Below are 115,343 nucleotides of genomic sequence, written 5' to 3'. Positions count from 1 at the left end.
TTTTTCGCCATATCATATTGTGGAAAAAGTGTAGTTACTATTAGTGGTTTAGCTGTATTATTCTTGTTGCAACTAGTAAGTGTTAAAACTAAAAATAGTACTAACATCATTTTTATAATTTTTTTATACATAAAATCCTCCTTGAAAGCAAAATAATTATAACACAGAGTTTTATTTTTGCAAACCATTCGCAAAACTTTTTAATTGAATAAACTATAAATAAATGTTAAAATAAAGATAAATAAAGGGAGGTATTAGGATGAATAAGCATATAAGTGATAACAAACATGAATTTAATTTAAGAAGAGTAGAAGAACTTAGTAAAGAAATGACAGAAAAAGAAAATGAACTAAAAAGCACAAAAGGTTTTTTTAATGTGAGAAAGATTAAAAAAGAACTAAAAAAGATTAATGCTCAAATTGAAGTTCATGCACAAGAGATTTCTGAATTTGAAAGAAGAAAAGCTAAGGAACAATAGCTAAAAGAAACTAAGGAACTACTGGTTAGAGTCTTTAGTTTTTTTAATAATATATTATTAAGCATTATCAGATTGTTAAAAATAACAAAAAATGATATAATATATAATTGATATATAAAGAGGTGTTTATGAGAATAGAAGTAGTAAAACAAAAATTAGAAGATATTTTAACATCATACCCTTTAGAAATCTCAAGTATTAAAACTAAAAAAGAATTTGGTGAAAAGATACTAGAAATTTTATTAAAAGGGAAAGATATTACAACAGATTTATTAGAAGAAATTCATAGAAAATTATTTGATGTTTTATCAGATGGTGATATTGACGATGATTATTTCTTAGAATTATCATCGGTTGGTGCAGAATATTTATTAAATAGTCTAGAAGAAGTAAAAGAACATATAAATAGTTTTGTGTATGCTGAAACAAGCAAAGAAAAGATCCTAGGTACAATATTAAGTGTTGAAGATAAAACAATTACAATTGAGTACAATAATAAGGGTCAGTTTAGAAAAATAAAAATTGAATATGACGATGTCCTAAATATAGGAACAAGAGTCAAAATATAGGAGGAAACAAAATGGCAAAACAAGATATTTTAGGCGAAATCAAAGAAGTAGCTGAATCAATGAGTTTGTCCGAGAATCAAGTTTTAGAAGCACTAAAAGAAGGATTAATTGCAGGATGTAAAAGAACACATCAAGTAAACACATGCCGTGTTGACTTTGATGAAGTAAAAAACAAACTTAAAGTTTTTAGACAATACCTTGTAATTGATGAAATTGAAATTGGTGGCGAAAAAACATATAGTGTTTTATTACTAGATGAAGCATTAAAGTTAAGCAATAAAGCTAAGGTTGGTGAAATCTTAGAAATTGAAGTAAAACCAGAAGACTTTAGTCACTTTGGTATGCGTGATATGAAACAAAGATATAAAGATGTTTTATTATCACATACAAAATCAAATTTATATGAATTCTTTAAAGATAAAGAAGGACAAATGATTAAAGCAAGAATAATCGAAGAAACACCTTTAATGTATAAAGTTGACTTAGGAAAAGAAATGACAATTCTACCTAAAACAGAAGTTTTAGAAAAAGATCACCTACATCCTAATGCATTTGTTTATGTTTATGTTTCAAAGGTTGAGTCTAAATCAAAAGGACCAAAAATCTTTGTTACAAGAAAAGATAAAAATTTAGTAGAAAAATTAATGGAATTATTTATTCCTGAAATCAAAGACAAGACTGTTGAAATTGTTGGAATCAGCCGTGCTCCTGGCGAGAGATCAAAAGTTGGAGTTAGATCAAATGATCCATCTGTTGATCCAATCGGTTCATGTATTGGTGAAGGCGGAACAAGAATTAGAGAAATTGTTCAAGCATTATCAGGCGAAAAAATCGATTTATTTAGATGGAGCGATAACGAACGTGAATTAATTGAAAATGCACTTCAACCATCAGATGTTATTGCTGTAACAAAAATTAATCCAAAAGATAAAACAGCCTTAGCAATCGTACCAAACGATCAATTATCTCTTGCAATTGGTAAGGCAGGTCAAAACGTTAAACTTGCAGTACTAGCAACAGGTTGGAGTATTGATATTAAATCTGAAGCAATGGCAAATGAAGAAGGAATCTTGTATTAATATGAAGGTCAAAAAGATACCAATGCGCACTTGTGTTGTTACTAAGGAAGTTTTACCGAAAAAAGAATTGGTAAGAGTATGTGCGACTAAGGAAGGTTTGGTAAGTGTTGACTTAAAAGGTAAAGCACCAGGACGTGGAGCATACTTAAAGTTATCACGTGAAGTAATAAATTTAGCAAGAAAAAATAAGGCTTTAGACCGTAAATTAGAAGTTTCTGTTCCAGAAGAAATATACTTAGAACTTGAAAGTCTGATAAATGATTAATTTATTGGGGCTTGCAGCAAGAGCAAGAAAAATTACTAGTGGAACTGAAATAACAATAAACGGTGTTAGAAGCAAAAAAGTAAAGTTAGTGTTATTAGCTACTAATGCATCAGATAATACAAAAAAATTAGTATATGATAAGTGCAAAACTTATGATACTAAAGTAATTGAATTATATGATTCTATAGCACTATCAAATGCAATAGGAAAAAATAATATCATGGTAGTTGGTATTATTGATATTGGTTTTAGTAATAAAATGCTAAAGCTAGAGAAGGAAGTGAATTAGATGGCCAAAAATAATAAAAAAGTAAAAAATCAGTTTGTTAAAAGACAAAACCATCCAAGTAAAAAAGATAGCCCGGCCGGTGAAAAAGTAGTTATCTTTAAATCAGGAATGACTGTTCCTGAATTAGCACAAGGACTTGGAGTTTCAAATGCAGTAGTTATTAAAAACTTAATGCAATTAGGTATTATGGCAAGTGTTAATGTTGCATTAGACCGTGAAACAGTAGAATTAATTGCAATGGAATTAGGTTTTGAAGTTAAAGATGAAGTTATTACAGACGTAGTTAGATATGATGAGTTTGTAGTTGAAGATGATGCTAAAGATTTAGAACTAAGACCAGCTGTTGTTACCGTAATGGGACACGTTGATCATGGTAAAACTACATTATTAGATGTTATTAGAAAAACAAGAGTTACAGCAGGAGAACATGGTGGTATTACTCAACACATTGGGGCATACCAAGTTGATAGAAATGGTAAAAAGATTACTTTTATTGATACTCCAGGACACGCGGCATTTACTGAAATGCGTAAAAGAGGTGTTGGTGTAACAGATATCGTAATTTTAGTTGTAGCAGCAGATGATGGAGTAATGCCTCAAACACTTGAAGCCTTAGATCATGCTAAAGCAGCAAAAGCAACAATTATTGTTGCAGTTAATAAAATGGATAAACCAACCGCAAATCCAGATCATGTAATGACTGAATTATCAAATCATGGATTGCTTCCTGAAGAATGGGGTGGAGATATTCCATTTATCCAAATTTCAGCCCTTAAAAATAAAGGGATTGATAAGCTATTAGACGTTATTGATTTAGTAACCGAAATTGGTGAATATAAAGCAAACCCAAATCGTGAAGCAAGAGGTACAGTTATTGAGGCTAAACTTGATAAGGGTAGAGGACCTGTTGCAACATTAATCGTGCAAAGTGGAACACTAAGAGTTGGTGATAATATCGTAGTAGGTAAAACATACGGTAAGATTAGAACAATGCAAGATGATTTAGGAAAAAGACATACTGAAGTTTATCCTTCAGGAGCGATAGAAATTACAGGTTTAAATGATGTTCCTCAAGCCGGAGATATCTTCATGGTATTTGCAGATGAAAGAACAACAAGACAAATTGCAGAACAACGTGCAAGCATTGAACGTGAAGGCGAACAAAAACAAATTAAAGCATCACTTGATAAAATGTTTGATCAAATGTCGGATGAACATAGAGAACTTAATCTGTTAATCAAAGCAGACGTTCAAGGCTCAATTGAGGCATTAAGAAGTGTTCTAGGCTTAATTGATATTAAAGGTCTTGAAGTAAATATTGTTCGTGCAAGTGTTGGTGCAATTAGTGAAAATGATATTAGTCTAGCAAATGCATCAAATGCAATCGTTATTGGTTTTAACGTTAGACCAACAGCAAACGTTAGAAAAGTTGCTGAAGATGAAAATGTTGAAATCAGATTATACAATGTTATTTACCGTGTAGCTGAAGATATTGAAAAAGCTTTAAAAGGAATGTTAGAACCTGAATTTGAAGAAGTTGTTATTGGTAACGTTGAAGTTAGAGAAACATTCAAAGTTTCAAAAATTGGTACTATAGCTGGTTGTTTTGTAACAGACGGTATAGTGAAAAGAGATAGTTTGATTCGTGTTGTTAGAGATGGAATAGTAGTTTATGAAGGTAAGCTTGCATCACTTAAACGTTTTAAAGATGACGCTAAAGAAGTTAAGAGTGGTTATGAATGTGGACTTTCAATAGAAAACTATAATGATATTAAAGTTGGCGATAATATCGAAATCTCAGAAATGAAAGAAATTGAGGTAAAATAAAATGTCAATTACTACAGAAAGATTATCAAGTTTAATCCAAAGAGAATTAGCACCAATTGTTAATAAAGCGATTAATAATGAAAAAGTAGGATATATCAATTTAACTGAAGTAAAAGTAACTAAAGATTTATTGGTTGCTAAAATCTATTATACAATCTTAAGTGATGATGAGAAAATATTAGAATTAGCAGAAAATGAATTAAACAAAGCTAATGGTCAAATTAGAATGGAATTAGCTAAAAAAATTAAAAACATTAGAAAGATTCCTGAACTAAACTTCTTATATGATGAAGCTTTAGCATATGGTAATCATATCGATAAATTATTGAAAGAAATAAAGTAACTCTTGTTACTTTTTTCTTTTAAGTTTATAATAAAATTAAGGTGATATTTTGATAGCAAAAGTGTTAGTAGATTTAAGAACAAAAGAAGTCGATATGTTATTTGACTATATAATTCCAAAACATTTGGAAATCGAAAAGGGCATGAGAGTTTATGTCCCTTTTGGTCATTTAATGAGACTTGGCTTTGTTATCGATATTGTTACTGATAGTTCATATTTAAACTTAAAAGAAATAAGTGAAGTTTTAGATATAACACCATCTATTACAGAAGAATCATTTCTTTATTTAGACTATATTAATAAAACAAATAATAGTCTACTTATTGATAATATTAGAACAATTGTTCCAAATGAACTCTTCATTGACTATAAACAAATTTTAACAGTTAAAGATAAGTCACTTCTTGAAGAAAGTATAGCTTTGTTATTTGGTAATTCAAATGAATTAATTTATACTAAAAATTTAAGAGATAATAACTCTTTAATCAAAAAACTAATTAAAGAAAATATTATTGAAGTTAAAAGAGAATATAGTAAAAGAGCAAAGGATAAAATAATTAGTGCAATTTATTATAACAAAGATGCAAATTATCCTAAGGCTATTAATTATAAAGATTTAACCGATTATGTAAAAGAGAATGAAGGCTTAATTAAAAGTGATATTGTAAAAGCTGGTTTTAGCATTAGTGCTATCAATACTTTAATTAAACATGAAGTTTTATATATTAAAGAAATAAATGAAGTTAGAAATGCTAGTTATAAAAATAAAAATTTAGTGGATTCGCACAAATTAAATAAAGAACAACAATTAATTTACGATGAAGTTACAAATAACCTAGATAAAAATAATATATATTTATTAAGTGGAATAACAGGATCCGGTAAGACAGAAGTCTATATTAATATCTTAAAAGAAGTAATAAGACGTAATAAAACTGTATTATACTTAGTTCCCGAAATTAGTTTAGTTGCTCCAACAGCAAACTATTTAAAAAGTAGAGATATTTGTAATGTGACATACTACCATAGTAATATTACAAGAGGAGAAAGGTTTGATGCATGGAACCAAGTTTTAGACGGTAAGGCAAGTTTAATTGTTGGAACAAGAAGTTCTGTTTTCTTACCGATTGATAATATAGGTTTAATTATTGTAGATGAGGAACATGATTCTTCGTACTTGCAAAAGTCCGATGTTTATTATGATGCAATTGATATCTTAAAAATTAAGGCTAAATATCATAGTATTCCCATATTACTAGCAAGTGCAACACCTAGAGTTAGTTCAATGTATTATGCAAAGAATAACGAATATAAATTACTTGAACTTAAAAATAGAGCAACAAGTCAAAGCTTACCTAAAATAAGTTTTGTTGATATGAAACAAGAATTAAGGGAAGGAAATGTTTCAATTTTCTCTAAAGAACTTAATGAAAAAATTAAAAATAGATTAAACAAAAATGAACAAACAATTCTTTTATATAATAGAAAAGGTTATGCCAATTTTGTTTTATGTAGAAACTGTGGATATACACCTAAGTGTCCTAGTTGTGATGTTGCTTTAACATATTATAAAGATGAAAATCTTCTTAAATGTTCATACTGTGATCATAAACAAGAATTTAAGAAAGTTTGTGATACATGTAAGAGTACAAAGATTGACCAAATTGGTATGGGGATAGATCAAGTATATGATAGAGTGAAAAAAACATATCCTGAAGCAAGAGTTTTAAAGATGGATCAAAACTCAACTAAATATAAGGGAAGTCATGAACAAATATGGTCAGATTTTCTAGAACATAAATATGATATTTTAGTTGGTACTAAAATGATTTCAAAAGGACTAGATTTTCCTAAAGTAACACTAGTTGGTATTTTAATGGCAGACTTAGAACTTAAAAGCCCAACTTATCTGGCGAATGAGGAAACTTATAACCTATTAACCCAAATGGTTGGTAGAAGTGGTAGACATATGAGTGGTGAGGCAGTAATCCAGGGCTATAATCTTGATCATTATGCAATTAGTATGGTTAATAAGTCATATGATGAATTTTATGAAAGAGCAATCAAAGATCGACTAGCTTTAAAATATGAACCTTTCTACAAAGTTGTTCAAATTATTATTGCTAATGAATCTTACTTAAATAGTTATAAAGATGCAATTAGCATAAAAAAAGAATTAAGTGATTCCTTTGAAGTTATTCTTGGTCCAAGTGAACCATATATTAAATATGTAAGAGGGAACTACAGGTTTGTTCTTACAATTAAAGCAAAAAAAATAGATTATGAACTAATTCAAGAGACAATAAAAAAATATAACGAATCAAAAATAACATTTTTAAATGTTGTTGATGCAATATAGGAGGAAAAATGAAAAATATCATATTTATGGGTACACCAGATTTTGCAGCAACAGTTTTAGATAGACTAATTGCTGAAAAATTTAATATAGTAATGGTTGTTACACAGCCAGATAAAATACAAGGTAGAAAAAAAGAAATAGTATTTTCACCGGTTAAAAAGTTAGCATTAAAACATAATTTAAAAGTTTTACAACCAGTAAAAATTAAGGAAGATGTTAATACCTTAATTAACTTAAATGCAGATTTAATTGTAACAGCAGCATACGGTCAAATATTACCAAAAAGTCTACTAGATAATATTAAAGCAATTAATGTTCATGGCTCACTACTACCTAAATATCGTGGTGGTGCACCAATCCAGTATGCCTTATTTGATGGTTTAGATAAAACAGGAATTACTATTATGGATATGGCATTTAAGATGGATGCTGGTGATATTATTTTACAAGGTGAAGAAGTAATAAAAGCGGATGATAATTTTGAAACTCTTGCTGGAAGATTAGCTTTATTAGGTGCCGATTTATTAATTAAAGTATTAAATGGAAACTACCCAAGAGTTAAACAAGATGAAAGTCGAGTTAGCTTTGCCTATACAATTAAAAGAGAAGAAGAATTTCTAAATTTCTATGATGATGGTATTAAAGTTATTAATAAACTAAGAGGACTATTACCAGAACCAGCAGGAAGTATTAATATAAATGGTAATACCTATAAATTATATAAAATTAAAAAAAGTGATATAATTAAAGAGATGAGCCCAGGGGAGATATTCATTGACAAAAACACATTTTTAATTAAGAGCAAAACTGATATTATTGAAGTGTTAGAAATACAAGCTCCAGGTAAGAAAAAAATGAATGTCAAAGATTTCCTAAATGGTCAAAAATTAATTAGTAGTAAAGACTACGTAGAAAGAGGTAATTTATGAAAAAAGGTAGAACATTATTTACTAGAGAAGAAATGCTTCAAATGAATATTAAAGTTTTAGAACAACGTGGTGTAACTGTTAGATCTATTGCTGAGATTACACATAAGCAACAATCGCGTTATACTAAAGATATTTCAATGGATTTGTGTATTAAATCAGTTGAGAAAATATTGTCATTAAGAGACCCATTCCACTTTGTTCAATTAGCAGCAGACCTTGATAGATTAGTAGAAGCTAAGGCCTTTAGTAGCCCAATGCAAGAGATATTACATGATGATTTAGGACTGTTTGGAATTGATGAAACTCTCGGCCTAGATTTATCAGGACTATACGGAACAATCGGTCAAACAAACTTTGGTGATATTGATGTTAACAAAGTTGGTGTTATTAATAAATTAAATGAAGAAGGAAAAAAAGAAGGGGTTTGTCATACATTCTTAGATGATATAGTCGGAGCAATTGCTGCTGCAGCATCAACAAGAGTTGCTCAAGTTATTAATGAAGAATTAGCATTAGTAGATGATAGCTATCAAAAATTAAGTATTTTTGATTTTGAGGATGACATTAAATAAAAGGTGATTTTGTGCAAGAAGATGAGGTAAGAAAAGTAAAGTGGTATCAAAAAATTAGCAGTAGTATTTTTGCTAAGTTTTTTGGTTTTGAACAAGGAATAGATATTACTAATGATACTGAGGTTTTACACCGCAGAAATGTTGTTATAAAAAATATTGTCTTTGTTTCAAATATCTTCTATACAATTTTACTTTTTCTATTATCAGTAACAAGTGGTAAAACTACTGACTGGATTATTACAGTAGTTTCATTTCCAATTACTTTTGGGATAAATAAGCTTCTTAAAATTTTAATTAATCTAGATAAAAACGATGAAACAAAACAGCAAATAGCGATGTATGTAGCATCACTTTATATTTTCTTTTCAGCCGTATTAATTTATGTTAAGTTATACAATTTAAGTAGTTTTGAAACGGTTGCGTATGTACTGATTTATTATGCTATTGTTTTAATTTCACTTTATCAAGATAAAAGATTACTTGCAAATTCATATTTATTTTTGTTAATTATTTTAACATTTATCCACATTGTTTGGACTTATAAAATAGTAGATGTTGCACAAGGCTTTACAATGATGGGGTTTTTTAAATACTTTACAACAACTGATCAGTTTTGGGATTTAATATTAAGAACCGTTGTTTTCTCACTTTTTTTCTTAGTAGTTATTGTTATTGTTTCTATTGGACAATATATGCAAGAAGAAAGAAAAAAAGAATTAATTAAGAGAAGACAAGTTCAAGACGATTTTTCATTAATCGTTGGAAACTTATTTAATGCAGTTTTTAATAACTCATATATTTCTATTAATGTTGAACATTCCTATAACGTTCAAAAAATGGCATCAAAAATAGCGTCATTAGTAAGTATGGATAAAGATGAAATAAAAGAGTTAGGAGAGTTTGCGATAATATCACTAAAAAACGATGATATTAGAGGTTTTGCTTCACTTGCAAAGAGTGCATATGATGATAAAATTTATGATAAATTAAAAGAAAAAACAAAAATGGGTGTTTTAATTGTTGAACGAATCGAACTTGCTCAAGTCAGTGAAAAAATAATTAGAGCTATTACTTTTGGTAGTCTAAATGATAATATGATGAAGTTAATTATTGAAAATCATAAAAGTTTAAGATCACAAATTATACTACTTTCAGACCTTTATCTAATACTTAGAAAACCTGAAGATTATAAGAGGCCATATAACCATAAGATGGCGGTAGACCAACTTGAAGAAAAACTTGGAATGTACTTTAATTATGAACTAATTAATCGTTTTATAAAATTCAATCATGAAATAGAAGAACTTTACAATAGTCTATAATTGACAAGAATAAAAGTTGTGATATAATAATAAAGAAATTAATATTAACTTATTAAGAGCTATGGAGCTTCGTGAGCTTTGAAGTAGCGGCAACCTATTTAATTAGGTGCCTTCACAAGGGGGAAACCCAACAATAAGGAAAAGTAAGACACTATCCTTATGATAGTGTTTTTTTTAAAAAGGAGTATAAAAATGAATTATTTATTTAGTAGTGAATCAGTTACAAAAGGACATCCAGATAAAGTAGCTGATAGAATAAGCGATAGCATCTTAGACAGTGCTTTAGCACAAGATAAAAACTCAAGAGTAGCCTGTGAAACAGCAGTTAAAAATAACTTAGTATTAGTGTTTGGTGAAATAACAACAAATGCTAATCTTGATTATGAAGCAATCGTTAGAGAAACAATAAAAGAGATTGGCTATAATTCTGATGAATTAGGATTTAATGCATCAAACGTTTCAATTCAAGTTGAGTTATCAAAACAATCAAGTGAGATTGCTATGGGTGTTGATAAAGAAGACTTAGATCAAGGGGCTGGTGACCAAGGAATTATGTTTGGTTATGCATCTAATGAAACTGATAGTTTAATGCCACTTGCTATTGATTTAGCACATAAGTTATCACTTAGACTAACAGAAGTTAGAGAAAAAAACATTATAAGCGGTCTTAGACCGGATGGTAAGACTCAAGTTACAATCGAATATGATAGTAACAATAATCCAGTTAGAATTGATACAATAGTTATCTCAACACAGCATGATCCATCACACACCCAAGAAACATTAAGAGAAGCATTAACTAAACATGTAATTAATGAAGTAATAAAAAATGGCTTATTAGATAAAAACACCAAGATTTTAATTAATCCAACAGGAAGCTTTATCTTAGGTGGACCTGCTGCTGATAGTGGTCTTACAGGTAGAAAAATAATTGTTGATTCATATGGTGGATACGCAAGACATGGTGGTGGTGCATTTAGTGGTAAAGATGCAAGTAAAGTTGATAGAAGTGCTGCCTATATGCTTAGATATTTAGCAAAACATATAGTTGCTGCAAATCTTGCAAACAAAGTTGAATTACAAGTTGCATATGCAATTGGTAAGGCTGAACCTGTTAGTTTATTTATTGAAACTTTTAATACTGAAAAAGTAGAAAAAGAATTAATCTACAAAGTAATTAAAGACAATTTTGATTTAAGACCCAAAGCAATCATTAAAAAGTTAGAGTTACAAAAACCAGTATTTAAGAATACATCATCTTATGGTCATTTCGGGGTTAATGCATTAGACCAAAAATGGGAAAAACTTGATGATCTTGAAGTTTTTAAGGAACTTGTTAAATGATTTACTTATATGTTTTAATTGGAATAGTAATCTTTTCACTAATTTTACTATTATGGTCTTTTATTATCTATAAAATTATTAAAGTTAATAAAGAACAAATATTTAATAGTGAAGTTGAATTAGAATCCTTACTTAATCAAACAAATAGATATTTAAATGAAATTAATTTTTTATTAAATGAAGAAGTAGTAAAGACTTCTGTAAGTTTAAAATCTCATCCAAGTATTAATGATATGCGTGAATTCAGTTTAATGTTGAGCAACGATTATAATAATTTTAAATATTTTTTAGAGGAAAATAGCAGTATAAAAATAAGTGACGAAGTTATAAATTACCGAAAAAAAGCTTTGTTTTATTTGGAAAATATTGAAGCAGCAATAAATATTTACAATAATTATGCAGCAAGTTTTAATAGCCATATTAGAAGTTTTCCTTACAATATAATAGCAAAAATTACAAAAGTAGATTTAGTTGAATATTTTTAATTAAATATTTTACTAACTACTTTTTTTATTTTCATGTGTAAAATATGGTAATATTAGTTTTGTCTTGAAAAAATAACTCTATTATAGTATTATTATAGAGATAAAAGGAAGTGATTTCATGTTTAAAAAGTGGTTTGATCCAACGAGAAAAGTATTAAAAGAAGCAAATATAATTGCTAAAAATGTTTTTGCACTAGACGAAGAAATGCAAAAACTAACTGATTTAGAATTAAAAGAAAAAACAAATGAGTTTAAAGAAAGATATCAAAATGGGGAAAGTTTAGATAGTCTACAAGTTGAAGCTTATGCTGTTGTTAGAGAAGCATCAACCAGAGTTACAGGAATGAAACCATATTTTGTACAAATATTAGGGGCTGTTGCAATTCATGGTGGTAATATTGCTGAAATGAAGACTGGTGAAGGTAAAACTTTAACTGCTGTTATGCCAGCATACTTAAATGCTTTAACAAATGAAGGTGTTCATATTGTTACAGTTAACGAATACCTTGCAAGAAGAGAAGTTGAGGGAGAAATTGGTGATTTATTCAGATTTCTTGGGTTAACAGTGGGCTTAAATATTCGTGAGTTAACACAAAAACAAAAACAAGAAGCATATGATTGCGATATTATGTATTCAACTAATAGTGAATTAGGTTTTGACTATTTAAGAGATCATATGGCATTATATGCTAATGATATTGTTGCTAAACGCGGATTAAAGTTTGCAATTATTGACGAAGTTGACTCAATCTTAGTTGATGAGGCGAGAACTCCTCTTATTATTTCTGGTGGAGCAAAGAATAATGGTGGACTATATGAACGTGTTGATAGATATGTAAAAAGTCTTTTAGAAGATGATTATGAAATAGATGTTGAATCACAAACAATTGAGTTAACTCCTAGTGGTATTAATAAAGCGGAGTCTTTTTTCAATGTTGAAAACATTTATGATTTAAATAATGTGTCAATTGTTCATGGTATTAATAATGCCTTAAGAGCTAATTATATTTTACAAAGAGATAAAGAGTATGTAGTTGATAATAACGAAGTATTAATCGTTGACCAATTTACAGGTCGTATTTTACATGGTAGACAGTTTAGTGAAGGATTACACCAAGCAATTGAAGCTAAAGAAGGTGTAGAAATTAAAAAAGAAACTATTACTGTTGCAACTATTACTTACCAAAACTTCTTTAGAATGTACTCAAAACTATCAGGTATGACTGGTACTGCTAAAACTGAAGAAGAAGAGTTTAATGAAATTTATAACATGGACGTTATTGTTATTCCAACAAATGAACCTGTTATTAGAATAGATGCACCAGATTTTATTTATGCTACAGCAGAAGCAAAATATAATGCATTATTAGATGATGTTGAAGCAAGACATAAACTAGGACAACCAGTATTAGTTGGTACTATTGCTGTTGAAACAAGTGAATTCTTATCGGTAGAACTTAGAAAAAGAAGAATTCCACATGAAGTTTTAAATGCTAAGAATCATTTAAGAGAAGCTGAAATTGTTGAAAAAGCTGGTCGTATGGGCTCTGTTACAATCGCAACCAACATGGCTGGTCGTGGGACTGACATTAAGTTAGGTGAAGGTGTAGTCGCACTAGGTGGACTTGCAGTTTTAGGTAGCGAAAGACATGAATCAAGAAGAATTGATAATCAGTTAAGAGGTCGTGCTGGACGTCAAGGTGATCCAGGGTTCTCAAGATTTTATTTATCAGCTGAAGATGAATTAATGGTTAGATTTGGTGGCGAGACTTTTAAGAAGAGAATTCAGTTATTACAAAACTTAAATGAAGATAAGAACTCACCAGTTGAATCAAAAATGTTTTCAAGGTTTGTTGCTGGAGCACAAAAAAGAATTGAAGGAAATAACTTTGAATCACGTAAAAATGTTTTGAAATATGATGATGTGTTAAGAATGCACCGTGAAATTATTTATAAAGAACGTATGGACGTTTTAACAGAATCAAATATTGAAGAACAAGCCTTAAATATGTTATTTAGAAGCATTGAAGATGATGCAAGTATGTATATTGATCAATCAGGCAGAAAAACAGAAATTGACTATGAAGGATTATATAAACATTTTAATGGTCCAATTTATAGAACAAATACAATTGATTTAGAAACATTAAAAGAAAAAGATGAAGAAGGCGTAATTGAATATTTAAAAGAATTAGCTAATTTTGAAATTAATAATAAAAAGACACAAATACCAGAAGAAGTATTTGTTGAGTTTTTAAAAGTTATAATGTTAAGAATTATTGATACATACTGGATGAATCACATTGATACAATGAGCGAATTAAGACAAGGAGTTGTCTTACAAGCATATGGTCAACAAAATCCTTTAGTTATTTATCAAAAAGAAGGATATAGATTATTTGAAGAATTAATTAGTAATATTTCAAGAGATGTCACAAAATATGTTTTAAAAGCAAATATTGAATATAATGTAAAAAGAGAAGCAGTAGTTAAAAATACTGCAACAAATGAAGGCTCAGACAAGCCTAAAAAAGCCAAAAAACAAAAAATAAGGGGTAGAAGAGCTCCTTGGCAATAAGGAGTTTTTTATATGGAAAAATTTGAAGTAAATAGGTTAATTGAAAAATTAACAAAACAAGTTAGTGATTTAAATAATAAAATTGCACCATCTGAATTAAAGGTGAGACTTGATGAATTAAATAATATTATGCAAAGTCCAACTTTTTGGAATGACTCAGATAGTGCAACTAAAGTTACTAAGGAAGCTAATTTACTAAGTGAAAAAATTGAAAAAATTGAAAAGTTAGAAAAAGATTTAGACAGTGTTAAAGACTGGCTAGAGATTAGTGAAGAAAGAACTGAAGAATGGGAAATTTTAGAAGAAGACTTATCAAACTTGGAAAAAGTAATTGATGATTTTTCAATTGAAATTTTATTAAGTGATGAATATGATACTAATAATGCAATTTTAGAAATTCATGCTGGTGCTGGTGGAACTGAAGCTATGGACTGGGCTTTAATGATTTTTAGAATGTATCAAAGATATGCTAACAATATGAAATATAAGATGGAAATCCTTGATTATCAGCAAGGTGAAGAAGCTGGAATTAAGTCTGTTACTATGCTTGTAAAAGGTGATTATGCATATGGTTATTTAAAAGCAGAACGAGGGGTTCATCGCTTAGTAAGAATATCTCCGTTTGATTCTAACGCAAGAAGACATACATCTTTTGCTTCAGTTGAAGTTATGCCAGAAATTGATAATAGTGTCTCAGTAGAAATAAAAGATGAAGATTTAAGAGTTGACGTTTATCGTTCAAGTGGTGCTGGTGGTCAGTCAGTTAATACAACCGATTCAGCCGTTAGAATTACGCATATTCCAACTAATATTATTGTTAGTTGCCAAAATGAACGTAGTCAAATAAAAAATAGAGAAACAGCAATGAATCTTTTAAAAGCTAAATTAATTCAAGAAGAAATTAGAAAAAAAGAAGAAAAATTAGCTAACATTAAAGGTGAGTTAAAAGATATTGCTTGGGGATCACAAATTAGAAGTTATGTGTTCCACCCATATCAAATGGTTAAAGACCATAGAACAAACTATGAAACAAGCCAAATTAATGATGTTATGGATGGAGACTTACAAGACTTTATTAGTGCATATTTAAAAGCGAGGGGTTAAGATGTTTAAAAATGAAAAAGTTATTGAATACTTACAAATAACTCTTGGTGTTTTTTTAGTTGCCGTTGGATTTTATTTTTTCAATCAACCAGCTAATTTAATAACAGGTGGTGTAACAGGACTATCTTTAATTATTAAAAGTATATTTGAACTTGCTCCAATTGGTGTTAGTATTTTTATTTTTGCAGCTAATTTAGTACTATTAGTAATTGGAGGGTTAGTCTTAGGAAAAGAATTGTTCTATAAGACAATTTATGGATCATTAATGTTACCATTTTTCACCTTCTTAATATCTCTTACTAAAGTAAGTCCAGCTATTTTATATGATCAAATTGCTGGTGATAATAAAATTATTATTGTCGCAACCCTTGGTGCAGTATTAACTGGATTAGGCCTTGGATTAGTCTTTAAAAACAATGCAACAACAGGTGGTAGTGATGTCGTAGTTAGAATATTACATCATAAATTAAGATTACCTAATTCAGTCTCAATTTATATTGCTGATGGTTTAATTGTTCTACTTGGCTTAGTATATACTAAAAATATTGAATTAACATTTTTTGCAATACTAGGAATTGTTATTTCTGGTTATATTGTTGATAAGGTTTTATTAACAGGAAGAAGTGGCTATACAGTATTTATTGTGACAAATGACTATCATTTACTAAAAGATTTAATATATAAAAAAATCAACCGTGGTGTAACAAAAGTACATGTTACAGGTGGATTTAGTGAAACTGAAAAAGACATGATAATATGTACAATCTCTAAAAATCAGTTATACCATCTAAAAGCAATCATTCATGAAAATGATCCAAATGCATTTACTTTTATTACAAAGACTAGTGAATCGGTTGGAATTGGTTTTAGCAAATGATTAGGATAATCAAAAAACTAAAGTATTATTATGAAGTTGAATTTAATTATGTTTCATATAATATTGAAAAAGAGATTATTTATAAATATAAAATAACTGACAAATTGGAAATTAGTACTAATAAATGGACTGAAATAATAAAAGAAAATGAGTACTATTATTTTGATAGAATTGCTAAAAATAAATTAAAGAAACAAATAACAACACATGAACTGAAAACCTATTTAAAGGATAATAATGCAAGTGATTTGTTAATTAATGAACTTGTTTTAAAATATACAAAATATAATTTTTTAAATGATAAAATGTATATTAAAAATTATCTAGAATTTAGAACAAAAAACGATGGTAAAAAAGTCGTCTTAAGAAAGTTAATAAATAAGGGATTAGACAAAGATTTAATTAATGAATTTTTAGAAAATATTAAAGAAGATGAGGCAATTGAAAAATTTGTTAAGTCTAATATAATTAAAAATAAAAAACTTAATAAAAAGCAGCTAAAGCAAAAAATAACTACATCATTAATTAATAAAGGATATAGTAATGACCTCATTTTTAGTATTGTCGAAAAAGAGTTTAGAGATGTTATAATTGATGAACGTGATTTATTAATTAAGGAATATGAAAAACTTTTAAAGAAATACCAAAATAAAAAAGAAGGTTATGAGTTAAAGCAGTTTATTAAAAATAAGTTATATCAAAAAGGCTTTAATAATAACATAATTAATGAAATAATCTCTTAATTAGTGTTTTACTTGAATTAACCTATTAATTAATGTTAATATACATGTGATAAAAAAGAAGGAGCGTTATTATGAGAATAGAATTTTGGGTTGACTATTTATGTCCAATAACATATTTGACGCATAAAAATTTAATAGAAGCAATCGATGAATTAAAACTAGAAAAATATGATCTATTATATCGTAGTTATAAACTTGATGAGCCACTATATAATCAATTAAAACAAATACCAGAGTTAATAAAAATTGTTAATGAAAATATACCGACTTATGTAGATCAAGGCTTTTATGATACAGACTATGTTCATCAACTAGCGCATCTTGCAAAATGGAATAATTTAGCTAAAGAATTTAATGTTTTAGTTTTCCATGAGGCATATGTTAATAATAATAAGATTAACGATGTTAAGTTTTTAGAAGAAGTAGCTAAAAAAATCAATTTAGATTTAACAGAGACAAGAAAGGTTCTTGATTCATGTTGCTACAACAAGCAAATTAGTTCAAATAAAGAAAATGCTAAATATAAAGGTATTATTCAAGTTCCTCATTTAAGAATTAATATCAAACATAATTATAATGGATATTATAGCAAACAAGAACTTAAAAATATAATTAGTCATATCTTAGAAGAAAGTAAGAATCCAAAAACTGAATGTAGTGGAGAATTTTGTAACTATTAAAAAAATTAAACCAGACAATTAATTTTGTCTGGTTTATTTATTTTATACGCCTAATTGTTTCATTGCACTGTATAATCTTTTAAAAGATGCAATATTTGCAGCCTTTGTTAAATTATAAATATTATTATTTTTAAGTGCAGTATTATAAATGTTATTAAAGATATTTTCCATGATGCCTTTTAATTTTTGATCAACTAAATTTTTGTCCCACTGAAGATGACTAGCATTTTGATTCATTTCAAGAAGTGAAACACTAACACCACCTGCATTAGCAGCTTTACTTGGAATAAAAATTAATTTATTTTCTTCAAATAGTTTAGAAACTTCAACTTCAGAAGGTTTATTAGCACCTTCTATTAAAGCAATAACTCCATTTTCAATCATAAATTTAGCATCTGTTAGCGAAACTTCATTTTCTTTAGCACATGGAATTGCAATATTAGCTTTTATTTTCCAAAGGTCTCTAGGATTACTATAGTATTTTGCATCTGGATATGTTTCTAAATGGTGCTTGAAACTTAATTTATTAGTTTGAATTTTACTAATTAATTCAACATCAATTCCTGATTGGTCCTCAATTACTCCAGTAATAGAAGACATTCCAACAATTATAGCTCCTAATTCTTTTGCTTTAAAAGCAGCATGTATTCCAACATTACCACTTCCTGAGATTAGTACTTTTTGTCCATTTAGTGATTTATCTAAATATTTATTTAAAGCAAATTCAGCAATATAACAAACTCCATATCCGGTTGCCTCTGGTCTAATTAAACTACCACCATAATCAAAGCCTTTACCAGTAAATGTTCCATTTGATACATTTGCTAATTTTTTATAATGACCATAGAGATAACCAACTTCTTTTGCTCCAACACCCAAATCACCTGCAGGAACATCAGTGTTTGCTCCAATATGTCTGTATAATTCATTCATAAAACTTTGACAAAATCTCATAATTTCTAGATCTGATTTATTTGCAGGATCAAAATCACTTCCACCCTTAGCACCACCTAAAAGTAGAGTAGTTAGACTATTTTTAAGTGTCTGTTCAAAACCTAAAAACTTTAAGATAGATAAATTTACAGATTTATCAAATCTAATTCCACCTTTATATGGTCCAAGTAAATTACTAAACTGAACTCTGTATCCAGTATTTACTATTACTTTATTTTGATCATTAACCCATGGAACTTTAAAAGTAATAATTCGATCTGGTTCAATTAATCTTTCAATTATTCCTAAATCACCTAAATCAGGAAAGTCATTATAAATCTCACTGATGGAGGTTAAAAATTCATAAACACTTGATAAATATTCTTTTTCGGTTGGATATTTATTGTTTAAATTTTCGTAGATAAGGCTTAATTCATTATTCATATAAATCCCTCTATTTCTATTTCATATTAAACATATATTACCACAATTATAATAAAAACATGTGAATATATGATATAATAAAAAATACGGATGGGAGAAGATTAGATGAAGAAAATAATTTTAAGTATTGCTATATTATTAAGTATTTTAATTTTAGTTTCATGTGACAGCGAAGAAAATAATTTTCCAGAAATAGTTAAACCGGAAATTGTTGAAGTAGTTTTAAATTTAGGTGATGAGTTTTCATTACCAATCCTAGAAGCAATAGACAAGGAAGATGGTAAGTTAGAAGTATTAATTGATGAAAAGACACTTCCTGATTTTAATAAACCCGGAAAATATGAAGTCTTATATTATGTGGTAGATTCCGATAATAATAGAACTGAATTTACTTTTACAATTATTGTTAGTGAAGAGGAACATAATTTACTAGAGTATTATAAAGGTGCTAATGGTTTAAGTGGTGATTCTTTAAAAGTTTTCTTAAAAGATCTATTAAACTTTACAATGAGAGGCGTCAATTACGGTGCTGCTAGATATGATTTAGCAAAAACAGACAAAGATATGTTAAAAGATGGAAATTTAATCTTAATGTATAATAGAGTATCTGTAAAATCAGCATGGGATGGTGGTACTACATGGAATAGAGAACATGTTTGGCCCCAAAGTAAATTAGGATCAAGTGCAAGCAATGGTTCAGTCAATAAAGCAAGTGACTTACATAATTTAAGACCAGCAAACCCAAAAATAAATGAAACCCGCGGTAATAGTAAATTTAATGATCCAAAAACACCAACTGATATCCATGGCGTAGTTGATTCAAACAACTATTATCCAGGAAAAGAAGATTCAGGTGATGTTGCTAGAATTTTATTTTATATGAATACAATGTATGGTCTAAATTTAAATGATGTAGGTTATCTTGATGTTCTATTAAGATGGCATATGGAAGATCCGGTAGATGATTTTGAGCTAAGAAGAAATGAAGAAATATATAAAATTCAAAAAAACCGTAATCCCTATATTGATAATCCTTATATGGCACAATTAGTTTATGCAAATTAAGTTTAGAGTTTAAGTTTTCTTAAACTCTTTTTTTATTGCATAAATTAAGATATTGTAATATACTAATAGTAAGAAAGTAAGAATATACAAAAATAGGAAAGTAGGATGATTGGATGATAATTGAACTTAGAAAAAAGTCACAAATAACCTTACCTAAAGAAATAGTTAAAGAATTAAATCTTTCTGAAGGTGATAAACTTCAAATTAATGTCAATGACGGCAAAATTGTTTTAAAACAAGTTGCTATTTATCCTGTTGAATATATTGAAAAATTAGAAAAAGAATTAAAATTATTGAAAAATAAAAAATGAATAATGTAGTTTTATATGTTAAAATATATAAAAGTTTACTATTAGGGGGAAAACATGGCACATTTATTTGATAAACTAAATCCAAACTTTTTCTCAATTCTATCTTCACCTAATAAAAGGATGTATGTTGACTGTTTATTTATTATTTATAATGCAGTAGATAGTATTGAAGAATCATTTCAAGGTGATAGGGAATATGTAGTTTCAAGATTAGTAGATTATTTTGATGATATTGCACTTGAAGAATTTGTAGATGTAACAGAAAATAATAAACCAAATACATCAAGACAAAAAGCTAATTATGTAATTAATGTTCTTAAAAACAATGGTTGGATTGGTGAAGAAGAACTAGGTGATTATAAAATATCATTGAATCTTTTTGATTATAGTATAAAAACTATTTCACTACTTGATGATATTGTAAATGCAAGACAAGATGAGTATACAGGTGAGATTTTTGCTGTATATTCACTACTTAACTCCTTTACAATTGAAGAAGGTATTGGTGTAATCGAACAATCTTATAAGAAGACTTTAGAAATTATTAAAAAATTAAAAGCACTAAAAGCTAATATATATAGATATTATTATGACATAACAAAAAAACGTTCAAAAGAAAACTTGCAAAATATCTTAGAAAAACTCTTAATTGAATACAAACAAAACTTCTTTGATACTTCATATTATAACTTAAAGACCAAAGATAGTCTTCCAAGATATAAAAGAGCAATCTTAAAAAGAGTAAGTGTTATTTATGATAATGTTGAAACTATGGATATTTTAGCCTCAAAGGTTATTCAAGATAAAAGAATAGATGATTACAATGAAGCATTTAGTTATATTGAAAATAAACTAAGATTTATTCAAGATTCATTTAACGTTTTAGATAATCTAATCATCGATATTGACCGTAAAAACGAACAATATATCTCAGCAACAGCTTCTAAGATCCTTTATTTAACAAATCACTCAGATGATATTGAAGGTATCTTTAACAGATTATTCAAAGTAGTATTAAGTGACGATGATTTTGATTTTAATAGTATCTTAAATGTTGCTCAAATTAAAAACCTTGATACAGCATCACTTTATAATCAAAGAAGATATCGAATGGATAGTATTCCAGAAGAACTATTTGACACCGAGGATTTCTTTACAGAAGAAGATAAAGAAAGAAGAATTCAAAAAATCTTAGAAAACAGTATTTATAGTAAGCGTGAAATTAATAAATATGTTCTTGAATTGTTAAGGGATAGAAGAAGTCTTAAAGCAAGTGAAATTATCGTAAATAGTAAAGAGGAATATATAAAATTAGTATTAATCTTCCTATATTCTAAATCGGTTGGGATGGAATATGATATTGAATTACTCAATAATGAAGTAGTAAGTAATTTTGTAAGTTTCAATGATTTTAAAATTTTTCACAAAGGAGTAAGTTATGAATAAAACAAGCGCACTAAAAGCATTTTCTCAAAATTATGGTGATTTTAAAGAAACGGAAAAAACAAATTTTTCACGTATTACTAATAAATTACTACAAGTAAATTATTTAACAAAAAGAAAACCTGGAGATAGTAATGACTATAGATTTATTCTGGCTTACGAAGAACTATTTAAAGCATTTTTTGCCTTAATAGATTTCTCACTTACAATTAAGCGTGAAGATGATGTAGTTTATATTGTAAATGAAGAAAGATATAATCATATTACTTTAAGAAAAACAGAGAGTATTTTAATATTAGTTCTAAGAATTATATACCAAAGAAAACAAGATGTAGTAACACTAGATGATGACTTAGAAGTTTATTTATATGAAATTCATGATGAACTAGCAAGAATTGGTTATTTAGATAATAAGAGAATTACTAAAAATGAATTAAAACCAGCTCTAACATTTTTAAGAGGATATAATATTATCGATTATATCGACAGAAGTTTATCAGATGACGCAAGAATTAAAATCTATCCAACTATTCTTTATATAACAAATCTAGATGGAATTAAAGAAGTAGTTGAAAGACTAGATGGTTATTTAGAGGGGAGCAATCTAAATGAAGAAATTAACGAAAATTAAACTTGTAAACTGGCATTTATTTTCAAACCAAACAATTGAAATAAATGATAATACCCTAATCAGTGGTGAAAATGGTAGTGGTAAATCAACCTTACTTGACGCCATTCAGTATTTACTAGTTGGTGGTAGAAGTGGAGCTAAATTTAATATTGCTGCTAACGAAGATGCTAAAAGAACGCTAGAAGGATATGTTAGAGGTCGTATTGGATCGGAAACTAAAGAATACTTGCGTGAACACGATGTTATCAGTCATGTTGCTTTAGAGTTTTATGATGAAGAGGAAGATTTATATAGTATTATTGGAGTTATTTTAGATTTACCAAAATCAAGTAACATCAAAGAAAGATTTTATGTAGCAAATGATCTTTCAATTCATGATTCACTATTTTTAAATGGTAAATATCCCAAAGACTATAAAGAAATGCGCGATTTTATCACGAAAGATCTAGAAAAAGAGTTTAAAACTTTTGATACCCAAAAAGCATATCGTGATGAACTTGCTGGATTTTTTGGAATGGATGCTAGAAAATATGCAAAAATTTTACCAAAAGCATTAGCATTTAAGCCAATTGATTTACAAGCTTTTATTTATGAGTTTTTATTAGATGATGATCCAGTAGATATTAGAGCACTGAAAAATAACGTTGAACAACTTAAAAAAGTTGAATTACAAATATTAAAAGACAAAGAAAAACTAGGCAAGCTTGATGCAATAAGTATGGTTGGTGAAGAAATTGAAAGTAATAGAAATCAGTTAATCATCAATGAAATTGTTGAAGGACTAAACTATACTGAGCAAAGAGAAAACTATATTAAACAAAATGAAGATAAAACTAGAAGTCTAGATCAAACACTTGTTAAATACCGCGAAGAGCGAGTTAGAATTGATTTGGAACTTGAGAGCATTGAAGCTCAAATTAGTAACTTAGAATCACTAAAAAGTAATGATGACTTAGAACGAACCATTAATCAATACCGTGAAAACTTTAATAAAAAACAAATTGAATATGAAAATATTAAAGAAACTGTTGTTAAATTAAACGGGAAGTTAATTGATGAATTTAATCTCTTAAAAGAAGTATCTAATCATATAAACGTTAGATCATTTAAAGATTTTGTGACATATTTCCAAAAAAATGAATCTAATTTAAATGTTTTAGAGTTAGAAAGTTTATTAGTAGATGTAGCAAACGATAAAGATGCAAATATTCAAGCTTATAATATCGAAAAAGAAAGACAAGAAAGTGAAAAACAACGCCTTTCTAATGAAATATATTATATTAAAGAAAGAATTAATAGCCTAAAACGTAATGTTAAAACTTATCCATATGCAGTTCAGCTTTTAATCAAAGAATTAAATGAACGTTTAAGTGATAACTATAATACAGAAATTAAAGTTTATCCGCTTGCTGAATTAATTGAAGTTAATGATGAAAAATGGCGTGATGCCCTTGAAGGTCAACTTGGAAACCAAAAGTTTAACATTATTGTTGAACCTGAGTACTTTGATTTAGCACTTGCAATTTATGATGAAATTAAGACTGAAAAACAAATTTATAATGTTGGGTTAGTAAATACTTCAAAACTAAGTGAATTCCATGAAACTAATCCTAAGAGTTTAGCTAGCAAGGTAGATACAAGTATTTCTCATGCTAGAAACTATGTAAATATGCTTCTAAATAATGTTATAACTGTTTTAGATGCTAAAGATTTAAAACTTCATATGCGTTCAATTACACCTAGTTGTATGACCTATTCTAACTATACTGCTAGACAGTTAAACCCAAAAACATATCAAATTCCATTTATTGGAAATAGTTCAATTGAAACACAGCTTGCAATTGAACTAGATGAGTTAAAAGCTTTAGAGAAAAAGTTAGAACAACTACACGGTATAACAACTAACTATAATACAATTTTAAGATTATTATCTAATTTAAAATCAAATCAAATAATTCATCAAAATGAACTTAAATATTTTGATGTTATTAAAGATTTAAGAAGAGAAGTAATTAAAGTTGAAGAAGAATTATTAGAATTATCTAAAACACCAAGCATTGCTAAGTTAGAAAGTCAACTTGAAGTTGAAAGAAATAGAAGAAGACAAGCAAAATTAGACCAAGAACGTATTATTGGTGATATTAGATCAGTTAGAGACGAAATTGAAAAAGTTCATGAAGCATTAGAAAGTGCAAAACAAAAACTATTTGAATATAGTGTAAAACAAGACGATTTTTCAAAAAATTATCCAGAAAAAATTAGTCATGCTAATACTCAGTTTTATGCGCTCAAACAAAAGTTTAAAAACCATGCAACTATTAGCGAAGAATTAACTAAAGAAAAAGTTAGTTTAACTAATGCCAATTTACGAAAAGAAACAGAACTTCAAAATCAAATGCGTATGTATAATAGAGAATATTTCTTTAATAGTGAACCTAACTTTGAACACTTAGATAATTATTTACGTGAAGCAAATATTATTAGAAACAATAACTTAGTGAAGTTTGAACATGAAGCAACTGAACTTAGAAGAAACTCAGAAATTGGATTTAAAGAAGAGTTTGTTAATAAACTTAGAAGTTCAATTGATGCTGCAAAACAACAAATTGAGGATTTAAATATTGCCCTAGAAGGTAAACAGTTTGGTAAAGACTCTTACAAATTAATTTATAAAGCAAGTGAAGATCCAGAATATAGACAATATTATAATATGTTTATGGATTCAAGTTCACTTGAAGATCATAAATTATTTACAGAAGGTTTATCAAAACGTAATGAACAATTATTAATGGAATTATTTAATAAAATAGCATCAAGTAATCCGGAATATGATAAATTAACATTTGAGTTCTTAGATTACAGAAAATATATGAGCTATGACATTGAAGTAAGTCACTCAAATGGTACTAAGTCTCTATTTAGTAAAGTAAGTAAGGAAAAGAGTGGGGGAGAAACCCAAGTTCCATTCTATATTGTTATTGCTGCTTCATTCCAACAATTACTATCTAGAAATAAACGTATTAATTCAGGATGTATTGTGCTATTTGACGAAGCGTTCAATAACATGGATGATACAAGAATTGATGCAATGATGAAATACTATAGTAGTTTATCAATTCAATTATTAATTGCTATTCCACCACAAAGAGTAGTAAATATTATTGATTATGTAAATACAAGTTTAGTAATCGTTAAAGAAGATGATTATGCAATCATTGAATCATTTAAAGATAGCCGACTAGTATTAAATAAATAAACTATCAAAGGATAAGAATTTTCTTATCCTTTATTTTTATTAAATGATATAATTAAACAGTAGGTGATGTTTATGAAAAAAGTATTTAGTTTAATAATTTCATTAGTTTTTTTATTTATTTTAAGTTCATGTAAATTAGATACAGAATCATGGCCGGTTTACACGCTTCCATTTAAAAGTGAAGATTTAGTTAATGTTCATGTATCATTTCGTGAGAATAAAAAATATATTAAAGAGTTTACTAATTATAGTTTTGATGATTCTGATATAGTAAATTCATTTTATAATTTATTTAATGAAATTAAGTATCAACCTAAAGAGAAAAAAGTTGATGAAAAAAATTATTGGTATAAGATAATTCTAAAATTTAATTATTTAGAAGCAGAAACTATAAAGACCCATGAAGTTATATATTACGGATTTGGACTTAGAAATGGTAAGTTAGTATATCTTGATAAACTTTATTTTACTAATCATGAAGTAATTAAAGAACTAGAAGAATTATTAGACATTAAATTATAAAAAAGTTATAAGTATTTTTAAAACAACATTTTTATATTAATTGAATATTTGATATCAAAAATAATAAGATTTCATTTTGAAGTCTTTTTATTTGCTTAGATAAAACTATTATTAATAATATCTTTTTTAGTTAAAAAATGTTAGAAAATATTTCTTTCTCTTTATACTATCTTTATATACTCACTTATGGTATAGTTATAAAGGCTATTAGAAATGAGGATATATTTTGAATACAAAATTTGAAGAATTAGAAATAAAATTAGAAACAAAACAAGCAATTAGTGATTTAGGGTTAATAGATTTAACTCCAATTCAAGCTCTAGCAATCCCAAAAATGATTGATGGACTTGATTTTATTGCTGAAGCACAAACAGGGACTGGTAAAACATTTGCTTTTGCTATTCCAATTATCGAAAAAATTAAGTTAGTTAAAGAAACACAAAGTTTAGTACTTTGTCCAACAAGAGAACTTGCAATCCAAGTATATAATGAGTTTTTAAAACTTGTTAAATACCAAAAGGATATATTAGTTGCACCAATTGTTGGTGGTGAATCATATGAGAGACAATTTACCGCATTAAAAAAGAAACCACATATTATTATCGGAACTCCAGGGAGAATTATTGATCATTTAAATAGGGGTACAATAGATTTTTCTAAGTTAACACAACTTACATTTGATGAAGCAGATGAAATGCTTAAAATGGGTTTTAAAGAAGATTTAGAAGCTATTTTACAAAATGCTCCTAAAGAGCGACAAACAACATTGTTTTCCGCAACAATTCCACAAGAAATTAAGAGAATTGCTAAAGAATATCAAAACAATAGTTCAATTATTAAAGCTGAGAGTGAAACATTAACAGCAACTAAGATTATTCAAAACTATTATGTTGTTAAAAAAGAAGATAAGATGAAGTTGTTAGAACGTCTCTTAGATATTAGTAATATGGATTCAAATATTATTTTTGCTAATACAAAAAGAGAAGTAGATGAAATTACAGAGTTCTTAAGAGAAAAGAAATTTAACGCAAATAGCCTACACGGTGACATGAAACAAAAAGAAAGAAGTTATGTCACAAGTAATTTTAGAAACAAACAACTAAATATCTTAGTAGCAACAGACGTTGCAGCTAGAGGATTAGATATTAAGAATGTAGGATTAGTTATTAACTATGATTACCCACAAGAAGATGAAATCTATGTTCATAGAATTGGTAGAACAGGTAGAGCCGGTAGTGAAGGTTTAGCTTATACACTACTTACACCAAGAACAGAACATAAAATTAAACAACTAGAAAAATTTACTAAAACTACAATTAATAAACTAGAAATTCCTTCAGAGAAAATAATTGCTAAGGCACTTGAAAATAAATTAATTATTAGTCTTAAAAAAGAAGTAGTAGCTAATACTAATACATACGATAAGATCATTAATGAATTTGAACAAGAAGGAATTAGTAAAGATGCATTACTTAATGCATTACTAGATAAACTTGTACCAAGCAAAAAAGTTTATGAAGTTATTGAAGAACCTAAACAAAAGAAATCAAATTTATCTGATTCTGATAACAAGAAAAAAGATAGAAAAGATTCAAATAGAAAACCAAGTAAGTTAAAAGATAATGCAGTCTTAGTAAAAGTTAATTTAGGTAGAAAAGATAAAATAACTCCACTTATTATATTAGATATGTTTGGATCAATCTATAACATCAGAAATAATAATATTGGTGATATTAAACATTATCAAACTTATACTGTAGTTGAATTAAGTAGTAAAGGTCATTCATTTATTAACAATAAAACATTTAAATATAAAGGAAAAAATATTAAAATAGAAGAAGTTTAATATTTAATAAAATATGCTATAATTTATAAGAGCACTAAATAATAGTGCTTATGGAGGAATACCCAAGTGGCTGAAGGGGCTGGCTTGGAAAGCTAGTAGGCTGTAATAGGTGCGGGGGTTCGAATCCCCCTTCCTCCGCCATTAGTAAAGCATTAGTCTGATACTTCATCAAGTATTGGACTTTTTTTATCGTTTTTAGTCAAAAACAGTTAAAAAACAACGGAAAATCAATGAAAAAGCAAATTTTTAATCTATTTTTACTAATTTAAAAATAATACTATTAAAATAGCTATTACAATTTAACGATTATATGTTAAGTGCAACTGGTTGCAATCATAAAGTTCATAGAATCATGTTTGAAAAATAATTTAGTAAGGTATAATATCAACGAAGGAAGTGATTTAACGATGTTTAAAAATAAAATTAAAGACTTGCGAATAGAAAATAATTATACTCAAGAAGAAATAGCAAATAAAATTCACATTTCAAGACAATCAATTTCTAAATGGGAAAACGGTTTGTCATATCCAACAAAGCAAAGCATAGAATTAATATGCGAAATTTTTAATGTTAAAATTAGCGATTTATTAGATGAAGAAGAATTAGCATTAATGTCAATTGATAACTACTCTAATATTAAAACAAAAAATAGAAGCCTTTTCTTATATGTTAGTATAGGACTAGCTTCTTTAATTATTGTTATAATATCTTCAATAATAATATTTAACAATCGTTTGAATAATTTATCTGGGGTTCCGACTCTTCCAAAAGTACCGTTAACAGAAACTGTTGTTGGCTATGCAATACTTGATGCTGACGGTTTAGAACATTATCGTAATTATGATGATAAATATGTTGCCTTTGATAATTTTTTAGAGTCAAAAGACTATCCTTTTCAATACATTAAGCTTTACAATAACATTAAAACTTTACATGATAATAAAATTTATTATAGCACTACTGATTACTCAGAAAATAAAGAAACCATATTTTCTAAAATATTTATAAAAGATACGAATAATTATAATTATTTAAATATCACTTACATTATTTACAATATAGAGAGTAATAATTATTATTTAGAGTTTGATACTAACAATATTTATTTAGGAAACTTATCTAAATATTCAAAGAACTTTTCTATCTATTATAATGAAATATTAAAATTTGAGTATAACTTTAATATTGAAGTAGAGAAGGTTAATGAGGTAATTTTCTCAAAATTATATGAGTATAACTTAGATAATGTATTGATTAAAGAAACGGTGTTAACAAATATTGATGAACTAACATTAGATCTGGACACAATATATTTTATTATTATCGAAACTAAGAAAGACAAAAATAATAATGGATACTTAAATAAAATAACAGTGCAACATGATGATTTTGATAACATTTATAATTATATGATTCAAAAGTTTGACAATAATATATTTGCAGGGTATCAAGTAATATCAATAAATTCATATATATAATTTTCAACAATTTCATCTTATATGATGTAAGTGAAAAAACCGTTTAACAAAGTTATTTATTTTTAAATAAAACAATTGACATTATTCCGATAACGGTATATTATATAAGTATAAGAGGTGGTTAATATGAAATATATGACAACTAGTGAGGCAAGTATTAAATGGGGTATTAGCGATAGAAGAATTAGAGTCTTGCTAAACGAAGGCAGAATTGAAGGCGCAATTAAAACTGGAAGAAATTGGATGATACCAATAGATGCTAATAAACCGGTTGATCTAAGAGAAAAAACAATATTTGATTTTAGAGGATTAGATTTTAATTTTAGTGTTGTTGATTCACTTAAAACCAAAATAGACTCTAAAAGGCCCTTAGATATAAACACCAGCAAATCACTTAGAGAGAGTCTTATTGTTGATTGGACATATAACTCTAATGCTATTGAGGGAAGTACTTTGACCCTTTATGAAACCAAAGTAGTTTTAGAAGGTATTACTATTGGTGGTAAAAGTGTTGTTGAACATTTGGAAGCTATTAATCACAAAGAAGCGATTATATTTTTAGAAGAACTTGTTAGAGCAGATTCTATATTGACGGAATGGGATATTAAAAGTATACACGCGATTATATTAAAACAGATTAATGATGAATATGCTGGAAAGTATCGTAATTCAAACGTAATTATTAGCGGGGCAAGCCATGTGCCACCAAAACATGAACAATTATATACACTAATGGAAAAATTAATTTATGATTTTAACCATTCTTGGAATAAATATCATCCTGTAGTTCAAGCAGCATTACTTCATGGTGAATTTGTAAAGATTCACCCTTTTATTGATGGAAATGGAAGAACAGCAAGACTACTACTCAATTTTGTTTTGATGAAAAACGGATTTACACCAGTCATTATAAAAAATGAAAACAGATTAACATATTATGATTCACTTGATTATGCACATACTACAAAAGACTATACCAACTTTATTAAATTGATAAATGATTTAGTAATTGAGTCATCTAACTTATGGTTATCGTTGTTTTGATATGTAAAGATATCGTTAACAAAATAAATTTGATAACAAAGCCATCAATTTAGGGGTGTAGTAAAAAACGTTAGGGGTGTAGTAAATTTTGGTGGGGGTGTTGTAATGTATCAAAATAGGTCTACAGGCACATATTGAATGAATAGGTTTGATACAATTAGTGTCAAGCCTTTTTTTGTTGGCAGAAAGTGATAAAACTCCTATCCACCAGTTTTTAGGAGATCAGTAGTAGTCAGATTTAAGGCTATTTTCTGGTCTCTTTTTTATTTTATATATAACTTTTGAACGTTTAGGGCTAGTTTTGAACGATTACTCAACTTTTGAACGATTTGAGAAAAATATGATTTAAATCGACAGTTTATTTAATAAATTATGGACGATTTGATAAAAAAGTGCTATACTAATTACAAGACGGTTACAAGCAAAAAGGTGAATATTATGAACTATAAGAAATTAGTAAAAGAGATAAGAGAAAAGCTGATTATCACTCAAGAAGAGTTAGCAGCTCTTTTAGGCGTTTCCTTTGCATCAATTAATAGATGGGAAACAGGAAAACATGAACCCACAACTAAGATCAAAAGAAAAATTGTTGAATTATGTAAAGCAAATAATATTGATTTGGAGGATAAGGAATAATGTTACATTTTAATGAAGATACAAGAGTGAAATTTCCAGCAACCATTCAATTTTTAAAATTAGGATATGAATATCAAACATTAAAAGGTGCTAGGGTTGACTTTGAAACTAAAATTTTTATAGATAGATTTAAAATCGCAATAGAAAGAATAAATAAAAGAGCAATATCAAATGACGAATTGTTCTCGCTTTTAGCTGAAATTAACACATTAATCAAAAATAACGATTTAGGTAAAGAGTTCTATAAGAGACTACTTTCATCTGAATATTCAATTCGACTATTAGACTTGGATGACTTTAATAACAATGATTTTGCTGTTGTTAATGAATTACCTTTTAGTATTAAAGAAGGAACAGAAGAAGGTTCATTTAGACCTGACATTAGTATTCTAATCAACGGTATGCCTTTAGCATTCTTGGAAGTTAAGCACCCTGATAACAGTGGTGGAATTCAAGTTGAGTTTGAACGAATGATCAATAAGAGATTAAAGAATGATGACTATAAAAAGTACTTTAATTTAATTCAACTTATCTCTTTCTCAAATAACATGGAATATGAAGATGCTGATGATGACATTGCTGATGAAGTTAAAGCAGGTTCATTCTATACAACTCCTAATGGACAAAGCACAACATTCTCATTCTTTAGAGAAGATATCAAAGAGTACCATTCCAAATACAAACTAAAAGAAATCGATGAAACAACAATTAAATATGTCGTTAGAGATGGTGGATATAATCCAGATGAAACTGATACACCAGAATTTAATACCAATCTATCTGATTTAACACCTTGTAATAGATTTATAACTTCTTTATTTGATAAAGAGAGAGTTTTATACATGCTTCGTTATGGCATCATGTTCCTAACTGAAATTAAGAAAGTACGTAATGCTACTACGAACGTACAAGAGGAAATTCCAATTAAACAAAAGCACATCATGAGATATCCTCAGTTCTTTGCTACTAGAGCTATTATCAAAAGATTTAGCGGAGAAGATAAGAATGGTATTATCTGGCACACTCAAGGTTCTGGTAAGACTGCTCTTTCAGCATACTCACTAAAAGTTATCACTGATTTCTTTGCCAAAAAGAATGTGAATACTAGATTTTTCTTTATCGTTGATAGACTTGATTTGATGACACAGGCAACTACAGAATTTACAAATAGAGGTTTTACAGTAACTAACGTTTCAAGTAGGAATGAATTTGCCAAAGAACTTAAGAAACCACTTGATGAAGATAATGATGGCATTGGTACTATATGTATTGTTAACATCCATAAGCTAATGGAAGAATCAAAGATGCCAGTCATCGAAAATGTATACAATGTAAAAGTTCAAAGAATATTTTTTGTTGATGAAGCTCATAGATCTTATAACGTTCATGGTGAGTTTTTTAAAAACCTAATGACCTGTGATTCAAATGGTATTTATATTGCCATGACCGGGACACCTTTATTAACGAAGAAAGAACGTTCTAACCTTAAGTTTGGTGATTACATTCATAAATATTTCTATGACAAATCAATTGCTGATGGTTATACATTAAGAATTAAAAAAGAGCAAATAGACACAGCTGCCAAAGCTGAAATTAAAGAAAATTTAGATATCGAAAACCAAAACCTAGAAAGTAAAGATGTGTATGAATCAGACGACTATATTGAAGGTGTTTCAAAATATATTGAAAAAGACTTCAGACAATTCAGACTAGTAAACACTGATAACACAATTGGTGTAATGATTGTATGTCGTTCAAATGAGCAAGCAAGAAAAATCAATGAATGGTTTAAGAATAACAGTAAATTAACTAGTGGATTAGTAATGTCTGATAGCGAAAATAATGCCATTCAGAGTGTATTGAATAAACAACATCAAATAAACTTTAGAGAAAGTGGTTTCCCTGATATTTTAGTTGTTCATTACATGCTTACTACGGGATATGATGTTAAGAGACTAAAAAAGATGTATCTTCTAAGAGGACCAAAAGCACAAAGCTTACTTCAAACGATCTCACGTGTTAATAGACCATATAAGAGTCCTACAGGTAAGGTTTACCAATATGGTTATATCGTAGACTTTGTAGACATTGAGAAAGAATATAACAATACCCTTGATGCTTACATTAAAGAACTGGAAGCTGATATGAATGAAGATGGCGATGATGAAGTTTCATTATCTGGTCTTGTTGTTGACAAAGAAGATATCAAGAGAAAATTAGATAAGATTACAGCCGAACTTAAACAGTTTATTCCTACTGATAATATTGAAACGTTTGTTAATATGATGCAATACTTTAATAAGGATGCACTATTAAAGATTAGAAAGTTATTAACAGGTGTTAAAGATTGCTCTGTCGAATTCAAACTTTCAAGAGCAGAAGAATATTCAAAACTAATTGATGATGACAAAGTTAACAAATACTTAAAAGCTGTTAATAACAGAATTTCATTTATTAATTTATCAAGCAAGGTTATTGATACTCTTGATATTATGAATAACGAAGAAGTTATTAAAGTTGTTTATGAGTTTATCAAAACCAAAATCACGATTCTTGATTTAGGCAAGTTTATGCTTAAAGATGAGGATTTTAGTAAAGTTAAGGATGTTTTAACTGATCTTCAAAGAGAAGTTCAAAAGAACAAGAACAAGAAAGATATTAAGATTCAAAAATTAGAAGATTTACTCAAAAAGATATTTGAAAAACTTCAAGTATTTGACTATGCAACGATTGATGAATTATCTGAAGAATTAAGAGCTGCATTAGAAGAAGCAAAAAGAATAAATGAAGAAAATGATCGTTTATCTCAAGCTTATGGGGGAAGTTTTGCATTCGTCAAGACTTTAAGTGATGCTGTTTTAGAAACAAACATAGATAGATCAGATATTGAAAGTCTCTTAAAAGCGATTTACGATAATATTAAGGATACTATTTACGATGATGCATTAGTTATTCAAGGTAAAAAAGGATTCGTTGATGCCACAAAAGCAAAGATAACTGTTCTCTTAATCAAAGAAAAACTATTCAAGAAAGTAAAAGACTCATATGACGATATACTTGAAATGTTATATGTGAACTTATTACTTTATAAAGAGAGCATTTAGGAGGAATATAATATGCAAAATTATGTAGAATTAGAGAAAAATATAAAATCCATTATTGATGACCTTCAAGGTTTATGTTCTACCAATGGATTATCCAACACTGCTTATGAAGAAGTTGTTGTTACTTCTGTATTCCTTTATAAGTTCTTAAATGACAAGTTCATGGCTAATCTTCGCAAGTTCTGTAAGGATACTGGCTTAGACTATCAATCAGTTATTAAGAATGAAGATGATATGCTTGATGCTTTCTATGCGGCATATCCACAAGATGTAGCATTCCATTATGAAGATACAATTGACTATCTAGTACAACACATTAAGGATGATAATTTTTACGACCAATTTGATAAAACATTAGTTAGAATATCAAACTACAAAGAAAACCAGTCATTTAGTGTAGAAACTGCTGGTGGTGAAAAGAAACCTTTATTCACAGAGATTTGTGATAAGGTTGAAGCTTCAAAAAGAAATGCTTTCGCACGAAACATATTCTCATATATCACTAGAGACAGATTTGACTTTGGTGAAACAATCGAAGGAAATTATGACTTCTTTAGTACCATTTTTGAATACCTCATCCAAAACTACAATGTTGCAAGCGGAAAGTATGCTGAATATTTCACACCTCAAGCTTTATCAAGTGCTATTGCTAAAATATTGGTACATATGTCACCAGTAGAAGATAAAATTTATGAAATATACGATCCATCTGCTGGATCTGGTTCTTTAGTTCTTCACTTAGCAAATGAGTTGGGTGATGGAAAATTTGGAAACAAAGCCAGAGTATATACACAAGATATTTCTCAAAAATCATCAAGATTCTTAAGAATCAATATGCTTTTAAATAGCCTGAAAGAATCGCTAGAAAACATTATTGAAGGTGATACACTAGAGACTCCAGCTCATTATAGAATAAAAGGTGATGACACATCAGGATTAAAGAAGTTTGATTATATCACTTCAAATCCTCCTTTCAAAACAGACTTCTCATCTACAAGAGACAAAATTGAAACTAAGTGGGAAAAAACTACAAGATTCTTTGCAGGAGTACCTAAAATACCAAATGCTAAAAAAGACTCAATGGCAATTTATCTTTGCTTTATTCAACATATCTTATATTCACTAAAAGATGGCGGAAAAGCTGCGATTGTTGTTCCTACTGGCTTTATCACTGCTCAAGCAGGTATTGAAAAAGCAATTAGACAACAAATTATTGATAATAAATGGCTTCGTGGTGTAATTTCTATGCCATCAAACATCTTTGCTAATACAGGAACGAATGTATCTGTTCTATTTATCGATAAATCAAACACAAATGGTGAAGTATTATTAATGGATGCATCAAAACTTGGTGAAAAAGTTAAAGTTGGTAAAAACCAAAAAACAGTTCTTTCAAAAGGTGAATTAGATAGAATTGTTAATGTATTTATTAATCATAAAGTTGAGGACGATTTTGCTGTTTCAGTGACTTATAACCAAATTAAAGAAAAGAACTATTCTTTTAGTGCTGGTCAATATTTTGTCGTAAAAATAGAATATGTAGAACTGACTCCAGAAGAATTCGAAGCAAAGATGAATACATATAAAGCAAACCTTTTTTCATTATTTGAAGAAGGAAAATCTCTAGAAGATGAAATTATGAATCAACTGGAGGCAATAAAGTATGAGTAAAATAAATCACATTGCTATTCAAATCAGTAGTGGGTTAACTCCTTTAAGGTCAAATAATGAGTTTTGGAATAAAAGAGAAATACCTTGGCTAAAAACAGAACAATTAGGCGATTTTATAATAACTGACACTAATGAATATATTTCAAAACAAGCTCTAGATGCTACATCTATCAAACTTTTTCCAAAAAATACTGTATCTGTTGCAATGTATGGAGAAGGAAAAACAAGAGGTAATGTTTCTATTTTAGGAAGAGAGATGTGTACAAATCAGGCTTGTTGTAACATAGTTGTTGATGATAAGAAAGCTAATTATAAATACGTTTATTATTGGCTAAAAAATAGTTATATAGCTTTAAGAAAACTAGCAGCAGGTGTTAGAAAAAACCTCAATAGTGACGATATAAAAAATTTTGATATTGACTTAAAAACAAGAGAAGAACAGGATAAAATTTCAAACTTGTTATATAGTTTAGATATAAAAATTAGAAACAACAATAGGATTAATGCTGAATTAGAAACAATGGCAAAAACTTTATACGACTATTGGTTCTTGCAATTTGAATTCCCAAATGAAGAGGGTAAACCTTATAAATCATCGGGCGGCAAGATGATTTGGAATGAAGAACTAAAACGAGAAATACCAGAAGGGTGGAAAACTATTAAACTAAAAAATATTGTAAAGAAAACAAATAGAGTGTACGATTACAATAAAGAGTCCAAAACATATGATTTAAGTATTATGCCATCAAATTCAATTTCAATCAATGATACAAGTTCGAGTAAAGATTTTGAAACAAATCTTTTTGCAGTAAAAGAGGGAGATATATTATTTGGTTCAATTCGTCCATATTTAAGAAAAGCAGGGATTGCTTCTTATGATGGTGCAGTTGCTGGAACAATACACTGCTATGAGGTAATAAAAGAATCAGACTACAACTTAGCATTATTCACACTTACTTCAGAAAACATGTTCAAATACGCAATAAATAATTCTAAGGGAACAAAAATGCCAGTTATAACATCTGATGATTTATTGGAATTTATGTTGCCATATAATGAAGAAATAGCAAAAAAATTTAATAAAATAAAAATAAGAGAAATAATTATTGCAAATATAAAACAATCAAACGAATTGACATCATTACGAGACTTCTTGTTGCCATTATTAATGAATGGTCAAGTAAAATTTAAAGATAATTAGATCAAGCATTATTGAGCTTGATATTGTGAATTAATATAAATGATATAGGTAGGATGATTAAATGGCATCAAACATGAAAATTGATAAGATATTAGATTTAAAAGGATCAAATGATAAAAAGAAACAAATACTTGCTAAGCTAAAGGATTCTGATTTCAAGCTTTACAGGTATTGTTCTTTTGATGATGAACATAATCCATACAATAATGATGGATTTAACTATGATTTTAAGAATCTTATCAATCATGTAATATATTCCTCTAAACCTAGCCAATTTAATGATCCATTTGATTGCACAATTGGATATTCAACTGAAACCTTGCTAAACGACATAATCAAATCCTTTTTTAACCTAGATTATTTCACAAATTTAAATAGAAAAAATGATATTAAAAGAATATTTAAAGATACAAGCAATAGAGATAAGAAACTTGTAGAAGCAAGTTTATGGGAACCATCATTGATAAGAGATATAGTAATACAAATGATTAAGATTGATGATATATATTATGGTTTACATCAGAAAGATAAATTTTTCCCGAAAAACAATGGATATTGGAATAAGGAAATATCTAAACTGATCTTTTCACATGAAGATTTTCGAGAATCATTCTTGGATAATTTTCTAGATCAAAAATATCGAAATGAAAATACCAGAAAACAATTATTAGATGTATTCACAAATCCTGATTTTCCACTTGATAAGCTATTAGCACAACCTAATTTAGTTGTTAAAGATTCTAAATATGCATTGTCAAGTGTTAATTTTTCATTCGATAATATTGATTTAATCAAATCTATCGATTCAAAAGAAAAAGAAGAGATAATGACAACTATCGAGCAACTTAATGAAATTGCTAATAGGGAATTGAAAAAGTTATCAAATTTAATTGATAAACATATTGGAATAACTTGTTTTAGTAAAAGAGATAATATTCCTTTAATGTGGTCTCATTACTCTAATAAACATAGGGGTTTTGTTGTTGAATACGACTTTATAAATATATCTGACGAAGACATTGATATTATGTCTGGACTATTTGTAGTTAAATATTCTAAAGATAGGGTTAGATTGCTTCCTTCAGACATTCAAAAATTTAAAGATGATATTGAAAGTAGAACAAAAGTATTAATAAATAACATTATTGAGGCGTTATATACAAAATCAAAAGAATGGGGTTATGAAAGCGAAGTTCGAAACATTGTATACATACAAGATGATAATAGAATCATCTCATTTAAATATGTTAAATCTATCATTTTAGGAGTTAATGCAAGCGAGAACTTACAAAGTTTAATGCTGAATTTATGTAGAAAAGAAAACTGGAGTTTGTATAGATATAAATTGCATAAAGACGAATATAAATTAGAAAAATATCAAATGTTGTAGGATACCATTTAATATCAATAAGTAAAATTACTAAGGTTTTAGTATTAATGGAAAAGAGATTTTTTACAAGTTTATATTTTCTCAAACCATAATATTGTATATTTAGAATAAATATCAATTAAGGAGGATTAATTATGGGACTATTTTCAGGAAAAAAGAACAACGAGGAACTCAAAAAAATATCTGATGAATGTTTACAAACGATAAGCAAATACATTGATTCATCAACCGATGAAAATCGATTAAACATGATGTTTACTAAAATAACTATTTTTAGAATGAAATACGACAAAAAAGATTCACTCTTTCAAAATTTTGTCGATAGAAAAAAACGAGAACAAAACTTAGAAAGAAATAGATTAATCATTTTGCAAATGGATGATTTATTAGCAAATATTTTAAGTTTTAATGATTCAGAGTATGAAGAATTAAATATACTCATGAATGCTATACTACCTCCACAAGTTGCTAATGAGAAAAATGGATGGAATAGTTTTTGGAGAAAATTCTTCGAATTATTTGATAAAGGATCAGGTAAAAAATGATAATGAAAAAAATAATTAAACAATTATTACTATATCTACTAGTAGGTATAACATCAATTCTTTCTATTGTGTTATTAGGAATTGTTGGTCTTCCTAATAGTATCGGCGGTAAGATTGTAGTGTGGTTATTTGCAGGTTTATTTTCATATTCTATTTATATATTTATACCTTTATTTAATAAGAAAAGTGTAAAATATTACGATGGTTTCCTATTAGCTTGTGCTTATTTTGCAATAATAGTAGTGATTGCTTTTAGGACCTCTAATTTGGAAGAATATGATTATTTTGTGGCGTTTTCATTCATAGTTAGTTTACCTTTTATATCAGAATTGATTTTAAAGTCTAAAAGAAATATCAATAAAGAGAAAAATTTTAACATAAAAAAAGAGATTTCAAAGTTGTTTGATATAAATACTTGGTTCACAATCTTGGATGTTTCATCAAATATAAAAGTTAGTGAATATATAATTCGAAAAGATTTAAATGAAATGGTTAAGGAAGGATTTGTAGAGTTGAAAAAAGTTGGAACCAAAAACTACTACAAAATAATTGATAAAAAAGTAGAAGATTCAAAGTGATGATAATTAAGACGTTTTTTGTTTTATCATCAAACGTATGTATGTTATTAATTTGGTAGCTATAGTTGCTACCTTTTCTCTTTATAGTTTGATAAGTTATATAGAAATAATGATTTTGGTGGAAAAGACTTATTTTTATATATTGCTGTCGCCAACAGTGTCAGCCTTGTAGAATAGGGATCTAGAGCCCGCCTATTCCAAGACTCCCATTATTTTGATGACTTAAAAAAACGACTTAAAGGAGGTGGTGTAGATGTGAGAGTAAATGATTTTGATGTGTACTAACAAAACTATAGGAGGTGAGACAAATGTTAAGTATACAACAATACAAGAAGCTTCAAGAATATAAAGAACTAGGTATAAATGTTCAAATAAGAGTACACAATAGGAGGTGCGGACAAAAAGTTGGACTTAATAAAGGAGCTTTTAAGTTGTTATTAGATATTGCTAATATTTAAAGAGGTCCATTTGAAGAGGTTGAATACAAAAAGGTTATTATTTCGATGAGTATTTGTCGTCTTTTTGAGTGCATACTTGAAGCGTAAAGAGAAGTTGTTTGTGCTGATGTTGCTACTCACAGAGATAATGAAACTAGATTGAAAAAGAAAATTAGATATCCTATTTATAATAAAAGTAGCCTAACGATTGAAAAAAAATCATTGGAGACCCTAGAAATGCACATAAAATTTACTAAAAAGTGCACTACTTATCCTCGAAGTCGGTTATTTATTGTATAAATTGATAAAAACTGATCGCTAGTTAAAAAAGAAATATAGTAGAACTAAGATTATAAAGTTATATACTTTGAAGGGAATCAATAATTATGATGACAAATAAAAAAATAAATGTATTAAAGAGAATTGCCATTGAATTGAATAAAAAGAATATAACCTGGGCTTTAGGTGCTTCAATGCTCTTGTATTTTAAAGGTATAATATCAGAGTTTAAGGATATTGACATTATGGTAATCGATGATGATATAGATCAAGTTAAAAAAATTTTATTAGAATTAGGGGAACTCCAATCACCTAATCTAAGTTCTAAAAATAAAACAAGAGTATTTTTAGAGTTTATAATTGATAATGTTGATGTCGATGTAATGGCAGGTTTTTCAATTGTAAATGGTGATAACCTCATTGATTGCTCTTTAAAGCCAGAAGAGATTATTGAGTATTATGATTTAGATGGTGTCAAGATACCTCTTCAATCGATTGAAATTTGGTGTAGATATTACGAGTTAATGGGGAGAGAATCTAGAGTTGAAGCAATAAAGAAGGTTTTAAGCAAGTAATTATTATAATTTTAAAAGAAGTGAGCTTGTTAGTGGTGAAATTCCCTTGATTTTTTTTATAAGATTTTTTTATTTTTAAATCAAAAATTTGCTATATCATTAGTTGGTGGTATAATAGGCGTATAAAGGAAGTGATAGAGTGAAAGATACAGTAAAAAAAGCAATTGTATGCTTGGAAAAAATCAAAGAAGAACGTCAAATGGAACAAGGGGCTTTATCTGAGTTGATGGAAGATCCTATTATAGTTACAATAAATAATATGATTGATGTTTTAAAATTTGAATATTTAAATAAAAAATAAAAACAGTTATAATTAACCGAAAAGTGATTATTTATAACTGTTTTTTTTATAGATTATTTTTTAATATTAATGATTGAGGTGATTATCTCATTATTTTTTAAATTTTGCGGATATACTAAGTATATACCTCGTTCTAGTTTAAAATCATTAATTTTTATTTCTTTAATAGCTCCTTGTTTAATATTTTGTTCGCAGAGAGCTTTTGACATAATACTAATGCCATAACCTTTAATGATTAATTCTTTTATTAAAGCGGTATTATCAATTTCTAGTATGATATTAAAATCATCAATAGTTTCTAAGTGATTTTTTAAATATGCATCAAAGGCTTTTCTTGTATCAGCAGTATCGTGTCTTAAAATGAAGTCTTCTTTTTTTAACATGTCAAATGACACATTTTTCTCATTTAATAAAGGATGTGAATTGTTAGCTATAACAATTAATTGATCCATTGAAAGAAGTGTTTTATTCAAATTATTTTTAGGTGGAATTCCATCAATTATAGCAAAATCTAATTCAAAATTATTGATTCTGTTGATTAAATTTTCAGCTAAATCAGTATGAAAATTAAATTTTATTAAAGGGTAGTTTTCTTTAAAAACTTTCAATATTTCAGGAATAAAATATCCGCCAGCAGTTAAAGTTATACCTATATTTAACTGTTTTAGTTTTTTTAAACTTAATTCGATTTCACTTTTAATTTTATTATTTAATGCATATAGTCTTCTTGCATTTTTGACTAATAGTTCCCCCTCAATAGTTAAGAGAAGTTCACGTCCATTTCTTTTAAAGATCTTAATACCATAAAAATCTTCTAAAGACTTAATATGTTGGGTTACCGCTGGTTGTGAAATATGGCAAATTGCAGCAGTTTTTGTATAATTTCTTTCTCTTTCTAGAACAATTAAAGTATATAATTTATCATCAATCATTTTATCACCAGTTTTATTTTAACACAAATAGATACTATAAGCAAAACTTATATAACTATAAGAAAATATAAGTTGAACTAATGATAAAATGAGGCTATAATTGAGGGTGAAGCGAGGAGATATTATGTTTTTTAAAATATATAGTGTTTCACTACTTGAAAAAATAGTAGGAGAAAATATAATTCCAATGATATTAATAGGAGTTTCTATTATGTTATTAATGGGATTCTTATTAACCAGATTAACTAAACCTTTAAAACTACCTAATGTAACTGCCTATATTTTTGCGGGTATAATATTAGGTCCAGTTCTTAAAATATTTTATAAACCAGGATTCATCAGCAAAGAGATGATTAACTCAATGGGCTTTTTAACGGATTTATCACTGGCTTTTATTGCTTTTGGGGTTGGTAGATTTTTGAAACTTGATGTATTAAAAAAAAGTGGTAATAAAATTATTATAATTACCTTATTTGAATCGTTAATTGCTGCACTTGTTGTTTTTTTAACAATGTTTTTAATTGGTAAAGCTACAGGATTAATAGAGTGGAAATTTGCATTGTTACTGGCTGCAATTGCATCTGCTACTGCACCAGCATCAACTATGATGACAATAAGACAGACAAAATCTAAAGGTGATTTTGTTAATACTATTTTACAAGTAGTTACCTTAGATGATGCAGTATCGTTAATTTTATTTAGCGTAAGTATGGCAGTTATTACAGCGGATGGTAGTAATAAAAGTGGTTTTATGGTTATTCTTTTACCAATACTTATGACTATTTTATCGGTTGTTATTGGTTTAATATTAGGGGTTTTATTACATCTAATAGTAAATAGACCTAATAGGTCAGTAGACAACCGCTTAATATTAACTGTTGCTTTTCTGATGATTTTTAGTGGTGTTGCATTTTTAATTGAAGTATCCCCACTCCTTGGAGTTATGGCTATGGGAATGGCTTATATAAATGTAAGTAAAGATGAATCTTTATTTAGACAGATAGAATATTTTTCCCCAATATTTTTGACTATTTTCTTTGTTATGAGTGGAATGCGTTTGGAATTAGAAAGTTTAGCAACCATTGGTTGGATAGGGATAGTTTATTTTGTTGTAAGAATTATTGGCAAGTATGGTGGAGCAACTTTAGGAAGTGTAGCTGCTAAATCAACAGAAAACAATAAAAAATATTTAGGGCTTGCATTAATTCCTCAAGCAGGCGTATCATTGGGATTAGCAGCAAGCGGTTCAGCGGCCTTATTAGCTGCTGGATTACCGAATGAGGCAATCATGTTATCTACAATAATTATTTCATCTGGCGTTTTATATGAAATATTTGGACCACCAAGTGCTAAACTATCATTATATTTATCTAAATCATATGAGATTTCAGATGACAGTATTCCTAAATAATTATTATAAAGTTTGATTTATTTTAATATTAACCATATATGTTTTAGTAATTAAAATTTAATATTCTAGTTAAAGGGTTGATTTCTAAATTAATTAAGAGTCAATCCTTTTTTGTCCGCACTTCCTTTTGTCCATTCTTAACTTGACATTTATACTTGATAAGTACCATTAACCGTAATGAATTGTAAAAAAGACGAAAAAGTAGTAAAATAAACTTAATGGAAAGAGGTTTGCTAGATGAAATTTTTAAAGTGTCCATTTTATTATAAGATTATAATGAGAGAAAATAAGTTAAGATTTAAAAATCTTGATAGAAAAGCGCAAATGAATGTCAGAAAAAATAATGTAATTGCTTATACTATGTTTTCTATTTATCTCATATTCATTTTTTCTTTTATTATCCTCATCAAATATTTAGTCAAGATTATAGATAATTTATTGTTAGAATCTTTGATGATGATTGGAATGATCTTAATTACAGTAGTAGTTCCTTTGGCCATTATTGTTATTATATATAATCTAATAAGTAAATATATAACTCCTTCAGCTACTGGTGAATTAACACTAAAAAATATCCAAGATATTACTGTACCTTTAAAAAAATATTATAAAGTATCTGAACATTCAATAGTAACTAAATGCTATAAAAGTTCAAATTTATTATTTACTAATAAGGATGTGCTAATTTTTCTTTATAATGGAAAAATACGAATTGTTTTAGATTTTAATAATACGATTAAAGACTTTGGTTGCTATGAGTTTAAACAAAATGATTTTAATGTATCATATATCGAAGATGATGGCTTAAAAAAGACATTACTAAAATCAGGTGATATTGAATTTATCCTAGGTAAAAGAGCTAATCCATTCATTAGAAAGTGTTTTATTTCAACTAAATTGGCATGTTTGAGTAATAAATAGATTAAGGAAGTGTTTAATAATGAACAATAAAAGTATATTAGTAGTTTTTTTAAGTTTAATTATTTTATTTTTGTATAGAGTATTTAATAATAATATAATGTCCTATACTTCAATTGTATTAATTAGCATTTTCACATTAGTATTAAATTTGATTTACTTTATTAGAAACCCTAAACATAGTAAAATTTTGATTATTATGACTTTGATTTCTACAATTATATTTAATGTGTATATTGTAATAGGTTTAAATACTAATCCTCCTCAAAATATAGGAGATTTCTCTCTTATACCAATATTATTATTTATTATTTCAGTTCCACTAATCGTTACGATGCATCTAATATTAATAATAAAAATATTTTCAAACTGATTAACTCTAAATTTATTAGAATATGACAAAATAGGATTTTAGTTAGTTTAAGTCATAGTTTCTATAGCAAATATATTGTAACCAATTATAAAAAATTGGTAAGGATTTAAATCTGTTAATATACTAAATAAAAAAATATTGTAATATTTTTAGTGAGATCATTAAGAAGTTATATTATTAGATTAGAGTCATGAAAATGACTCTTTTTTGTTAAGGTTAGGTCTATTCTTTAAATTTTATTTACATGAGTACTTTTTAATGTTAGAATTAATCTAATAAACACTATAGGGGTGAGGGATAATATGGAAATGATAGTCTTTGTTTTATCAATATTTTTAACCTTACAATTTTTTTATAAGTGGTATTACCGAGTATATAAAATTTGGGATATTGGTAATCATCGTTTTGTAAAAAGATTCTTTTATTTAACACCAGTAATATTATTTGTTATTTACTTTTATACGACTACATCATTTGCAGCAAGTGATGTAGTAACTTCACAATTTTATATATTTTATTATATTGTTTTAGGGTTTGCTTTTACAAATCTAACTAATCATTTGATCTTTATGTTTTTAAATATCTCATGGATTGATGATGCTCTTAACAGTAACAATAAAGCAACAGCTCTAACAGTATCAGGAGTGATGATAGGTCTTGGATTAATATACTCCTTTGCAAATGTTGGAGAAGGACCAGGATTTTGGACAGTAATAGTAGCATCTTCGCTTGGTTTAATTGCCTTTATATTGTTAATTATGATTTTAAATAAAACAACAAAAATTCTCGATAAAATCATATCAGATCACAACTTAAGTTTAGCTATTAGATTTTCCATGTTAGTTCTTGGCCTATCTTTAATTCTTGGTAAAGCAGCAAGTGGCAATTGGACTTCCCTTGAACATACATTTGTAGAATTCTTAATTTTTTGGCCAGCCATTATTCTAATAATTATTTCAATAGTTATAGAACTTATTTTCAAAAATAGCACAAGTAAAACATTATCATTTACGATTGGACTAGTATATTTAGGTTTTTCAGTTATCTCCTTATTATATCTATCTGATCTCTTTGATTTTGTTAAACTTTTAATGTAGGTGAATATGAAACTAATAAAAATTGATGAAAAATTATATAATGATTATAAAACTGATGTAATATTTAATGCATATAAGTGGGATCCTCAGGTTGAAGATAGTAATACAGTATCTGAGTATGTTTTACTCATTGATGAGAAAACATATGATGAAATCAATAATTTAGTCAAAGCTTTAAGTCTAGAGACTAGAGAAATTGAAAAAGCTTTTTTAGATAATAAAAAGTTAATTAACAAACTTAATTTACCAAGAAAAATTACTAAATATTTAAAAAAAATTGATGATTATAATTTTGGTGATAATGTTAATTTAAATAGATATGACTTTCATCCAACTACAAAAGGTTGGATGATCTCTGAAGTAAATAGTGATGTACCAGGAGGTCTGGCTGAGAGTTCACTGTTTCCTTTGATTGCTAAAAAATATGTAAAAATTGGTGATGTTCCTTATAATTTAGGAAAAAGTCTTTATGAATCATTTATGGCTGTTAACAAAAATATTAAAAATATTTCATTTGTTCATGCAACATCTTACTCTGATGATAGACAAGTGATGCAGTTTTTAGGTGATTATTTTGAAAGTATGGGACTTAAATCATTTTATAATGCCCCAGAGCATTTAGTATTTAATGAGAACAAGATAGTTTTTAATGTTTTAGAAGAAGAAAATATGGATGCAATTTTTAGATTCTTTCCACTTGAATGGCTTGATAATTTAAGTAAGAAGTACAATTATAGTGGATATTTTTCAAATAGTATTACTTCATGTAACCATCCTGTAAATATTTTATCGCAAAGTAAGAATGTACCACTTTATTTTGATAAACTAAATTTAGAATTAAAGACATGGAAAAAAATGCTGCCAAATACTATCAGTATTAAAGAGTTTAATAATAATAAAGACAAATACTCAAATTATATATTTAAACCGGTTTTAGGCCGTGTTGGTGAGGGAATAAGCATTAAGGAAGCAATTACCGATAAAGAATATAAAACAATTAAAAAAGCTGTTAAGAAATATCCTAAAGATTGGATTGCTCAAGAGAGATTTGAAAGTGTTCCACTAAAAACCACAGATAATGAAATTTTCCATTTATGTCTTGGTGTATTTAGTATAAATGATAATTCATCTGGATTATATGCAAGAATTAGTAAAAGTCCTAGAATCGATAATAAAGCAATCGATATTCCAGTACTTATTTATAAGGAGGATTCAAATGGATAAATTAGAAGTTTATAAAGTTTGGGCTAATGATGAATCAGAATGGACTAAATGGGTAAAACCAGTTATGTTTGCAAATATGAATGAATTTAGTAGTATGCAATTAAATTATAATCTAGGAAGTGATTTAAACAGTGATTTAATATATAGTAAAGATGCAATATGTATTGTTGATCTAGATGGCGTTAAATCACTAAAACAAGGACTAGTGTTAAGTGATATTGGGTTTAGACCTATCCCACTTTATAACTCAGTAAGTAGCAAGAGTAATAAAAATGCAATATCACTAAGTGAATTAGAAGAAGCGCTATATCATGGTTCATATATTTTAAAAAATAAAATTATTAGAAAAGATGCAAATCCCGCTTTTTTACTTGATGCAAATCGCATGAGCTTTAAGGATAAAAAAGAAGGTAATATTTTTGATAATAGATGGAGTATATTTAAACAAGATATGCCATCTTTAATGTATCTAAAAGAAAAAGGAATAACAAAGATCTTTCTTTTTACTAATTTTGATAAAAAAAATATTCTAGAAGACCTATCCCATATTTTATACAATTACCAATCAGGTGGGATTAAGATTATAAATGCACTTAGTCTAAAAGAAATAAAGGTGAAAAAACCAATGAAATATAAAAGCAATCTTTATCGATTTTTAGTACTATTAGGGCTTAGAAGAAACTCGGCTGGTGGATTTGGTGGCGTTATACCTGATGCATATAGTGGTGGTAGAACTTTCTACGGAGGTGGATAGAATGAAAATATATATGAAACAAAAAGTTTTCTCACTTGTTGATAAATATAAGTTATACGATGAAAATCAAAATCTACTTTTTTATACAGAAGGAACACTATTTTCCTTAAGTGGTATGATGAAAATGTATGATAAAAACAAAAAACTAATTTTTACTTTTAAACATAAGATTGTAACTATTCTACCTAGAGTATATGTAATAGATCATAGAACAAATGAAGAAGTTATTATTAAGAAAAATTTCACTTTCTTTTATCCAAGACTTCAGATAAAAACAAGAAGTAATTCATATGTGATAGATGGAAGTTTATTACAATATAAATTTAACGTTTTAAAAGATAATGTTAAGGTTGCAAGTGTTAAAAAACAAATACTATCATGGGGAGATACTTATGAATTAGATATTAAGGGGGAATATTCAGACTTAATACTAGCAATATTAATAGGTATAGATACAATAATACATAATGACAGATACAAATAAATAAAGGGTTTCCTTTATTTTTTTTAAATAAAAGTAAACTAATAACTCCTTTTAACATACGTTTATTTTATAGTTTTAAAGGTGTTTTTTAAGCCTTTTTCACTTGAAATAAAAGCGCTATCATGGTATAATATAATTAGAAAATAGGAAGGAGAAAAAGAGAAAAATTCATATGTATTTAAACTTTTTTTTGTTTTAAAAATATAAATAAAAGGGGATAATATGACAGATATTAATAAAAAAATTAAGTATCATATACTTGAATTAATTAAGGAGTTTGAGGTAAATGGGGATCTACCTTACCCAGTTTCAATGAGATCTGTTTTAAAAGGTATTACCAATGGTGCAGTATCAGGAAAATACATTGATTCTAAATCATTTGGAGTTTTTCCTAACTTATCACATGAAAATTTAAGAGAAGTAACAAGTGAAATGCTAGAGGAAACAAGCATTATTGCTGTTGAAAATGTAAGGAAAAGAAAAAGCTATTTTAAAATTGCTGATGTAGACTATGCAGATTTAAGAAATAACTTTGATAAGATATTTGGTCTTGAACCAGGTGTTTATAAATCTTACAGCGATATCATTAATAATTTTGCTCCAGTACGTGATTTGGATGAATCAGAAGCGTCTTCAAAAAGTGGATTTACTGATTTAGAACTCTTGTATGGTAATAAGAAAGTGGGATATGAGTCGGGGCTTGAATTAGATTTTATTAATGATCTTGCAAACTCAGGATACATAAAGGATATCATTGAACAACCCTATAAGCTAAATTATGGAAAAAATAATAAAAAAAAATATACAATTGATTATTTAATTCAAACTTACCATAATCATTTAATTCTTGTTGAAGTAAAAGATTTAAAAGACTTATCAATAAAAAATGTTTTATATAAATATTTTAAACTTAAAGAAATAATGGAAAAACATGATATAAAAACTCATTTACTGACAAGGTTTGAAGATGAGTGGATAACCTATGAAGACCTACTAAAAACAGATGTAAATGAGAAATTAGAAGACTTTATGTTAAATAGATTAATAGAAAAAAGATCTTTTGATATTAGTGATAAAAAGGAAGCAAGACTTCATATTGATTTTAATGAACTTGATTTTCAACAAACAATAATTAAGAACAATTTAAAACGTACAGGAAAGTTTGATAATTTTGTTATTCACTTTAATGGAATTCTTGATAATCATGAATAATAATCAAAATGTTACGGTACCTAGAGAAGTAACTCATTTATCTGATGAATTTATCAAAAAACATAAACAAATTAAAAAAATAAGTATTCATAAAAATATAACAAAAATTAGTCATGGATTATTCTATAATAATAACAAATTAAAAAAAGTTTACTTTGAAAAAGATAGTAAATTATCTGTGATTACTGAAGCTTGTTTTGAAAATTGTACCTCACTTGAAAATATAACTTTACCCGATAATGTTGTTACAATTAAAGCAAGAGCTTTTAAAAATTGCAGTTCAATCAAAGAGTTAACTTTACCAGAAAGTGTACTAGAAGTGCATCCTGATGCTTTTTATGGTTGGACAAAAGAACAAATTATAAAATCACCTATATCCTTAAAGCGACCAACTACTTGCAGTGCTCAAATTGTCTATTATAATCAAGAAGACATAGAAAATGATAAACTTATTAGAAATAAAAATGGTAATAATCATTTTTTAGTAACTGTTAAATGTGGTCATGTCGGAAGAAATATGTATATGCCAATTACTTATGCAGTTATGGCTGAAAATGCAAAGGAAGCAGTTGAGAAGGTAAGAAGTTTTCCTAGGGTTAAAAGAGACCATAAAGATTTCGTTTTAAAAGTTGAAATGGTAAATGTTGATAAGTACCAACAGCAAATTGAAACTAATAATAATGATCCATACTTAAAAATTAAGAGAAAAGCAGATCAAAATAAAATTTTACATTTGATTAAGGATAGACTAGTAGCTGAACCTAATTACGTTAAACATAAAAAATAAGGAGACTGATCTCCTTTTTTTTACGCATATAAATACTTTGAACTAAAAAGCTATTTAATTAAATAAAAGACGTGATATAATCAAGTTAATAATACATAAAAGGGGAAAAGTAATGATTACAAATAGACCATATTGGAAAGATGCAGTTGTTTATCAAATATATCCAAGAAGTTTTAAAGATAGTAATGGTGATGGAATTGGCGATATCTTAGGAATAATCTCGAAACTAGACTATTTAAAAGACTTAGGTGTTGATGTTATTTGGTTATCACCAGTTTATGATTCACCTAATGATGATAACGGTTATGATATTAGAGATTATAAAGAAATTCATAAAGATTTTGGTACGATGGAAGATATGGATTTGTTAATTAAAGAAGCAAATGACAGAGGAATTAAAATCATCATGGATTTAGTTATCAATCATACATCAGATGAACATCCTTGGTTTATAGCCTCAAAGGATAAAAATAGTAAGTATCACGATTACTATTATTGGCGTGATAAACCAAACAATTGGACTAGTTTTTTTAGTGGTAAAGCCTGGACTAAAGTAGATGATATGTATTATCTACACTTATTTAGTAAAAAACAACCAGATCTAAACTTTCACAATAAAGATGTTATAGAAGAAATAAAAGATATCATGCATTTTTGGCTTAAAAAAGGGATAAGTGGCTTTAGGTGTGATGTCATTAATATAATTTATAAAGATAGTTTAGCTAATGGCAAAAAAAGACTTGTTTTAACAGGTCTTGAACATTATCATTCGACTAAAGGTTTACATAAAATATTAAAAGAACTACGCACTGATGTCTTAGATAAATATGATGCTTTTACTGTTGGTGAGACGGTATTGGTAAATACTAAAGAAGCTAATGATTTAATTTTACCTGAAAATAAAGAACTTGATATGGTTTTCGGCTTTGAACATATGGAAACAGATCAAATAAACAATAAGTGGTTTAAGACTAAATTTAAACCGAAAAAGTTTTTTAAAACGATTGCTAAATGGCAAGAAGAAGTTTACTGGAATGCTAATTATTTAGAAAACCATGATCAACCAAGAAGTGTTTCAAGGTTTGGTAATGATACAAAGTATCATTTAGAATCTGCAAAAATGCTTTGTTTATTTAATTTATCATTAAGAGGGACACCTTATATATATGAAGGTCAAGAAATTGGGATGACAAATGCCTATTTAAATAAGATTGAAGATTATCAAGATTTAGAATCAATTAGAATATATGGTCTTGCCAAAAAACTTTTATTTCCTAAAAAACTTCGTCTTAAACTATTAAGAAATGCATCAAGAGATAATGCAAGACAACCGGTACAATGGGATAGCAAGGAAGGATTTACAAACGGAAAACCTTGGATTAAGGAAAACCCTAATAAAGATAAAATTAATGTTTTAGCTAATATGGAAGATCCAAATTCAATTTTAAATTTTTACAAGAAATTAATAGCTTTTAGAAAAAATAGTATTGTCTTAAAAGAGGGAAGCTTTGAAAAAGTATATATATCAAAAAAAATATTTATTTTCAAACGTAAAACAAAAGATAAAACTTATCTTGTTATATCAAATTTTACTTCTAAAAATGTATCATATCCTTTTAAAATAAAGGGTAGTGTAGTATTTTCAAATTATGATAAACAAATAGATTATATAAGACCATATGAAGCAATGATTATTGATTTAACTTATTAAATAAAATAGGGGGTATTTTATGATAAGAGTCGAAGATTCATTTATTATCTTAGAAACAAAAGATTTATCTTACATTATTGATATTCTACCTAGTGGCAAGCTAGAACATGTCTACCTTGGACCTAAAACAAAAAGTAAGTTATCTGATTTAAAGATAAAACTTGATACGATGGTAGGAAGTCAAGTTTTATATAGTGATTTAGAGCCTATAAGTCTAGACTTATTACCGCTAGAGTATTCTTCTATAGGAAAAGGCGATTATAGAAGTATGCCACTTGAGGTTAAAATGCCAAATGGATCTTTTGTTGCTGATTTTTGTTATTTAAAGCATGAAATAAAAGATGGCTCATTAGATTACAAACTGCCTCATGCTAAAAATGCAACAAATACAATTATTGTTACTTTAGTTGATAAAGTTAATAATGTTTATCTTGATTTAATTTATTCTAGTTTCTATGAAACAAATGTTTTTACAAGAAAAGTAGTTTTAACAAATAAAAATGAAAATAGTCTATCAATTAGAAAAATCATGTCAATGATGTTAGATATTTATGATAAAGATTATGACATAATTACTTTTGATGGCGGATGGATTAAAGAAACAAACAAACATAAAAGACCAGTTAGTTATGGTTTATTTAGTATTAGCTCCCAAACCGGAGCAAGTAGTAATAGACATAACGCTGGTTTTATTTTAAGTAAGAAAAATACTACTGAAGATTATGGCACAGCAATAGGATTTAACTTAGTTTATAGTGGCAATCATTATAGTTCAATAGAACTTGCTAATCACGGTTCAATTAGAGTAATGAGTGGAATTAATCCCCATTGTTTTGAATGGGACTTAGCAGAAAATGAAAATTTTATGACACCAGAAGTTGTAATTAGTTATTCTAACCAAGGGTTAAATAAACTTAGTCATAATATGCATAATTTTATTAATAATCATATCATACCTGAAAATTTCAAAGAAAGTCTAAGACCGATTGTTATAAATAACTGGGAATCACATATGTTTGATTATAATATGCGAAAGTTACTAAAACTTGCTAAGAGATCAGCAAAACTTGGAATTGAAATGTTTGTTTTAGATGATGGCTGGTTTGGGAATAGAGATAACGATGATAGGGGACTAGGAGATTATTTTGTCAATAAAAAAAAGCTGCCAAAAGGTCTTTCAAAACTTAGTAAAAGAATTAATAAATACAATATGGACTTTGGACTTTGGTTTGAACCAGAAATGATAAATGTTGATTCTAATCTCTACCGTAGTAATTCTAACTATGTAGTCCAAGTTCCAGGGTTAGAACCATCAAAAGGAAGAAATCAGTTAGTTCTTGATCTTTGTAATAAAGAAGTCGTTAGTTATATTAAAAATGAACTTTTTAAAGTAATAGATAGTGCAAATATCAAATATATCAAATGGGATATGAATCGCAGTATTTCTGATATGTATTCAGAAAGTATATCTAATCAAGGAATGTTTTTTCATAAATATATATTAGGGCTTTATGATATTTTAGAAAGCATAACTAAAAAATATCCAAATATTTTGTTGGAGACTTGTTCTAGTGGTGGTAATAGATTTGATCTTGGGATGTTAACATTTGGTCCACAAATATGGGCAAGCGATAATACAGATCCAATCTCAAGATTAAAAATTCAAAGGGGATTATCTTATCTTTATCCACTATCTACAATAAGTGCTCATGTTAGTCAATCACCACACAGTCAAACTTTAAGACATACACCACTTGAGACAAGATTCAATGTAGCAAGTTTTGGCGTCCTTGGTTATGAGTTAGATTTTAAGGAATTAAAACCCTATGAGTTAAAAATGATTAAAGAACAAATAAGGTTTTATAAAGAACACCGTAGATTATTCCAATTTGGGACCTTTTATCGTTTTGATTTAGATGATATAGAGACTTATCAAGTATCTAACTCTAACACTCATATATTAGGAAGGTTTCAAGTTTTAAGTAGTCCTAGTCCTAATATTGAAAAAGTTTCTTTTAAAGGTATTAAGGAAGATAAAATGTATGATGTGCTAAGTAGAAGGTCTAAACTAAATATAGACAGATTTGGTCATTTAATAAAACATGCAATAAAAATCCCATTCAAACATGATGGCTTTGTTATGAGAAATGTTGCTAGATACTATGTGTTAGAAAATGCTAAAGAAAAATACACGCTAGATAGTAATGCACTATTAAATGGCTTTTATATTAATCAACAATTTATGGGTACATACTATAATGAAAAAACTAGATTATTGGGAGATTATGGTTCAGAGTTATATATTGCAAAGGAGATAAGAAATGGAAAAAATTAGTTTAAATTTTAATTGGGAATTTACTAGTAGCAAAACTAACAAAAAAAGTATTGTAAACCTTCCTCACTCGGGACTTGATATACCAGTTACACATTTTAACTTGCATGATTTAGAATTTATTCAAACCTATGTTAAGGAATTAGATTTTAATGCAGAAGATTTAGAAAAGCATTTAGAAGTTTTATTTGAAGGGGCTGCTCATAATACTGATGTTTATTTAAATGATGAACTTATTTTTAATAACCTGGGTGGTTATAATAGGTTTGTTGTTTTGATTAAACCAAAACTAGGGAAAAACATCTTAAAAGTAGTGGTTGATAGTCATGAGAATAAAAATATTCCCCCCTTTGGTGGTGTAGTTGATTATGTTGGTTATGCTGGATTATATAGAGAAGTATATTTAATAAAAAAACCAATTAATAATATTAACAATATTAAAGTTTCTTATGATAATATTTTAGCTAATAATTTAATAAATGTAGAGTTTATGGCTAATGTTACTAATAAAGACTTTGAATTAATAATTCTTGATAAAAATCAGGAAGTAGTTTACAAAACAAATTCTAAAGTAATAACTAACCTTACAAAGATTGAAGTTGAACTACCAAGTAAAAATCTTTGGAGTATTGATAACCCATATCTATATGATTTAAATATTAAGTTTGAAGGAGCAACATACAAGACTTATTTTGGACTTAGAGATATTAAGTTTAAAAGCGATGGCTTTTATTTAAATGGCAAACTTATAAAATTAATTGGTCTTAATCGTCATCAAAGTTATCCTTATGTTGGTTATGCAATGCCAAAGGGGGCACAAATAGAAGATGCGAACTTACTAAAGGAATTAGGAGTAAATATTGTAAGAACAGCCCATTATCCCCAAAGTAAAAACTTTATTGAACACTGTGACAAAATTGGTCTTTTAGTATTTACAGAAATTCCTGGCTGGCAACATATTGGTGATACTTCATGGCAAGATATGAGTGTATTAAATGTAGAACGTATGATTGAGAGAGACTATAATAATCCATCAGTTATTATTTGGGGTGTTAGAATTAATGAATCTAATGATAATCATGACTTTTATTTAAAAACAAACAAAAAAGCTAAATCATTAGATCCAAACCGACCAACTGGTGGTGTTAGAAATATGGTTAACTCAGAACTCTTAGAAGATGTTTATACTTTCAATGATTTTATACATGAAGGAAATAACATAGGACTTCAAAAAAAGAGCACGGTAACTAAGAAGAAAAATCCTTATTTAGTAACAGAACATAATGGTCATATGTTTCCAACTAAAGCATATGATAATGAAATTAAAAGGCTAAGTCATGCCCTTAGACATCTAAGAGTAATTGATGCTGCTAAGATGCCAAATAACAAAATTAGTGGAGCAATCGGCTGGGTTTTCGCTGATTATCAAACTCATGCTGAATTTGGAAGTGGTGATATGATTTGTCATCACGGGGTATTAGATATTTATAGAAATAAGAAGCTTGCTAGTTACAGTTATATGGCTGAAGGTAGCAAGGATGATATTTTATATGTGGGAAGCAATATGCACATTGGTGAATATCCAAGAAGTGATTTAGAAAAAGTTTATGTTTTTACTAATCTTGATTATATTAAACTTTATAAAAACAATGAATATATTAAGACCTTCTATCCTAATAAAGATGAATTTAAAAACTTAAATCACCCACCAATTGTAATAGATGATTTTATTGGTGATCTAATTCATAAAAATGAGGGATTGACAATTAAGGATGCTAATAGAGCTAAAAAGATTTTAAGAGCAGTACAAAAATATGGAACTAGATTACCACTTAGATATAATTTAATGATTCTTTATTTATTTAAAAAGTATAAAATGACGATGGATGAAGGTGTATCACTATTTTATAAGTACTTAAGTAACTGGGGAACAAAACAATCAGATTATAAAATTGAAGGATACAAAGATACAAAATTAGTAAAAACAGTAGTTAAGAGCATTTATAAAAAATATGACTACATGCTAGAAGCAACAAATAATAATTTAGTAATTGCTGATACTTATGATGTAACAAGAGTTGTTTTTAAAAAGGTTGATCAAAATGGTGAGATTGCCACATATTCATTTGATCCAATTGCAATTGAAGTAGAAAACTTAGAATTAATTGGTCCCAAACTCCAAACATTAAATAGTGGAATTATTGCTTTTTGGGTTAAAACAACTAAAAAAGGTTTAGGCACTATTAGAGTTAAAGTAGCTAATAAAGAATATGAAACAAAGGTCTATGTAGATGAAGTTAACAATTGATGAGCGAATTAAACTACTAGATGGTAGTGATGTTTGGCGTACAAAGAACTTAGATAAACTAAAGCCTTTTATGATGGCTGATGGTCCACATGGCTTAAGAAAACAAAATAGTCTTGGCGATAATCTAGGTATAAATGGTAGCGTCATATCTGTTTGTTATCCAACAGCCTCACTCCTAGCAGCAACCTTTGATAGAAGAGCAGTAGAAATAGTTGCTGAGAGTTTAGCAATCGATGCTAAAAGCAATGATGTTAATATGATTTTAGGTCCGGGTATTAATATAAAAAGAAATCCCCTTTGTGGTAGAAACTTTGAATACTTTAGTGAAGATCCATATTTGACTGGAATGCTTGCAAGAAGTTATATAAGAAAGATTGAAGAAAATAATGTTGGAACATCAGTTAAACATTTCTTTGCCAATAACCAAGAAAAGTACCGTTTCTTGATAGATAGCATTGTTGATGAAAGAACGCTCAATGATATCTATATAAGAGCATTTAAAATGGCTTTAAAGGAAAATCCAGCAAGTATTATGGCAAGCTATAATAAGATTAATGGTATTTATGCAACAGAGCATCCAACAATTGAAAAACTTCTTAGAAAAGAGCTTAGATATGAAGGTGTATTAGTAAGTGACTGGGGAGCAATAAACAACCGCGTTAGTGCACTAAAAGCAGGACTTGATTTAGAAATGCCATCATCTTTGGGTTATAACAGTAAAAAAATCGAAGCAGCACTAGAAAAAGATCCTAGTTTGGAAAAACAAATTCATAAATCAAGTAACAGAATTATTGAAATGATTAATAAATATCAAAATCTAGAAAATACAAAAAACGATCTAGCAAAACATCATGAAAATGCAATAAAGGTTGCTGAAGAAGGATTAGTCTTATTAAAAAATGAAGAAGATATTTTACCACTTAATAAATCTAGTGATGTAGTACTTATTGGTGGATTTATTGATAAAATTAGATTTCAAGGTGGCGGTAGTTCTAATATTAATCCTTATCTTGTTGAAGAGATAAAAGATTATGCGCAAAAATATTTTAATAATTTAAAACTAGCAAAAGGATATTTACTTGAAACTGATAAAAATGATAATGAATTAATGATAGAGGCAATAGATCTTGCATCAAATAGTAAAAATGTCGTCTACTTCATGGGTTTACCAGACAGATTAGAAACAGAAGGACTAGATAGAAAAAATATAGATCTCCCTAAAAATCAATTAGATTTATTAGAATCCTTAATTAAAGTAAATAGTAATATAATAGTCGTTTTGTTAACAGGTTCAGTTTTAAAACTTGATTTTAAAGATAATGTAAAAGCAATTTTACTTAGTTATTTAGCAGGTGAAGGTGCCGCAATAGCAATATTAAATACACTAATTGGAACAAACAATCCATCAGGAAGATTACCAGAAACTTGGATTAAAGATTTAAGTGATGTACCTTTTAAAATAGGAAGTAACAATAACGCATTATATTACGATGATTTAATATTTGTAGGTTATAGGTATTATAATAGTTTTGATGCTAAAGTTAATTATCCTTTTGGCTATGGTCTTAGTTATTCGAAACTAAAATACAGTAATTATAGCTTTAAAGAAAGTGATAAATTAATTACGATTACTTTTAATTTAGAAAATTTAAGTAATTATAAAACAAAAGAAGTAATTCAAATTTACCGTGAAATAGATGAGTCCAAAACATATCAAGCAAAAAGAGAATTGGTTGCTTTTGATAAGGTTTTACTAATGCCATTTGAAAAGATAGATGTATCTATCGAGGTTAAAAAAAGAGACTTAATGTTTTATGATATAAGTACTAAAAAAGAAATACTTGAGTCAAACAACTATAAATTTATCATTGCAAAAAATGTTAATGAAGATATATATTCATTTGATTTGAAAATAAATAACGAAGATAGCGGGCCAAAATTTAAAAATCCGTGGTTACTTTATAAGGATATAAAATTTGATAGTTTATTTGATTATAAACTACCAGATGAAAACATCACATATGAAAAACCATTTACACTTAATAGTCCACTTTTAGCTTTAAGGAAAAGCTTTATGGGAAGAATTATTGTTAAGTTTATAATAAAAGAAGCCACTAATGAATTAAAAGATGCTGATGATTTTATAAGTGATAATATAAGAGAAACATTGCTTGAAACACCAATGAGATGTATAGCATCATTTGGTAGTGGTGTAATCAACTTTAAAATGGCAGAAGGTTTAATAGATATTAGCAATAATAAAATATTTAAAGGAATAAAAAAATTCAAAAAAGGACAAAAGGAACTTAAAAATGAATGATAAAGTAAGCAATAAGACCAAATACACTTATACAATTAGTTGTATGGGTCGTGATATGGCATATACGCTTTTTAGTAGTTATTTACTTGTTTTTTTCACTAGTGCAATTGGGCTAAGCAATTTTGAACTTGCAGCAGTTACACTAATTATTTCCCTTACAAGAATTTGGGATGCAGTAAATGATCCAATGATGGGAATAATGATTGATAATACCAAATCAAAGTATGGTAAGTTTAGACCTTGGATTGCTATTGGGGCCCTTCTGAGTTCAATATTTATCTTCTTATTATTCCAAGATTTTGGATTAAGAGGAGTACCATTTTTAATTGTCTTTGCTGTTTTATATCTTTTAATTGAAATAACATTTACAATGAACGATATTGCATACTGGTCAATGTACCCATCATTTACTACAGACCCTAAGGAAAGAGAAAGTATTGGTTCACTTGCTAGAATATTTGCAAGTGTAGGGATGTTTATAGTTATTGCGTTAGTACCATTAATTTATCCTAATTTTAAAGGTGGACCAAAACGAGGATTTTTCTATATTGCATTAGTAGTTTCATTATTATTTGTAATATCTCAAATTATTTTATTTTTCTTTGTTAAAGAGAAAAAGTTAGATATTGTAAAAGAAGATACAGAAAAAACTAAATTCAAAGATATAATAAAAATTATTTTCAAAAATGATCAGTTAATTGTTATTATTGTTTCAATTTTATTATTAAATACAGGTTACTTTATTACAACATCACTCGGTATATATTTCTTTGAATATGATTTTAATAAATATGGTGGAGTTGAGTTTACATTATTTTCCGTAGTTCTTGCAGTAAGTCAGCTTTTAGCTCTTATCATATTTCCATCACTTGTTAAAAAGTTTAATAGGAAAAAACTATTTACATTAGCAATCCTATTAATGATTGTTGGTTATCTCTTTTTAATGAGCACAAGATATATTCTTCCTCAAAATATGATTGTCTTAAGTATTGGTGGGTTTTTCTTATTTTTTGGTCAAGGATTTACTCAAGTTTTAGTTTTAGTAATGCTTGCAGATACGATTGAATATGGACAATGGAAGCTTGGGACAAGAAATGAGAGTGTAATTTTCTCAATTAATCCATTTGTGGTTAAACTTGCAACATCAATTCAAACCCTAATTGTTGGGGGAACCTTAATTATCTCGGGAATGAATGAAAAAGTAATAAAACCACTATCAGATAAAATGAATGGTGAATTTAAAGATTTACCAAATGATGAGAAAAATTTACTAGCAAGAGCATTCATTGATCAAAATATGACTGATTATATGCGTTTGTTTTTAAGGCTTTCAATGATTGTAATTCCAATTATTTGTATCATAGTAGGTTATTTAGTCTACGTTAAATACTATAAAATTGATAATGAAATGTATCAAACAATTATTACAGATTTAAAAGAAAGAAACAAAGAAGAGTTAGCATAATAGCTAATTCTTTTTTATTTGAATATCAAATTAAAAATATGGTAAAATAAAACAAATATATTTTTAGAAGGGAATAGAAAGATGAAGAAACTTATCATATTTTTAAAAGTATTTATTTCATTAATTTTATTTTTAACACTTAGTATTACAATTTTAAATATTGTGCCTTTTTCTTTAGGAAAAATAAAAAAAGAAAATAGTTTTAGAGTAAAGAAGGATTATCCTTTAATAATTCCACACGGTGGAGCAAAAATGCTTGTCCCAGAAAACACTATCTATGCATATGACATGTTAGTTAATGAGTATAGTGTTGATGTCTTAGAAATTGATTTAGTACTTACAAAAGATAATATTTTAATTAGCCATCATGATCTAGATTTAGGATTAAGTAGCGAAGTATTAAATGATAATAAATATATAAGAGATTATACTTATAGTGAAATATTAGACTTATATAAATTAGATGATTACTCAGTTGCTAGAAACTTCATTGATATAAATGGCATTAAACCATTTTTAAATGAAACTAAAGAAGAAGTGTTAAGTAAGATGGTTCCTGAGAGTTTAGAGAATATTTTTACTAAAAATCAAGGAAATATCTTATACATGTTAGAAATTAAAGATTCACCAACTTCAATTGGATATATTGAAGGTTCTGATAGATTTTTGTTAGCTGCTAAAAATTTAATAGATTTAGTTAAAAAGTTTGATTTAGAAAGTAAAGTAGTATTAGCATCATTTTCAGATGATGTAACAAAATACTTTAAGGAAAAAGCTCCAAATATTTTAGTTGGTGCTGCAATTGATGAAGTAACTAACTTTGCAATTCTTAGTGCATTTAATTTAGACTTTTTCTTTAAGCCTAAATCAGAAGTGTTAATTTTGCCAGTACCATCTAGTATGAAACTACCAAGTAATATGAATAAAATATTAAATAATATTCCTAAGATATTTAGAAAAAATATTGCAGTTAAAGTGGAAGATGATTATTTAATATATCTAACTCATAAACAAGTAGTAAAAGATGCCCATAGAAAAAATCTATCTGTAGTTTATTGGACAGTAAATGACAAAGATCAGATGCGTATGTTAATTAAACTAGGAGTTGACGGGATTATTACAGATAGACCAGACTTATTAATTGAAACTATAAACGAATTAAAAAATAAGTAATAAACTATGTTATAATCTTACATATTAGACTAAATAAGGGGAATTTTTATGTTCAACGATAAATATAGTATTGGCCTTGAGATGTTTAAATCAAAACATCTAATAACACTTTTAGTGCTTACACTTGTAACAGTAATAACAGTTTTTATAGCAAGAAAAATTGATAAAGATTCAAAACAAGATAAAATAATTAGATACATACTTGCAAGTTCACTTTTAATTTTAGAAGTAACATATCATGTTTGGGTAATAAGTAGAGGTGAGTATAATCTTGGTATGATTCCTTTTACTGGATTCTGTGCTCTTACTAATTTGCTAACTATTTATTATTTATATACAAATAATGAAAAAATAGCAAATATGGTATTCTTTTATGCCTTAACAGGAGCGTTTTTCTCACTTATATTTATTGATACAACTTATGTATTTCCTCATTTTAGAAATGTCCATTATTTTTATAATCATTTTGTATTCTTACTATCAGCAATATATTCATTTGTTGTGGGAAGAGTAAATATGGAAAGAAAAATCTTTAATAAATCAACACTTTATTTAATTACATATACATTAATCATTTTAATATTTGATCTAATCTTAAAGGAAAACTGGTTTTATTTGTTTGAATCACCAGTTAAAGAAATATCAGATTTCTTCGGTAAAGTTTTATACACACCACTGTGGCTTCTAGCAATCTATTTATTAATGAATATTTGGTATTTTTTATTTAAGTTTTTAACAAAATTTCGTGATAAAAAATAAAATATAGTTTATAATAAAATAGGCACGGAGAAATACCCAAGCCTGGCTGAAGGGACTAGTCTCGAAAACTAGCAGAGTGTAAAAGCTGCGAGGGTTCAAATCCCTCTTTCTCCGCCATAATAATCTTACAACGAGGGATTTCAATTTGAAATCCTTTTTTATTTATGAATTTTTAAAACACAATCAAGCAATATTTCTTGACACAATAATTATAAGAATGTATAATGAACTTAGGAAAACACTTCGTAAGTGAAGTTTTTATCCAATAGGGAATCCAGTGGATTCCCTATTGGAGATTCATATTATAATTAACGTAAGTCGTAAAAAAAATATAGGATAATAATGTTTTTTAAAGAAATCAAATACTATATTTGACATTTCATTATTAATATAGTAATATGAAGGTGTATTTCTTCGTTAAAAGATGACGTATGACAGCTCTGATACGTCGGTAAAATAAAAATTGGCTGAGTGAAGAAGATGTGTGATGGTTCTGACACATCGGTAAAATAAAAAGTGACCAAACGAAGATAGATCACTAAAGAGGAACAATAGTTCCTCTTTATTTTTTTGAAAGAAGGAAAAATTATTTATGAAAATTAAAATGTTAAGTGATAAATTTTTTGATGATTATCCACAAAATGATTATCCAGAGATAGAAATTGATAATATGAGACCATATATAATTATTGTTTTTAAAATTAGTACTGATCTATATCTTTGTACACCATTTCGATCAAATATAAACCATAAGAATGGATATTTATTTAAAAATAGTATACGAAGCCAAAATAATAATTCAGGTATTGATTTTAGTAAATCCTTAATAATAAAAAATGAAGAGTATATTGGTGATGAAACAGTTGTTGATAAAGACGAACACTCAGAAATGATATTAAACATATCTATGATTAAAGAAAACTTAATGGAATATTTAAGTGTTTATATTAATCATCATAAAGGAATAAAAAAAATTCATGATAGAGAATACATGAGAAAATACAAATACACAACATTGCAATACTTTCATAATTTATTAGATATATAAATAATAAATATTTAAATATATATAATTGAAAAACTTAAGTTTATTTAATAAAAATTATGAATGATTAGCTAGATGTTAAAAACTATCAACTCTGTACGACGAATACTATCAACTCGGTGCAACCAAGCAAAATAGTGCTATAAACTCGGTGCGGACAACACATATACAAACAACAGGATTTCAATTTGAATTCCTTTTTTATTTTTATAAAAGTAAAATTGTTCAGTTCTAACTATTATAGGTTAGAAAGGAATGATACTAATGGAAAAAGAACAAGATATTATTGTATTCAAAGATAATGATTTTAGCATTGAAGTCAATATAGATATTGAGGAAGAAACAGTTTGGCTATCTCAAAATCAATTAACAAATTTATTTGGCACTTCAAGAACCAATTTAACAGATCATATTAGAAATATTTATGAAGAAAACGAACTTGATGAAAAGTCAACTAGTCGGTTATTCCGACAAGTTCAAACGGAAGGGAATCGTAAAGTAGTAAGAAATATTTTACATTATAATTTAGATTTAATTATTTCTGTTGGTTATAGAATAAAATCAGAAGTGGCAACTAAATTTAGAATTTGGTCTTTAGGAGTTATTAAAGATTATATGTTGAGAGGTTATGCAATAAATCAAAATAAATTGATTCAAAGTAAAGAACAATACACTGATTTTACAAAATCAGTAAAGTTTATAAGCGAATTATATAAAAGAAAAAATTTGGATAAAATAGAGTCGAACAGTCTATTTAGTGTAATAAATAAATATAGTTTAGCATTAGATACACTTGACAAATATGATCATAGACTATTAACTATAAATAATACCACTGAAGATTTTGGGAAAAACAAGTTATTATATAGCCAAATTATGAATGAGATTAGGAGTTTAAAAGAATATAAAGAAGGTTCATTATTTGGAAGAGAGAAAGATAAGTCATTTGAAAGTTCACTTTCTACAATTTATCAAACAGCTTTTGGTGAAGAGTTATATCCATCTGTAGAAGAGAAAGCTGCTAATCTTTTATATTTTATTGTTAAAAATCATTCATTTTATGATGGTAATAAAAGAATAGCAGCAAGTATTTTCGTATATTTTTTGGATATGAATAATATTTTATATAAAGAAGATGGAACTAAATTAGTTGAAGATAATACATTAGTTGCACTAGTATTAATGATCGCTCTAAGTGATCCAACTGAAAGGGATGTTGTTATTAAGATTATTATTAATTTGATTAATAGGAATAATTAAATTAATTTAATAAATAAAAATTGTAAAAACTATCAACTCTGTACGACGAATACTACAAAATCGGTGCAACTAAGCAAAATAGTGCTACAAACTCGGTGCGGACAACACATATTTAATCAACATGATTTCATTTTGAAATCCTTTTTTATTTTTATAAAAGTAAAATCATTGTTTCTTACCTAGTAAAGGAAAAGAAGTAAGGATATTATGAGTGAAGTTTAGTTGTTAAAAGGAAGATATAGTAGTTTTTTAATATTAAATTGGCTTAGAAATAGAAATACTCTAGAGTATATTGGTATTTGGGAGTCATTATATAATCCTAATTTTAATTATGGTGAAATCGACTCAATTAAAAAAATGTCGGGATTAAATAGTTTCAAGATAAGTGTGAAAGAAAGGATTTAAAAATGCCAACAATAGAATAATTAATCAATTATTAATTATTGCTAACTTAGAAAGTTACAATTATCAATTTGTTTAATAAAAATAATTGAAGGTAATTTAACAGTTAGACTTTATGATAAACTATAAATTATGTCCAAACAAAACATAAGCATGAAAGATGATTTCTATGTATGTCACTTATTAAAAAGATGAAAAAATATTGTTTTAATAGATATTTTGAAACTCTGATGCAAGAAATATTGATTAAAAAAGAAAAAAACATACTTTAAAATTGCTCAATAGAGATGTTTATGAGTTTTATACTGTTTTAAATATAAAATTTAATTTAATAGTAATAAAAACGTTGATAAAAAAATCTAACATTTTTAAAGTTGTTTTTAAACATAATGATGATATACTAAATTCAACTTGTGACAATAAAACATATGAATTGGGGAATAAATGTGAAAAGAAAAAATATATTATATGTAATTATTTCAATATTATTTTTAATAGCAATATACTTTATAACAGTAGCTCAAGTATTGATAGAAAAACAGGATGAATTTAACGAGTCTGTTTATAAAGAAGCAAGAGAAACAAAAAACTTTGATAAATTTATTGCAGTTCAGGTTAATAAATATTTACTCATTGATGAAGTGGTAGTTGAAAAATATAAAATGAGTTTATATCAAATTACAGAAAATTCTAACGAGCAAAAAATTGTTATTATAATTGTTCCATTAATGGAAGTAAAACATGCTAGAGATGCAAAAGATTTAAATGATAAAAGTAGATTAACGACCTATAGTATCGACAATGATAAATGGTTATTAAATACAGCTGATTTTGATGCTGCAATAAGCTATGGCTATGATAAAGATAAAATAGGATTCATGTTTTTTTCTTTTGAAATCAAACAAAATGATCTTTTGAGTATAAAGTATTATGACTATGAAAACCAATTAATGATTGATTATGAGAGGAACTTTAAATATAAAAACTCTGAAGAGATAAATGATGAGTTTAAGAATGGATATAGAATCGAAGAAATAAAAAATGAAATGAATTATAATAAATTTTTAAAAAATAAGTTAATTATAAGAATCACAGTGTATTTAGCTTTAATTATTTTAATTCCTTATATCTATAAATTAATTAAATATTTAATAATAAAGCCTAACAACAAAAGGGGGAAAATATGAAAAGGTATATATTTTTTATAATGTTTTTTTTAAGTATTTTTACAATTACTGGTTGTGGAGTAAAAAAGTCAGAGTTTCAAAAATTCATAGATAGAATTCCCGATATAATTTCAAAGGATTATGTTCTTCCGGAAACTTTTAAACATGAAAAAATAATCTGGAAATTAGATAATCAGGAGTTGGAAGATAATAGATTAGAATTTATTTATTCTGATGAAGTTCTAGAATTATCATTAGTTGCAATTGTTAAAAATGACGTTGCAATGAAGACTGTAAAGATTAAAAAAACAAATTTTGTAACTGAATTAAACATCAATACTACTAATAATCTGGAAATTACATCAAAAGAGGACTACCTTAGAGCAAGTTTAAAGGTTAGTGATGCTGGATTTTTTAACACGGAAATTGAGTCGGCGAGAATTAGGGGAAGAGGAAACTCTACTTGGGGATATGAGAAAAAACCATATAGAATAAAGTTTGACACGGATACAAGTATTTTGGGGATGAAGCATGCCACAGATTATGTATTGCTTGCAGAGCATAATGATAAGTCATTGATGAGAAACTATATAGCCCACTATTTTTCAAGATTCCTAAATTTACCACACCAATTGGAAACAAGATATGTAAGATTAGTTTTGAATGGTGACTATAAAGGATTATATTTACTTACTGAACAAGTTGCAGTCTCAGAAAATAGATTAAATATTGATAGATCAGATGATATTGATGGAGGATTTTTACTTGAATTTGAACGTGAGTTTGATAGAGCAAATGCTGAGGGCAAAGAAAATGTTGATTGGTTCAGAATGAAAAATCCAAATCCAAATGATAGAAATAACAATGGAAATACAGAATTATATCAAGAAGTATATTATGTTGTTAAATCTCCTAAAATAAAAAGCTTTGATAAAAATATTCAAGAAAGCAAAATAAATTATTACAAGGAATATATTAATAAATTTGAGCAATCTGTATCTAGTGATGAGTATGATAAGTATATTAATGTAGATAGTTTCATCGACTATTTTGTATTAACAGAACTAATGAAGCAAGTAGATATAGGATATTCATCAGTATATATTGTTAAAGATAAAAATGAAAAAATGCAAATGGGTCCAATTTGGGATTTTGACATTTCAAGTGGAAATGGTAATTATTATGCATACGGACCAAAAGGTTTTTGGAGTGATTATAATCCATGGTTTGGGATTTTAATAAAAAATAATAGTTTTAAGGAAAAGTATATAAGTCGTTTTAATGAGATTATTGATTTATATTTTTCTAAAGTATTATCAGAGATAGATAGAGTTTTAGATTATATAACTATTGATGCTAAGCGTAATTTTAAAAGATGGGACATGTTTATGAATGATGGGTTTAATCCTAATCCAATTGAAATGCTTGAATTAAAGACACACGATAAGCAAGTAGAGTATTTAAAAAGTTATCTGACAGAAAGAAAAAACTGGATTTTGAAAACGTTAAACAATGAAGGATATATTGGATACTTAGGAGAAGAGGATGAAGGATGGAGATAATTCCATCTTTTTTTATTTATGACTGAAAATAGAATGACGATATAACAAAGGTGTTTTTGTAATAAAACATGTAAAAAAATACAGTTTTTCGTATTTTAAAAAATAATTTTTCAATGAAACCCTTTACATTTCAAAAGAAAATGTATATAATGGATGTGAAAGATTAGGAAATCGGTTTCCTTAATAGGAGGATTTATGGGGGAAAAAATAAAGAAAACTATTAATTATAATCAGGGATATTACTTACCACTTGTAAATCTAAAAGGTTTAGTAGGTTCTGTCACACCTTATTTGTCGGGGGATTTAAAAAAAGGATATTATAATTATGCTCTTGAGCCAATTAGTGAATTGGGTTTGTTTAACTTGTCGAACAAAAGAAATATTATTTTCTATGTAGATGGTGAAAGACTCGATCTTAACGGACAAACAGAAAAACAATTAAATGAAAGTTTCGAATATGAAGTAGATAAATTATCTCAAGTAATTACTAGAAATAATGAGAAAATAAAGATGGAAACAACCTCGTTTATTTCAATAAATGAAAATGTGGAAATTCATTTGGTAAGAATAGTTAATACTTCAAAAAAAATCATTAGTTTAGAAGCTGTTACATCGGTTCCGATGTATTCTAGAAGTCCTGAAAATATACATGATCACAGACATGTTACTTCATTGCTAAATATTGTTGAAGTCGTAGAAAATGGAATTATTAATAAACCGACATTGACATTTGATGAAAGAGGACATAAATTAAACGATGTTATTTATAGTGTTCATAGTTTTTGTGATAAGGCAAAGGTATCAAATTATATTCCAATTATTGATGAATATATCTCCGGTGGTACAATGATGTATCCTAAAGGATTGAAATCTAGTAAATATAATGTAGGCTCAATAATTAAGGGATATGAATGTATGGGTGCTATGAGATTTGAAAATGTTAATTTAAATCCAGGCGAAGAGGTTAATTATTCAATTATTATTGGTGTTGAAGATGAAATAGAAAAAATAAATAATAATATAAATAAATATAGTAATTTTGAAAACATTAAAAAAGAACTAAAAAACGTTAAAAATTTTTATAAAGAATTAAATAATTATATTAATTTTAATGTTGAGAGTGAAAAAAGAATTGATCAATTAAAATGGGTTACATTACAGCCAATTCTAAGAAGATATTTAGGGAACTCATATCTCCCTCATCATGATTATGGACATGGTGGAAGAGGATGGAGAGACTTATGGCAAGATCTATTGTCTTTAATATATTCTGCAGATAAATCTGTATCCGAATCAATTTATGAAAATTTTGCTGGTGTTCGTATCGATGGATCAAATGCAACAATAATTGGGGAAAAAGTTGGTGAATTCAAGTCTGATAGAAATCAAATAGTTAGAGTTTGGTCTGATCATGGTGCTTGGCCCTTGTTAACCACAAAACTATATATTGATGAAACTGGTGACTTAGATATTTTATTCAAAAAACAAAAATATTTTGAAGATGGTTTCACACATTATTCAAAGATGAAAAAACCTACATCAAGTGATAATAATATTTTAATGTTAAATGGCAAGGTATATGAAGGAACAATACTAGAACATTTGTTATTACAAAACTTAATTGGATACTTTAATATTGGTGAACATGGTTTCACGAGATTAGAAGATGCAGACTGGAATGATGGATTGGACATGGCAAACAAAAAAGGTGAGACAATACCTTTTACAATGTTTTATTTGGAAAACTTGAGAGTTCTTGCTGATATATTAAGTAAAATTGATCAAAGTAATATTGAGATATTTGAATCACTTTCCAAGTTGGTTAATGAAGAGTTTAATATTTTTGACTACTTTAACGAAGTATCAAGCAACAAGGGATTGAATAAAGTAAATATTGATAAAAATATTCTTTCTAATAAATTAAAATCTCTTGCTTCAAAAAGAGAAGAGACTATTTTACAAAAGGCAATTATTAATAATCAATATTATCAAAGTTATGTAGACAATGATGGGAATTTTTTAGATTCAGAAAAAACAATGTCATTAACAGCTCAAACAATGGCTTTAATGAATAATATACCTAGTAAAGATTTCGCTATTAAGGTGGCAGAAGCAACAAGAGATAAATTGTTTGATAATAAAATTGGTGGATATCGCTTAAATAGTGATTACAAAAAAATATTAACTAATATGGGTAGAGCTTATGGTTTTGCTTATGGTCATAAAGAAAATGGTGCAGTATTTTGCCATATGGCTACAATGTATACATACGGATTATATAACTACGATTTAGTAAATTATGGGAATGAAGCTGTTATGACCCTATTAAATCAGGCATTAAAAGAAGAAAGCCAAGTCCTAGCAGGTGTACCAGAATATTATAATAATCAAGGAAAAGGAAAGTATATGTTCTTGACAGGTACAGCTAGTTGGTTAATTAAGTTATATCGTGAGCAGATTTTTGGAATAAATATGAATTATGGAGAACTATTATTTAATCCTAAACTTGTGAAAAACGATTTTATTAATGGTGTTGCAGAAATTGAAACATATATTAAAAACAAAAAAATAAAAATTAAATATATTAATCAAAAGGAATTGGATTTTGGTAAATATCAGATAAGTAAAATAGTTATTGGCAATAAGGAAACTAATGATAGAGTGTTCAAAGAAATAGGAGAAAATGTAGAGGTGTATCTGGATGAGTTTAATTGAAATTTATGAGTATAACAACAGTGGATATGCAAAGTTAATGAGTTATAAAGAATGGCGGGTTGCCATGCTGAATTTTGCAAATGAACTCAAAATTGAAAATATTGATTATGTAGAGGCACATAATATGACAGATGAAGTTTTTGTACTATTATCTGGAAGTTGTCAAATGATACTTATGGACTTTCAAGATGAGCAATTAAAAAAAATAGAAATAGTTAATCTTGAACCAAATAAAATTTACAATATACCTAAAAATATTTATCATAGTCATGTTCTTTCTCCGAATACAAAATTATTAATAATAGAACAAGAAGATACAAGTGATCATAATTCAAATCGAATATATTTAACTTCTGAAATAAAATATGAAATGCAGAAAAAATGGAGGGAAATGATTGTATAAATTAGTTTGGAAAGATGAATTTAAAGTTGATGGAAAACCTGATGAAAATACTTGGAACCTAGAAACAGGAGGTTGGGGATTTGGTAATCAAGAGAGTCAATATTATACAAATGATTTAAAAAATGCGTATATTAAAGATGGAGTTTTACATATCGTAGCCTTAAGAGAAGATTACGAAAATAAAAACTATACTTCAGCTAAATTAACAACATACGGTAAAAAATCAATTCAATATGGAAAAATAGTTGTTAAGGCTAAACTACCAAAAGGTAGAGGAACATGGCCAGCAATTTGGCTATTACCTGATTCGATTCAAAAAGAAAAAGAGCCATGGCCACTTTGCGGTGAAATTGATATTATGGAACATGTTGGCAAAGACCCTTTTATTATTCATTACTCTTTGCATAGTGAAAAGTATAATCATAAAATAAATACACAAAAAACACATTTTGAAAGAATTGAAAATATTTATGACAAATTTGTCAATTATGAAATAAGATGGGATGAACAGAGCATTGAATATTATGTAGATGGGATTAAAAGAGTGGAATTTAAGAAAGAAACAAATGATTCTAATAAAGAGTGGCCCTACAATAAACCATATTATTTAATTCTTAATTTAGCAATTGGTGGGACATGGGGAGGAAAAATAGATGATAGTATTTTTCCAGCAATATTAAAAATTTCCTCGGTTGAGGTATATGAAAAGAGTTGATTTAATGAGTAAACGGGTTACAATTTATGAAATAGCAAATGATCTAAATTTATCTCCTGGAACAATTTCTAAAGTAATTAATAATACAGGAAGCGTAAGTGAAAAAACTAGAAAGCAAGTTTTAGAATATATTGATGAGGTTGGATATGTTCCATCAGCAAGTGCAAGAATACTAAAGTCAAAGCGAACATATATCATTGGTGTTATTTTTAGTGAAGATTTAAATATTGGGCTTGAACATCCATTTTTCTCAAGTATTTTACAGCACTTTAAAAATTATGCTGAAGACCGAGGGTATGAGTTGAACTTTATAGTTAGAAAGTTAGGAAAAAATAAAATGTCATACTATGAATGGTGTTTAAATAAACGCGTTGATGGTGTGTATATAGTAGTAGGTAATTATCAAGATAATGAGATATTAGAAGTAGTAAATAGTAATATACCATGTGTATCAAATGACTTTATAATAAAGAATTTGCATACAGTCATTAGTGATAATAGATCCGGTGTTGAACTTGTCTTAGATTATATCGAGAAAAAACTGAAACTAAAAAAAATTGCAATGATTTCTGGTCCTAAAACATCAAAAGCGTTTAAAGAAAGAACAGAGGTTTTTGAAGAAAATTATAAAAAATATAATCTTGAAAAAACATCTGCAATATACGCTGACGGATTTGGATTTACATCAGGTTACAATGCGACATTAAAAGTCTTGGAAAATAAAGTAAAACCAGAAATAATTTTTTGCTGTAGTGATGACTTGGCACTTGGAGTTTTAAAAGCACTCAATGATAAAAATATAAATGTGCCAAATGATATACAAGTAATAGGCTATGATGATATTTCGATGGCAAAGCATTTTACCCCACCTTTAACTACAATTAGACAAGATAGAAAAAGGCTAGGAGAAAAGGCAGCACATGATTTAATCGAAAATATTGAAAATAGGGAAAGCAATAAAGAAGAGATTATTAGAATTCCAGTAGAACTAGTTGTACGGGAAACAACACTTGAAAAATAATCTCTTAAGTTAATTTAAAAAAATAACTGCATATTGAAAAGAAGAAATCGATTTCTTAATAGGAGGAAAAAGTGTTTAGTAATGGTTATGAAATAAAAGATTATCAAAGTAAGAAAACATTCTCAAGCTTTTTGAGCGGTATTGCCGGAACAATGGGGGTTCCAATTTGGTCTTTTTATGTAAATCGTGGACAAGCAATTTCATCATTTGGTAGTAAAGATAAAAATGGTGCAATTATGGAATTTTTTCCAGCAAACTCTTCATATTTACATACCCAAAGATTGGGATTTAGAACTTTTATAAAAGTTGAAGGAATTTTTTATGAATTCTTTAGTAAAGCAAATAAAAATCAAACGATGCAAATATATCGTGATAAATTAGTTATTGAAGAAATTAATAATGATCTAAGTATAAAAATAAAAATTACCTATTTTACGTTATCAAATGAAAAAAATGGTGGTTTAATAAGAAAGGTTCAATTAGAAAATTTTGGAAAAAAAAGAAAAATTGAGCTTATTGATGGACTCGCCCAAATATTATCAGCAGGTATAGACTATGGTGGATTTAAGGCAATTTCCAATTTACTTCAAAGTTGGATGCAAGTTGATATGATTAACAATTCGCTTTTCTATAAACTAAGAGGAACGACAAATGATACCAGTCAAATGGGAACGATCGTGGATGGTAATTTTTATCAAACATTTAGTAAAAATAACGAACATTTTAAATATATTTATGATAACAAACTAATATTTTCATACGATACTGGATTAGAGACACCATATAGTTTTATAGAAAAAGACCTAGATGTTTTATTAAAAGATACTCAGTCATCTGTAAACCAAATACCAGCAGCATATAGTGCATTTTCTATAGATTTAGAAAAAAAACTTGAGTTTATAACTTTAATAGGTTATGCAAGTGATACATTATTCTTAAAACATTTAAATCAGAAATATAATTTTGAATATTTGAATGGTAAAGAAACAGAAAATGAAAGAATACATGATGAATTAGTGAATGTAATTAAAACTGAGACGTCATCTTCATTATTCGATGAGTATATGAAACAAAATTATTTAGACAATATTCTAAGAGGTGGGATGCCCTTAATATTTGAAACAAAAGAAGGAATAGTTGGTTATCATATTTACTCGAGAAAACACGGTGACCTGGAGCGAGACTACAACTTCTTTTCAATCGAACCTAAATATTATTCACAAGGAAATGGTAATTTCAGAGATGTTTTACAAAACAGAAGAAACGATTTATATTTTCATCCAGAATTAAAGGATTCAAACTTATTCCAATTTGCTTCACTCATACAAGCAGACGGTTATAATCCATTATCTATTGAAGGATTAAAGTTTAATTACTTAGGTAACGAAAAATACTCTGAAAGAATAATGAATGTCTTAAGTAATGAATTTACTCCTGGTGATCTTGCAATGATACTTGAGTTAGATGGGATAAATGTTGAAGATACTTTAACAGAAATTATCAAAAACTCAAAAGCAATTGTTAAGGCAAATTTTGGAGAAGGATATTGGGGTGATCATTTTACATATTTAGATGATGTAATAGATTCTGTTGAAAATATATATCCAGATGAAATTGATAATATTGTATTTGGCGAAATTAAATATGCTATATATAATTCAGGAATATATGTAAAACCTAGGGATTTAAAATATGTTTTAACAAATGATGGAAAAATTAGACAATACAATGCATTAGAGCACGTAGAAAAAAGAAGTGATTGGTTGCTAGATGCCAATGGAGAAATAATTAAAGTAAATTTAATTGGTAAATTGATCACATTAATATTAAATAAATATGCTCACCTTGATCCATTTAATATAGGAATATCTTATGAAGCTGATAAACCAGGATGGAATGATGCGATGAATGGATTGCCAGGTATTTTCTCATCTGGAATCTCTGAGACTATTGAACTTTTAAAAATTGTAAAAAGAGTTGAACGATATTTAGAAAATAATAATGACAAGAATGTATATATTCTTAACGATACTCTTAAATTATTTGAAGATTTAAGCAATATAAAATATTCAGAAAGTCTGGATTTCTGGAATAATAGAATGAATGCTTTAGAAAAGTATCGAAAAAACTTATTAGATAACAAATTGGAAGTTGAAAATATTAAAGCGAAAAATTTAATAGATTTAATTAAAATAATTAGAAATGTTTTAGAAATTGGAATTAGTAAAGCAAAAAAAATTGAAGAGATTATTCCAACATATTTGAGTTATGAAGTAATAGATTATGAATTAATTGATAAAAATAGTAGTTTTATTAGAGCACTTAGTTTTAGACAAAAACCAATTCCAACATTTTTAGAAGCACCAGCAAGACTACTAAAGACTATCGATAATATAGAGACATCAAAAAATATCTATAAAAATATAAAAAATAGTGAACTTTATGATCAAAAATTTAAATTTTATAAAACAAGTATTGATCTTACAAATGAAAGTCCAGAAATTGGAAGAATTGAAGCATTTACCAAAGGGTGGTTAGAACGGGAATCAAATTTCTTACATATGACATATAAGTATTTGTATTCAATATTAAAATCAGGACTATACGAAGAATATTATGATGAGATTAAAACAAACTATACATGTTTTATGGATCCAGAAATCTACGGTCGCTCACCTATTGAAAATAGTTCATTTATTGCTCCATCAAATAATCCAGATAAAAGAAAGCATGGACAAGGATTTGTATCTAGACTTTCAGGATCAACTGCAGAAATGTTATCAATGTGGAGTTATATGTTTTTTGGACCTAAATTATTTAGTATAGATAATAATGAACTAGTCTTCACGATTAATCCTAAACTTTCAAAAGAATTTTTTAAAGATAAAAGAGTAAGTACAATGTTGTTTAGTACAATAAATGTAGAAATAATCAATGAGGATCTAATTGATACATTTAGTGAAAATGCTAGAATAACTAAGGTTATTTTAACAGATATTAATAATGTTACTAAAGAGTTTTACGGGAATAGAGTAACTAATGAATGGGCTTTAAAGATTAGACAAAAGTCAATCTATAAAATAAAAGTGATAATTTCAAAGGAGGAAAATAAATGAAATTACAAAAAAGATTTTTAGTTATCTTAAGTACTTTAGTTTTAACACTTGTATTATTTGCTTGTGGAAAAAAACTTACAAGTATTGAAATTACTGGGATTGAAGATATTAAAGTTGAACCAGGGACAACATTTAATGCTTTAACTGGTGTAAAGGCTATGGGTGATGATGGTACTGATTATACTGATCGTATTACAATTACATCAACTTCAAATCAACTAAATAAGGAAAATGGTGATGTTAATACAGATATACCAGGGGAAATAAAAGTTAGATATGAAGTAAGAGTAGATCTTGGGGGGAAAGTAGTTTTAGCTCAACCATGGAGAACAATTACAGTATTGAAACCAGAACGTGGTGATGGTTTACTACAAGATGGCATTGCATATTGGGAAAAATATGAAAATGCCGGTGGAACAGTAAATGTTTCTGAAGATCAAGGTGGCTTGAAACTAGAAATTACAGCAGGTAATGAAACACATGAACCTCGAATTTCACAAATGTTAGTTCCTTTTGAAAAAGGTAAAACATATAAAATTAGTTTCGAAGCAAAAGCATTAGAAGAAAAAACAATTAATTTACAATCAGGTGAGTTGTTATCACAAGCACCTTGGTTCGTACATTTCCATCCAAGTCAAGATGAAAAACGTACAATTACAACAGAATGGAACAAATTTGAATATTCATTTAAGCATACAATAGACAATCAAAATGGGGGCTTAATTTTTGAATTTGGACCAGTTGCTGGAAAGAAAGTTGATACAACAGTTTGGTTAAAGAATATTAGTATTGTTGAAACCGAAGAACAAGAAGACACTATACCTCCAATGTTTACATCAGGTGTTAATGATGTTGAAATTCAATTAGGATCGGAATTTAATCCACTTACAGGCGTGGTAGCAACAGACAACAATGATGGTGATATAAGCAATTTAATTGATATTATAAGTATTAAATTGAATGATGAAGTAGTTGAGAGCGTTGATACAAATATTGCTGATGCAGTTTATACAATTACTTATATGGTAACTGATCAAGCAGGGAATGAGACAACAGCTACAAGAACAGTTACAATTAAAGATTTTTCAGCTGAATTTGGTAATGTTATTCAAAATGGTGATTTTAAAGAAGGTTTAACAGGTTGGGAAAAATGGGAAGAAGGAAACCATTTAGAAATGAAAGTTGAAAATGAAGAATTAGTTCTTGATATAACAGGATTAGGTGCAAACCCATGGGATTTACAAGTATTCCAAGAAGGTTTTAGACTAGAATACAATGTTACATATCAATTAACATTTAATGCTAGATCTACAGTAGCAAGAGATATAAATGTTGCATTAGGTGTACCTTTAACACAAGATCCATGGTTCTTAAATTATTTAGAAAAACAAGAAGGATTAGGATTAACAACAACTAATAAGAGTTTTACATTCACATTTAAAGTAAATGAAGAAACAACAACTTCTGGAAAACTTGTTTTCGAGGTTGGTAATACACAAAATGCCGCATTAGGAAAAGTAATAATTTCTAATGTAGTTTTAGAAAAAGTAATGTTTGTTACTGATTTTAGAGAACAAGGATATCAGTTAAATGGTGAAACAGTTCATGGACACATTATTGAAAATGCTGGAGAAACAGTATTTGCAACAGCAGAAAGAGAACAAAATAAATTGACAATAAATGTTGATAGTGTAGGTGATGCCTCATATATGCCACATTATTACTATATGATTCCAAAATTACTATCTGGAACATATACATTCAAAGTCTCTATTACAGCAAATGTAGCTAGAACCCTTAGATTTAATGCATTATTACCAAAAGACAATTATGCTTCTTTATTAGAAAATTATTTTAAAGATATCGAAGTATTAAAAGATGAAACCGTAAACTTTGAAATTGATTTTACAATTACTGATCCAAAGGATTTTGTTAAGTTTGAAATTGCATTTGGAAAAATTGAAGACAAATTGAGTTTACCAGGTGTGTTTGTATTTGAAAATATTAGTATAGTAAGAAAGTAGGAATCAAATGAAGAAAAATATATTATTGATAATGACATTTATATTCACTCTATTACTAGTTGCATGTAATGGCGGTGGAAATAAAAATAAAAACAAGATTTCTTTATCATATGCTGATTGGAACGCTGATATTGATACTACAAGAGAAATGATTGAAGAATTTGAAAAAGAATATCCACATATAACAGTAGAACTAAGAACAGATATTGCAGGTCATGGTGAAACATTTACAAATAATTTAGTTGATGCTGCAGGTGCTGGTATACTTCCAGACGTTTTTGCTACAGATAATGTACCAGTAATTGCTGAAAAAGGATTAACTCTTGATGTTGCAAAATACTGGGATAATGATGATGACGCAAAATTAGTATATGAGTTTATGCAAAACACAGCTATTTACGGCCAAAGAAGATATGCTATTCCTTCATTCCAATTTTTAAAGGGTATAATGATTAATTTAGATATTTTTGAAAATTCCGGATTAAAAACAAATGATAAATATAGAATTGATAGTTCAACAGGTTACCCTGTTAAAGATTGGACTTTTTCAGAATTCATTGAAATAGCAAAAGCAATTAAAAATTTCCCAGGAAATGATGAAAATACTGTTATCGGTTTAGATACATGGTATGGAGCTCCTGATTTTAATCAAGTATGGCCTATGATGACAAATCCGGACTTTATGTATGATACATGGGACGGTGAAAAGTTTAATTATACACATAAATCATGGATTGACGCTACAAAAATGAAAATGGAACTACATAAGTTAACAGATGGAACAACAAACAGATATGAAGAAGGTATACTTGAAGAATTTCCATTTTTAGACGCTTATATTATTGAAACAGGATATGGGGCTATGGATATTGAAGGATCATGGCAATTTAATATTATTCAAACAGCAAAAGAAAGAGATATTAACATTGGTTTTTGGCCATATCCAAGACCAGCAGAAGGACAAGGAACATTCTTCCCACCGGTAATACTTGATTATTTAGCAATCTCATCTGCAACTGAACATCCAGAAGAAGCATATTTACTAGGAAAATGGATGTCATATGGGAGAAAAGGATGGGAAGCAAGAATTGAAATTTTTGAAAATAAACGTGCAGAAGAATTTGAAGAAGGAAAACCAATGAGTTTACTAGACCGTTATCCAGTAGCAAATTATCCAGAAATTTGGGATAAAATTGACCCACTTGTAGAAGGGATTGAAGGAATTCAAGAAACTTTTGCACATATTCACAATGGTAAGCCAGATATCGATAAGTGGATGCCAGGATATCGTGATTTTATTAGATGGATGCAAGATCCAGATAACCCAAATAACTTTGATTTAATGACAGAACAAGGACCACAAACCGCAGAAGTAATTGCACCAATATATAATAAGAAGATTAATGAATTATTTAAGGAATCACTAGACAAATTAATAAAATAAAAAAGTGTGAAAGGGGAACACAGATTCCCCTTCACCATTCATGTTAGGAGTAAGTATGAAAAAGATAAAGAAAATATTAAGTGAAAGTAAAAAAAGAATTAAACAATTTATGACAATAAAAGTTTTGCTTTATAGTATTAGTTTTTTCTTATTTATTTTTTTAGTCCTCTCATTTTTCCCAAAAACATCAAATGTTGATTATGTTTCATCACTTGAATATAATAGTGATTATCAAAAAACTACAAATTTAATAAGCGGGAATACTACTTATTCAAATATGCTCTTAGATTATAAAGAAAAAAAAATACCATTTATTAATGAAAATTCAAATATAAGAACTAGTGAATTTAATGGACATGTAGTTACGAATATAGATGATGAGTATGGGGAAATTGTAAGTTCTTATAGCAATAAAGATTCAAAAGTTTATTTATTAGACGAAAAAAATAATTTAAAAATTAAATTTAAAGATATAAAGTCAGGAGTTTATTACATTAGTATTGACTATTATGAATTAAATAAAAATATTGATAATAATCAAATTAGTTTAATGGTTAAAAGAAATGGTGATTCGGAGTTTAGAGTGCCATTTCATGAAAGTAATACAATGGTACTAAAATCAGACTGGTCGTATTTAACAAAAGATTTTACAGAAGATCGATATGGTAATGAGATACAATCAGGAGCAGAGAAAAATTTCAAATGGAGAAATCAAGCTTTATTTGATTATAATGGGCTTCATGTTGGTTACTATGGTTTTCATTTAAGCGAAGATGATGAAATACTAATTAGTTCAAGAAATAATTCTCTTTTAATAGGAGAAGTATCTTTTGTTAAATATAATGAACTAGAAAGCTATGAAAATTATTTAAAAAAACATAATAATAAAAAACTCTCACAAGAACAAATCCAAGTATCTGCTAGAGACATGGAAGGCAGAAGCGAAGCATCAATTAGACTAAGAAATGAACAAAATCCTACTAACCTTTATTATGATACTCAATTCTTAAAGTTAAATACAGTTTTTGCAGATTCCTGGCAAAATGGTGGTCAAACAATATCTTATAAGATCAATGTCAATGAGACTGCAATGTATAAATTAGCATTTAAATATCGCCAATATTCATTAGGTGAAATGCCAACATTTAGAAGAATAAGTATTGATAATGAAGTTCCATTTGACTTATTTGAGGGTTATGCATTCCCACATACAACAAGCTTTGTTAATAGAAAAATTGTAGATGAAAATGGTGATGATGTTTTAATTTTCTTAGAAGAAGGTGAGCATATCATATCATTAGAAGCTGTAAGTTATCCTTACAGAACAGCTATTGAGAAAATTAGAGAAATTATGTCTGAAATTCAAAATCTTTCATTAAGAGTTAAAAGATATACATCGGGTGGTAATGATCCACTTAGAGACTGGGATATTGAGAAGCATTTTCCAGAAGCAAAAGATAAAATGTATCAATGGGCTGATGATTTAGATATGTTACATGAAAGTTTAAAAAAACTATCGGGTGTTAAAAAACCAGCAGAAATATCAAATTTAACACAATCTTCAAAAAGACTTAGAAGTATTGCTAAAAAAATAAATAAGTTACCAAGTAAAATGGCCTTATTCTCAGATGGTGACTCTTCAGTTAATCAATTACTTGGAGCAACAATGCAACGATTAATGATTAGTGGAATGGAACTTGAACGTGTAATATTTTATGGAAACAATAAACTTAAAAATCCTGCAGCTAATATTTTTGTAAAATCATTTGAAGAAGTAAAGAGATTGATATTATCATATACAAACAATCCATATTCAGTAAGTAAGAAAAATAAAAATGATTTAACTGTTTGGGTTAATCATCCTAGACAATATATAGAGATAATGCAAGCTCTTATTGATGAGAAATTTGATGGAGAACGAAGAGTTACTTTATCACAAATGCCAGATCAAAACAAATTGATTTTGGCAAATGCTAGTGGAGATGCACCAGATATTGCAATAGGTGTAGATCACTGGATTCCATATGAATTTGCAATTAGAAAAGCTTCGTTAGATCTAAGACAATTTAAGGGGTACGCAGATTTAGTTTCCAATTTTATGCCTGGATCTTTAATGCCATATATTTTTGAAGATGGTGTATTTGGACTGCCAGAAACACAAAACTTCTGGGTAACTTATTATAGAAAAGATATTTTGGAAAGTGTAGGTGTAGACCATATACCACAAACATGGGATGAAATAAAAGCCTTATTACCAATCTTGCAAAGTTATGATTTAAATTATTTTATTCCATTATCACAATTTGTTGGATTAAAACCATTCGTTGCAACTTTACCATTTATATATCAATTTGGTGGTAATTTGTATACCGAAGATGGTATGCAAACAGATCTAAATAGTAGTGAGAGTATTGAAGGTGTGCGTACCATGACAGAACTATTTACTTTGTATAATATGCAAAAATATGTGGCTAGTTTTTATAATAATTTTAGATATGGAACAATGCCAATTGGAATTAGTGATCTATCAACATATATATTACTAGATACAGTAGCACTTGAACTAGATGGATTATGGGAGATTGATTTACATCCAGGTCAATATAGTTATGATAAAGATGAAATATTAAGATATGCACCAGCCGGTGGACAATCATCAATGATTATGAGTACTACTAAATATAAAAATGAATCTTGGGATTTTTTATCATGGTGGATGAGTACTGAAATTCAGTCAGAATTTGCATTTAGATTACAAAACACATATGGTAAAGCTTATTTTTGGAGTTCTGCAAACGTGAATGCTTTTAAAGAAATATCAATGGATAAAAAGCATAAAGATGTTATTTTAAAACAATGGGAATATGCTGCAGAAGCTCCTAGAATACCTGGATTATATATGATAGAAAGAGAACTAAGTAATGCATGGACAAAGATTGTATTTGATGATGCAAATCCAAGACAAGCATTAGATAATGCTGTTAGAGTTTCAAATCGTGAAATTCTATATAAAATGGCTGAATTTGGTTATGTAGAAAATGGTATACCAGTAAAGGATTTCTTAGTTCCAACAATTGATAATATTGAATATTGGTTAAGGGAGGCAGAAAGATGATTAAAAAAATAAATCGACCAGTATGGTTTTTAATTCCTTATTGGACTTTATTCTTTATATTTATCGTCCTTCCAGTAATTGCCGCAATAGCACTATCTTTTACATATTATAATGCAATTGAAGCACCAAAAGTAACAGGATTAAGTAATTATATTGAGTTAATAACTATGGATACGGTATTTATGAAGTATGTTTTATCTAACACTATAAAATTTGCACTTATTGTTGGACCGATAGGATATATATTATCGTTTTTACTTGCATGGATGCTATCACAGATTAGCTCAATACCTCGAACAATTTTAGCAATTATATTATACTCACCATCGCTTACAATGGGGGTAGCAATGTCATCAATGTGGCGAATAATATTTTCCGGTGATTCAAAAGGATATTTAAATGCTTTGTTATTAAATTATGGAGTAATCGTTGAACCAATTCAATTTTTAGTTTCACCTCAATATTTAATGACAATTATGATTATAGTATCACTTTGGAGTAGTATGGGAGTTGGTTTTTTAGCTATGCTTGCAGGATTATTAAATGTCGATAAAACATTATATGAAGCAGCATATATTGATGGAATTAAGAATAGAACACAGGAAGTTTTCTATATAACCATCCCATCTATGAAGCCCCAGTTGTTATTTGGAGCAGTAATGGCAACAGTAACAACATTTCAAGCGGGAGCAATAGGTGTTCAATTATCAGGATCAAATCCAACTCCTGAATATGCTGGGCAATTAATTGTAAATCATATTGAAGACTATGGCTTTATTAGATATATGATGGGATATGCCGCAGCAGTGAGCGTTGTATTACTTCTAATGGTTTATTTTTTATCAAAAATAACTTTTAAATTACTAGGTGAAAAGGAGTAGATAATATGTCATTTCAAAATATGCAAGTGAATCCACCAAGATTTCACAAAAGTCAAACAAAATTTTATGCAGTATTAATTCCTTTTTCACTTTTAATGTTATTACCTATTTTATTTATTATTAATCAAGCTTTTAAACCACAATCTGAATTATTTGAGTATCCGCCTAAATTTTTTGTTAGAAAACCAACAATGAATAATTTTAGAGAATTTTTTAGAATTATGAATTCAACAAGTATTCCTTTTAGTAGATATTTAGTAAATACAATTATTGTTACAGTTTTAGGCGTATTATTATCAATACTATTTGCATCTTTTTCAGCTTATGCATTATCCAAATTGAAGTTTAGTGGAAAGAAGTTCCTTTTTGAAGTTAATACAGTAGCACTAATGTTTGTACCAATAGCAGTACAAATTCCTAGATATTTAATTATTGCTAAGATGGGATTATTAGATACTTTTTCAGTTCATATTTTACCAATGATTGTACTTCCAGTTGCAATGTTTCTACTAAAACAATTTATTGACCAGGTACCAGAAGATTTAATTGAATCTGCAAAGATTGATGGCGCATCGGAAATGGAAGTATTCTTTAAAATAATTGTTCCCATCATAATTCCTGCAATAGCAACTGTCGGGATATTAACATTCCAAAATATTTGGAATGATATTGGAACTTCATCACTTTATATTACAGATGAAAGTAAAAGAACTTTAGCCTTTTTCATTCAAAGTCTAACATCAGCACAAGGAAATACTGTTGCAGGACAAGGTTTATCAGCAGCAGCAGGATTAATGATGTTTCTACCTAACTTTATTTTGTTCATTATTTTGCAAAGTAAGGTCATGAATACAATGGCACATTCGGGGATTAAATAATATGAAGAAAAAAATAATTATTATACTAATGATGATATTAAGTTTTTCATTCTTTTCTGCGATTAATAAGCAGGAAATAAAAGCAAACGGTGTCCCATATAACACATATACATACAGTAATTCAAGTAAAAGATTTGTTTGGACGCAAGATGCCTATATACCTTTATCAATTCAATATGACCTTGGAGGTATTGAATTGAAGGACCCTCAAGATATTACTATTGACAGTGAAAATAATATTTTCATTGCTGATGCCCAACAAAAGATGATTATTAGATATAATCTAGAAACCGATGAGACAATATCAATTGGTGAGGGTATACTATCAAAACCATCTGGAGTTCATGTTGGTGATGACAATAAATTATATGTAGCTGATTCTGGAAATAAAGCAGCTTATCAGTTTACCTTTAATCCAGCAAAAAACAATTATGAAATTACAAATAAATATGTTAAGCCTATTGGTACACCATATTTTGATGATGATGATTCGTTCGAACCAATAAAAGTTGTAACTGATCATGCCAATATTGTTTATATCGTACTAGCAGGAAACCATAATGGAATGGCAAAGTTTAACAAAAATGCTGAATTTACAGGGTACTTTGGTGGTAATCAACTTCCAGCAACATTTTCAAACTTAATAAGACAATTTTTATTTGACGAAGAACAAAGACGTAAATGGTTTAGTATGATACCAGCACCAGTATATAATGCCGCTGTTGATGAAAAAGGATTAATACTAACAACATCAAAAAAAATAGAAGGATATAAAAAATTAAATATAGCAAATCAAGTATTCAATGAGTCAATTTGGGGATTTGAGGATAATGAGGATTTGTTTGTAGGACCAAATAATACTATTTTTACAATTTCTGGTGGAGATGGATCAATTGTTGAATATTCACCAGAAGGTGACATTTTATTCGTCTTTAGTGGTAAAGATAATTATAATCAAAAAGGATTATTTAAATCACCAAAAGGGATTGCTGTTGATAGTAGAAATAATATTTATGTAGTAGATAATCATAATAATGCTAAATCATTGCAAATATTTATTCCGACAGAATTTGCAAACACAATTCACGAGGCAATAAGTTTATATTATGATGGAAGATATACTGATTCATTAGAGCCGTGGAAAAAAGTTCTAAAGATGAACTCGCTATTTGACTTGGCTAACAAGGGAATTGGTGATGCTCATTTTGCAAATTTAGATTACAAAGATGCAATGAACTCATATATTTACGCCAGAGATCAAGAGGGATATTCAGAGGCTTATTGGGAAGTTAGAAATCAACAATTACTAAAAAGTGGTACAGCAATAGTAGTTATAACAGTATCGCTAATACTACTTGTAATATTAAACCAATTTTTAGGATTTAGTAAATATATATTTTTACCAATAAGAAAAATACATAAATATTTAAAAAAATTTAAAATATATGAAGAATTGATATTTGGTTTTTATATTTAAAAAAAACCTTCAGATGGTTTTTATGGAATAAAACGTGAAAATAAGAGTTCAAATATTACAGCATTAATATATATACTACTATTTTTTATTGCATATATGTTCTGGCAGTTTAACACAAGCTTTTTATTTAATGATGTGATAACTTCAGAAATAAATGTGATGAATGAAGGTCTAATTATTTTTGGGGTAATAGCATTTTGGGTTTTAAGTAACTATTTAATTGGAAGTATAAGAGATGGTGAAGGTAAAATGTCGAATATTTTACAGGGAACAGCTTATATTTTATTACCATTAATAATCATGCTTCCAATAGCATCAATTATTTCAAATTTCTTAACTTATAATGAAAAATTTATTTATACAGTAATTTTTATCATTGGAATCATGTTATCAGTAGTTTATCTAATAATAATGGTTAAAGAAATACATTTTTACGATATGAAACCTACAATTGCAAATATACTAATTTCTATTTTTACAGCAGTAATGATTGTAGTATTTATAATAATAATTTATATGTTATTTAGTGAAGTTATTGGTTTATTCCAAGATATTATAAGAGAGGTGTCAGGACGTGTTTAAAAAAATTAAAATCTTAATTACTATTGTAATTTTAATCGGAATGACAAGTATCGTTTTAGTGGCAATGGAAACTAATTATACGGGTACTAATAATAGTGACAATTCAGTAAATGGGAATTTTCCATTTGTAGAAAATAAGTTTTTAGAAAGTTCTAGGTTTACTCAAAAACAAGAAGTTTCTGCAGAAAAAATAAATGAATATAAAAATAACTTTCAAATTGAATATACAGAAGATGAACTTGATTTTTTAGGATATCAAAAAGTACTAGAAAATAGTTCGTATATTTTATATTTTGACAATGATTCTTATTCAATTATTTTAATAGACAGAGATACAGGATTTACATGGTCATCAAGAGCAGAGTTCCAAGATGATGATGAAAGTAATGATTTAATTCGAAATCAAATGAATTCGGGTATTTGGATTGACTATGTAAATACTAAGAACCAACAGTTTCAACCAACGAGGTCTTCAGTATATCAGTCAGCATCTGTGAAATATTATCTAGATAGAGATGCTGAAGCGCTTGAAGGTTTTGAACACTTATATCGTTATAAAATTAATAATACTACTTATAATAAAACATTAATGGAAATAAAAAGCACAGTTGATAATCAAAAAAATGAAATTACTTCGTCTGTTAACTATAAAGCATTAAATATATCTTTTGAAATAAAATTAACTTTAGGTGAAGATGGTATTAATGTATTTATAGATAAAGATAAAATACAAGATGATAATCCAACATTTCAATTAACAAATATTTATGTTTTTCCTTATCTAGCATCTGCAAGACAAGATAAAGTTCCAGGATATTTTATGATACCTGATGGTGTTGGTACATTAGTTAGATTTGGTAAAGTTACAGCACGTGATTTTCTAGCTAAATTTTATGGTAATGACTTAGGATATAATGACAACTATTTACCACAACTTTCCCTTCCAATTTACGGAGTAGTTCACATGGAAAATGAGAATGCAATGTATGCTGTAATTAATGAAGGAGCAGAAGTATCACTATTAGAAGGAATTTTCTATGGTCAATCGAGCAGTTATTTTAGAATGAATACGAGATATGCGGTAAGACAAGTATATTTTAATGTAATTGATCGAGCAGGAAATGGCTATAGACAGTTATTAAAACAAAAAGCAAGTAGTAACTTTGATATTAGTTTTAACTTTTTAAAGGATGATAAAGCAAACTATGTTGGTATCGCAAAAGAATACCAAAAGACTTTAATTGAAAATGAAATTTTAACAAAAAGGGAAGTAGCAAATGAAAATATACCGCTTAATGTTGAGTATTTAATGAGCGAAAGAGAAAAGTCATTCTTTGGTACTAAAAAAATTACTATGTCAACTACAAGCGAAGTTTCAAAAATGTATAATTTCTTTAAAGATAGTGGAATAAATAATCAAATTGTTAACTTAAAAGGGTATTCAAAAAGTGGTAATATGAATACCACACCATATAAGTTAAATTTAATTGAAAGTAAAAGTAATTTTAAGTCTTTAGTAAATGAAGTACAAGGTGATGATAATAGTATTTTTCTAACAAATGATTATACGAGAGCAACCAGTGAAAGTAAAAGAATCTCGTATGGAAAAGATGTTGCAAGGAATACATCAAAACTTAGATATAATTTTGAAACAAAAGACATAAATAACAACATTTATGATAGATATATACTATATCCACAAAGTTCATTAAAATATATTAATCAAGATAATAAAAAATTAAGTAACATAGGTTTTGATGGATGGTCTTTAGATAGTGAGACAAATAGATCACAAACTGTTTATCAAAGTGGAAAATATTATGATAGAAATCACAGTATAAATATATATCAAGAAATGTTTGATACGGTAGATAAAATACAAATGTATCAACCTAATTTATACGCATTGAAACATGCTTATACATATCTAGATTTACCAATTACAAACAGTCAGTATGATTACTATTCAGACTTAATACCTTTAATACCTCTAATCTTAAAAGGATATATTTCATACTTTACTCCTGTTTTAAACTATAATGCATTAGGACGTGAACGCCTGCTAACGATGGTTGACTTTGGAACAAACCCTAGTTATATATTAACTTATAGTCCAACTTATAAAATGCGTCATACAATGAGCTTTATTGAATACTCAACAACTTTTAGTGATTATCAGTATGATATTGTTAATGAATATAATTATGTAAATAACGCCTTAAAACATGTCATTAATACCGATTTTATTAATCGTGAAGTAATAGAAACGGGAGTCGTTTTAAATACATATAGTAATGGAGTTAAAATATATATTAATTATACTTCAAGTAATTTTAATCTTGGAAACATCACTGTAAATGCAAATGATTATAAGGTGGTGTTAAAATGAAAAAAATTAAAGGTTTTTTAAGAAAGATAAAAAAAGCATTTTTTAATTTAATTGGCAAAATAGGTGATTTTTATAATGTTAAAATTTCACCTATTATAAGTAAAGTTGGTCATTTATTAACAAATAATTTTATTATAAGAATAAAACATACCGAGATAATATTTTTTAATAAATTTAAAACTAAAAACACAAGAAAAAAGCGCCAAACATTTTATGGTTTTATGTTTATAAGTATATGGTTAATTGGCTTTTTAGTTTTTACATTATATCCAATGATTCATTCATTTTATCTAAGCTTTACAAATTCATATTTTAATATGAATACAGGAATTTCTTCAACTCCTGCAGGTTTTCAAAACTATTTAAATATCTTTAGAAATCAGGTATTATTACCAAAATATACACAATACTTTATTAAGACATTTACTACAGTACCAATAATAATAATTTTTGCAATTATTATTTCAATATTGATAAATCAACCTGTAAAAGGTAAAGGAATTTGGAGAACAATATTTTTCCTTCCGGTAATTATTATTTCGGGTCCCGTAATTAATGAATTAGTTGCACAAGGTGCAACTACATTACCCTCATTTAAAAATAATTCAGTAATAAACTTTTTACTCATAAATTCAGGCGAGTGGATTGCAAATCCAATTCAGTCAATACTTGAGACATTATTACTTGTATTATGGTATGCAGGTGTTCCTGTTTTGGTATTTTTGGCAGGATTACAAAAGATTGATAAGAGTATCTATGAAGCAAGTGCCATTGATGGAGCTTCTCCATGGGATAACTTTTGGAAAATCACATTACCATCTATAAAACCATTTATAGTTGTAAATATCATCTATATCGTAGTTACAATGTCACTATTTAATGAGCCAGATGGAATATTGTTTTATGCAAGAGAACATATGATTAAAGGATCACAAGAATCAACATTTTACTATGGACATGGTTTTTCAGCCGCAATGAGCTGGCTATACTTCTTTTTAATGGTAATAATTATTGGTATATATGTTGGTCTTTTAACAATAAGAAGAAGGGATGATAAGTAACATGAGCCAAGGAAGAAAACAAAAAATTCATAGAATTTTATTTGGAATGAACTTTGTTGATGGGTTATTTTATAAACTAATTATTTATATACTACTTATAAGTTTCAGTTATATATACTTATATCCGCTTTTATATATGTTAACAAATTCTTTGATGGGTAGTAGTGATATTATTAATGATGGTGTTAAATGGATACCAACAAAACTATATTTAACTAATTACAAACAAGCATGGAAAGTATTAGATATAAAGAAAAGTTTCATGTCTACAACTTTTTATGTTTTAAAAGTAAGTGTATTAATAACATTTACTAGTGCAATAACAGGATATGGTTTTGCGAGATTTAATTTTCCATTTAAGAAAACATTGTTTATTTTAATGCTTGCAACATTCATACTACCTTCTCAAATTACCATGACTTCTACAATGGTAATCATGAGGAAATTAGGAATTATAAGTACACAAAAAGCTATGATCTATCCAGCGTTTTTAGGACAAGGAATTAGTTCTGCAATATATATATTAATATTTTATCAATTTTTTAAAACAATACCTCAAGTATTAGGGGAATCAGCAGAGATTGATGGTGCAAGCGAATTTAGAATATTTAGAACAATTGCTTTACCACTTGCCATTCCATCAATTGTTGTAGTATTTTTATTCTCATTTGTGTGGTATTGGAATGAGACATATCTAACCGGTTTAATGGCAGGATCAAACTTAACTCTACCATTAAAAATATTAACGTTTAAATCCTCTTATGAAGCATTATTTCCACCAGGAACACCTGGTGCAGCTTTAAACGAAGCAGTAGTATTAGCTGCTAATATGTTGGTAATATTACCATTGTTAATAATCTACTTTGTAGGTCAAAAGCAATTTACAGAAAGTATTGATAGAACAGGAATAACAGGAGAGTAATATGAAAAAAATAATTGGACTAGTAATAGCAGTAATTACTACATTCTTTATAGTAGGATGTGGTGCTAAAAAAATGAAACCATATGAAGATACAGAAGTTAAGTATTTAGATGGTGGTTGGGTATCAGTTTGGGCTGACGAATTTAATGGAGATAAATTAGATCAGACTAAATGGAGTTATGAAACAGGTGGAGATGGCTGGGGAAATAACGAACTTCAATATTATACATATGATAATACTGAGGTAAGTGATGGCACATTAAAAATATTTGGACGTAAAGAACAAAAGAATAATAATCAATATACATCTTCAAGAATAGTCACAAGTAATAAATTTAACTTTAAATATGGAAGAGTAGTTGCAAGTGCAAAGCTTCCAGTAGGAAAAGGAACTTGGCCAGCAATTTGGATGATGCCACAAGAAAGCACATACGGTCATTGGCCAAAAAGTGGTGAGATAGATATTATGGAATATGTAGGATATGAAGGAAATAAAGTACATGCAAGTATCCATACTGAAGTTTATAATCATAAAAATAATACACATCAAACAGGGAGCTTAAAAATTGATAATTTAACAGATGATTTTCATAAATATGAATTAATTTGGGAACCAGGATTTATTAGTATTAGTGTCGATGATACAAATATTAAAACTTTTAGATACAATCCAATACTCGATCAAGCATATGATTCGAATCAAGCTTTTCCATTTGATCAAGATTTCTTCCTAATCTTAAATCTAGCTATTGGTGGTGATTGGGGAGGGTTGCAAGGTGTTGATGATAAAATCTTTCCAGCAATTTTTGAGGTTGATTATATTAGAGTGTATCAAAAAGATTATAATTACTTAGATAAATCAAAGCCTGAAACTCCGTATAATGTACAAGAGTCAAGACTAAAAAAGAATTCGATAATTTGGGTTGCACCATATGATGATATCGGTGTTGAATATTATAATGTTTATGTTGATGGAGAATTTTATAAAAAAGCAAATTTACCACAAATTACATTAAAAAAATTAGATAAAGGAAAAAAATATAATATTAAAATAGAGGCAGTAGATTTTACAGGTAAAGTATCAAGAATGAGTGAAGGTTTTGAACATACTTTTAAATAACTAATATATGAAGAAAATAGGTGATAAAATGTTAAAAAATCAACCTCTAGAAGGGCTTAGAGATTTTGCAAAAAGAGTATCGCATGAAGGCATTATACTGCTTGAAAACAAAGACAATTTACTGCCAATAATAAATAAAAAAGTAGCAATATATGGTAGAATTCAAACTAATTATTATAAGAGTGGTACTGGATCTGGTGGATTAGTTAACGTTACTGATGTTCCCAATTTTATTGATTCAGCAAAAGAAAACCCAAGGCTTGATGTAAATAAGGATGTTGAAAGATTATACAAAGATTGGGTAAATGAAAATCCATTTAATGCAGGCAATGGAATGTGGGCAAGCGAGCCTTGGTCACAGGAAGAAATGATGATTACGACAAAAGAGATAACTAGTTTAAAACGAGATGATGAAATAGCCATTATGATAATAGGAAGAACAGCTGGCGAAGATCGTGATAATTTTAACGGGGAAGGTAGCTATTTATTAACTAAAACTGAATATAGTGTAATTAAAAATCTAAAAGAAGTTTATGGTAGAGTTATAGTAGTTTTAAATGTTGGTAATGTCATTGATTTAAATTTTATTAAAGAACTTGAAGTTGATTCATTACTAGTTGCTTGGCATGGTGGACAAGATGGTGCAAGAGCAACTATTGAGGTTTTAACTGGATATATTAATCCAAGTGGTAAATTACCAACAACAATTGTTAAAAAAATAGAGGACTATCCTGCAAGTATGACGTTTGGTAATGAAACGCGTGTTGAGTATATTGAAGATATTTATGTAGGTTATAGATATCACGAAACATTTAATAAAAATAACGTGTTATATCCATTTGGATATGGATTATCATATACAAAATTCAATCTAGAATTAAAAGAAATCAATAAAGTTGAAAATGAAATATTCATTGAAATAGTTGTTAAAAATATTGGGAATATTTCCGGTAAAGAAGTTATTCAAATATACTATGAAGCACCGCAAGGTCTGTTAGGTAAGCCCAAAAGACAACTTGTTGCCTTTGCAAAAACCAAGATGTTAAGTGCTGGTGAAACAGATAAAATTATATTTAAAATTGAAATAGATAAAATGTCAAGTTATGATGATAAAGGCTTGATTAAAAAATTTAGCTATGTTCTTGAAAAGGGAGAATATAAGATATTATATGGAACGTCTGTGAGAGATTTAGAAACGGGATTCTCATTTGAATTATTAGAAAATAAAGTTGTAAGTGAATTAACAGAAGCACTTGCCCCATATAAGAAATTCAAAAGAATTGTACCAATAAATACTAATGGTAAAATTGAAGTTTCATATGAAGATACTCCAGAAAGAACAATTGATTTAGAATCAAGAATTAAAAATAATTTACCTAATGAAATAAAGTTTTCAAACAATAAATATAGTTTATTAGATGTATTTAATAAAAAGATATCTATTGATGAATTTATTTCAACACTATCTTTAGAAGATTTAATGACAATTATAATAGGAGAGGGAATGAGTAGTCCAAAAGTTACATCTGGGACTGCAAGTGCATTTGCAGGTGTAACAGATTCTTTGGTCAATAAAGGTATTCCTACACTTTGTACAGCAGATGGTCCGTCAGGAATTAGAATGGATAGTGGTATGACTGCAACAAGTTTACCAAATGGTGCTTTAATAGCATCTACATTTAATCCAGAATTAGTAACAAAACTTTACGAGTTTGAAGGACTAGAAATGAAAAATTATAATATTGATATATTGCTTGGTCCAGGAATTAATATTTTAAGACATCCCTTAAACGGAAGGAATTTTGAGTATTTCAGTGAGGATCCTCTTTTAACAGGTATCATGGCAAGTGCTGTGATAGAAGGGCTTCATAATGTTGGAGTTTTTGGAGCAATGAAACACTATGCAGCTAATAATCAAGAAACATCTAGAACAAAAGCTGATAGTGTTGTTTCAGAAAGAGCACTTAGAGAAATATATTTAAAGCCTTTTGAAATTGCAGTTAAAACAGTAGATGCATGTGTTATTATGACAGCATATAATCCTATAAATGGAATTTGGGCTGCAGGAAACTATGATCTTAATACAAAAATATTAAGAGATGAATGGGGTTATAATGGCATTGTTATGACTGATTGGTGGGCATCTATGAATACCGACAATGACTTAGAATCAAAGGAAAACTTAAGTTCAATGATTGAATCACAAAATGATTTATATATGGTAGCACCAAATGCGCTTGAAAATAAAAACAATTTAAAGCAAAAATTAGATGAGGGATATTTAACAATTTCCGAACTGCAAAGAAGTGCAAGAAACATTTTAAACTTTGTCTTAAAGTCAGAAACATTTAAAAAAGAAAATAACATAGAACAAAAAAACACGTTTGATGTTAAGCACTGGTTTAAAACAAATAGAAATAAATTAGACATAAATCATAAAGATATTAAAACAACTTTTAAAACAATGCTTGATAAAAATGATTTTAAAAACTTTGATTATATAGAAGAAAAAGACGAAATCATTTATGCAATTAAAAATGAAGTTATTGAAATTTATGGAATCAAGTCACAAAATATAAAAAATGAATTTGATGATCTTTTCGATGAAATTCCGAATAATCTACAAGAGTATCATTTTCCAGTTAAGAATTGGGATAAGATTAGCCTAAATTTAGATGATGCAATAATTTATGGCGATGATAACTGGAACCTAATATCAAAAGAATCTATATTTACGTATCCAATTAAAGTAAGTAGTTTTGGTAAATATATAGTTGAAGTTGAATTGAGTAGTAGCTTACCAGCTATCAATCAAATGCCATTTTCTGTTTATGTAGATAACATTAATAAACAAACCATTACAACAAACGGTACTGGTGGTAGTAAAATAAAAACAAGTGCCCATATTGTTTTTGATCAAAATAATAAGTATTTATCATTTAAATTTCATAAAACAGGAATTACTGTTTATAACATAACGGTAATTAAACACGGTTAAGATTATAATGTAGTTTGTCAGGTGTCTTTTATCATTTTGATAAGTGACACTTTTTTTTACTCAATTTAAATATTAAAGCCAATTTTATATTAACTTATAATTAAATTACAATATATATATATTCATGATATAATTAAGAAAAGATTATTCATTTAATAGGGGGACTTATATGATTTTAAGAAGGGTATTAAAGATTGGATCAATTATTTTACTAAGTATTGTTTCATTGCTTGTTGTTATATCGCTCTACTTTTATCTAAGTGTAAAACCAACTGTCTGGCTTGTTAGATGGGCCTTTAATCAATCTAGTTATACATCACATGAATCAATAAGTAATATTAAGGAAGAAGTTTTAATTTATGAAGATTTAGTCTATCCTTCTAAATATAAAAAGAATAAGTTTGATATTTTTGTTGCTGAAGAAAACAAAGATAAAACAAATTTAAAAACTATTTTATGGATTCATGGTGGTGCTTTTGTTGCTGGAGATAAAAAAGATGTAAAGGATCATATGTATGTCCTAGCAAGTAAGGGTTATGTTGTTATAAGTATGAATTATGGTCTTGGCTTTGAGAATAAATACCCAACACCACTACTCCAAATTACTGAGCTTTACAACCATTTATTAAATAGCAGTGAGACATATAAATTTATTGATTTATCTAATCCTATTCTTGGTGGTGACTCGGCTGGAGCTTTTATTGCTGCTCAGTTTGCAATTATTCAAACTAATCAACTATATAGTGATTTGGTAGGAATTAAAGCATCAATTAATCATAATGACATAAAAGGTATGATACTTTTTTGTGGACCTTATGATTTTAATATGTTGAAAAATTTATTAAGTAATACATCAATTACCAATTCTTCTAATATCATAATTAGAAAAGGAGTACCACTTATAATTAATAAAATTGGTGAAGCATTTTTAAATGATAAAAATTGGAGCACTAGCGATAAGTGGCAAGAGTTATCTTTGATTAATTACATAAACGAAGATTTTCCTAAAACTTTTCTTACTGATGGCAATACATTATCATTCGAAGATCATGCTAGAGAACTAGAAGCAAAGTTAATTGAAAAAGAAGTTTTAGTGAAAAGTGTTTATTATGATGCAAAATTAACACATGAGTATCAGTTCAATTTATCTACAATAAATAATGATGGTAGAAACTATGGGATGGAGACACATAACGAACTATTATTATATCTTCAATCTTTATAGTATTAATTAATTAATAAATAAAAAGGGGGTTTAGTATGTCATTAATAAGATTAGAAACAGGAAGTAGTAGTTTAGAATTTAGTACTACAATAAATATTGTTCTTCCAAGTGATTTAAATAAAAGAGATAAGATGAAGTTTTTGTTACTCTTACATGGATATTATGGAGGGAGTAATGACTGGTTAACTTCTGGTAATATATCATCTTATGCCGATAAATATAATTTGATGATTATTATGCCAGAAGCAAACAACAGCTATTACACTAATATGGCTTATGGACCAAATTATTATGATTATGTATCAACTGAGATATTTGAAATTATTACTAAAACTTTCAATGTTGTTTTAAGTAAAGATAATACTTATGTTGCAGGGCTTTCGATGGGAGGCTATGGTGCATTAAAGATAGCTATTAATAATCCAGATAAATTTAAGGGAGTTGCTTCACTATCAGGTGTTTGTGATATTAAGAGAATGTATCAATCAAGAATTGATAGTCCAAGAGATAAAATGTTAAAAGGCACATTTGGTGACTTTAAAGATATCAAAGTTCCTGATGATCTATATTTATCAGTCCAAGAAAATAATTTGGATAACTTAGACATTTTTCTAATTTGTGGTAAGAGTGACTTTTTATATGAAGACAATAAAGCATTTAATAAATATCTAAGTGACTTAAAAATCAAGCATACTTTTATCATTAATGAAGGAGATCACAACTGGGATTACTGGCGTGAAAATATAAAGATTGTTTTAAAACATTTTTTTGAATAAAAAAATATCACTTAAGATTTATTCTTAGGTGATATTTTTGCTTAATTAAAGCTGTCTTTCCATTGTAACTACCATTCTAGGTAAGGAGATAGTATATGGAATAATTGAAATTACTCGCCATCCCTGCTTGCCCCATTTTGATAGTTCAACATCCATTTCGGTTGTTTTCTTAAATTCAATTACTTTATATTCAAACATAATAACCTCCGCTTTTTATTTAATTATATCACACTCTATTTTATAATTAATACATTTACATATACTAGTTATCTTGTTATAATAGTGTTTTATTTTTTACTAAAAATAAAAAAATAATATCTTTTAGCATCTTAACTGATAAAATATTAATATTTTTGCATGAAAAATTTAAAAAAAGTTTTGATAAATTTAATATAACAAAAAGTAAAAAGTGTCACATGACGCTTTTTATTATATAATAAGATAACTAAAAATAATTTGGATTTAGTAAGGTTAAACCTAAAGTAGCATTTATTTGTGTTCATAATTCATGTAGAAGTCAAATGGCTGAAGCATTATCTAAAATCTATGCGAATGATTATTTCTATGCATATTCTGCCGGTACTGAAACAAAAAGTAGTATAAATAGTGATCAGTAGAGACAATTAAAAAATTATATAATTACGATATGAGTCTAGATCAAAGCTCAAAATTAATTGATGTATTACCGAACATAGATATAGTTATAACGATGGGATGTAATGTTAATTGCCCAAATATATTATCTAAGCACCGCGAGGACTGGGGATTAGATGATCCAACTGGTTTATGTGAAGAAGAGTTTATTAAAACTGCAAAAAAAATTGAAGAAAAGGTTAAAGAATTAAGTTATAGAATTTTAGAAAAAAAGATTAATTTATGACTAAATTTGATAGGTAAGCCACTTAGTTATATGTTACATTTTTTAATAAAAAATGTAACATATTTTCATATTGATTTACCCCGTTATCTCTTATATAATGAATACTACTAAGGAGGCGTAACGATGGAAGATTTAAGTAAATATCAAATTAAAAGAAATATTTTATGTATTGATTTAAAATCATTTTATGCATCCGTTGAATGTGTTTTAAGAGGACTGGACCCATTTAAAACACCATTAGTTGTAGCAGATAAGAGTAGAGGTGATTCAACGATTATTCTTGCTGTTACTCCTTATTTAAAAGAGTTAAATATTCCTTCTAGATGCAGAATATTTGAATTACCAAAAAAACTTGATGTAATCTATGCAAAACCAAGAATGAAAAAATACTTAGAATATTCAAGTCTAGTTATTGAAACTTATTTGGAATTTGTTAGTAATGATGATATTTATGTCTATTCAGTTGATGAGGCATTTTTAGATGTTACTAACTATTTAAATTATTATAAAATTAGTGATTATGAACTAGCTTTAAAGATTTTAAAAAGAATAGAAGAAAAGTTAGGTCTAACTGCAACATGTGGGATTGGTCCTAATATGTTAGTTGCTAAGCTTGCGATGGATATTGAGGCTAAAAAAATAAAAAATAATATTGCAAAATGGGATTACAAAGATATTCCGTATAAACTTTGGGATGTTACTCCACTATCTAAGATGTGGAGTATAGGTCATAGAATGGAACGTAATTTAAACTTAATGGGTTTTGAAAAAATTGGAGATATAGCAAGAACAGATAAAGAAAAATTAAAAAAAAGATTTGGTATTCTTGGCCTTGAACTTTGGTATCACACAAACGGTATTGATATGAGTTTGATTAAAGATAAGGATTTACTTAGAAAAAAACCTAAATCTTTTGGTGTAAGTCAAGTATTACCAAGAGACTATGATGCAACTGAGATTTTATCAATTATGATAGAAATGATTGATGATGTAACTAGAAGATTAAGAGTGTCTAAAAAAAGAGCAAAAACAATTAGTTTTTCTATTGGATATTCAAGATATCAAGGTGGTGGTTTTTCAAGACAAGTATCACTAGATCAAGCAACAGCAAATGAATCAGTGATTTATCAAGCATGTCTAGATCTATTTGATTCATTTTATGAAGGTTATCCAATAAAAACTATTGGTGTTAGCTTATCTAACTTTGATGAATCTAACATTTATCATTATTCAATTTTTGAAGATATTGAAGTTTTAGATAAGGAAATTATTGTAAGTAGCACGGTTGATAAAATTAAAAATAAATATGGTAAAAATTCAATTATTAGAGGAACATCTTTAGAAAAACATGCAACAGCCAGAGAAAGAAATAAACAAATTGGAGGTCATCATGTATAAAGATAGAGGAATTATAAAATGGGCACCTTTTGATGCTCTTGCTGGATTTGACGCAGTTATTAGTAAAATGATTTATGATAAAAATAAGATTAAAAAACCAGAACTAACAGAAGATAGACTTTATCAAATGGATATTTTAATTAAAGATGCAATTAGAAAGGATATGGAATTAGAGATATCTTATTTTACTGATGGATATATAAAAACTATATACGATAAAATACTAAAAATTGATATATATAGTAAAACTATTATTTTAGTTTCAAACATCAAACTAAACATAAGTGATATAATGAACTTAGAAATCTAGAAAAGAAGGTATCAGTATGAGAAAAATTGTATCTTTAGGGGAATTTTTAATAGACTTTATTCCTGATGAAAAAGATGTTTCGTTAAGTGCGGTTAAAAAGTTTACTAAACATGCTGGTGGTGCACCAGCAAATGTTAGTGTTGCAGCACTAAAAAATGGTAGTGATTCATATTTTATCGGGCAAGTTGGAGCTGATAGCTTTGGCGATTTTTTAGTAGATAAATTAAAAAATATTGGTCTTAATACAAAATATATTCTAAGAAGTAGTAAAGCAAATACAACACTTGCTTTTGTCTTGCTTACTAAAGATGGGGAGAGAGATTTTATCTTTTATAGAAACCCTGGTGCTGATCAACTATACGATAAGAAAGATTTACCCAAAGAACTTTTAAAAAATTCTATTTTTCATTATTGTTCAGTCTCACTAGATGATTATCCAATTAAAAAAGCTCATCTAGCTGCAATTAAATATGTAAGAGAATCAAACGGATTCATAAGTTTTGATCCTAATTTAAGATTTTCTTTATGGAATGATTTAGATAAGTATAAAAAAACTATAAATGAATTTATTTTGTTATCTGACTTGATTAAAGTATCAGTAGATGAGTTAGAGTTTATTACAGGATTTAGCAAGATAGATAAAGGAATTGCTAGTCTTTTTAAAGGAAATGTTAAATATGTTATTTTAACACTTGGTAGTAAGGGATCTAGAGTCTATATTAGGGGTGTTAAAGAATTTGTAGAACATAATGGTTTTAAGGTAAATGCTATAGATACAACAGGAGCAGGAGATGCATTTATCGGAACCTTTTTATCAGAGTTAAATAAAAGAAGTTTAGTGTTAGATAATAATACTGCTAAAGAGATACTAGAAATAAGCAATGCAACTGCTGCAATTGTTACTACGAGATATGGATCAATCGATTCAATTCCAAGTTATGATGAAGTAATAAGTTTTATTCAAAACAATCATAAAAATATTTAGTTTTATTTGATAATTTACTCTTTAAAATCAAAAATATCACAAATAATAATTTTTAATAATTTAATTGACAAAAATAATAACGGTGGTATAATAAAGGTAAGAGAGGTGATCTTATGAGTTTGACATGGTTTAATGATGAATTAAAAGAAATAATAGTTACTGTTACAACAACACAACTAACTATTAATAAATTTGGTGCAACGTTTTTTGAAAAAGCTAATCAAGTAATGTTGGGTTATGATCCGGTTAAAAAAATAATTGCAATTAAGCCTTTAAGTAAGGATGATGTTATGAGAGGAGATATACCGGAACATACTAGATATAATGTTAGTTTATCTAGCTCATATGCACGTATAACTAATAAATCATTTATAAAAAAGGTAAGTGATATTTTCAATTTAAATCCTGATAAAGAAGGGATTAAATTTAAGGCGATTTGGAAAGATAATACGGAGTTATTAGAAGTATTAATCAATAAGGAGGAATAAAGATGGGCGAATACATGATTTGGGTTTGGTTGATTGTTTTTATTTTTATGTTAGTATTAGAATTTATTACTACTGATTTTGTCTCGGTCTGGTTTGCCATCTCAGCAATTCCTACAATTATTATTACATTAATTTTCAAAGAATTAATTTGGTTACAAATTACAATATTCTTTGTTGTAGGTTTCCTATTAATGCTATTAATAAGAAAGTATGTTGTAAGGTATACTAAAAAAAATATTGTGAGTACTAATGTCGATTCTTATATCGGGAAAAACGCAATAGTAACTGAGACAATAAGACCAGATTTAAAAGGGTTAGTATCGTTTGAAAATGATACTTGGACAGCTATTTCAAATGAGGAAATAGATAAGGGTGATATGGTTAAAATTATAGCGATAGAAGGAAATAAATTTATCGTTACAAAAATATAATAGGAGGGAAGAAAAATGGATTTATTTATTATTATTTTAGTTTTAATATTTCTTGTTATAACAATTATTTTAGTATCAGGGATTAGAGTTGTTAATCAAACTAAAAAATATATTGTTGAAAGAATGGGGGCTTACCATAAAACATGGGGGGTTGGAATTCATTGGTTAATTCCATTTATTGATCGTGTAGTTGGTCAAGTATCATTAAAAGAACAAATTAAAGACTTTGAACCACAAGCAGTTATTACAAAAGATAACGTTACAATGCAAATTGATACAATTGTTTTTTATCAAGTAACTGATCCTAAACTTTATGTTTATGGTGTTGAAAATCCAATTCTTGCAATTGAATCACTAAGTGCAACAACACTTAGAAATATTATTGGGGACTTAGATTTAGATGCTACTTTAACATCTAGAGATATCATTAATGAGAAAATGCGTTTTATCTTAGATGATGCAACAGATAAATGGGGTATTAAAGTAAATAGAGTCGAAGTTAAAAACATTATGCCACCAAAAGATATTAGAGAATCAATGGAAAAACAAATGCGTGCTGAACGTGAAAGAAGACAAACTATTTTAATTGCTGAAGGTGAAAAGACTGCAAAGATTTTAGAAGCAGAAGGATCAAGCCAATCAATTATCTTAAAAGCAGAAGCTGATATGAAAGCTAAAGTCTTACAAGCTGAAGGTGAAGCAGAATCAATTAGACTACTAAAGATTGCAGAAGCAGAATCAATTAGAATAATTAGAGAAGCTAAGGCAGATGAGGCAGTTTTAAAAATTAAAGCTTATGAGGCATTAGCAAAACTTGCTGATGGACAAGCAACAAAAATTATTGTGCCATCAAACTTAGCAGAACTTGCAGGAACAGTAACTGGCTTAGTTGAAACAACGAAAGAATTAAAGACAAAATAATTAAGTAGCACTACTTCGGTAGTGCTATTTTGCACTTTATTTTACAATTAATTAAAGCTTATATATAATTGATTTAAGGTTGGTGATAAAAATGGAAAAATATAATGAATTGTTAAATTTGTTAGAAAAAAGGTTTAAAGAAAATGCAAATAGACACAAAAATGTTAAATGGGAAACCATTTACAATAAAATAAATAATGATAATACACTAAAAATTTTAGATAACATGGAAAAAACCGGTGGCGAACCTGATTTAGTTATTATCAATGAAAAATTCGCATATGTTGATTTAGTTAAGGAGTCACCAAGTCATAGAAGAAGTTTATGTTATGATGATTTAGCCTTAGAAAAAAGAAAGCTAAATAAACCAAATGGAAGTGCTCTAGCTCTTAGTCTTAAACTAGGACTAACATTACTTAATGAAGAAGAATATAAATTAGTTCAAAACATTGAAAAAATTGATGAAAAAACATCTAGTTGGTTAAATACACCTAAAGATATTAGAACCCTTAATGGAGCAATCTTTGGGGAGAGAAGATTTAATCATGTTTTTATTTCTGCTAATGGTGCAGAATCATATTATGCAAGTCGTGGTTTTAGAACTATTTATTATTTATAATTAAACACCTCTTGGTGTTTTTTTATTATAATAAGGGTTATTTTAATATGATATAATAAGTAAAAGTAGGTGAGTAAGTGATTCATAGAATGAATTTAGATAGTAATCCATTTGAAATGATAAAAAATGGAACAAAAACAATTGAACTAAGACTTAATGATGATAAAAGAAGAAAAATAAAAGTTGGAGACTACATCATTTTTAGAAATAGTAGTATATCTGAAATATTTGTAGAAGTAGTAAGACTACATCATTTTAAAACATTTAAAGAATTATATGAAAACTTACCACTTGATAAATGTGGTTATGACTCAACTAACATTGATACTGCAAATTATACTGATATGGATAGTTATTATACAAATTTAATGCAAAAAAAATATGGTGTATTAGGCATAGAAGTTAAAACTTATAACTATGATCAAAAAATGTTTACTTTTAAAGAGTTTGTAGATTTAAGAGGTAGTGAAATAAATTTAAGACTAAATGAATTAGTTAAAGAAAATTTAACAAAAGGTTATGTACCTTCTTATAGATATAATATTGTTTTAAATGATAGTGATGTTACAGTTGGACTTATCGATATTAGAATTGGCTATATGACAAATCTTTTTTATGGAGGACATATTGGTTACCGAATTGAAAAAGAATATAGGGGAAATAAGTATGCTAAAAAAGCATGTGAGTTAATTTTTAAAGTAGCAACGTCTTATAGTTTAGAAAAGATTTATATAACATGTGATCCAAATAATATCGCATCAAGAAAAACATGCGAAGCACTAGATTTAAATTATATTGGGCTCGTTGATTTACCGGTAAATAACGAAATGTATTTAGAAGGAAAAAGAGAAGTTTTAGTTTTTGAAAAAGTGTTAATAAAAAAAGATTAACTAAAAATAGTTAATCTCTAATTATAAAATGATTATCCGAGATATATTAATATATATTTTGGATTTTTTTTATAAATTGTTTTCTAAAATATTATTTATTTTAGCAACAATAATATCAACAGCAACATCATGTTTAATATCATTAGGAATAATAACATCCGCATATCTTTTTGTTGGTTGAACAAATTGATGATACATCGGTTTAACGGTTGTTAAGTATTGGTTGATTACTGAGTCTACAGAACGGCCACGACTGTTTATATCGCGTTCTAGACGTCTTATTAGCCTTAAATCATCATCTAGTTGAACAAATAATTTAATATCAGCTAAATTTCTAATTCTCTCGTCAGTTAAAACTAAGATTCCTTCTAAAATAATTACTTTCTTAGGTTTTAAAATCTCTGTTTTATCGCTTCTTGTATGATTAACAAAATCATAAATTGGTTTAGATACTTGTTTTTTATCTATTAACATATTTAAATGTTTGATTAATAAATCATTATCTAATGAATCGGGATGGTCATAGTTAGTCTTTAATCTGTCTTCTAATTTTAAATGTGACTGATCCATATAATAGTCATCATGTTTAATAATTAATACATCGTCTGGATTTAATTTTTCAAGTATTTCTAAAACAACTGTAGTCTTTCCACTAGCAGAACCACCACTAACTGCAATTATAACTGGTTTCATATAATCCTCCTAATACTTTATTCTTATTAAGTATACATAGAATTTTATTTATAGTCAATAAAAAAAAGATGATTTTACTCATCTTTTAAATAATAGATTATACTGAATACTTATGGGCGATTGAACTTGCAGCTGCAGCAGCGATTGCTCCAACTATATCATCTAAAAATGTATTGCAACGTCCCTCAGCTTTACCTTCCTCGTCTAGTCTTCCAATAATACCTGGTTTTAGTTTATCAACATAACCAAAATTTGTAAAACCGATTGAGCCATAAACGTTAACGATTGATAGTGCTAAAACTTCATCAATTCCGTATAGACCATAATCATTATTTAACATACTTAAAAGTGGTTCAGTTAATTTTCCTTGCTCTGCTAAAATATCTAATTCTAAACCTGTTAAAATAGCATGTTGTACTTCACGTTTTAAAACAACTCTTTCAACATGTTGTAGACATATCTCAACTGTAATGTTTGGAACATATTGTTTTTGAAGCTCACAAGTAAGTTCCGCGATATCAATTAACTCAACACCTCTTTCACTTAATCTTTTTTTAACGACATCAAACTTTGTTGCGTCATTAAATCTGTTTTCTGTATCCTTATCAATTTTTTTAACCTCCATAATATTCCTCCTTGTTTATGTATAGTTTATATAGTTAATTCGGTTATATAATTATATACTAAAACGCTATCATTGTCAAAAAGAAAATTTGACAATGTAAATATTTCATGTATTATAACTATGGAAGGTGATAAATATGAACTGTCCTAGTTGTAATTTTGAGTACACATATATGGAAGATGATTTCTATGTTTGCTCAGCATGTGGATTTAAGTTTAAAGAAGAAGAAAATTTTATTCTAGATGCTAACGGTAACAAATTAGTTGATGGTGATGATGTCATTACAATCAAAGACTTAAAAGTTAAAGGATCTAGTCAGCCTCTTAAACAAGGAACTAAGGTTACAAATATTAAAATTGTATCAGGTGATCATAATATTGATTGTAGAATACAAGGTTTTGGTAACATGAGTTTAAAGAGTGAATTTGTTAAAAAGGCCTGAGTTAAGAAAGTACCAATTATGGTATTTTTTTATTTTTAGCACATAAGTGTTGACAGTGCCAATTAATTATTGTACAATACTAATAGCACAAGATACTAACGAGTGCCAGTGAGGTGATTTGATGTTAACTAGTCGTCAAAAGTTAATCTTAAAAGCAATAGTCGAGTATTATGTTGACCATGCTGTACCAGTTGGTTCTAAAATATTAACTGAGATGCCATATCTTAATTACTCAAGTGCAACAATCAGATATGATATGGCAAGACTTGAGGAATTAGATTTTTTAGAAAAAACTCATACATCTAGTGGAAGAATTCCATCAGAAAAAGGATATCGTTATTATGTGAATAATTTAGTAACAAGAGATTCCTTAGTTTTAGATGATTTTCCTTTAGTAGATGAAATCTTAAATAAACATACATTTTCTAGAAGTCTAGCGGTTGAGGAAGCAATTAATCTTTTAAGTAACCTAACTAATTATGCTGCGGTTGCTGTTGGACCTTCATTATCAGAAATTAAGATTAATAAGATTGATTTTATTCCAACCGGTGATAGAGAAGCAGTAGTTTTAATTGTTACTAATAAAGGACATGTGAACCATCAAAATATTATTGTGCCAAAAAATGTAGATATTACAGAAGTAAAAGAGATTATTCAAACTCTAGATGACCTACTTAAAAATAGACGTTTAGATGAAGCAATTAGTATTCTTAAAAATGAAATGGCAAAAACTGAATTAGGCATGTTTGTTGATTATCAAAAACAAATTATTGATTCCTTTGTTCATGCATTTGCTAAGTTTACTGAAGACAACTTTTACTTATCTGGTATGACTAAAGCATTTAATCAACCAGAATTTTCAGATGTTGTAAATGTTAAGAATTTTATTAACATGTTAAATAAAAAAGACATCTTAAAATTAATAGGAAACAACGATAGCTTAACAATAACCTTCGGTAGCGATATTGAATTAAATTTAAAAGATAATTTTAGTGTAATTAGTATTCCTTACCGGGTAAGTGAAGATGAAAAAGGAACAATTGCTGTATTTGGACCAACTAGAATGGAATATTCAAAAGTTATTCCACTACTTGAATATATAGCATCAAACCTTGGCAAATTATACAGAAAGTAGGTAAGATTGTGGAAGATAAAGACATAAAAGAAGAAGAATTAACAATAAATGAGAATGAACAAGAAGTAGTTAAAGAAGAAAAAAAGAAAAATAAAAAAGATAAAAAAGCTGATGAAATTGAATTACTTAAAGAACAAGTTAAGCTTGAAAAAGAAAATTATTTAAAAAGTAGAGCAGAATTAGAAAACTTTAAAAAAAGAACTAATGAAGAGCGTATTAAGGATAGAAAATATGCAGCAAGTAATTTAATTCATGATTTGTTATTACCACTTGATCAATTAAAAAAAGTAGTTAATTTTGAGGTGGAAGATCCAGCCCTTAAAAATTACTTAATAGGTTTTAAAATGATCAATGATCAAATTTACCAAGTGCTCGAAGAAGATGGATTAAAAGAAATAAAAGCTTTAGGTGAAAAGTTTGACCCTAATTTCCATCATGCAGTAGAAAAAGAAAATGATTTAGAAAAAGAAAATGGTATTGTTACTAGTGTAATTAGTACCGGATATATGTATAAAGATAGAATATTAAGACCATCAATGGTGAAAGTAAACGAATGGAGTGAAGAAAATAATGAAAACAACAAATAAAATTATAGGTATTGACTTAGGAACTACAAACTCAGTAGTTGCAGTTATGGATGGTGGCGAAGCAAAGGTTATTGCTAATGCTGAAGGTGGAAGAACAACACCATCAGTTATCGCATTTAAGAATGGTGAAGTATCAGTTGGTGAAGTTGCAAAACGTCAACAAATTACAAACCCAAATACAGTTTCATCAATTAAAAGACATATGGGTGAAGGAAATTATTCAGTAAAAATTGAAGGTAAAGAATACTCACCACAACAATTATCAGCAATGATTCTACAAAACTTAAAGAAAACAGCTGAAGATTATTTAGGAGCAAAAGTAACAGAAGCAGTTATTACTGTACCTGCATACTTTAATGACGCACAACGTCAAGCAACAGCAGATGCTGGTAAAATTGCTGGACTAAATGTAAGAAGAATTATTAACGAACCAACAGCAGCAGCACTTGCTTATGGTATTGATAAAACAGATGTTGAACAAAACATTTTAGTATTTGACTTAGGTGGTGGTACATTTGACGTATCTATCTTAAATCTAGCAGATGGTACATTTGATGTATTATCAACATCAGGTGATAATAAATTAGGTGGGGATGACTTTGATAACAAAGTTGTAGACTACTTAGTATCAGAATTTAAAAAAGAACAATCAATTGACTTATCAAAAGATAAGATGGCAATGCAAAGATTAAGAGATGCAGCTGAAAAAGCTAAAAAAGAATTATCAGGGGTATCACAAACATCAATCTCATTACCATTTATTAGCGTTGGTGCAGCAGGTCCAGTTCACTTAGAAATGAACTTAACAAAAGCTAAATTTGATGAATTAACATATGACTTAGTTCAAAGAGTTGTAGGTCCAATGAGACAAGCAATTAAAGATTCAAAATTATCTAAAGACCAAATTCACCAAGTAATTTTAGTTGGTGGATCAACAAGAATTCCAGCAGTTCAAGAAATGGTTAAAAAAGAATTAGGTAAAGAGCCTAATAGAAGTGTTAACCCAGATGAAGTTGTTGCAATGGGTGCTGCAATTCAAGGTGGTGTTTTAGCAGGTGATGTTAAAGACGTATTATTATTAGACGTTACACCATTATCATTAGGTATTGAAACATTGGGTGGAGTATTTACAAAATTAATTGAAAGAAATACTACAATTCCTACATCAAAATCACAAGTATTCTCAACAGCAGCAGATAACCAACCAGCTGTAGATATTCACGTCTTACAAGGTGAAAGATCAATGGCTCAAGATAATAAGACACTAGGTCGTTTCCAATTAACAGATATTCCAGCAGCTCCAAGAGGGGTACCTCAAATTGAAGTTACATTCGATATTGACTCAAATGGTATTGTTTCAGTTAAGGCAAAAGACTTAGGAACAAATAAAGAACAAAAAATTACAATCCAAAGTAGTGGAGCATTATCTGAAGAAGAAATTGAAAAAATGGTTAAAGAAGCAGAAGAAATGGCTGAAGCAGATAAAGCAAAACGTGAAGAAGCTGATTTACGTAATGAATCAAATAACTTAATTTTCCAAACAAACAAAGCAGTTGTTGATTTAGGAGAAGAAGTAACTGAAGAAGAAAAATCAAACATCGAAAAATTAACTAAAGAATTAGAAGAAGCTTTAGGAAATGATGATCTAGATGCAATTAAAAAAGCAAAAGAAGCATTAGAAAAAGATGCACAATCAATTGCAATTAAAGCATACGAAAAAGCACAAAAAGAACATGAACATACTGAAGGTGCAAATGGTAATACCGACTCAAACAACAACGATGACAATACTGTAGATGCAGAATTCGAAGAAAAATAAAATAAGTATAGGGGCAATCGCCCCTAACTTTGTTATATAGGTGATTAAATGGCAAAAAGAGATTATTATGAGGTACTTGGTGTAAGTAAAGATGCATCAAAAGATGAAATAGTAAAAGCGTACCGCAAAAAAGCAAAAGAATTTCATCCTGACGTTTCTAAACATGATGATGCCGAAGAAAAATTTAAAGAAGTTCAAGAAGCATATGAAATTTTAAATGATGATGCTAAAAGAGCAACTTATGATAAATATGGACATGAGGGAAATAATTTTTCTGGTAGCGGTTTTGAAGGCTTTGGTGGCTTTGAAGGCTTCGGTGGTTTTGGTGACATATTTAGTGATTTCTTTGGTGGTGGCAGAAGTCAACAAAGAAGAAATTATGATGGACCAATGCGTGGCTCAGATATTGAAAAATATATGACAATTGACTTCTTAGAAGCAGTTTTAGGAACTAAGAAAACAATTAAAATTGAGATTGACGAAGACTGTAAAGTATGTCATGGTACAGGCGCAAAAAATCCTAAAGACATTAAAACATGTCATACCTGTGGTGGTAAGGGCTATGTTGATGTCGATCAAAGAACAATACTTGGAACTATTAGAAGTCAACAAACATGTAGTACTTGTGGTGGGTCTGGTAAAGAAATTAAAGAAAAATGTGAAACATGTAATGGTAAGAAACGTGTTAAAACAACTAAGACTGTAGATGTTAATATCCCGGCAGGTGTCAATGATAATATGACATTAAGAGTTGCAGGTTATGGTAATGGTGGCGTTAAGGGTGGTGAACCTGGTGATTTACTAATTACATTTAGAGTGAAGAAACATCAATTGTTTGAAAGAAACAATGATGATATATACTTAAAAATACCAATCAGCATTGCAGAAGCAACACTTGGAACAACTAAAGATGTTCCAACAATCTATGGTGAGGTAAGTTTAAAAATACCAGCCGGAACACAACCTAACACACAACTTAGAATGCGTGAAAAAGGTGTAGCTTCAGTTAGAAGTAAACGTAAGGGAGATCAAATTGTTATTGTTGAAGTTAAGATCCCTAAGAAGATTTCTAAAGAGGAAGAAAAACTATACCAAAAACTTGGTGATTTTGAAGATAAGGAAACTAAATCATCATGGCAAAAATTTAAAGATATATTTAAAAATTAATGGAGGAAACTCCATTTTTTTTATAAAAAAAACTATATTAATCTAGTTAAATTTAAATACTTTATTTAAGATGTTAGTAAAGATGCCAATTAATGGTCCTATTGTAAAAACAACAATTAGTGTTCCTATTCCTATTTGACCTAATCCTTCTATTTTAGCGAAGTATCCGATTAGTAAGCCAAGAAGTACTGCAAATATTTCAATGCAAATTCTAACTAGCGGAAAACTTTTTGATTTAAAAATATCCATCCAAGCAAAGGTGAGCTCATCAAAAATCATTTTAGGTAGGGTACTTATTATAATAAAGGATAATCCAACTGGAAGGATTAAGGCTCCAAGAATAAGGTAGAGATATGTAAGAAATGTAGTGCTTATTGTAAAGTTTACAAAAACATAATCAATCCAAAGATTAACCAAGAAACCACTTAAAATAATTGGGATAAAGCTTTGGATAAATTTAAGATTTTTTCTATATATTACAACGAACAAAACAATTAAAATATTAACAATCATACTAGCATAGCCAAGTTTTGTATTAATCAAAACAGATAAACTATAATTAACACTATCCCAGCTTCCCACTCCTTTATTTGTTTGGATCATTAAAACTACCCCAAACGAAGTAAGTAATAAACCAATAAAATAAAGTAATATTTTTATAAACAAATTTTCTTTAAGCACATAAATATCCCCCTTTTTAAATATTATATCATTTATTTAGATTTAAATATTTGATAATTATAGCTATTACATTTATAATAGTTACAAAGATTGGAGCTGTTAATATGAACAAGATGATATTAGTTAAACATAACAATGAAGGTAATTTAAAAGCATATTTTTATTTTGCATTAGAAGAATATATTTTAGAGCATGTTTTAAAAGATGATGAAGCATATTTTTTCACATGGAAAATCAAAGGTGTAGTTATAGGTAAAAACCAAGTATTAGAAAATGAAGTTAATATGGAATATTTGAAAGCTAATGATATAACATTATTTAGAAGACCAACTGGTGGGGGAACTATTTATGCTGATGAGTCTAATACGATGTATACAATGATTACTAAAAAAACCACAAACTTTTCCTTTAAACCATATTTAGAATTAGTAATTAAAGCAATGGAAAAACTTGGGTTAAAAATTGAATTTAGTGGAAGAAATGATCTTTTATTTGACGGTAAAAAGATAAGTGGTGTTGCTTTTTTACAAAACAAATATGGTGTATTAATTCATGGTACATATATGTATGATGTTGATATTGAGACAATGATTAGATCAATTACACCTAACAACGAAAAGTTAATATCAAAAGGAATAGACAGTGTTAGAAGCCGAGTAGTTAATTTAAAACCACATTTAAATGGACTATCACTAGATGACTTAGTTAAACATTTAGAAAATGAGATTACGTTTAAGGAATATATCTTAAGTGATGAAGAAATTAAAATTGTGAAAAAAATGGCAGAAAAATATGAATCTGATGAATGGAGATTTTTAAAACAACCATCATACACAAAAAATATTAGCAAACGAATCTCAGGTGGTTTGTTTAATGCAACCCTTGAACTAAATCACGGTGTAATTCAAGATATTAAAATAACTGGTGACTTTTTTGACCTTTATCCAATAGAAATAATTGAAGATAAATTAAAAAATATTAACTATACAAAAGATGAAATCACTAGAGTGTTAGAGGGAATTAATATTGAAGATATGATTTTAGACATTAAAAAACAAGAATTTTTAGATTTTTTAGTAAGTGGGATAGTAAATTAAAGTTAAATAATGCATAATTGTTTGACTATTTACTATGTAATTTGATATTATATAAATAAGCGAAGGGTGGTAAGTTTAATGAATAATAGAATTAAAGTAATGAAGAAGCATTTTGGCAAAATAAGTGGGGAAGTAGACGAAGCTGCTACAAAAATTATCGAGGAAGATTTATTAATAGCAGGAAATCGTGCAAAGCAATTGTTAGACTTGGAAAATTTGGAAGTTTCAAAACCATTTGTAGTAAGAACTGCAAGTAACTTTAATCATAAAACAAAGTATCGTATCAATCTTTTAAATGATGCTCAACACTTGGACTATGATCAATCATTAGTTACAACAATTTTCCTTGGCACAAAAGCACTTTATTATCATGGTGTAATAGTAAATCACCAAGATGGTAAAATTTATAATGATGTTGCTGGTGAAGTAAGATATAACGATGTAACACACGTAGAAGTAGTTATTGACTCCAGTGAATCAAGAAGTAAGGTTAATGTAATAACTGTTGAGTTAATATTAAACTTAATAAACGGAACTTCACTTGTCTTTAATTTAAGAACTCACTATTTATACCATGAAAGTGAATATCCAGAATTACTTCTAGAAAAAGAAAGATATATTATTAATACAATTAAAGAAGCAATTAGAAGTGCAAGATAACCCAATTTACTGGGTTTCTTCTTTTTATAGATATGGAGTTTTGATATTTATTTTAAAATAATTGACTTTTATCTAATAAATATGTATAATATCTTAGGTGAATAAAATATGAAAATAAACTCATCGTTAATCGAATCAATCTACAATATTAATACAGAAATTGATTACTCAGAAATGATTAAAGATAGCAATGATATTATAGAAATTAAGCCATGTTATGTAAAAGGTAGTTTTGAAAGAGTAAATGATTTATTAGTTACTAATCTAGATATTGATGTTAAGCTAGTCTTAGCAAGCACAAGAACATTAAAACCAGTTGATTATCACTTAATATTTAATTTAGATTTAATATTTGGTGAATCTGAAGATAGTGATTTTGCTTTAACACCAATAATTGATTTAGATGAAATAATCTTTGGTCATATTATTTTGGAAAAACCCCAAGTTATTTATAACGAAGGTGAAAAAGAATTCGAAAAAGAGAAAGAAACAAATCATGTATTTGATGCCTTGAAAGACTTTAAATTTTAGGAGGTGACATCATGGCAGTACCATTTAGAAGAACTGGTAAAACAGCGACAAGAAAACGTCGTACACACCAAAAGTTAACAGCACCAACATTAGTTGTATGTCCAAACACAGGTGAATTTACATTACCACACCGTGTAACACCAAACAGTGGTTATTACAAGGGACAACTTATTTTAGAAAAAAAAGAATCTAAATAATAAGTTAAAGAAAGAGCACACTAGTGCTTTTTTCTTTAATTAAAGATATAATATTAAAAGAGGTGTTAAGATGAAACATGTTACAGTATTATTAAATGAGACAATCGATTATTTAAATATAAAAGATGATGGAATATATGTTGATTTAACTTTAGGTGGTGCAGGCCATACTAAACTTTTATTAAGTAAATTAAAAACAGGTCATCTTTATGCCTTTGATCAAGATATGTATGCAATTAATCTTGCTAAAGAAACTTTTAAAGATAATGAAAATATCACAGTAATTCATGATAATTTTGCAAACATAAGAAAAAGATTAAATGAACTGGGAGTCTTTAAAGTAGATGGTATTATTGCGGATTTAGGAATGTCTTCATTTCAGATTGATGATATTAGCCGAGGGTTTACCTATTTAAAAGATACAAGTCTTGATATGAGAATGAATCAAAATAGTATGCTAACAGCCAAAGATATTGTCAACACTTACGAAAAAGATGATCTTGCTCAAATATTTTTCAAATATGGTGATGAAGAAAATGGCTTTAAAATAGCTAATGAAATAATTAGAAGAAGACCATTAGAGACAACTTTTGACTTGGTAAATATTTGTGATAAAATAAATTATAAAAGAAAAGGTCATTCTGCTAAGAAGGTTTTTCAAGCCTTAAGGATTGCTGTAAATGATGAAATTAAAACACTAGAAGACATGTTAGAACAAACAGTTGACCTATTAAATGAAGAAGGAAGATTATGTATTATAACCTTTCATTCACTAGAAGATCGAATTGTTAAACATTTTATGAAAAAATATAGTGAGTTAAATATTCCTAAAAACTTACCAATTATTGGTGAACTTAAAACAAAATTTGATTTAGTAACAAGAAAACCAGTTTATCCAAGTGAAGAAGAAATGTTGGAAAATTCAAGAAGTAAATCTGCAAAATTAAGAGTAGCTAAAAAAAATAGGATCTAGTCCTATTTTTTATTAGTTACTGATAAGATGATTTTGATTGACTCAATGTTATAGTCTTGTAAACTCTTATTTTTACTGATGTAATTAAAGATATCATTATTATTGATTTCAAAAATCTTTCCAGTATCTCGATTTACAATATGGATATGGTCTTCTTTGTTATGACCTGGATTATCCATAGCAAGATCATAATATTTCTTGTTATCAACATATAATTCAATAACAATTTTCTCTTGAACTAAAAATTCAAGATTATTATAAATTGATGCTATATTTTTAAAACCACGTTTAGCTAATCGTTGTTCTATTTCTTTGAATGTTAAGTGTTCGTTTTCTAGAATTTCGATAATAGCGATACGGTGTTTGGTTAGTCTATGTCCTTCATCTCTAATTTTTTTGAAATAATTTTCTAATACACTCATATTTTAAACCTTCTTTACTATTAATTAGTTAAATTATAACAAAAAATAAAAAAAAATATAGTAAATTACTCATTTGTAACATATTATTTAGTAAGATAAGCATTAAATGTTATAATAATATCTAGGGTGGTATTATGACAATATTTTATGGTGGTGCCTTTAATCCACCAACAAAAGCTCATATTGAAATTGTAAATTTAATACTTAAAACATATAAAAATTCAAAGGTGGTTATTGTGCCAGTTGGAAATTCTTATGGAAAAAATGAGTTAATTGATTTTAAATTTCGCTATGAGATGTTA

Annotated in this window: 100 protein-coding genes, 2 tRNA genes, 4 pseudogenes and 1 riboswitch (1 of these 107 running past the window's edge); of the genes and pseudogenes, 98 read left to right on the top strand and 8 right to left on the bottom strand. The window is 27.8% G+C overall.

Annotated features, from left to right (window positions below; translation table 11 throughout):
• Positions 1 to 131: the start of a metal ABC transporter solute-binding protein, Zn/Mn family gene (locus T352_RS0104200; protein ID WP_162151196.1), read on the bottom strand. Its footprint begins 823 nt before the window's first position; 131 of the gene's 954 nt are visible here — the first part of the coding sequence; it begins with the start codon at positions 129 to 131; the stop codon falls past the left edge of the window.
• 128 nt (positions 132 to 259) lie between these two features.
• Between T352_RS0104200 and T352_RS0104195 the strand changes: the two genes are divergently transcribed.
• From T352_RS0104195 to T352_RS0104110, 18 genes are all read left to right on the top strand, one after another.
• Positions 260 to 478 (top strand): hypothetical protein, encoded by a 219-nt coding sequence (locus T352_RS0104195; protein WP_026391892.1) that lies wholly within the window; start codon positions 260 to 262, stop codon positions 476 to 478.
• Positions 479 to 606: 128 nt separating this feature from the next.
• Entirely contained in the window at positions 607 to 1,047 is a 441-nt protein-coding gene (locus tag T352_RS06920; protein WP_051615828.1) for a ribosome assembly cofactor RimP, read from the top strand.
• Between the two features lie 11 nt (positions 1,048 to 1,058).
• On the top strand, positions 1,059 to 2,126 hold the full coding sequence (nusA, locus tag T352_RS0104185) for a transcription termination factor NusA (protein WP_026391891.1): 1,068 nt from the start codon (positions 1,059 to 1,061) through the stop codon (positions 2,124 to 2,126).
• Position 2,127: 1 nt separating this feature from the next.
• The gene (rnpM, locus tag T352_RS0104180) at positions 2,128 to 2,391 is read left to right on the top strand and encodes an RNase P modulator RnpM (protein ID WP_026391890.1); all 264 of its coding nucleotides are present in this window, start codon (positions 2,128 to 2,130) and stop codon (positions 2,389 to 2,391) included.
• A complete protein-coding gene (locus tag T352_RS07130; RefSeq protein ID WP_026391889.1) occupies positions 2,384 to 2,680 on the top strand; it encodes a L7Ae/L30e/S12e/Gadd45 family ribosomal protein in 297 nt (98 codons plus the stop codon). Before rnpM ends, T352_RS07130 begins: the two co-directional genes overlap by 8 nt.
• Positions 2,681 to 4,507, top strand: coding sequence for a translation initiation factor IF-2 (infB, locus tag T352_RS06500; RefSeq protein ID WP_051615827.1), 1,827 nt, complete (start codon positions 2,681 to 2,683; stop codon positions 4,505 to 4,507).
• A 1-nt stretch (position 4,508) separates the two neighbouring features.
• Positions 4,509 to 4,850: a 30S ribosome-binding factor RbfA gene (gene rbfA, locus T352_RS0104165; protein WP_026391888.1), complete on the top strand. Its 342-nt coding sequence runs from the start codon at positions 4,509 to 4,511 to the stop codon at positions 4,848 to 4,850.
• A 49-nt stretch (positions 4,851 to 4,899) separates the two neighbouring features.
• Positions 4,900 to 7,209, top strand: a complete 2,310-nt coding sequence (gene priA, locus T352_RS06495; RefSeq protein ID WP_035345266.1) for a replication restart helicase PriA — start codon at positions 4,900 to 4,902, stop codon at positions 7,207 to 7,209.
• A gap of 8 nt (positions 7,210 to 7,217) precedes the next feature.
• Positions 7,218 to 8,138, top strand: a complete 921-nt coding sequence (gene fmt / locus T352_RS06490; RefSeq protein WP_162151195.1) for a methionyl-tRNA formyltransferase — start codon at positions 7,218 to 7,220, stop codon at positions 8,136 to 8,138.
• Positions 8,135 to 8,710 (top strand): phosphatidylglycerophosphatase A family protein, encoded by a 576-nt coding sequence (locus T352_RS06485; RefSeq protein ID WP_051615825.1) that lies wholly within the window; start codon positions 8,135 to 8,137, stop codon positions 8,708 to 8,710. The genes fmt and T352_RS06485 overlap by 4 nt, the downstream gene beginning before the upstream one ends.
• An 11-nt stretch (positions 8,711 to 8,721) precedes the next feature.
• Positions 8,722 to 10,032, top strand: a complete 1,311-nt coding sequence (locus tag T352_RS0104145) for a hypothetical protein (protein WP_026391887.1) — start codon at positions 8,722 to 8,724, stop codon at positions 10,030 to 10,032.
• A 46-nt stretch (positions 10,033 to 10,078) separates the two neighbouring features.
• Positions 10,079 to 10,172, top strand: a riboswitch (SAM riboswitch).
• Between the two features lie 52 nt (positions 10,173 to 10,224).
• A complete protein-coding gene (gene metK / locus T352_RS0104140; protein WP_162151194.1) occupies positions 10,225 to 11,376 on the top strand; it encodes a methionine adenosyltransferase in 1,152 nt (383 codons plus the stop codon).
• Complete coding sequence (locus tag T352_RS0104135) at positions 11,373 to 11,861, top strand: LemA family protein (protein WP_026391885.1); 489 nt, start codon at positions 11,373 to 11,375, stop codon at positions 11,859 to 11,861. Before metK ends, T352_RS0104135 begins: the two co-directional genes overlap by 4 nt.
• A 118-nt stretch (positions 11,862 to 11,979) precedes the next feature.
• Positions 11,980 to 14,439 carry a preprotein translocase subunit SecA gene (gene secA / locus T352_RS0104130; RefSeq protein ID WP_026391884.1) on the top strand — a complete coding sequence of 820 codons (2,460 nt, stop codon included), beginning with the start codon at positions 11,980 to 11,982 and terminating at the stop codon, positions 14,437 to 14,439.
• A gap of 12 nt (positions 14,440 to 14,451) precedes the next feature.
• Positions 14,452 to 15,543 (top strand): peptide chain release factor 2, encoded by a 1,092-nt coding sequence (gene prfB, locus T352_RS0104125; RefSeq protein ID WP_035345259.1) that lies wholly within the window; start codon positions 14,452 to 14,454, stop codon positions 15,541 to 15,543.
• Position 15,544: 1 nt separating this feature from the next.
• Positions 15,545 to 16,420, top strand: coding sequence for a YitT family protein (locus tag T352_RS0104120; protein ID WP_162151193.1), 876 nt, complete (start codon positions 15,545 to 15,547; stop codon positions 16,418 to 16,420).
• Positions 16,417 to 17,163 (top strand): regulatory protein RecX, encoded by a 747-nt coding sequence (locus tag T352_RS0104115; protein ID WP_026391881.1) that lies wholly within the window; start codon positions 16,417 to 16,419, stop codon positions 17,161 to 17,163. Before T352_RS0104120 ends, T352_RS0104115 begins: the two co-directional genes overlap by 4 nt.
• Before the next feature lie 71 nt (positions 17,164 to 17,234).
• Positions 17,235 to 17,843 carry a DsbA family oxidoreductase gene (locus T352_RS0104110; protein WP_026391880.1) on the top strand — a complete coding sequence of 203 codons (609 nt, stop codon included), beginning with the start codon at positions 17,235 to 17,237 and terminating at the stop codon, positions 17,841 to 17,843.
• 42 nt (positions 17,844 to 17,885) lie between these two features.
• Here the strand turns inward: T352_RS0104110 and gdhA are convergent, their stop codons facing one another.
• Positions 17,886 to 19,220, bottom strand: a complete 1,335-nt coding sequence (gene gdhA / locus T352_RS0104105) for an NADP-specific glutamate dehydrogenase (RefSeq protein ID WP_026391879.1) — start codon at positions 19,218 to 19,220, stop codon at positions 17,886 to 17,888.
• A gap of 105 nt (positions 19,221 to 19,325) precedes the next feature.
• Here gdhA and T352_RS06915 point away from each other — a divergent pair, with 105 nt between their 5' ends.
• The 20 genes from T352_RS06915 to T352_RS07120 all read left to right on the top strand — a co-directional run bounded on the left by T352_RS06915 (position 19,326) and on the right by T352_RS07120 (position 41,533).
• Positions 19,326 to 20,285, top strand: coding sequence for an endonuclease (locus T352_RS06915; RefSeq protein WP_051615824.1), 960 nt, complete (start codon positions 19,326 to 19,328; stop codon positions 20,283 to 20,285).
• Positions 20,286 to 20,398: 113 nt separating this feature from the next.
• Positions 20,399 to 20,596: an AbrB/MazE/SpoVT family DNA-binding domain-containing protein gene (locus tag T352_RS06475; RefSeq protein ID WP_162151192.1), complete on the top strand. Its 198-nt coding sequence runs from the start codon at positions 20,399 to 20,401 to the stop codon at positions 20,594 to 20,596.
• A 54-nt stretch (positions 20,597 to 20,650) separates the two neighbouring features.
• A complete protein-coding gene (locus T352_RS0104090) occupies positions 20,651 to 22,042 on the top strand; it encodes a Wadjet anti-phage system protein JetA family protein (protein ID WP_026391878.1) in 1,392 nt (463 codons plus the stop codon).
• Positions 22,035 to 22,670: a DUF4194 domain-containing protein gene (locus T352_RS0104085; protein ID WP_026391877.1), complete on the top strand. Its 636-nt coding sequence runs from the start codon at positions 22,035 to 22,037 to the stop codon at positions 22,668 to 22,670. Before T352_RS0104090 ends, T352_RS0104085 begins: the two co-directional genes overlap by 8 nt.
• Entirely contained in the window at positions 22,648 to 25,926 is a 3,279-nt protein-coding gene (locus tag T352_RS0104080) for an ATP-binding protein (RefSeq protein ID WP_026391876.1), read from the top strand. The genes T352_RS0104085 and T352_RS0104080 overlap by 23 nt, the downstream gene beginning before the upstream one ends.
• Positions 25,927 to 25,998: 72 nt before the next feature.
• Complete coding sequence (locus T352_RS0104075; protein ID WP_026391875.1) at positions 25,999 to 26,448, top strand: hypothetical protein; 450 nt, start codon at positions 25,999 to 26,001, stop codon at positions 26,446 to 26,448.
• A 226-nt stretch (positions 26,449 to 26,674) separates the two neighbouring features.
• Positions 26,675 to 28,294: a DEAD/DEAH box helicase gene (locus T352_RS0104070; RefSeq protein WP_026391874.1), complete on the top strand. Its 1,620-nt coding sequence runs from the start codon at positions 26,675 to 26,677 to the stop codon at positions 28,292 to 28,294.
• 52 nt (positions 28,295 to 28,346) lie between these two features.
• A tRNA-Ser gene (locus T352_RS0104065) sits at positions 28,347 to 28,435 on the top strand.
• A 266-nt stretch (positions 28,436 to 28,701) separates the two neighbouring features.
• Positions 28,702 to 29,772 carry a helix-turn-helix transcriptional regulator gene (locus tag T352_RS06910; protein WP_051615822.1) on the top strand — a complete coding sequence of 357 codons (1,071 nt, stop codon included), beginning with the start codon at positions 28,702 to 28,704 and terminating at the stop codon, positions 29,770 to 29,772.
• Positions 29,773 to 30,063: 291 nt separating this feature from the next.
• A complete protein-coding gene (locus T352_RS0104055; RefSeq protein ID WP_407918977.1) occupies positions 30,064 to 30,816 on the top strand; it encodes a Fic family protein in 753 nt (250 codons plus the stop codon).
• A gap of 438 nt (positions 30,817 to 31,254) precedes the next feature.
• On the top strand, positions 31,255 to 31,452 hold the full coding sequence (locus T352_RS0104050) for a helix-turn-helix domain-containing protein (RefSeq protein ID WP_035345254.1): 198 nt from the start codon (positions 31,255 to 31,257) through the stop codon (positions 31,450 to 31,452).
• Positions 31,452 to 34,556 (top strand): DEAD/DEAH box helicase family protein, encoded by a 3,105-nt coding sequence (locus T352_RS0104045; protein WP_026391871.1) that lies wholly within the window; start codon positions 31,452 to 31,454, stop codon positions 34,554 to 34,556. Before T352_RS0104050 ends, T352_RS0104045 begins: the two co-directional genes overlap by 1 nt.
• A 12-nt stretch (positions 34,557 to 34,568) precedes the next feature.
• Positions 34,569 to 36,227 carry an HsdM family class I SAM-dependent methyltransferase gene (locus T352_RS0104040; RefSeq protein ID WP_026391870.1) on the top strand — a complete coding sequence of 553 codons (1,659 nt, stop codon included), beginning with the start codon at positions 34,569 to 34,571 and terminating at the stop codon, positions 36,225 to 36,227.
• Positions 36,220 to 37,428 (top strand): restriction endonuclease subunit S, encoded by a 1,209-nt coding sequence (locus T352_RS0104035; protein ID WP_035345251.1) that lies wholly within the window; start codon positions 36,220 to 36,222, stop codon positions 37,426 to 37,428. The genes T352_RS0104040 and T352_RS0104035 overlap by 8 nt, the downstream gene beginning before the upstream one ends.
• Positions 37,429 to 37,489: 61 nt before the next feature.
• Positions 37,490 to 38,818, top strand: a complete 1,329-nt coding sequence (locus T352_RS0104030; protein ID WP_026391868.1) for a DUF2971 domain-containing protein — start codon at positions 37,490 to 37,492, stop codon at positions 38,816 to 38,818.
• Positions 38,819 to 38,952: 134 nt separating this feature from the next.
• Positions 38,953 to 39,363 (top strand): hypothetical protein, encoded by a 411-nt coding sequence (locus T352_RS0104025; RefSeq protein WP_162151190.1) that lies wholly within the window; start codon positions 38,953 to 38,955, stop codon positions 39,361 to 39,363.
• Between the two features lie 2 nt (positions 39,364 to 39,365).
• Complete coding sequence (locus tag T352_RS0104020; RefSeq protein WP_162151189.1) at positions 39,366 to 39,941, top strand: hypothetical protein; 576 nt, start codon at positions 39,366 to 39,368, stop codon at positions 39,939 to 39,941.
• 308 nt (positions 39,942 to 40,249) lie between these two features.
• Positions 40,250 to 40,399, top strand: coding sequence for a hypothetical protein (locus T352_RS07125; protein ID WP_156951195.1), 150 nt, complete (start codon positions 40,250 to 40,252; stop codon positions 40,397 to 40,399).
• A 365-nt stretch (positions 40,400 to 40,764) separates the two neighbouring features.
• A complete protein-coding gene (locus T352_RS0104010; protein WP_035345248.1) occupies positions 40,765 to 41,232 on the top strand; it encodes a hypothetical protein in 468 nt (155 codons plus the stop codon).
• A 139-nt stretch (positions 41,233 to 41,371) separates the two neighbouring features.
• On the top strand, positions 41,372 to 41,533 hold the full coding sequence (locus T352_RS07120) for a hypothetical protein (protein ID WP_156951194.1): 162 nt from the start codon (positions 41,372 to 41,374) through the stop codon (positions 41,531 to 41,533).
• A 53-nt stretch (positions 41,534 to 41,586) separates the two neighbouring features.
• On the opposite strand, the gene T352_RS0104000 is transcribed toward T352_RS07120, so the two are convergent.
• Positions 41,587 to 42,465: a LysR family transcriptional regulator gene (locus T352_RS0104000; protein WP_026391864.1), complete on the bottom strand. Its 879-nt coding sequence runs from the start codon at positions 42,463 to 42,465 to the stop codon at positions 41,587 to 41,589.
• A 124-nt stretch (positions 42,466 to 42,589) separates the two neighbouring features.
• On the opposite strand from T352_RS0104000, the gene T352_RS0103995 reads away from it, so the two are divergent.
• The 40 genes and pseudogenes from T352_RS0103995 to T352_RS0103790 all read left to right on the top strand — a co-directional run bounded on the left by T352_RS0103995 (position 42,590) and on the right by T352_RS0103790 (position 97,090).
• Positions 42,590 to 43,876: a cation:proton antiporter gene (locus tag T352_RS0103995; RefSeq protein ID WP_210994355.1), complete on the top strand. Its 1,287-nt coding sequence runs from the start codon at positions 42,590 to 42,592 to the stop codon at positions 43,874 to 43,876.
• Positions 43,877 to 44,113: 237 nt separating this feature from the next.
• Entirely contained in the window at positions 44,114 to 44,797 is a 684-nt protein-coding gene (locus T352_RS0103990; protein ID WP_026391862.1) for a hypothetical protein, read from the top strand.
• A gap of 672 nt (positions 44,798 to 45,469) precedes the next feature.
• Positions 45,470 to 46,264 (top strand): hypothetical protein, encoded by a 795-nt coding sequence (locus tag T352_RS0103980; protein ID WP_026391860.1) that lies wholly within the window; start codon positions 45,470 to 45,472, stop codon positions 46,262 to 46,264.
• A gap of 6 nt (positions 46,265 to 46,270) precedes the next feature.
• On the top strand, positions 46,271 to 47,488 hold the full coding sequence (locus T352_RS0103975) for a glutathionylspermidine synthase family protein (RefSeq protein ID WP_026391859.1): 1,218 nt from the start codon (positions 46,271 to 46,273) through the stop codon (positions 47,486 to 47,488).
• Positions 47,481 to 48,242 carry an MBL fold metallo-hydrolase gene (locus tag T352_RS0103970; protein ID WP_035345244.1) on the top strand — a complete coding sequence of 254 codons (762 nt, stop codon included), beginning with the start codon at positions 47,481 to 47,483 and terminating at the stop codon, positions 48,240 to 48,242. The genes T352_RS0103975 and T352_RS0103970 overlap by 8 nt, the downstream gene beginning before the upstream one ends.
• Before the next feature lies 1 nt (position 48,243).
• Positions 48,244 to 48,726 (top strand): LURP-one-related/scramblase family protein, encoded by a 483-nt coding sequence (locus T352_RS0103965; RefSeq protein ID WP_026391857.1) that lies wholly within the window; start codon positions 48,244 to 48,246, stop codon positions 48,724 to 48,726.
• A 222-nt stretch (positions 48,727 to 48,948) separates the two neighbouring features.
• The gene (locus T352_RS0103960) at positions 48,949 to 49,938 is read left to right on the top strand and encodes a TnsA endonuclease N-terminal domain-containing protein (protein ID WP_026391856.1); all 990 of its coding nucleotides are present in this window, start codon (positions 48,949 to 48,951) and stop codon (positions 49,936 to 49,938) included.
• Positions 49,931 to 50,725, top strand: a complete 795-nt coding sequence (locus T352_RS0103955; protein ID WP_026391855.1) for a leucine-rich repeat domain-containing protein — start codon at positions 49,931 to 49,933, stop codon at positions 50,723 to 50,725. The genes T352_RS0103960 and T352_RS0103955 overlap by 8 nt, the downstream gene beginning before the upstream one ends.
• 112 nt (positions 50,726 to 50,837) lie before the next feature.
• Complete coding sequence (locus T352_RS0103950) at positions 50,838 to 52,436, top strand: alpha-glucosidase (protein WP_026391854.1); 1,599 nt, start codon at positions 50,838 to 50,840, stop codon at positions 52,434 to 52,436.
• Between the two features lie 19 nt (positions 52,437 to 52,455).
• Positions 52,456 to 54,771 carry an alpha-galactosidase gene (locus T352_RS0103945; protein WP_026391853.1) on the top strand — a complete coding sequence of 772 codons (2,316 nt, stop codon included), beginning with the start codon at positions 52,456 to 52,458 and terminating at the stop codon, positions 54,769 to 54,771.
• The gene (locus tag T352_RS0103940; protein WP_162151188.1) at positions 54,758 to 57,076 is read left to right on the top strand and encodes a glycoside hydrolase family 2 protein; all 2,319 of its coding nucleotides are present in this window, start codon (positions 54,758 to 54,760) and stop codon (positions 57,074 to 57,076) included. Before T352_RS0103945 ends, T352_RS0103940 begins: the two co-directional genes overlap by 14 nt.
• Positions 57,060 to 59,396, top strand: a complete 2,337-nt coding sequence (locus tag T352_RS0103935) for a beta-glucosidase (protein WP_162151187.1) — start codon at positions 57,060 to 57,062, stop codon at positions 59,394 to 59,396. The genes T352_RS0103940 and T352_RS0103935 overlap by 17 nt, the downstream gene beginning before the upstream one ends.
• Positions 59,389 to 60,861, top strand: coding sequence for a glycoside-pentoside-hexuronide (GPH):cation symporter (locus tag T352_RS0103930; protein ID WP_035345240.1), 1,473 nt, complete (start codon positions 59,389 to 59,391; stop codon positions 60,859 to 60,861). The genes T352_RS0103935 and T352_RS0103930 overlap by 8 nt, the downstream gene beginning before the upstream one ends.
• An 81-nt stretch (positions 60,862 to 60,942) precedes the next feature.
• Positions 60,943 to 62,034, top strand: coding sequence for a glycerophosphodiester phosphodiesterase family protein (locus T352_RS0103925; RefSeq protein ID WP_026391849.1), 1,092 nt, complete (start codon positions 60,943 to 60,945; stop codon positions 62,032 to 62,034).
• Positions 62,035 to 62,082: 48 nt separating this feature from the next.
• Positions 62,083 to 62,793: a TMEM164-related integral membrane acyltransferase gene (locus T352_RS0103920; protein ID WP_026391848.1), complete on the top strand. Its 711-nt coding sequence runs from the start codon at positions 62,083 to 62,085 to the stop codon at positions 62,791 to 62,793.
• Between the two features lie 26 nt (positions 62,794 to 62,819).
• Positions 62,820 to 62,910: transfer RNA gene (locus T352_RS0103915), tRNA-Ser, on the top strand.
• 475 nt (positions 62,911 to 63,385) lie between these two features.
• A complete protein-coding gene (gene tenpIN / locus T352_RS0103910) occupies positions 63,386 to 63,841 on the top strand; it encodes a type III toxin-antitoxin system TenpIN family toxin (protein WP_035345237.1) in 456 nt (151 codons plus the stop codon).
• A gap of 261 nt (positions 63,842 to 64,102) precedes the next feature.
• Positions 64,103 to 65,098 carry a RhuM family protein gene (rhuM, locus tag T352_RS0103905; protein WP_026391846.1) on the top strand — a complete coding sequence of 332 codons (996 nt, stop codon included), beginning with the start codon at positions 64,103 to 64,105 and terminating at the stop codon, positions 65,096 to 65,098.
• Positions 65,099 to 65,350: 252 nt separating this feature from the next.
• Positions 65,351 to 65,500 (top strand): annotated as a pseudogene (locus tag T352_RS07420) (KilA-N domain-containing protein); the annotation flags it as partial.
• Positions 65,501 to 65,946: 446 nt separating this feature from the next.
• Entirely contained in the window at positions 65,947 to 66,687 is a 741-nt protein-coding gene (locus tag T352_RS0103895; protein ID WP_162151186.1) for a hypothetical protein, read from the top strand.
• On the top strand, positions 66,684 to 68,228 hold the full coding sequence (locus tag T352_RS0103890) for a CotH kinase family protein (protein ID WP_026391843.1): 1,545 nt from the start codon (positions 66,684 to 66,686) through the stop codon (positions 68,226 to 68,228). Before T352_RS0103895 ends, T352_RS0103890 begins: the two co-directional genes overlap by 4 nt.
• A 195-nt stretch (positions 68,229 to 68,423) precedes the next feature.
• Entirely contained in the window at positions 68,424 to 70,943 is a 2,520-nt protein-coding gene (locus T352_RS06465) for a GH36-type glycosyl hydrolase domain-containing protein (RefSeq protein WP_162151185.1), read from the top strand.
• The gene (locus T352_RS0103875) at positions 70,930 to 71,346 is read left to right on the top strand and encodes a cupin domain-containing protein (protein ID WP_035345233.1); all 417 of its coding nucleotides are present in this window, start codon (positions 70,930 to 70,932) and stop codon (positions 71,344 to 71,346) included. Before T352_RS06465 ends, T352_RS0103875 begins: the two co-directional genes overlap by 14 nt.
• A complete protein-coding gene (locus T352_RS06460) occupies positions 71,339 to 72,061 on the top strand; it encodes a glycoside hydrolase family 16 protein (RefSeq protein WP_162151184.1) in 723 nt (240 codons plus the stop codon). The genes T352_RS0103875 and T352_RS06460 overlap by 8 nt, the downstream gene beginning before the upstream one ends.
• The gene (locus tag T352_RS0103865; protein WP_026391841.1) at positions 72,048 to 73,082 is read left to right on the top strand and encodes a LacI family DNA-binding transcriptional regulator; all 1,035 of its coding nucleotides are present in this window, start codon (positions 72,048 to 72,050) and stop codon (positions 73,080 to 73,082) included. The genes T352_RS06460 and T352_RS0103865 overlap by 14 nt, the downstream gene beginning before the upstream one ends.
• Positions 73,083 to 73,153: 71 nt before the next feature.
• Positions 73,154 to 76,198 carry a hypothetical protein gene (locus T352_RS06455; RefSeq protein ID WP_162151183.1) on the top strand — a complete coding sequence of 1,015 codons (3,045 nt, stop codon included), beginning with the start codon at positions 73,154 to 73,156 and terminating at the stop codon, positions 76,196 to 76,198.
• Positions 76,195 to 78,222: a carbohydrate binding domain-containing protein gene (locus T352_RS0103855; protein WP_026391840.1), complete on the top strand. Its 2,028-nt coding sequence runs from the start codon at positions 76,195 to 76,197 to the stop codon at positions 78,220 to 78,222. The genes T352_RS06455 and T352_RS0103855 overlap by 4 nt, the downstream gene beginning before the upstream one ends.
• A gap of 7 nt (positions 78,223 to 78,229) precedes the next feature.
• Positions 78,230 to 79,666: an ABC transporter substrate-binding protein gene (locus tag T352_RS0103850; RefSeq protein ID WP_026391839.1), complete on the top strand. Its 1,437-nt coding sequence runs from the start codon at positions 78,230 to 78,232 to the stop codon at positions 79,664 to 79,666.
• A gap of 55 nt (positions 79,667 to 79,721) precedes the next feature.
• Positions 79,722 to 82,781 carry an extracellular solute-binding protein gene (locus T352_RS0103845; RefSeq protein ID WP_162151182.1) on the top strand — a complete coding sequence of 1,020 codons (3,060 nt, stop codon included), beginning with the start codon at positions 79,722 to 79,724 and terminating at the stop codon, positions 82,779 to 82,781.
• Positions 82,778 to 83,662 (top strand): carbohydrate ABC transporter permease, encoded by an 885-nt coding sequence (locus T352_RS0103840; protein WP_084301399.1) that lies wholly within the window; start codon positions 82,778 to 82,780, stop codon positions 83,660 to 83,662. The genes T352_RS0103845 and T352_RS0103840 overlap by 4 nt, the downstream gene beginning before the upstream one ends.
• 5 nt (positions 83,663 to 83,667) lie before the next feature.
• Positions 83,668 to 84,540 carry a carbohydrate ABC transporter permease gene (locus T352_RS0103835; RefSeq protein WP_026391836.1) on the top strand — a complete coding sequence of 291 codons (873 nt, stop codon included), beginning with the start codon at positions 83,668 to 83,670 and terminating at the stop codon, positions 84,538 to 84,540.
• A gap of 1 nt (position 84,541) precedes the next feature.
• On the top strand, positions 84,542 to 86,017 hold the full coding sequence (locus T352_RS0103830; RefSeq protein WP_026391835.1) for an NHL repeat-containing protein: 1,476 nt from the start codon (positions 84,542 to 84,544) through the stop codon (positions 86,015 to 86,017).
• Positions 86,018 to 86,032: 15 nt separating this feature from the next.
• Positions 86,033 to 86,599 (top strand): annotated as a pseudogene (locus T352_RS0103825) (YIP1 family protein); the annotation flags it as partial.
• Positions 86,592 to 88,988: a DUF5696 domain-containing protein gene (locus tag T352_RS0103820; RefSeq protein ID WP_162151181.1), complete on the top strand. Its 2,397-nt coding sequence runs from the start codon at positions 86,592 to 86,594 to the stop codon at positions 88,986 to 88,988. The pseudogene T352_RS0103825 and the gene T352_RS0103820, both read left to right, overlap by 8 nt.
• Positions 88,985 to 90,049, top strand: a complete 1,065-nt coding sequence (locus tag T352_RS0103815; RefSeq protein WP_051615819.1) for a carbohydrate ABC transporter permease — start codon at positions 88,985 to 88,987, stop codon at positions 90,047 to 90,049. Before T352_RS0103820 ends, T352_RS0103815 begins: the two co-directional genes overlap by 4 nt.
• On the top strand, positions 90,039 to 90,971 hold the full coding sequence (locus T352_RS0103810; RefSeq protein ID WP_051615818.1) for a carbohydrate ABC transporter permease: 933 nt from the start codon (positions 90,039 to 90,041) through the stop codon (positions 90,969 to 90,971). The genes T352_RS0103815 and T352_RS0103810 overlap by 11 nt, the downstream gene beginning before the upstream one ends.
• Before the next feature lies 1 nt (position 90,972).
• A complete protein-coding gene (locus tag T352_RS06450) occupies positions 90,973 to 92,091 on the top strand; it encodes a glycoside hydrolase family 16 protein (protein ID WP_051615817.1) in 1,119 nt (372 codons plus the stop codon).
• Between the two features lie 28 nt (positions 92,092 to 92,119).
• Positions 92,120 to 95,089, top strand: a complete 2,970-nt coding sequence (locus T352_RS06445) for a glycoside hydrolase family 3 N-terminal domain-containing protein (protein WP_051615816.1) — start codon at positions 92,120 to 92,122, stop codon at positions 95,087 to 95,089.
• A 169-nt stretch (positions 95,090 to 95,258) separates the two neighbouring features.
• Entirely contained in the window at positions 95,259 to 96,314 is a 1,056-nt protein-coding gene (locus tag T352_RS0103795) for an alpha/beta hydrolase (RefSeq protein ID WP_026391830.1), read from the top strand.
• A 35-nt stretch (positions 96,315 to 96,349) separates the two neighbouring features.
• Positions 96,350 to 97,090, top strand: a complete 741-nt coding sequence (locus T352_RS0103790) for an alpha/beta hydrolase (RefSeq protein WP_026391829.1) — start codon at positions 96,350 to 96,352, stop codon at positions 97,088 to 97,090.
• Positions 97,091 to 97,135: 45 nt separating this feature from the next.
• Here the strand turns inward: T352_RS0103790 and T352_RS07060 are convergent, their stop codons facing one another.
• The gene (locus T352_RS07060) at positions 97,136 to 97,288 is read right to left on the bottom strand and encodes a DUF4177 domain-containing protein (RefSeq protein ID WP_084301396.1); all 153 of its coding nucleotides are present in this window, start codon (positions 97,286 to 97,288) and stop codon (positions 97,136 to 97,138) included.
• A 323-nt stretch (positions 97,289 to 97,611) separates the two neighbouring features.
• Between T352_RS07060 and T352_RS06440 the strand changes: the two are divergent.
• From T352_RS06440 to T352_RS07055, 9 genes and pseudogenes are all read left to right on the top strand, one after another.
• A pseudogene (locus T352_RS06440) lies at positions 97,612 to 97,970 on the top strand (arsenate reductase/protein-tyrosine-phosphatase family protein).
• Between the two features lie 123 nt (positions 97,971 to 98,093).
• Positions 98,094 to 99,368 carry a Y-family DNA polymerase gene (locus tag T352_RS0103775; RefSeq protein ID WP_026391828.1) on the top strand — a complete coding sequence of 425 codons (1,275 nt, stop codon included), beginning with the start codon at positions 98,094 to 98,096 and terminating at the stop codon, positions 99,366 to 99,368.
• Positions 99,361 to 99,678, top strand: coding sequence for a YolD-like family protein (locus T352_RS0103770; protein WP_026391827.1), 318 nt, complete (start codon positions 99,361 to 99,363; stop codon positions 99,676 to 99,678). Before T352_RS0103775 ends, T352_RS0103770 begins: the two co-directional genes overlap by 8 nt.
• A gap of 16 nt (positions 99,679 to 99,694) precedes the next feature.
• Positions 99,695 to 100,663, top strand: a complete 969-nt coding sequence (locus T352_RS0103765; RefSeq protein ID WP_026391826.1) for a carbohydrate kinase family protein — start codon at positions 99,695 to 99,697, stop codon at positions 100,661 to 100,663.
• A gap of 113 nt (positions 100,664 to 100,776) precedes the next feature.
• Positions 100,777 to 101,151, top strand: a complete 375-nt coding sequence (locus T352_RS0103760) for a hypothetical protein (protein WP_026391825.1) — start codon at positions 100,777 to 100,779, stop codon at positions 101,149 to 101,151.
• A gap of 2 nt (positions 101,152 to 101,153) precedes the next feature.
• On the top strand, positions 101,154 to 101,582 hold the full coding sequence (locus T352_RS0103755) for an NfeD family protein (protein ID WP_051615815.1): 429 nt from the start codon (positions 101,154 to 101,156) through the stop codon (positions 101,580 to 101,582).
• Positions 101,583 to 101,597: 15 nt separating this feature from the next.
• Entirely contained in the window at positions 101,598 to 102,503 is a 906-nt protein-coding gene (locus T352_RS0103750; RefSeq protein ID WP_026391823.1) for an SPFH domain-containing protein, read from the top strand.
• A gap of 91 nt (positions 102,504 to 102,594) precedes the next feature.
• Positions 102,595 to 103,122: a DUF4256 domain-containing protein gene (locus tag T352_RS0103745; protein WP_035345226.1), complete on the top strand. Its 528-nt coding sequence runs from the start codon at positions 102,595 to 102,597 to the stop codon at positions 103,120 to 103,122.
• Between the two features lie 77 nt (positions 103,123 to 103,199).
• Positions 103,200 to 104,012 (top strand): GNAT family N-acetyltransferase, encoded by an 813-nt coding sequence (locus tag T352_RS07055; RefSeq protein WP_084301394.1) that lies wholly within the window; start codon positions 103,200 to 103,202, stop codon positions 104,010 to 104,012.
• Between the two features lie 69 nt (positions 104,013 to 104,081).
• Here T352_RS07055 and udk read toward each other — a convergent pair whose 3' ends face one another.
• Positions 104,082 to 104,705 (bottom strand): uridine kinase, encoded by a 624-nt coding sequence (gene udk / locus T352_RS0103730; protein WP_026391821.1) that lies wholly within the window; start codon positions 104,703 to 104,705, stop codon positions 104,082 to 104,084.
• Positions 104,706 to 104,802: 97 nt separating this feature from the next.
• Complete coding sequence (locus tag T352_RS0103725; protein WP_026391820.1) at positions 104,803 to 105,330, bottom strand: phosphatidylglycerophosphatase A family protein; 528 nt, start codon at positions 105,328 to 105,330, stop codon at positions 104,803 to 104,805.
• A gap of 136 nt (positions 105,331 to 105,466) precedes the next feature.
• Here T352_RS0103725 and T352_RS06430 point away from each other — a divergent pair, with 136 nt between their 5' ends.
• The 5 genes from T352_RS06430 to dnaJ all read left to right on the top strand — a co-directional run bounded on the left by T352_RS06430 (position 105,467) and on the right by dnaJ (position 110,480).
• Positions 105,467 to 105,772, top strand: a complete 306-nt coding sequence (locus tag T352_RS06430) for a zinc ribbon domain-containing protein YjdM (protein WP_162151180.1) — start codon at positions 105,467 to 105,469, stop codon at positions 105,770 to 105,772.
• A gap of 121 nt (positions 105,773 to 105,893) precedes the next feature.
• Positions 105,894 to 106,907 carry a heat-inducible transcriptional repressor HrcA gene (hrcA, locus tag T352_RS0103715; protein WP_026391819.1) on the top strand — a complete coding sequence of 338 codons (1,014 nt, stop codon included), beginning with the start codon at positions 105,894 to 105,896 and terminating at the stop codon, positions 106,905 to 106,907.
• 8 nt (positions 106,908 to 106,915) lie between these two features.
• The gene (gene grpE / locus T352_RS06425; protein ID WP_035345223.1) at positions 106,916 to 107,494 is read left to right on the top strand and encodes a nucleotide exchange factor GrpE; all 579 of its coding nucleotides are present in this window, start codon (positions 106,916 to 106,918) and stop codon (positions 107,492 to 107,494) included.
• Positions 107,478 to 109,313 carry a molecular chaperone DnaK gene (dnaK, locus tag T352_RS0103705; protein WP_026391818.1) on the top strand — a complete coding sequence of 612 codons (1,836 nt, stop codon included), beginning with the start codon at positions 107,478 to 107,480 and terminating at the stop codon, positions 109,311 to 109,313. Before grpE ends, dnaK begins: the two co-directional genes overlap by 17 nt.
• 48 nt (positions 109,314 to 109,361) lie before the next feature.
• Complete coding sequence (gene dnaJ / locus T352_RS0103700) at positions 109,362 to 110,480, top strand: molecular chaperone DnaJ (RefSeq protein ID WP_026391817.1); 1,119 nt, start codon at positions 109,362 to 109,364, stop codon at positions 110,478 to 110,480.
• A 42-nt stretch (positions 110,481 to 110,522) separates the two neighbouring features.
• On the opposite strand, the gene T352_RS0103695 is transcribed toward dnaJ, so the two are convergent.
• A complete protein-coding gene (locus T352_RS0103695) occupies positions 110,523 to 111,161 on the bottom strand; it encodes a YczE/YyaS/YitT family protein (RefSeq protein ID WP_026391816.1) in 639 nt (212 codons plus the stop codon).
• 104 nt (positions 111,162 to 111,265) lie between these two features.
• On the opposite strand from T352_RS0103695, the gene T352_RS0103690 reads away from it, so the two are divergent.
• From T352_RS0103690 to rsmH, 5 genes are all read left to right on the top strand, one after another.
• Positions 111,266 to 112,258, top strand: a complete 993-nt coding sequence (locus T352_RS0103690) for a lipoate--protein ligase (protein WP_232361974.1) — start codon at positions 111,266 to 111,268, stop codon at positions 112,256 to 112,258.
• A 78-nt stretch (positions 112,259 to 112,336) separates the two neighbouring features.
• A complete protein-coding gene (locus T352_RS0103685) occupies positions 112,337 to 112,918 on the top strand; it encodes a hypothetical protein (protein ID WP_026391814.1) in 582 nt (193 codons plus the stop codon).
• A 108-nt stretch (positions 112,919 to 113,026) separates the two neighbouring features.
• Positions 113,027 to 113,449 carry a YceD family protein gene (locus tag T352_RS0103680; protein WP_026391813.1) on the top strand — a complete coding sequence of 141 codons (423 nt, stop codon included), beginning with the start codon at positions 113,027 to 113,029 and terminating at the stop codon, positions 113,447 to 113,449.
• 11 nt (positions 113,450 to 113,460) lie between these two features.
• Positions 113,461 to 113,646 carry a 50S ribosomal protein L32 gene (gene rpmF, locus T352_RS0103675; protein ID WP_026391812.1) on the top strand — a complete coding sequence of 62 codons (186 nt, stop codon included), beginning with the start codon at positions 113,461 to 113,463 and terminating at the stop codon, positions 113,644 to 113,646.
• Between the two features lie 70 nt (positions 113,647 to 113,716).
• Complete coding sequence (rsmH, locus tag T352_RS0103670) at positions 113,717 to 114,619, top strand: 16S rRNA (cytosine(1402)-N(4))-methyltransferase RsmH (protein WP_026391811.1); 903 nt, start codon at positions 113,717 to 113,719, stop codon at positions 114,617 to 114,619.
• Between the two features lie 2 nt (positions 114,620 to 114,621).
• Here rsmH and T352_RS0103665 read toward each other — a convergent pair whose 3' ends face one another.
• A complete protein-coding gene (locus T352_RS0103665; protein ID WP_026391810.1) occupies positions 114,622 to 115,041 on the bottom strand; it encodes a Fur family transcriptional regulator in 420 nt (139 codons plus the stop codon).
• A gap of 134 nt (positions 115,042 to 115,175) precedes the next feature.
• On the opposite strand from T352_RS0103665, the pseudogene T352_RS07415 reads away from it, so the two are divergent.
• A pseudogene (locus T352_RS07415) lies at positions 115,176 to 115,343 on the top strand (nicotinate (nicotinamide) nucleotide adenylyltransferase); the annotation flags it as partial.

Source organism: Haploplasma modicum ATCC 29102 (assembly GCF_000687835.1).
GTDB classification, from domain to species: domain Bacteria; phylum Bacillota_I; class Bacilli_A; order Acholeplasmatales; family Acholeplasmataceae; genus Haploplasma; species Haploplasma modicum.
This window is presented reverse-complemented; position numbering and strand designations above follow the sequence as displayed.

Excerpts from the sequence above, each read along its gene's own strand:
- T352_RS06920 (WP_051615828.1), top strand. The coding sequence starts at position 607 with ATGAGAATAGAAGTAGTAAAACAAAAATTAGAAGATATTTTAACATCA.
- T352_RS0103970 (WP_035345244.1), top strand. The coding sequence starts at position 47,481 with ATGGATAAATTAGAAGTTTATAAAGTTTGGGCTAATGATGAATCAGAA.
- T352_RS0104000 (WP_026391864.1), bottom strand. The coding sequence starts at position 42,465 with ATGATTGATGATAAATTATATACTTTAATTGTTCTAGAAAGAGAAAGA.
- T352_RS0103975 (WP_026391859.1), top strand. The coding sequence starts at position 46,271 with ATGAAACTAATAAAAATTGATGAAAAATTATATAATGATTATAAAACT.
- T352_RS0104085 (WP_026391877.1), top strand. The coding sequence starts at position 22,035 with ATGAATAAAACAAGCGCACTAAAAGCATTTTCTCAAAATTATGGTGAT.
- T352_RS0103940 (WP_162151188.1), top strand. The coding sequence starts at position 54,758 with ATGGAAAAAATTAGTTTAAATTTTAATTGGGAATTTACTAGTAGCAAA.
- T352_RS0103795 (WP_026391830.1), top strand. The coding sequence starts at position 95,259 with ATGATTTTAAGAAGGGTATTAAAGATTGGATCAATTATTTTACTAAGT.
- T352_RS0104120 (WP_162151193.1), top strand. The coding sequence starts at position 15,545 with ATGTTTAAAAATGAAAAAGTTATTGAATACTTACAAATAACTCTTGGT.
- T352_RS0103810 (WP_051615818.1), top strand. The coding sequence starts at position 90,039 with ATGATAAGTAACATGAGCCAAGGAAGAAAACAAAAAATTCATAGAATT.
- rnpM (WP_026391890.1), top strand. The coding sequence starts at position 2,128 with ATGAAGGTCAAAAAGATACCAATGCGCACTTGTGTTGTTACTAAGGAA.
- rbfA (WP_026391888.1), top strand. The coding sequence starts at position 4,509 with ATGTCAATTACTACAGAAAGATTATCAAGTTTAATCCAAAGAGAATTA.
- T352_RS0103760 (WP_026391825.1), top strand. The coding sequence starts at position 100,777 with ATGAGTTTGACATGGTTTAATGATGAATTAAAAGAAATAATAGTTACT.
- T352_RS0104115 (WP_026391881.1), top strand. The coding sequence starts at position 16,417 with ATGATTAGGATAATCAAAAAACTAAAGTATTATTATGAAGTTGAATTT.
- T352_RS0104195 (WP_026391892.1), top strand. The coding sequence starts at position 260 with ATGAATAAGCATATAAGTGATAACAAACATGAATTTAATTTAAGAAGA.
- T352_RS0103815 (WP_051615819.1), top strand. The coding sequence starts at position 88,985 with ATGAAAAAAATTAAAGGTTTTTTAAGAAAGATAAAAAAAGCATTTTTT.
- gdhA (WP_026391879.1), bottom strand. The coding sequence starts at position 19,220 with ATGAATAATGAATTAAGCCTTATCTACGAAAATTTAAACAATAAATAT.
- secA (WP_026391884.1), top strand. The coding sequence starts at position 11,980 with ATGTTTAAAAAGTGGTTTGATCCAACGAGAAAAGTATTAAAAGAAGCA.
- T352_RS0103690 (WP_232361974.1), top strand. The coding sequence starts at position 111,266 with ATGAACAAGATGATATTAGTTAAACATAACAATGAAGGTAATTTAAAA.
- T352_RS0103890 (WP_026391843.1), top strand. The coding sequence starts at position 66,684 with ATGAAAAGGTATATATTTTTTATAATGTTTTTTTTAAGTATTTTTACA.
- T352_RS0104110 (WP_026391880.1), top strand. The coding sequence starts at position 17,235 with ATGAGAATAGAATTTTGGGTTGACTATTTATGTCCAATAACATATTTG.
- rpmF (WP_026391812.1), top strand. The coding sequence starts at position 113,461 with ATGGCAGTACCATTTAGAAGAACTGGTAAAACAGCGACAAGAAAACGT.
- T352_RS0103745 (WP_035345226.1), top strand. The coding sequence starts at position 102,595 with ATGGAAAAATATAATGAATTGTTAAATTTGTTAGAAAAAAGGTTTAAA.
- T352_RS0103855 (WP_026391840.1), top strand. The coding sequence starts at position 76,195 with ATGAAATTACAAAAAAGATTTTTAGTTATCTTAAGTACTTTAGTTTTA.
- T352_RS0104050 (WP_035345254.1), top strand. The coding sequence starts at position 31,255 with ATGAACTATAAGAAATTAGTAAAAGAGATAAGAGAAAAGCTGATTATC.
- T352_RS0103935 (WP_162151187.1), top strand. The coding sequence starts at position 57,060 with ATGAAGTTAACAATTGATGAGCGAATTAAACTACTAGATGGTAGTGAT.
- T352_RS0104030 (WP_026391868.1), top strand. The coding sequence starts at position 37,490 with ATGGCATCAAACATGAAAATTGATAAGATATTAGATTTAAAAGGATCA.
- T352_RS06915 (WP_051615824.1), top strand. The coding sequence starts at position 19,326 with ATGAAGAAAATAATTTTAAGTATTGCTATATTATTAAGTATTTTAATT.
- fmt (WP_162151195.1), top strand. The coding sequence starts at position 7,218 with ATGAAAAATATCATATTTATGGGTACACCAGATTTTGCAGCAACAGTT.
- T352_RS0103750 (WP_026391823.1), top strand. The coding sequence starts at position 101,598 with ATGGATTTATTTATTATTATTTTAGTTTTAATATTTCTTGTTATAACA.
- dnaK (WP_026391818.1), top strand. The coding sequence starts at position 107,478 with ATGAAAACAACAAATAAAATTATAGGTATTGACTTAGGAACTACAAAC.
- T352_RS06910 (WP_051615822.1), top strand. The coding sequence starts at position 28,702 with ATGTTTAAAAATAAAATTAAAGACTTGCGAATAGAAAATAATTATACT.
- T352_RS0104080 (WP_026391876.1), top strand. The coding sequence starts at position 22,648 with ATGAAGAAATTAACGAAAATTAAACTTGTAAACTGGCATTTATTTTCA.
- prfB (WP_035345259.1), top strand. The coding sequence starts at position 14,452 with ATGGAAAAATTTGAAGTAAATAGGTTAATTGAAAAATTAACAAAACAA.
- T352_RS07125 (WP_156951195.1), top strand. The coding sequence starts at position 40,250 with ATGTTAAGTATACAACAATACAAGAAGCTTCAAGAATATAAAGAACTA.
- T352_RS0103925 (WP_026391849.1), top strand. The coding sequence starts at position 60,943 with ATGAAGAAACTTATCATATTTTTAAAAGTATTTATTTCATTAATTTTA.
- T352_RS0103965 (WP_026391857.1), top strand. The coding sequence starts at position 48,244 with ATGAAAATATATATGAAACAAAAAGTTTTCTCACTTGTTGATAAATAT.
- T352_RS06445 (WP_051615816.1), top strand. The coding sequence starts at position 92,120 with ATGTTAAAAAATCAACCTCTAGAAGGGCTTAGAGATTTTGCAAAAAGA.
- T352_RS0103685 (WP_026391814.1), top strand. The coding sequence starts at position 112,337 with ATGAATAATAGAATTAAAGTAATGAAGAAGCATTTTGGCAAAATAAGT.
- T352_RS0103775 (WP_026391828.1), top strand. The coding sequence starts at position 98,094 with ATGGAAGATTTAAGTAAATATCAAATTAAAAGAAATATTTTATGTATT.
- T352_RS0103930 (WP_035345240.1), top strand. The coding sequence starts at position 59,389 with ATGAATGATAAAGTAAGCAATAAGACCAAATACACTTATACAATTAGT.
- T352_RS07130 (WP_026391889.1), top strand. The coding sequence starts at position 2,384 with ATGATTAATTTATTGGGGCTTGCAGCAAGAGCAAGAAAAATTACTAGT.
- T352_RS0103665 (WP_026391810.1), bottom strand. The coding sequence starts at position 115,041 with ATGAGTGTATTAGAAAATTATTTCAAAAAAATTAGAGATGAAGGACAT.
- T352_RS0103920 (WP_026391848.1), top strand. The coding sequence starts at position 62,083 with ATGTTCAACGATAAATATAGTATTGGCCTTGAGATGTTTAAATCAAAA.
- T352_RS0104045 (WP_026391871.1), top strand. The coding sequence starts at position 31,452 with ATGTTACATTTTAATGAAGATACAAGAGTGAAATTTCCAGCAACCATT.
- T352_RS0103960 (WP_026391856.1), top strand. The coding sequence starts at position 48,949 with ATGACAGATATTAATAAAAAAATTAAGTATCATATACTTGAATTAATT.
- T352_RS0104035 (WP_035345251.1), top strand. The coding sequence starts at position 36,220 with ATGAGTAAAATAAATCACATTGCTATTCAAATCAGTAGTGGGTTAACT.
- T352_RS0104075 (WP_026391875.1), top strand. The coding sequence starts at position 25,999 with ATGAAAAAAGTATTTAGTTTAATAATTTCATTAGTTTTTTTATTTATT.
- udk (WP_026391821.1), bottom strand. The coding sequence starts at position 104,705 with ATGAAACCAGTTATAATTGCAGTTAGTGGTGGTTCTGCTAGTGGAAAG.
- T352_RS0103995 (WP_210994355.1), top strand. The coding sequence starts at position 42,590 with ATGTTTTTTAAAATATATAGTGTTTCACTACTTGAAAAAATAGTAGGA.
- T352_RS0103990 (WP_026391862.1), top strand. The coding sequence starts at position 44,114 with ATGAAATTTTTAAAGTGTCCATTTTATTATAAGATTATAATGAGAGAA.
- nusA (WP_026391891.1), top strand. The coding sequence starts at position 1,059 with ATGGCAAAACAAGATATTTTAGGCGAAATCAAAGAAGTAGCTGAATCA.
- T352_RS0103955 (WP_026391855.1), top strand. The coding sequence starts at position 49,931 with ATGAATAATAATCAAAATGTTACGGTACCTAGAGAAGTAACTCATTTA.
- T352_RS0104025 (WP_162151190.1), top strand. The coding sequence starts at position 38,953 with ATGGGACTATTTTCAGGAAAAAAGAACAACGAGGAACTCAAAAAAATA.
- T352_RS0104090 (WP_026391878.1), top strand. The coding sequence starts at position 20,651 with ATGGCACATTTATTTGATAAACTAAATCCAAACTTTTTCTCAATTCTA.
- tenpIN (WP_035345237.1), top strand. The coding sequence starts at position 63,386 with ATGAAAATTAAAATGTTAAGTGATAAATTTTTTGATGATTATCCACAA.
- T352_RS0103850 (WP_026391839.1), top strand. The coding sequence starts at position 78,230 with ATGAAGAAAAATATATTATTGATAATGACATTTATATTCACTCTATTA.
- T352_RS0104040 (WP_026391870.1), top strand. The coding sequence starts at position 34,569 with ATGCAAAATTATGTAGAATTAGAGAAAAATATAAAATCCATTATTGAT.
- T352_RS0103725 (WP_026391820.1), bottom strand. The coding sequence starts at position 105,330 with ATGGAGGTTAAAAAAATTGATAAGGATACAGAAAACAGATTTAATGAC.
- T352_RS06465 (WP_162151185.1), top strand. The coding sequence starts at position 68,424 with ATGGGGGAAAAAATAAAGAAAACTATTAATTATAATCAGGGATATTAC.
- T352_RS0103840 (WP_084301399.1), top strand. The coding sequence starts at position 82,778 with ATGATTAAAAAAATAAATCGACCAGTATGGTTTTTAATTCCTTATTGG.
- T352_RS0103845 (WP_162151182.1), top strand. The coding sequence starts at position 79,722 with ATGAAAAAGATAAAGAAAATATTAAGTGAAAGTAAAAAAAGAATTAAA.
- dnaJ (WP_026391817.1), top strand. The coding sequence starts at position 109,362 with ATGGCAAAAAGAGATTATTATGAGGTACTTGGTGTAAGTAAAGATGCA.
- T352_RS0103835 (WP_026391836.1), top strand. The coding sequence starts at position 83,668 with ATGTCATTTCAAAATATGCAAGTGAATCCACCAAGATTTCACAAAAGT.
- T352_RS06485 (WP_051615825.1), top strand. The coding sequence starts at position 8,135 with ATGAAAAAAGGTAGAACATTATTTACTAGAGAAGAAATGCTTCAAATG.
- T352_RS0103950 (WP_026391854.1), top strand. The coding sequence starts at position 50,838 with ATGATTACAAATAGACCATATTGGAAAGATGCAGTTGTTTATCAAATA.
- T352_RS0103790 (WP_026391829.1), top strand. The coding sequence starts at position 96,350 with ATGTCATTAATAAGATTAGAAACAGGAAGTAGTAGTTTAGAATTTAGT.
- T352_RS0104020 (WP_162151189.1), top strand. The coding sequence starts at position 39,366 with ATGAAAAAAATAATTAAACAATTATTACTATATCTACTAGTAGGTATA.
- T352_RS0103875 (WP_035345233.1), top strand. The coding sequence starts at position 70,930 with ATGAGTTTAATTGAAATTTATGAGTATAACAACAGTGGATATGCAAAG.
- metK (WP_162151194.1), top strand. The coding sequence starts at position 10,225 with ATGAATTATTTATTTAGTAGTGAATCAGTTACAAAAGGACATCCAGAT.
- T352_RS0103865 (WP_026391841.1), top strand. The coding sequence starts at position 72,048 with ATGAAAAGAGTTGATTTAATGAGTAAACGGGTTACAATTTATGAAATA.
- T352_RS06430 (WP_162151180.1), top strand. The coding sequence starts at position 105,467 with ATGAACTGTCCTAGTTGTAATTTTGAGTACACATATATGGAAGATGAT.
- rsmH (WP_026391811.1), top strand. The coding sequence starts at position 113,717 with ATGAAACATGTTACAGTATTATTAAATGAGACAATCGATTATTTAAAT.
- T352_RS0104010 (WP_035345248.1), top strand. The coding sequence starts at position 40,765 with ATGATGACAAATAAAAAAATAAATGTATTAAAGAGAATTGCCATTGAA.
- T352_RS0103755 (WP_051615815.1), top strand. The coding sequence starts at position 101,154 with ATGGGCGAATACATGATTTGGGTTTGGTTGATTGTTTTTATTTTTATG.
- T352_RS0103770 (WP_026391827.1), top strand. The coding sequence starts at position 99,361 with ATGTATAAAGATAGAGGAATTATAAAATGGGCACCTTTTGATGCTCTT.
- T352_RS0103980 (WP_026391860.1), top strand. The coding sequence starts at position 45,470 with ATGGAAATGATAGTCTTTGTTTTATCAATATTTTTAACCTTACAATTT.
- rhuM (WP_026391846.1), top strand. The coding sequence starts at position 64,103 with ATGGAAAAAGAACAAGATATTATTGTATTCAAAGATAATGATTTTAGC.
- T352_RS0104135 (WP_026391885.1), top strand. The coding sequence starts at position 11,373 with ATGATTTACTTATATGTTTTAATTGGAATAGTAATCTTTTCACTAATT.
- T352_RS0103830 (WP_026391835.1), top strand. The coding sequence starts at position 84,542 with ATGAAGAAAAAAATAATTATTATACTAATGATGATATTAAGTTTTTCA.
- hrcA (WP_026391819.1), top strand. The coding sequence starts at position 105,894 with ATGTTAACTAGTCGTCAAAAGTTAATCTTAAAAGCAATAGTCGAGTAT.
- T352_RS07060 (WP_084301396.1), bottom strand. The coding sequence starts at position 97,288 with ATGTTTGAATATAAAGTAATTGAATTTAAGAAAACAACCGAAATGGAT.
- T352_RS0103680 (WP_026391813.1), top strand. The coding sequence starts at position 113,027 with ATGAAAATAAACTCATCGTTAATCGAATCAATCTACAATATTAATACA.
- T352_RS06450 (WP_051615817.1), top strand. The coding sequence starts at position 90,973 with ATGAAAAAAATAATTGGACTAGTAATAGCAGTAATTACTACATTCTTT.
- T352_RS0103945 (WP_026391853.1), top strand. The coding sequence starts at position 52,456 with ATGATAAGAGTCGAAGATTCATTTATTATCTTAGAAACAAAAGATTTA.
- T352_RS0103765 (WP_026391826.1), top strand. The coding sequence starts at position 99,695 with ATGAGAAAAATTGTATCTTTAGGGGAATTTTTAATAGACTTTATTCCT.
- T352_RS06475 (WP_162151192.1), top strand. The coding sequence starts at position 20,399 with ATGATAATTGAACTTAGAAAAAAGTCACAAATAACCTTACCTAAAGAA.
- infB (WP_051615827.1), top strand. The coding sequence starts at position 2,681 with ATGGCCAAAAATAATAAAAAAGTAAAAAATCAGTTTGTTAAAAGACAA.